General features: G+C 32.0%; 108 protein-coding genes and 1 pseudogene (2 of these 109 only partly in view). 43 read left to right on the top strand and 66 right to left on the bottom strand.

Translation table 11 applies throughout. The features are described 5' to 3' along the window. From LJY17_RS01370 to LJY17_RS01320, 11 genes are all read right to left on the bottom strand, one after another. A protein-coding gene (locus LJY17_RS01370) for a glycosyltransferase (protein WP_264542080.1) crosses the window boundary here: on the bottom strand, nucleotides 1-748 show its 5' portion. It extends 251 nt beyond the left edge of the window; only the first 748 of its 999 coding nucleotides appear in the window; its start codon is at nucleotides 746-748; its stop codon lies beyond the left edge, outside the window. Nucleotides 749-831: 83 nt separating this feature from the next. Next, entirely contained in the window at nucleotides 832-3,411 is a 2,580-nt protein-coding gene (locus LJY17_RS01365; protein ID WP_264542079.1) for a GEVED domain-containing protein, read from the bottom strand. A 135-nt stretch (nucleotides 3,412-3,546) separates the two neighbouring features. Next, nucleotides 3,547-5,946: a T9SS type A sorting domain-containing protein gene (locus LJY17_RS01360; RefSeq protein WP_264542078.1), complete on the bottom strand. Its 2,400-nt coding sequence runs from the start codon at nucleotides 5,944-5,946 to the stop codon at nucleotides 3,547-3,549. Nucleotides 5,947-6,083: 137 nt separating this feature from the next. Beyond that, nucleotides 6,084-7,274 (bottom strand): enoyl-ACP reductase FabV, encoded by a 1,191-nt coding sequence (gene fabV / locus LJY17_RS01355; RefSeq protein WP_264542077.1) that lies wholly within the window; start codon nucleotides 7,272-7,274, stop codon nucleotides 6,084-6,086. Nucleotides 7,275-7,318: 44 nt separating this feature from the next. Further along, a complete protein-coding gene (gene recN, locus LJY17_RS01350) occupies nucleotides 7,319-8,971 on the bottom strand; it encodes a DNA repair protein RecN (protein ID WP_264542076.1) in 1,653 nt (550 codons plus the stop codon). 9 nt (nucleotides 8,972-8,980) lie between these two features. After that, entirely contained in the window at nucleotides 8,981-9,868 is an 888-nt protein-coding gene (locus LJY17_RS01345; RefSeq protein ID WP_264542075.1) for a DUF4835 family protein, read from the bottom strand. Then, nucleotides 9,861-11,069 carry a bifunctional phosphopantothenoylcysteine decarboxylase/phosphopantothenate--cysteine ligase CoaBC gene (gene coaBC / locus LJY17_RS01340; protein WP_264542074.1) on the bottom strand — a complete coding sequence of 403 codons (1,209 nt, stop codon included), beginning with the start codon at nucleotides 11,067-11,069 and terminating at the stop codon, nucleotides 9,861-9,863. Before coaBC ends, LJY17_RS01345 begins: the two co-directional genes overlap by 8 nt. Nucleotides 11,070-11,079: 10 nt before the next feature. Continuing rightward, nucleotides 11,080-11,394, bottom strand: coding sequence for a DNA-directed RNA polymerase subunit omega (locus LJY17_RS01335; RefSeq protein ID WP_073311258.1), 315 nt, complete (start codon nucleotides 11,392-11,394; stop codon nucleotides 11,080-11,082). A 4-nt stretch (nucleotides 11,395-11,398) separates the two neighbouring features. After that, entirely contained in the window at nucleotides 11,399-12,196 is a 798-nt protein-coding gene (locus LJY17_RS01330; protein ID WP_264542073.1) for an outer membrane protein assembly factor BamD, read from the bottom strand. 98 nt (nucleotides 12,197-12,294) lie between these two features. Further along, nucleotides 12,295-13,176 (bottom strand): 4-hydroxy-tetrahydrodipicolinate synthase, encoded by an 882-nt coding sequence (gene dapA / locus LJY17_RS01325; RefSeq protein ID WP_264542072.1) that lies wholly within the window; start codon nucleotides 13,174-13,176, stop codon nucleotides 12,295-12,297. A gap of 3 nt (nucleotides 13,177-13,179) precedes the next feature. Further along, nucleotides 13,180-13,698 carry a DUF6913 domain-containing protein gene (locus tag LJY17_RS01320; protein ID WP_264542071.1) on the bottom strand — a complete coding sequence of 173 codons (519 nt, stop codon included), beginning with the start codon at nucleotides 13,696-13,698 and terminating at the stop codon, nucleotides 13,180-13,182. A 58-nt stretch (nucleotides 13,699-13,756) separates the two neighbouring features. On the opposite strand from LJY17_RS01320, the gene LJY17_RS01315 reads away from it, so the two are divergent. Both LJY17_RS01315 and LJY17_RS01310 read left to right on the top strand, forming a co-directional pair. Then, nucleotides 13,757-14,539 carry a 5'-nucleotidase C-terminal domain-containing protein gene (locus LJY17_RS01315; RefSeq protein ID WP_264542070.1) on the top strand — a complete coding sequence of 261 codons (783 nt, stop codon included), beginning with the start codon at nucleotides 13,757-13,759 and terminating at the stop codon, nucleotides 14,537-14,539. A gap of 4 nt (nucleotides 14,540-14,543) precedes the next feature. After that, the gene (locus LJY17_RS01310; protein WP_264542069.1) at nucleotides 14,544-15,461 is read left to right on the top strand and encodes a bifunctional metallophosphatase/5'-nucleotidase; all 918 of its coding nucleotides are present in this window, start codon (nucleotides 14,544-14,546) and stop codon (nucleotides 15,459-15,461) included. On the opposite strand, the gene LJY17_RS01305 is transcribed toward LJY17_RS01310, so the two are convergent. The 8 genes from LJY17_RS01305 to rpsF form a co-directional block, all read right to left on the bottom strand. Beyond that, on the bottom strand, nucleotides 15,458-16,120 hold the full coding sequence (locus LJY17_RS01305) for a lysoplasmalogenase (protein ID WP_264544867.1): 663 nt from the start codon (nucleotides 16,118-16,120) through the stop codon (nucleotides 15,458-15,460). The genes LJY17_RS01310 and LJY17_RS01305 overlap by 4 nt on opposite strands. Nucleotides 16,121-16,145: 25 nt before the next feature. After that, nucleotides 16,146-16,832: a lysoplasmalogenase family protein gene (locus LJY17_RS01300; RefSeq protein WP_264542068.1), complete on the bottom strand. Its 687-nt coding sequence runs from the start codon at nucleotides 16,830-16,832 to the stop codon at nucleotides 16,146-16,148. Then, on the bottom strand, nucleotides 16,822-17,535 hold the full coding sequence (locus LJY17_RS01295; RefSeq protein ID WP_264542067.1) for a hypothetical protein: 714 nt from the start codon (nucleotides 17,533-17,535) through the stop codon (nucleotides 16,822-16,824). The genes LJY17_RS01300 and LJY17_RS01295 overlap by 11 nt, the downstream gene beginning before the upstream one ends. Then, nucleotides 17,525-19,528 (bottom strand): NAD-dependent DNA ligase LigA, encoded by a 2,004-nt coding sequence (gene ligA / locus LJY17_RS01290; protein ID WP_264542066.1) that lies wholly within the window; start codon nucleotides 19,526-19,528, stop codon nucleotides 17,525-17,527. Before ligA ends, LJY17_RS01295 begins: the two co-directional genes overlap by 11 nt. A 79-nt stretch (nucleotides 19,529-19,607) precedes the next feature. Further along, on the bottom strand, nucleotides 19,608-20,081 hold the full coding sequence (locus LJY17_RS01285) for a DUF6495 family protein (protein WP_264542065.1): 474 nt from the start codon (nucleotides 20,079-20,081) through the stop codon (nucleotides 19,608-19,610). 127 nt (nucleotides 20,082-20,208) lie between these two features. Continuing rightward, on the bottom strand, nucleotides 20,209-20,652 hold the full coding sequence (gene rplI, locus LJY17_RS01280; protein WP_264542064.1) for a 50S ribosomal protein L9: 444 nt from the start codon (nucleotides 20,650-20,652) through the stop codon (nucleotides 20,209-20,211). A 69-nt stretch (nucleotides 20,653-20,721) separates the two neighbouring features. After that, nucleotides 20,722-21,018 (bottom strand): 30S ribosomal protein S18, encoded by a 297-nt coding sequence (rpsR, locus tag LJY17_RS01275; RefSeq protein ID WP_073311282.1) that lies wholly within the window; start codon nucleotides 21,016-21,018, stop codon nucleotides 20,722-20,724. Nucleotides 21,019-21,023: 5 nt separating this feature from the next. Further along, entirely contained in the window at nucleotides 21,024-21,365 is a 342-nt protein-coding gene (gene rpsF / locus LJY17_RS01270; protein WP_264542063.1) for a 30S ribosomal protein S6, read from the bottom strand. A gap of 170 nt (nucleotides 21,366-21,535) precedes the next feature. On the opposite strand from rpsF, the gene LJY17_RS01265 reads away from it, so the two are divergent. Continuing rightward, entirely contained in the window at nucleotides 21,536-22,228 is a 693-nt protein-coding gene (locus tag LJY17_RS01265) for a LytR/AlgR family response regulator transcription factor (RefSeq protein WP_264542062.1), read from the top strand. Here LJY17_RS01265 and priA read toward each other — a convergent pair. From priA to LJY17_RS01225, 8 genes are all read right to left on the bottom strand, one after another. After that, nucleotides 22,225-24,675, bottom strand: a complete 2,451-nt coding sequence (priA, locus tag LJY17_RS01260; protein ID WP_264542061.1) for a replication restart helicase PriA — start codon at nucleotides 24,673-24,675, stop codon at nucleotides 22,225-22,227. The genes LJY17_RS01265 and priA overlap by 4 nt on opposite strands. Continuing rightward, nucleotides 24,675-25,097: a DUF2147 domain-containing protein gene (locus LJY17_RS01255; RefSeq protein WP_264542060.1), complete on the bottom strand. Its 423-nt coding sequence runs from the start codon at nucleotides 25,095-25,097 to the stop codon at nucleotides 24,675-24,677. The genes priA and LJY17_RS01255 overlap by 1 nt, the downstream gene beginning before the upstream one ends. Further along, nucleotides 25,097-26,044, bottom strand: coding sequence for a YihY/virulence factor BrkB family protein (locus LJY17_RS01250; RefSeq protein ID WP_264542059.1), 948 nt, complete (start codon nucleotides 26,042-26,044; stop codon nucleotides 25,097-25,099). Before LJY17_RS01250 ends, LJY17_RS01255 begins: the two co-directional genes overlap by 1 nt. Before the next feature lie 23 nt (nucleotides 26,045-26,067). Then, on the bottom strand, nucleotides 26,068-26,928 hold the full coding sequence (nadC, locus tag LJY17_RS01245) for a carboxylating nicotinate-nucleotide diphosphorylase (protein ID WP_264542058.1): 861 nt from the start codon (nucleotides 26,926-26,928) through the stop codon (nucleotides 26,068-26,070). Nucleotides 26,929-27,436: 508 nt separating this feature from the next. Further along, a complete protein-coding gene (gene yajC / locus LJY17_RS01240) occupies nucleotides 27,437-27,709 on the bottom strand; it encodes a preprotein translocase subunit YajC (RefSeq protein ID WP_264542057.1) in 273 nt (90 codons plus the stop codon). A 1-nt stretch (nucleotide 27,710) separates the two neighbouring features. After that, the gene (locus tag LJY17_RS01235; RefSeq protein ID WP_264542056.1) at nucleotides 27,711-28,220 is read right to left on the bottom strand and encodes a DUF1573 domain-containing protein; all 510 of its coding nucleotides are present in this window, start codon (nucleotides 28,218-28,220) and stop codon (nucleotides 27,711-27,713) included. 5 nt (nucleotides 28,221-28,225) lie between these two features. Further along, a complete protein-coding gene (nusB, locus tag LJY17_RS01230; RefSeq protein WP_264544866.1) occupies nucleotides 28,226-29,134 on the bottom strand; it encodes a transcription antitermination factor NusB in 909 nt (302 codons plus the stop codon). 152 nt (nucleotides 29,135-29,286) lie between these two features. Next, complete coding sequence (locus tag LJY17_RS01225) at nucleotides 29,287-30,390, bottom strand: Glu/Leu/Phe/Val family dehydrogenase (RefSeq protein ID WP_264542055.1); 1,104 nt, start codon at nucleotides 30,388-30,390, stop codon at nucleotides 29,287-29,289. A gap of 199 nt (nucleotides 30,391-30,589) precedes the next feature. Here LJY17_RS01225 and LJY17_RS01220 point away from each other — a divergent pair, with 199 nt between their 5' ends. Then, nucleotides 30,590-32,350, top strand: a complete 1,761-nt coding sequence (locus LJY17_RS01220) for an ABC transporter ATP-binding protein (protein ID WP_264542054.1) — start codon at nucleotides 30,590-30,592, stop codon at nucleotides 32,348-32,350. Nucleotides 32,351-32,416: 66 nt separating this feature from the next. Continuing rightward, on the top strand, nucleotides 32,417-32,788 hold the full coding sequence (locus tag LJY17_RS01215; protein ID WP_264544865.1) for a PUR family DNA/RNA-binding protein: 372 nt from the start codon (nucleotides 32,417-32,419) through the stop codon (nucleotides 32,786-32,788). A gap of 59 nt (nucleotides 32,789-32,847) precedes the next feature. Here LJY17_RS01215 and LJY17_RS01210 read toward each other — a convergent pair whose 3' ends face one another. The 5 genes and pseudogenes from LJY17_RS01210 to asnB all read right to left on the bottom strand — a co-directional run bounded on the left by LJY17_RS01210 (nucleotide 32,848) and on the right by asnB (nucleotide 41,338). Further along, nucleotides 32,848-33,186 carry a tRNA-binding protein gene (locus tag LJY17_RS01210; RefSeq protein WP_264542053.1) on the bottom strand — a complete coding sequence of 113 codons (339 nt, stop codon included), beginning with the start codon at nucleotides 33,184-33,186 and terminating at the stop codon, nucleotides 32,848-32,850. Nucleotides 33,187-33,248: 62 nt separating this feature from the next. Continuing rightward, nucleotides 33,249-36,201: pseudogene (gene secDF, locus LJY17_RS01205) on the bottom strand (protein translocase subunit SecDF). Nucleotides 36,202-36,394: 193 nt separating this feature from the next. After that, nucleotides 36,395-37,330, bottom strand: coding sequence for a malate dehydrogenase (mdh, locus tag LJY17_RS01200; RefSeq protein WP_264542052.1), 936 nt, complete (start codon nucleotides 37,328-37,330; stop codon nucleotides 36,395-36,397). Between the two features lie 35 nt (nucleotides 37,331-37,365). Next, the gene (gene gyrB / locus LJY17_RS01195) at nucleotides 37,366-39,306 is read right to left on the bottom strand and encodes a DNA topoisomerase (ATP-hydrolyzing) subunit B (protein ID WP_264542051.1); all 1,941 of its coding nucleotides are present in this window, start codon (nucleotides 39,304-39,306) and stop codon (nucleotides 37,366-37,368) included. A gap of 349 nt (nucleotides 39,307-39,655) precedes the next feature. Further along, the gene (asnB, locus tag LJY17_RS01190; protein WP_264542050.1) at nucleotides 39,656-41,338 is read right to left on the bottom strand and encodes an asparagine synthase B; all 1,683 of its coding nucleotides are present in this window, start codon (nucleotides 41,336-41,338) and stop codon (nucleotides 39,656-39,658) included. 242 nt (nucleotides 41,339-41,580) lie between these two features. Here asnB and LJY17_RS01185 point away from each other — a divergent pair, with 242 nt between their 5' ends. Beyond that, nucleotides 41,581-42,657 (top strand): acyltransferase family protein, encoded by a 1,077-nt coding sequence (locus tag LJY17_RS01185; protein ID WP_264542049.1) that lies wholly within the window; start codon nucleotides 41,581-41,583, stop codon nucleotides 42,655-42,657. Nucleotides 42,658-42,704: 47 nt separating this feature from the next. On the opposite strand, the gene LJY17_RS01180 is transcribed toward LJY17_RS01185, so the two are convergent. The 6 genes from LJY17_RS01180 to LJY17_RS01155 are packed head-to-tail and all read right to left on the bottom strand — an operon-like array spanning nucleotide 42,705 to nucleotide 51,059. Beyond that, nucleotides 42,705-44,327, bottom strand: coding sequence for an amidohydrolase (locus LJY17_RS01180; protein WP_264542048.1), 1,623 nt, complete (start codon nucleotides 44,325-44,327; stop codon nucleotides 42,705-42,707). A 1-nt stretch (nucleotide 44,328) separates the two neighbouring features. Beyond that, nucleotides 44,329-44,778, bottom strand: a complete 450-nt coding sequence (locus tag LJY17_RS01175; protein ID WP_264542047.1) for a hypothetical protein — start codon at nucleotides 44,776-44,778, stop codon at nucleotides 44,329-44,331. Nucleotides 44,779-44,784: 6 nt separating this feature from the next. Beyond that, nucleotides 44,785-45,810: a carboxypeptidase-like regulatory domain-containing protein gene (locus tag LJY17_RS01170; RefSeq protein WP_264542046.1), complete on the bottom strand. Its 1,026-nt coding sequence runs from the start codon at nucleotides 45,808-45,810 to the stop codon at nucleotides 44,785-44,787. Nucleotides 45,811-45,825: 15 nt separating this feature from the next. Then, nucleotides 45,826-47,646 (bottom strand): TonB-dependent receptor, encoded by a 1,821-nt coding sequence (locus LJY17_RS01165; RefSeq protein ID WP_264542045.1) that lies wholly within the window; start codon nucleotides 47,644-47,646, stop codon nucleotides 45,826-45,828. 2 nt (nucleotides 47,647-47,648) lie between these two features. After that, a complete protein-coding gene (locus tag LJY17_RS01160; RefSeq protein ID WP_264542044.1) occupies nucleotides 47,649-48,032 on the bottom strand; it encodes a four helix bundle protein in 384 nt (127 codons plus the stop codon). A gap of 18 nt (nucleotides 48,033-48,050) precedes the next feature. After that, nucleotides 48,051-51,059 (bottom strand): tetratricopeptide repeat protein, encoded by a 3,009-nt coding sequence (locus LJY17_RS01155; protein WP_264542043.1) that lies wholly within the window; start codon nucleotides 51,057-51,059, stop codon nucleotides 48,051-48,053. Nucleotides 51,060-51,204: 145 nt separating this feature from the next. On the opposite strand from LJY17_RS01155, the gene LJY17_RS01150 reads away from it, so the two are divergent. The 4 genes from LJY17_RS01150 (at nucleotide 51,205) to LJY17_RS01135 (ending at nucleotide 55,768) form a co-directional block, all read left to right on the top strand. Beyond that, complete coding sequence (locus LJY17_RS01150; RefSeq protein ID WP_264542042.1) at nucleotides 51,205-51,888, top strand: cell division ATP-binding protein FtsE; 684 nt, start codon at nucleotides 51,205-51,207, stop codon at nucleotides 51,886-51,888. A 255-nt stretch (nucleotides 51,889-52,143) separates the two neighbouring features. Continuing rightward, nucleotides 52,144-53,508, top strand: coding sequence for an oxygen-independent coproporphyrinogen III oxidase (gene hemN, locus LJY17_RS01145; RefSeq protein WP_264542041.1), 1,365 nt, complete (start codon nucleotides 52,144-52,146; stop codon nucleotides 53,506-53,508). A 133-nt stretch (nucleotides 53,509-53,641) separates the two neighbouring features. Continuing rightward, complete coding sequence (locus LJY17_RS01140; RefSeq protein ID WP_264542040.1) at nucleotides 53,642-55,144, top strand: T9SS type A sorting domain-containing protein; 1,503 nt, start codon at nucleotides 53,642-53,644, stop codon at nucleotides 55,142-55,144. A 42-nt stretch (nucleotides 55,145-55,186) separates the two neighbouring features. Continuing rightward, on the top strand, nucleotides 55,187-55,768 hold the full coding sequence (locus LJY17_RS01135; protein WP_264542039.1) for a hypothetical protein: 582 nt from the start codon (nucleotides 55,187-55,189) through the stop codon (nucleotides 55,766-55,768). 589 nt (nucleotides 55,769-56,357) lie between these two features. On the opposite strand, the gene LJY17_RS01130 is transcribed toward LJY17_RS01135, so the two are convergent. Continuing rightward, nucleotides 56,358-56,762, bottom strand: a complete 405-nt coding sequence (locus LJY17_RS01130) for a hypothetical protein (protein WP_264542038.1) — start codon at nucleotides 56,760-56,762, stop codon at nucleotides 56,358-56,360. Nucleotides 56,763-57,100: 338 nt separating this feature from the next. On the opposite strand from LJY17_RS01130, the gene LJY17_RS01125 reads away from it, so the two are divergent. From LJY17_RS01125 to LJY17_RS01095, 7 genes are all read left to right on the top strand, one after another. Then, nucleotides 57,101-57,466 carry a DUF3157 family protein gene (locus LJY17_RS01125; protein WP_264542037.1) on the top strand — a complete coding sequence of 122 codons (366 nt, stop codon included), beginning with the start codon at nucleotides 57,101-57,103 and terminating at the stop codon, nucleotides 57,464-57,466. A 70-nt stretch (nucleotides 57,467-57,536) separates the two neighbouring features. Further along, the gene (locus tag LJY17_RS01120) at nucleotides 57,537-58,352 is read left to right on the top strand and encodes a PGN_0703 family putative restriction endonuclease (protein WP_264542036.1); all 816 of its coding nucleotides are present in this window, start codon (nucleotides 57,537-57,539) and stop codon (nucleotides 58,350-58,352) included. A 456-nt stretch (nucleotides 58,353-58,808) separates the two neighbouring features. Continuing rightward, nucleotides 58,809-59,372 carry a Crp/Fnr family transcriptional regulator gene (locus LJY17_RS01115; RefSeq protein ID WP_264542035.1) on the top strand — a complete coding sequence of 188 codons (564 nt, stop codon included), beginning with the start codon at nucleotides 58,809-58,811 and terminating at the stop codon, nucleotides 59,370-59,372. Nucleotides 59,373-59,438: 66 nt separating this feature from the next. Further along, nucleotides 59,439-59,957: a GNAT family N-acetyltransferase gene (locus LJY17_RS01110; RefSeq protein ID WP_264542034.1), complete on the top strand. Its 519-nt coding sequence runs from the start codon at nucleotides 59,439-59,441 to the stop codon at nucleotides 59,955-59,957. A gap of 206 nt (nucleotides 59,958-60,163) precedes the next feature. Next, nucleotides 60,164-61,087 carry a sodium:calcium antiporter gene (locus tag LJY17_RS01105; protein WP_264542033.1) on the top strand — a complete coding sequence of 308 codons (924 nt, stop codon included), beginning with the start codon at nucleotides 60,164-60,166 and terminating at the stop codon, nucleotides 61,085-61,087. Between the two features lie 217 nt (nucleotides 61,088-61,304). After that, nucleotides 61,305-61,496, top strand: coding sequence for a cold-shock protein (locus tag LJY17_RS01100; RefSeq protein ID WP_264542032.1), 192 nt, complete (start codon nucleotides 61,305-61,307; stop codon nucleotides 61,494-61,496). A 338-nt stretch (nucleotides 61,497-61,834) separates the two neighbouring features. Continuing rightward, nucleotides 61,835-62,815: an alpha/beta hydrolase gene (locus tag LJY17_RS01095; RefSeq protein WP_264542031.1), complete on the top strand. Its 981-nt coding sequence runs from the start codon at nucleotides 61,835-61,837 to the stop codon at nucleotides 62,813-62,815. A gap of 84 nt (nucleotides 62,816-62,899) precedes the next feature. Here LJY17_RS01095 and LJY17_RS01090 read toward each other — a convergent pair whose 3' ends face one another. The 9 genes from LJY17_RS01090 to LJY17_RS01050 form a co-directional block, all read right to left on the bottom strand. Next, nucleotides 62,900-63,130, bottom strand: a complete 231-nt coding sequence (locus LJY17_RS01090; RefSeq protein WP_264542030.1) for a YdcH family protein — start codon at nucleotides 63,128-63,130, stop codon at nucleotides 62,900-62,902. 220 nt (nucleotides 63,131-63,350) lie between these two features. After that, the gene (locus LJY17_RS01085; RefSeq protein WP_264542029.1) at nucleotides 63,351-64,052 is read right to left on the bottom strand and encodes a sulfite exporter TauE/SafE family protein; all 702 of its coding nucleotides are present in this window, start codon (nucleotides 64,050-64,052) and stop codon (nucleotides 63,351-63,353) included. Between the two features lie 38 nt (nucleotides 64,053-64,090). Then, the gene (locus LJY17_RS01080; protein WP_264542028.1) at nucleotides 64,091-64,537 is read right to left on the bottom strand and encodes a FixH family protein; all 447 of its coding nucleotides are present in this window, start codon (nucleotides 64,535-64,537) and stop codon (nucleotides 64,091-64,093) included. A gap of 139 nt (nucleotides 64,538-64,676) precedes the next feature. Then, the gene (gene ccoG / locus LJY17_RS01075; RefSeq protein ID WP_264542027.1) at nucleotides 64,677-66,098 is read right to left on the bottom strand and encodes a cytochrome c oxidase accessory protein CcoG; all 1,422 of its coding nucleotides are present in this window, start codon (nucleotides 66,096-66,098) and stop codon (nucleotides 64,677-64,679) included. Between the two features lie 82 nt (nucleotides 66,099-66,180). Beyond that, a complete protein-coding gene (locus LJY17_RS01070) occupies nucleotides 66,181-67,119 on the bottom strand; it encodes a cbb3-type cytochrome c oxidase N-terminal domain-containing protein (protein WP_264542026.1) in 939 nt (312 codons plus the stop codon). A 3-nt stretch (nucleotides 67,120-67,122) separates the two neighbouring features. Further along, entirely contained in the window at nucleotides 67,123-67,317 is a 195-nt protein-coding gene (locus LJY17_RS01065) for a CcoQ/FixQ family Cbb3-type cytochrome c oxidase assembly chaperone (protein ID WP_264542025.1), read from the bottom strand. Nucleotides 67,318-67,323: 6 nt separating this feature from the next. Then, nucleotides 67,324-69,516, bottom strand: coding sequence for a cytochrome-c oxidase, cbb3-type subunit I (gene ccoN / locus LJY17_RS01060; RefSeq protein ID WP_264542024.1), 2,193 nt, complete (start codon nucleotides 69,514-69,516; stop codon nucleotides 67,324-67,326). Nucleotides 69,517-69,519: 3 nt separating this feature from the next. Continuing rightward, nucleotides 69,520-69,708 carry a cbb3-type cytochrome oxidase assembly protein CcoS gene (ccoS, locus tag LJY17_RS01055; protein WP_264542023.1) on the bottom strand — a complete coding sequence of 63 codons (189 nt, stop codon included), beginning with the start codon at nucleotides 69,706-69,708 and terminating at the stop codon, nucleotides 69,520-69,522. A gap of 129 nt (nucleotides 69,709-69,837) precedes the next feature. After that, nucleotides 69,838-72,213, bottom strand: coding sequence for a heavy metal translocating P-type ATPase (locus LJY17_RS01050; RefSeq protein ID WP_264542022.1), 2,376 nt, complete (start codon nucleotides 72,211-72,213; stop codon nucleotides 69,838-69,840). A 99-nt stretch (nucleotides 72,214-72,312) separates the two neighbouring features. On the opposite strand from LJY17_RS01050, the gene LJY17_RS01045 reads away from it, so the two are divergent. Continuing rightward, entirely contained in the window at nucleotides 72,313-72,993 is a 681-nt protein-coding gene (locus LJY17_RS01045) for a Crp/Fnr family transcriptional regulator (RefSeq protein ID WP_264542021.1), read from the top strand. A gap of 35 nt (nucleotides 72,994-73,028) precedes the next feature. Here the strand turns inward: LJY17_RS01045 and LJY17_RS01040 are convergent, their stop codons facing one another. Genes LJY17_RS01040 through LJY17_RS01030 form a run of 3 tightly spaced genes read right to left on the bottom strand, consistent with a single transcriptional unit; the run spans nucleotide 73,029 to nucleotide 74,517 of the window. Next, nucleotides 73,029-73,343 carry a rhodanese-like domain-containing protein gene (locus LJY17_RS01040; RefSeq protein WP_264542020.1) on the bottom strand — a complete coding sequence of 105 codons (315 nt, stop codon included), beginning with the start codon at nucleotides 73,341-73,343 and terminating at the stop codon, nucleotides 73,029-73,031. A gap of 26 nt (nucleotides 73,344-73,369) precedes the next feature. Beyond that, nucleotides 73,370-73,975: a thioredoxin family protein gene (locus tag LJY17_RS01035; RefSeq protein ID WP_264542019.1), complete on the bottom strand. Its 606-nt coding sequence runs from the start codon at nucleotides 73,973-73,975 to the stop codon at nucleotides 73,370-73,372. A gap of 5 nt (nucleotides 73,976-73,980) precedes the next feature. Continuing rightward, nucleotides 73,981-74,517: a TlpA disulfide reductase family protein gene (locus LJY17_RS01030; protein WP_264542018.1), complete on the bottom strand. Its 537-nt coding sequence runs from the start codon at nucleotides 74,515-74,517 to the stop codon at nucleotides 73,981-73,983. Between the two features lie 139 nt (nucleotides 74,518-74,656). On the opposite strand from LJY17_RS01030, the gene LJY17_RS01025 reads away from it, so the two are divergent. The 4 genes from LJY17_RS01025 (at nucleotide 74,657) to LJY17_RS01010 (ending at nucleotide 77,459) form a co-directional block, all read left to right on the top strand. Then, nucleotides 74,657-75,109 carry a MarR family winged helix-turn-helix transcriptional regulator gene (locus LJY17_RS01025; RefSeq protein WP_264542017.1) on the top strand — a complete coding sequence of 151 codons (453 nt, stop codon included), beginning with the start codon at nucleotides 74,657-74,659 and terminating at the stop codon, nucleotides 75,107-75,109. A 4-nt stretch (nucleotides 75,110-75,113) separates the two neighbouring features. Continuing rightward, the gene (locus LJY17_RS01020; protein ID WP_264542016.1) at nucleotides 75,114-75,746 is read left to right on the top strand and encodes an NAD(P)H-dependent oxidoreductase; all 633 of its coding nucleotides are present in this window, start codon (nucleotides 75,114-75,116) and stop codon (nucleotides 75,744-75,746) included. A 25-nt stretch (nucleotides 75,747-75,771) separates the two neighbouring features. Further along, nucleotides 75,772-76,338: a YceI family protein gene (locus LJY17_RS01015; protein ID WP_264542015.1), complete on the top strand. Its 567-nt coding sequence runs from the start codon at nucleotides 75,772-75,774 to the stop codon at nucleotides 76,336-76,338. A 173-nt stretch (nucleotides 76,339-76,511) separates the two neighbouring features. Then, nucleotides 76,512-77,459 carry a hypothetical protein gene (locus tag LJY17_RS01010; protein WP_264542014.1) on the top strand — a complete coding sequence of 316 codons (948 nt, stop codon included), beginning with the start codon at nucleotides 76,512-76,514 and terminating at the stop codon, nucleotides 77,457-77,459. 119 nt (nucleotides 77,460-77,578) lie between these two features. Here the strand turns inward: LJY17_RS01010 and LJY17_RS01005 are convergent, their stop codons facing one another. The 14 genes from LJY17_RS01005 to LJY17_RS00940 all read right to left on the bottom strand — a co-directional run bounded on the left by LJY17_RS01005 (nucleotide 77,579) and on the right by LJY17_RS00940 (nucleotide 94,254). Continuing rightward, nucleotides 77,579-79,033, bottom strand: coding sequence for a TSUP family transporter (locus tag LJY17_RS01005; RefSeq protein WP_264542013.1), 1,455 nt, complete (start codon nucleotides 79,031-79,033; stop codon nucleotides 77,579-77,581). Further along, on the bottom strand, nucleotides 79,026-79,772 hold the full coding sequence (locus LJY17_RS01000; protein ID WP_264542012.1) for a DUF2490 domain-containing protein: 747 nt from the start codon (nucleotides 79,770-79,772) through the stop codon (nucleotides 79,026-79,028). The genes LJY17_RS01005 and LJY17_RS01000 overlap by 8 nt, the downstream gene beginning before the upstream one ends. Next, a complete protein-coding gene (locus tag LJY17_RS00995) occupies nucleotides 79,772-81,415 on the bottom strand; it encodes an NADPH-dependent assimilatory sulfite reductase hemoprotein subunit (protein WP_264542011.1) in 1,644 nt (547 codons plus the stop codon). The genes LJY17_RS01000 and LJY17_RS00995 overlap by 1 nt, the downstream gene beginning before the upstream one ends. A gap of 78 nt (nucleotides 81,416-81,493) precedes the next feature. Then, the gene (locus LJY17_RS00990; RefSeq protein ID WP_264542010.1) at nucleotides 81,494-83,149 is read right to left on the bottom strand and encodes a diflavin oxidoreductase; all 1,656 of its coding nucleotides are present in this window, start codon (nucleotides 83,147-83,149) and stop codon (nucleotides 81,494-81,496) included. Next, a complete protein-coding gene (gene cobA, locus LJY17_RS00985) occupies nucleotides 83,139-83,960 on the bottom strand; it encodes a uroporphyrinogen-III C-methyltransferase (protein WP_264542009.1) in 822 nt (273 codons plus the stop codon). The genes LJY17_RS00990 and cobA overlap by 11 nt, the downstream gene beginning before the upstream one ends. A 106-nt stretch (nucleotides 83,961-84,066) precedes the next feature. Continuing rightward, on the bottom strand, nucleotides 84,067-84,975 hold the full coding sequence (gene cysK, locus LJY17_RS00980) for a cysteine synthase A (RefSeq protein WP_264542008.1): 909 nt from the start codon (nucleotides 84,973-84,975) through the stop codon (nucleotides 84,067-84,069). 95 nt (nucleotides 84,976-85,070) lie between these two features. After that, entirely contained in the window at nucleotides 85,071-85,886 is an 816-nt protein-coding gene (epsC, locus tag LJY17_RS00975; protein ID WP_264542007.1) for a serine O-acetyltransferase EpsC, read from the bottom strand. Between the two features lies 1 nt (nucleotide 85,887). Then, nucleotides 85,888-87,120, bottom strand: a complete 1,233-nt coding sequence (locus LJY17_RS00970; protein ID WP_264542006.1) for a sulfate adenylyltransferase subunit 1 — start codon at nucleotides 87,118-87,120, stop codon at nucleotides 85,888-85,890. A 42-nt stretch (nucleotides 87,121-87,162) separates the two neighbouring features. Next, nucleotides 87,163-88,068: a sulfate adenylyltransferase subunit CysD gene (gene cysD, locus LJY17_RS00965; protein ID WP_413614503.1), complete on the bottom strand. Its 906-nt coding sequence runs from the start codon at nucleotides 88,066-88,068 to the stop codon at nucleotides 87,163-87,165. 34 nt (nucleotides 88,069-88,102) lie between these two features. Continuing rightward, nucleotides 88,103-88,807 carry a phosphoadenylyl-sulfate reductase gene (locus LJY17_RS00960; RefSeq protein WP_413614516.1) on the bottom strand — a complete coding sequence of 235 codons (705 nt, stop codon included), beginning with the start codon at nucleotides 88,805-88,807 and terminating at the stop codon, nucleotides 88,103-88,105. Nucleotides 88,808-89,288: 481 nt separating this feature from the next. Then, nucleotides 89,289-92,489, bottom strand: coding sequence for an ABC transporter permease/M1 family aminopeptidase (locus tag LJY17_RS00955; protein WP_264542004.1), 3,201 nt, complete (start codon nucleotides 92,487-92,489; stop codon nucleotides 89,289-89,291). Next, nucleotides 92,486-93,367, bottom strand: coding sequence for an ABC transporter ATP-binding protein (locus tag LJY17_RS00950; protein ID WP_264542003.1), 882 nt, complete (start codon nucleotides 93,365-93,367; stop codon nucleotides 92,486-92,488). Before LJY17_RS00950 ends, LJY17_RS00955 begins: the two co-directional genes overlap by 4 nt. A gap of 160 nt (nucleotides 93,368-93,527) precedes the next feature. After that, nucleotides 93,528-93,734, bottom strand: coding sequence for a helix-turn-helix domain-containing protein (locus LJY17_RS00945; RefSeq protein ID WP_264542002.1), 207 nt, complete (start codon nucleotides 93,732-93,734; stop codon nucleotides 93,528-93,530). Nucleotides 93,735-93,738: 4 nt separating this feature from the next. Continuing rightward, nucleotides 93,739-94,254: a DUF2975 domain-containing protein gene (locus tag LJY17_RS00940; protein ID WP_264542001.1), complete on the bottom strand. Its 516-nt coding sequence runs from the start codon at nucleotides 94,252-94,254 to the stop codon at nucleotides 93,739-93,741. A gap of 330 nt (nucleotides 94,255-94,584) precedes the next feature. Between LJY17_RS00940 and LJY17_RS00935 the strand changes: the two genes are divergently transcribed. The 21 genes from LJY17_RS00935 (at nucleotide 94,585) to LJY17_RS00835 (ending at nucleotide 114,330) form a co-directional block, all read left to right on the top strand. After that, the gene (locus LJY17_RS00935; RefSeq protein ID WP_264542000.1) at nucleotides 94,585-95,985 is read left to right on the top strand and encodes an anthranilate synthase component I family protein; all 1,401 of its coding nucleotides are present in this window, start codon (nucleotides 94,585-94,587) and stop codon (nucleotides 95,983-95,985) included. Nucleotides 95,986-95,995: 10 nt separating this feature from the next. Continuing rightward, nucleotides 95,996-96,565: an anthranilate synthase component II gene (locus LJY17_RS00930; protein ID WP_264541999.1), complete on the top strand. Its 570-nt coding sequence runs from the start codon at nucleotides 95,996-95,998 to the stop codon at nucleotides 96,563-96,565. A gap of 146 nt (nucleotides 96,566-96,711) precedes the next feature. After that, nucleotides 96,712-97,704, top strand: a complete 993-nt coding sequence (gene trpD, locus LJY17_RS00925; protein ID WP_264541998.1) for an anthranilate phosphoribosyltransferase — start codon at nucleotides 96,712-96,714, stop codon at nucleotides 97,702-97,704. Nucleotides 97,705-97,706: 2 nt separating this feature from the next. Beyond that, entirely contained in the window at nucleotides 97,707-98,498 is a 792-nt protein-coding gene (trpC, locus tag LJY17_RS00920; protein ID WP_264541997.1) for an indole-3-glycerol phosphate synthase TrpC, read from the top strand. Between the two features lie 87 nt (nucleotides 98,499-98,585). Next, entirely contained in the window at nucleotides 98,586-99,191 is a 606-nt protein-coding gene (locus LJY17_RS00915; RefSeq protein WP_264541996.1) for a phosphoribosylanthranilate isomerase, read from the top strand. Next, nucleotides 99,175-100,356, top strand: a complete 1,182-nt coding sequence (gene trpB, locus LJY17_RS00910; RefSeq protein ID WP_264541995.1) for a tryptophan synthase subunit beta — start codon at nucleotides 99,175-99,177, stop codon at nucleotides 100,354-100,356. Before LJY17_RS00915 ends, trpB begins: the two co-directional genes overlap by 17 nt. Before the next feature lie 73 nt (nucleotides 100,357-100,429). Continuing rightward, the gene (gene trpA / locus LJY17_RS00905; RefSeq protein ID WP_264541994.1) at nucleotides 100,430-101,191 is read left to right on the top strand and encodes a tryptophan synthase subunit alpha; all 762 of its coding nucleotides are present in this window, start codon (nucleotides 100,430-100,432) and stop codon (nucleotides 101,189-101,191) included. 147 nt (nucleotides 101,192-101,338) lie between these two features. After that, nucleotides 101,339-101,962, top strand: coding sequence for a TetR/AcrR family transcriptional regulator (locus LJY17_RS00900; protein ID WP_264541993.1), 624 nt, complete (start codon nucleotides 101,339-101,341; stop codon nucleotides 101,960-101,962). Continuing rightward, entirely contained in the window at nucleotides 101,952-103,262 is a 1,311-nt protein-coding gene (locus LJY17_RS00895; RefSeq protein ID WP_264541992.1) for a TolC family protein, read from the top strand. Before LJY17_RS00900 ends, LJY17_RS00895 begins: the two co-directional genes overlap by 11 nt. Before the next feature lie 12 nt (nucleotides 103,263-103,274). After that, nucleotides 103,275-104,348 (top strand): HlyD family secretion protein, encoded by a 1,074-nt coding sequence (locus LJY17_RS00890; RefSeq protein WP_264541991.1) that lies wholly within the window; start codon nucleotides 103,275-103,277, stop codon nucleotides 104,346-104,348. A 48-nt stretch (nucleotides 104,349-104,396) separates the two neighbouring features. Then, nucleotides 104,397-105,986, top strand: coding sequence for an MDR family MFS transporter (locus LJY17_RS00885; protein WP_264541990.1), 1,590 nt, complete (start codon nucleotides 104,397-104,399; stop codon nucleotides 105,984-105,986). Between the two features lie 70 nt (nucleotides 105,987-106,056). Continuing rightward, nucleotides 106,057-106,875 carry a 3-deoxy-8-phosphooctulonate synthase gene (gene kdsA / locus LJY17_RS00880; protein WP_264541989.1) on the top strand — a complete coding sequence of 273 codons (819 nt, stop codon included), beginning with the start codon at nucleotides 106,057-106,059 and terminating at the stop codon, nucleotides 106,873-106,875. A 19-nt stretch (nucleotides 106,876-106,894) separates the two neighbouring features. Beyond that, nucleotides 106,895-107,809 (top strand): hypothetical protein, encoded by a 915-nt coding sequence (locus LJY17_RS00875; protein ID WP_264541988.1) that lies wholly within the window; start codon nucleotides 106,895-106,897, stop codon nucleotides 107,807-107,809. A gap of 145 nt (nucleotides 107,810-107,954) precedes the next feature. Continuing rightward, entirely contained in the window at nucleotides 107,955-109,292 is a 1,338-nt protein-coding gene (locus LJY17_RS00870; RefSeq protein WP_264541987.1) for a hypothetical protein, read from the top strand. Nucleotides 109,293-109,377: 85 nt separating this feature from the next. Next, nucleotides 109,378-109,662, top strand: coding sequence for a hypothetical protein (locus LJY17_RS00865; RefSeq protein ID WP_264541986.1), 285 nt, complete (start codon nucleotides 109,378-109,380; stop codon nucleotides 109,660-109,662). A 32-nt stretch (nucleotides 109,663-109,694) separates the two neighbouring features. Then, nucleotides 109,695-110,303 carry a hypothetical protein gene (locus LJY17_RS00860; RefSeq protein WP_264541985.1) on the top strand — a complete coding sequence of 203 codons (609 nt, stop codon included), beginning with the start codon at nucleotides 109,695-109,697 and terminating at the stop codon, nucleotides 110,301-110,303. Then, on the top strand, nucleotides 110,303-110,707 hold the full coding sequence (locus LJY17_RS00855) for a hypothetical protein (RefSeq protein WP_264541984.1): 405 nt from the start codon (nucleotides 110,303-110,305) through the stop codon (nucleotides 110,705-110,707). Before LJY17_RS00860 ends, LJY17_RS00855 begins: the two co-directional genes overlap by 1 nt. Then, the gene (locus tag LJY17_RS00850; RefSeq protein ID WP_264541983.1) at nucleotides 110,670-110,966 is read left to right on the top strand and encodes a winged helix-turn-helix domain-containing protein; all 297 of its coding nucleotides are present in this window, start codon (nucleotides 110,670-110,672) and stop codon (nucleotides 110,964-110,966) included. Before LJY17_RS00855 ends, LJY17_RS00850 begins: the two co-directional genes overlap by 38 nt. 46 nt (nucleotides 110,967-111,012) lie before the next feature. Then, nucleotides 111,013-111,321 (top strand): hypothetical protein, encoded by a 309-nt coding sequence (locus LJY17_RS00845; protein ID WP_264541982.1) that lies wholly within the window; start codon nucleotides 111,013-111,015, stop codon nucleotides 111,319-111,321. A gap of 11 nt (nucleotides 111,322-111,332) precedes the next feature. Next, on the top strand, nucleotides 111,333-112,676 hold the full coding sequence (gene creD, locus LJY17_RS00840; protein ID WP_264541981.1) for a cell envelope integrity protein CreD: 1,344 nt from the start codon (nucleotides 111,333-111,335) through the stop codon (nucleotides 112,674-112,676). 103 nt (nucleotides 112,677-112,779) lie between these two features. Continuing rightward, the gene (locus tag LJY17_RS00835) at nucleotides 112,780-114,330 is read left to right on the top strand and encodes a hypothetical protein (RefSeq protein ID WP_264541980.1); all 1,551 of its coding nucleotides are present in this window, start codon (nucleotides 112,780-112,782) and stop codon (nucleotides 114,328-114,330) included. A gap of 52 nt (nucleotides 114,331-114,382) precedes the next feature. Here the strand turns inward: LJY17_RS00835 and LJY17_RS00830 are convergent, their stop codons facing one another. Further along, nucleotides 114,383-115,343: the 3' portion of a M28 family peptidase gene (locus LJY17_RS00830; protein WP_264541979.1), read on the bottom strand. Its footprint extends 410 nt past the window's final position; 961 of the gene's 1,371 nt are visible here — the last part of the coding sequence; its start codon lies off the right edge, out of view — the gene reads right to left on this strand; its stop codon occupies nucleotides 114,383-114,385.

Genomic DNA, 115,343 nt, shown 5'->3' with positions numbered 1-115,343 from the left:
AAAATATTACAAATAGTGATGGTAAATAAAATGTTGGTTTAGCATATTCGGGATACCAATTATTCAAAATGGGTCTTGCTTTTCCAAACTTATTGACCTGAATATAAAATTTCTCCCAATCAATTCTTCTTTTATGATACACAAATGCTTTTGATATCAATTTAGTTTTAAAACCAAGTTTCCATAAACGAATACTTAAATCTGGATCTTCTCCCGGATGAATATTAGAAAAACCTTTTGAAGCTTCAAATGCCTTTCTGGAAATCCCCATATTAAAACTTCTCGGCTGAAATTTTTCTAATTTTTCTGTTCCTCCTCTTACTCCTCCAGTTGTTAAAACAGAAGTCATCGTAAAATTAATAGCTTTTTGAACAGCAGAAAAACTTGGTAACATATTATCAGGACCACCAAAACAATCTACAAACTCTTCATTAAGGCTCTTATCAACTTCTAAAAGATAGTTTTCTGGAATAATACAATCTGAATCTAAAACAAGAAAATAATCTCCTTTAGCATAAGTCATTCCAAAATTTCTCGAATCACCAGGCCCTGAATTGTACTTTAAATAATATGTAATATTGAGTTTGCTCTTATACTTCTCAATAATACTTTCGCAAGGAATTGTTGAACCGTCTTCAATTATAACCACTTCAAATGGTTTTGAATAGCTTTGTCTAGTCAAACTTTCTAAAAGCTCATCTATCTCTTCTGGACGATTATAAACAGGTATGATAAACGAATAGTTCATTTGGCACTTTTTGGCAAAGTTACATTTTTAACAAAAAAAAGTCATCACAAAGGATGACTTTTTTAACATTTATATTCTGAATATTATTCTTTTACAATCTTAATTGTATTTTCTAAACCATCAACTGTAACTTTTACTAAATAAGTTCCAACTGCAAGTCTTGATAAATCAACTTGAGATTGCATAGCATTTACAGATTTTGATAAAACCTCTTGTCCTAATAAATTGTGAACAGAAACTTTAGAAATTTCTTTAGTATAAGATAAATTCAATACATCTTTTACCGGATTTGGATATGCTTTAAATCCTTCTAAATTGAATGTAGCTGTACTCAATGAAGCATCGTATGCAGAAACCGAGAATGTTCCAAATGAATTATTGCCATATTCCCAAACTCTAAAATACAATACTTCACCTGGTGTTCTTCCTGTTAATGAAATTAAAGGATGATCGCCTGAAGCACTTGTCAAATCATCACAATCTTCTAGAACTAAAGCCGAACAAGGTCCACTGTAAACAGCCCCTCCTGTATCTGTCAAACCACCAATTATTTCATTAACTTCAAAAGTAATAGATCCTGAAGCAGGAACTACAGCACTATACCAAACATCTCCTCCTGAATAACTTGCACATCCTGGATCTGGAATTGATGGGTCAGCAACTTCAGAGTCTGTAGCAGATTCATTAGTACCAACAATATCATAAGCAGCAAAATCAGCACCTGGTGTTAAAACAGTTGCACCTGCACAATCATCATTTGCTGGCGGCGGCGGCGCAGCTTGAGTTGTAAAACTAAATTCAACACATCCAGTAGCAGAACCGCCTGCATTAACTGATATTACTTGCCAATAATAAGTAGTTGAATAGTCTAAACCTGTAATAATCTCAGTAAGGTTTGTTGTATTTCCTAAAAGAGTAAGGGCACCTGAAGTTGTTCCTAAATAAACATTATAACTGTCAGGTGTCGAACCAGTTGCTGGTGCTGTCCATGCAAAAGTTGATCCACCTCCTGTTAAAGCAACATTTGTAGCTCCATTAGCTGGTGTAGTTATTGTTGCACATTGAGGTGCAACTGGCAATGTTGAAAAAGTGAAAGGCCCAGACCAAAGACTACTTCCATTTCCACCACCACATACAGCACGAACGTAAAACTCATAATCAGTATCAGCTACTAAACCAGTATTAACTAAGAATGAAGTATTATCATTAACATTTGGATGTGAAGGAGCTCCCGAAGGCGCACCACCTCCAGCAGTTGTAACATGTAAATCCCAAGCTGTTTCAGCACATCCAACATTCCAGCTCAATTCAACTGAATTTGTTGTTGGATTCGCTGCTGATAATCCTGTTGGTTGAGGACACGCCACAGCTGCAGAAATAGTAATCAAATAATCTTCAACCTCCCCATAACTATTATTTGCACATGGAGTAACAGCCGAACCATTAGTATTAAACATCGCTCTTACTCTTAAACGATGTTGACCTAAAGGTGGATTACAAGATAAAACAATTGGAAAAGTTGCAGAACTACCTAAAACCCCCACTTGTCCACTTCCTGTAACCTGACCAGCTGAATAACCAATTCTCTCTGTTGCATTATCAAAGACTCCATCATCATTATAATCAATCCAAGCAGCATAACCTTCAGTATATTGACCAGCATAAACAGTACATCCATAAGAACTTCCTGCTTGCAAAGTTGTAGTCAATGCTCCATCTGAAGTATAATCAGAATATCCAGCAGTTCCACTTGGACATCCAGTACCTGAATCATTATCTAAAGTATTCAAAACAACTCTTGCAATTACATCACCATCTGTACAACCGTAAGTAGTTGTTGGTGTACAATAATTAACAGTTGTACCTGTTGTAAATGATTGTATAGCACAACCTGTAGCGCTACCATTTGCATTTTTAGGAACAACTTGCCAATAATAAATAGTATTTGCCAACAATGGCGCCGTTGGTGTAAAAGTTAAATTTGCTGTATTTCCCGCTAAAGGTGGAGTTGCTGAAGTACCAAAATAAACATCATAAGATGTTGGTCCACCAGTAGCAGCCGTCCAGCTTAAAACAGGATTTCTTGCTACTCCTGTAGCAACATCAGCAGGTAAAAGTGCTGAAGCACAGTTAGGCGGAGTTAAAGCAATTTGAGAAATAATTACACTATCTATATAAAAATAGCAATCACCTCCTGTATGTGTCCCATTAAATCTTAATTGAAAATCAGATCCTGCTGGTACAGTACCAACTGGAATTGAACCCGTCCAAGTAGCACATGTAGTTACAGATGTTGTAGTAACATTTCCAAATGTATTCCAAGTACCACCATTATCTGTTGAATATTGAACATCAACAGAAACACCTACACCTGAACCAGAAGAATATTCCGTTGATTTCCAATCAAAAGAAACATTAATTTGTTGCCCATTAGATGCCGCAGCATAATTTGGAGTTGTAACGGAACCAGCAGGCCCAGAAGACCAAAAATTTCTTCTCAAAGAAGCTGTTGCAACACATGGTGTTGTTGTTGTTCTTGAAAAGCTAACATAGGTCCAACCAGCAGGGGTGGTCGAAGATTCAAACCCCTCATTTACTGACATTTGCGCTTTTACATCCCATAAACTTAGGAGTAAAAACAACAATAAAGTAATTTTTTTCATAAAATTGTTATGTTTGATTATTCCGACCAATTTAATAATTTTTTAATAAAAAAAGAGAAAAACAAGTAATAATATCGATTAAAAACACAAAAACCATGCAAATGCATGGTTTTTGTTGGATATTGTTAAAAATAATTAATTCTTAACTATCTTGATTGTTTGAACTTGATCTCCCGAAGTTACTCTAACAATATAACTTCCTGAGTTTAAATTTGAGATATTAACTTCACCTTGAGTAGCATTCAAATTTTTAACTAAAACTTTTTGACCAATAATATTAAATACTTCAACAGATGAAATTTCAGATGAATAAGATAAATTTAAAACATCATTCACTGGATTAGGATAAACCTTCAATGAATTTTTATCAAAAGAAGTTGTACTTAATGATGCATCATAAGCTGAAACGATAAATTCTGAATTTGTTGATGTTGGAGCAGTTGTATTATACTTCCATACTCCAACATATATAACTTCGCCAGGAGTTCTTCCAGTTAAAGATAAAATCGACATAAGGTTATTAGCTCCAGTTGGACCACCATCATCATCACAACCAATCTCAGTTAAAGAACCACATGTTCCTGAAAAAGCTGCCACGACAGAATCTGTCATTGAGTTAGTAGCCGCAACTTGAGTTTCAATTGTTAAATTTCCAGAAGCTGGAACAATAACTGAATACCAAACATCCGCAGAAAAATTAGACTGACAGCTAGGGGTTACACCAGCAGTTGTATTACCTCCTAAAACAGAACCTGCAATATCATTATCACCAAAAATTCCTCCAACAGTTAAAGCTATTGCATTCACACAATCATCATTTACAGGTGGAGCAGCTGGAGTCGTAAAAGAAATTGTAGACCATACACTATATAAAGGCCCTGAACAAACAGTTCTAACGTGAAAATAATATGTTGTTAAAGGAGACAATACAGTAGCATTATAAGTTTCTCCCGATAAAGGTGTTCCAGAGCCAACTGGATCAGTAGCAACATTATTTATAACATATTCATAATTTCCTGTTGTAACTCCCCATGTAACAGTTGCAGAACTTTGAGTTAACCCATTAACTGCCAAACTTATTGGATTAGAACAAGCAGGTGACAATCTAATTTCAAAATTATCTATAGAAAAATCAATATCTGCTGAACCATTTGAAGCACCTTCAACAACTCTAAAAGCGAATCTAACTGATTGCCCAGCATAAGCATCCAAATCAATAATATTTGTAGAACCAGTATTAGAAGGAACATTACTACTATTGTAAGTATATAATAATGTCCAATTTGTAGTTCCCGTTGAAACTAACACTTCTACATAATCATCAGCTTCCCATGCAGTTGTTGGTGCAGTTGTTGCACCATACTGTGTAGCAGCAGCATCAAATTTTAATTCATATCCACTTGCTGGTATATTATAAATTGGAGACATCAACCAATCATTGGCACCTGTTGTAAAAATATTATATCTAGCAGCTCCTGTTGAACCAACATTTCCAAATCCATCTTCAATCCATGAACTTGATCCAAAGGTTGCAGGACCTACTGTTGTATCACCATTATCAGCTTCTTGCCAACAACCTGGTACATAAGTAGAGAAGTTTTCACTTGAAGGTACATTATAAGTTGAACAAGGTGTTGTAAAGGATACCATTTTCCAAGTTGAAAACCCTCCTGCTCCACAATTAGCTCTTAGATAAGCTGTATATGCTGTATTTGGAGAAACAGAAGCAGCAATTACTGCATTTGTACCAATAGTAGTTCCAGAAGTTGGAGCTGGATTTGCAGTTGGCTGAATTACATATTCCCAAGAAGTTTCAGAACCACCTGCTATCCAATTTAAATCTACTGTGGTGGCTGTTAAATTAGCATAGTTAAAGCTAGTAGGTGCTGGACATGTTACTACATAATCAAAACCTATTTGAGGTCTTCTGTAATTTGTAGAAGTTAATGAAGCTCCTGGAGTACCTGTAGTATTATTAATATACTTTGTAGTATTACTATTTGTTGTACTGATACAAGGAGTACCATATTCGTAATCCCAACCAATAGCTGTAGATGATGCAGTATTAACATACTCCATATAAACGGCTAAGTTTTGAGTACCTGAATAAGTAAAATTGTTAGAGAAAGAAAAAGATTTCCAACCTGCTGAAGAACCCGTTGCTACAGAAGGATTAGAATCGTAAACTAAAGTTGCAGTTGCAATTTCTGTTGCCCAATCTATTGCTGCAGCACCAAAATCTGTTGCGGATGTTTCTTTAAGATACACTTTTAAGGTTGGGGAACCTCCCATAGTTCCAGAAGCTGCCATACGCTTAAAATAAACTGCATTCAAGACTTGACCTGAAATACCAGCTAATTGTGTAGCTGGGTAAATGATTGCTGATCTACTCGTAGCATTTGCAGTAGCAACACTATTCATGTTACCATAAATATTAGTTGAAATTCCTCCTGAGCAAGTTGGAACTTGATACAATTGCGCATTTATCTGCAAACTGATAAAAAACGTAACTAATAAAAAAGTAATTTTTTTCATAATAATAATTTGATTAAGCCAATAAATTTACTAAAGTTTAACATTTTATTAAAAAACTACGGAAACTAATCGATAAAAAACAAAAAAACCATGCGCTTTGCATGGTTTTTCTTAATAATATTTTAGTTATTTATTTTTTACAAAATACTCGGAATATTTACCATTTCATCTGTATCAGCTAAATAGTCAACTCCTTCAAATCCAAATCCAAATAAATTTAAGAAATCACTCTTATATCCAGCCAAATCACCAATTTGTGGTAAAGTATCTGTATTAGCTTGTGACCATAAAGATTTTACAGCATCTTGAACATCTGCACGCATTTCCCAGTCATCAATACGAATTCTACCTTTATCATCTAACTGAACTTCTCCCCCATTAAACAATCTATCAGCAAATAAACGTTGCATTTGCTCGATACATCCCTCATGAAGTCCTTTTTCTTTCATCGTTTTGTATAACAATGATATATATAAAGGAATTACTGGAATCGCAGAACTTGCTTGAGTAACTAAAGCTTTATTCACTGAAACATACGCTTTTCCTCTTAAATCTTTCAAAACATCAGAAATTTCAAAAGCTGTTGCTTCTAAATGATCTTTTGCGCGTCCAATTGTTCCTTTACGATAAACCGCTTCAGTAACCTCAGGACCAATGTAAGAATAAGCCACAGTTGTGATTCCTTCTGCTAAAACTCCTGCTTCTTTCATTTGATCAATCCACATAGTCCAATCTTCACCACCCATAACTACTATTGTGTTATCGATATCTTCTTGAACTGCTGGTTCAATTGAAACTTGAGAAACTATACCTGTGTGAAAATCTACAGTTTTATCTGAAAAAGTTTGACCAATTGGTTTTAAAGCCGAACGGTGTAAAATTCCCGTTTTAGGGTGTAATCTTACTGGTGAAGCTAAGCTATAAATAATTAAATCTACCTGACCTAAATCAGACTTAATCATATCTATAGTTTTTTGTTTTATTTCATCAGAGAAAGCATCTCCATTAATACTTTTAGCATATAAACCTGCTTTTTGAGCTTCTTGTTCAAATGCTGCAGAATTATACCATCCTGGTGTAGCTGTTTTGCCTGGTGCTGGTTCTTTTTCGAAGAAAACTCCAATTGTAGAAGCATCACTTCCAAAAGCCGCCGTTATTCTAGATGCTAAACCAAAACCAGTAGATGCCCCGACAACTAAAACACGTTTTGGTCCGTTTATTTTTCCTTTTGATTTTACGTACTCGATTTGATTCTTTACACTCTGTGCACATCCCTCAGGATGAGCAGTTAGGCATATAAATCCTCTCATTCTAGGCTCTATAATCATAACTTTATTTTAATTAGTTTGTAAGGCAAATTTAATTTAATTTATTAGTTAAGCAAAGCTTTTGCATGCGTAATAGCTGATTCTGAAATATCTTTTCCTGAAAGCATTTCGGCAATTTCTATAACACGTTCTTCAGTTCCTAATAACTTAAGCTCAGACACTGTTGTATCTTCTTTATCTGATTTAAATACTTTATAATGCTGATTCCCTTTTGCTGCAATTTGTGGAAGATGTGTAATAGCAAAAACTTGCATTTTCGAACTCATCACTTTCATGATATCTCCCATTTTCTGAGCAATCTCACCAGAAACTCCAGTGTCAATTTCATCAAAAATGATTGTTGGAAGTTTAGAATAATTAGCTAAAATAGATTTTACAGCCAACATAATTCTCGACATCTCCCCTCCCGAAGCTACTTTTTTAAGCAATCCAAAGTCAGTTCCTTTGTTTGCAGAAAATAGTAATTGAATCTCATCTTTACCTGTTGGTAAAAAACTATCTGATGTTTTAATTTCAAATTGGAATCTTGCGTTAGGCATTCCTAATTGTGATAAAACCTCAATAATTTGGTCAACCAAAACAGGAACTGCAACTTTTCTATTTTCAGAAATCTTAGAAGACATTTCTTCTAAAACCAAATTTATTTCTTCTTGTTTTTGGATTAGTTTTTTAATTTGATTGTCTAAATCATCAGCCAAAACCACTTTTGAATCCAAATCATTTTGAATCACTAGAAGTTCTTCAACCGATCCAACATTGTGTTTTTTTTGAAGATTGTAAATCATTTGAAGTTTTTGACTTACCAACTCCAGTTTCTCAGGATCGTTAAATAATTTTTCTCCTTGAAGCAAAATCTCTTTAGCAATATCATCAAATTCAATTAGAACACTTGAAACGCGATCCGATAAGTTTTTATAATCATCAGATAAATTAGAAACTTTTTGAAGTGAATTTTTAATCTCTTTTAAACTTTGAATAATTCCAATTTCTTCTTCATTAGCCAAAGCTAAAGATTTATCAAGATTCTCCTTTATAAACTCAACATTATTAAGTTTTTCATATGTAGATTCTAATTCTGATTGTTCTCCTTCTTTCAAATTAGCAGAAAGCAATTCTTCTAATAAAAAAGCGTTATAATCAGCCTCTTTAGAAAGTGATTCTTTTTCAGTTTGCAACTTCTTTAATTCATTCTTTACTGATTTGAAAGCAGAAAGATGTTGCTTATACTCTGATAATAGATTTTGATGATTTGCTATTGCATCAAGAATCTCAATTTGATAAGCTTCTTCTGTCAATTCACGAGTTTGATGTTGTGAATGTATATCTATCAAAAACTCACCTAAATCTTGCAATTCAGTTAAATTCACTGGACTATCATTAATAAAAGCTCTTGATTTTCCTGAAGGTAAAATTTCTCTACGAATGATTGTTGAATCTTCATAATCCAAATCATTGGCATCAAAAAAATCTTTTAAATTATATTTAGTCAAGTCAAAATGTGCTTCAATTACACATTTTTGCTCTTTATCTTTTAACGAAGTTAAATCGGCACGATTTCCTAGAACTAAACCTAACGCGCCCAATAATATTGATTTTCCAGCTCCTGTTTCGCCAGTAATTATAGAAAATTGGTTAGAAAAATTCATTTCTAACTGTTCAATTAATGCAAAATTTTTAATTGATAATAATGTAAGCATGTGAGAAATTTAGTAACTAATTTGACTCCACTTACTAGAATTTGTAGGAGACAATCTGTTTAAGTTATCAACAACCTCTGTGATGTCAACTTTAGGTCCGTCAGTAAAAATATCAAGAATTTCATTTGCTTTTGCATCAAAGAAAACTCGCGTTAAATATGCGTTAGGGCGAACTTTAGCGACTTCTCTTAATGTCTTAAGAGCCTTTCTAATACCTTCTTTTCCTTCTTTTTGATTTTCGGCCATTTTATCTAAGGCTCCAAAATGATATTCATAAATAGCTTTTCTAAAAGACGAATAAGTTGGCGAAATCATGTCATTAACTAAATAATATCTATTTTGATTTCCGTTAGATGTCCAAGCTTTATCTTGAGTTTGTTGCGCATTACTTACAATATTCATAGCGTTCTCAAGAGCTTTAGTCCCACCTTCTAACGAAAATGAATCCGCATCAACAGCAATAATCATATTTGCATAAAAAGCCAAAGTAGATAGTAAATTTGAATCGTATGAATTTGGATTAAAATTTAAGTTTTGAAATTCTGTATAAGTAAAACTAAAATCTTTATCGTTAATATTCAAAATTGGAGAATTATATGTAGAATTAAAGATTGGTCTTGATGCCTGTACTTGTAAGATTGCTGTAAACTGATCAACATTATTATAACTCAAAACATTAAAAAAGAAAGAACAATTAATTTTCTCTGGTCCTTTAAAAGTTTTATCTGTCCACTTAGTGTTATTTAAAAACTCTGTAAGTGATTTTTGCAAGGTTTTAAACACTTGCTGATTTGTAGCCGCAACCTGATCTGTATTAAATGATACTGTACAGTTAAGCTCTTGTGCTTGTGACAAGCCAAAAACAAAAAACAACAATAAAGTGAAATAGTTACGCATAATGTTCTACAATTTTATTTACAATATCAAGAGCTACTTCTTCTTTTGATTTCAGGTCTTGTGGTTCAATGATAAAATCTTTACTTATAAAGGTAACTTTATTAGTAGGTTTACCAAAACCCGCACCAGCATCATTTAAAGAATTTAACACAATCAAATCTAAGTTTTTTTTCTGTATTTTTTGCTTTGCGTGTTCAATTTCATTTTCTGTTTCCAATGCAAAACCAATCAAAAACTGATTTTTTTTAATTTGTCCAAGAGATGCCAAAATATCTTTTGTTTTTTCCAATTCAATAGAAAACGAAGCATCATTCTTTTTTATTTTTTGATCCGCTACATTTTTTGGTCTATAATCAGCTACTGCAGCTGCGGCAATAGCAACATCTACTTCATTAAAGTATTCATGACAAGCATGATACATTTCTTCTGCAGAAGTTATTCTGATTAAATTTATAGCAGAATTTTTAGTTTTTAAATGTGTTGGCCCTGAGACTAGAGTAACTTGAGCTCCTAAATTTGCAGCGGCATTTGCAATATCAAATCCCATTTTTCCTGAAGAATGATTTCCTATAAAACGAACCGGATCGATAGCTTCATATGTTGGACCTGCAGTTACAAGTATTTTCTTGTCTTTAAGGGGTAACTTATTTTCAATATCTTTTTCTAAAAAAGAAATGATGTTTTCAGGCTCAGCCATTCGACCTTCTCCTGACAAACCACTAGCTAATTCACCAGTTTCAGCTGGAATTATTGTATTTCCAAAACGTTTTAACGCTTCAAAGCTAGCTAAAGTTGATGGATGCTTATACATATCTAAATCCATAGCCGGAGCAAAATATACTGGGCATTTTGCAGAAAGATATGTAGCAATAAGAAGATTATCACAATTTCCATTTACCATTTTAGACATGGTGTTTGCTGTAGCAGGAGCAATGATCATATAGTCAGCCCAAAGTGCCATATCGACATGATTATGCCATAGTCCGTTGCCCTCATCTTCATTAAAGAAAGAAGAATAAACAGGATTTTTTGATAATGTAGAGAGTGTTAACGGGGTAACAAAATCTAAAGAAGCAGGTGTCATAATCACTTGGACTTGAGCACCTGCTTTTATAAAAAGTCTAACTAATAATGCTGATTTATAAGCAGCAATTCCACCAGAAACTCCTAGTATTATTTTCTTACCACTTAAAACCGACATGATAGTAGTTTTATTTTGTAGATTTATAGTAAATTTTGTTCTCTAACCATTCTTGAACAGCTAAAGCGTGAGGTTTAGGTAATTTTTCGTAAAATTTAGAAACTTCGATTTGTTCTTTGTTTTCAAAAATTTCCTCAAGGCTATCGTTGTAAGTAGCAAATTCTTCTAATTTTTCAATTAACTCTTTTTTAATTTCTGAGTTAATTTGATTAGCTCTTCTTGCCATGATTGTGATAGCTTCATAAACATTTCCAGTTGGCTCTTCAATTAAACTTTTGTTATAAGTGATTGTGTTTACTGGAGCTGTTGTTTTCTTTAAATCCATCCTTTTACTTATTTTGAAATTGTTGTAAATCCTTATCTATTCTAGCTAACATTTCATCAGCTTTTTCTTTATATTCAGTACTTGAATTAAATTTTATCAAAGCACTGTATGCTGTTTTTGCGGCATTTAACCTTTCTTCCATTTTACTAGGAACACTATTGATTGCAAGTTGATAACTAGAATCAAATTTGTAATACAAAGCTTTCTCTTTGAATGGTGTGCCTGGATAATCTGCAATAAAATTATCTAGAGCTTTTATTGCTGCTTTATAATCTGATATTGTATTATATTGTCTAGCTATCTCAAAAGCCTTTTTCTCAAGTTTTTCTCTTAATTCTTTTATTATTGCATTAGCATCTGCGGCATGTTTAGAATCTGGATACTTATTAATAAAATTTTGCATTTTAGTAATAGCTTTATCTGTATCAACTTGATCTAAAGTATAAACAGGCGATAATTCATAAAATGATTTTGCACCTAAAAAAGACGCCTCCTCAACCTTATCACTTTTAGGATACATAGAAGCTAAACTTTCAAATTGATATCCTGCTAAGTAAAATTGTTCTGTTTTGTAATACGACTGAGCAAACATATAAGTAACTTTCTCACCTTCTGGTTTTCCTCTGTATGCAGGAGATATTTGCTCAAACAAACGAATTGCTTTATTGTATTTACCTGCTTCGTACTTATTTTCAGCTGCTTTCAATTTTAAAGCAACATCCTCAGATTTTAATGCTCTTTGATATTCACTACAAGACGTTAAAATCACTGACAGCAGGAATACATATATTAGTTTATTCATATTATTTTGAAAACTTCGGTTTTGCTGGATTTTTTTATTCACAAAACGAACCGCAAATTTAGTTATTAATTTCTATATACAAAACTTTATTTTAACTGCTATTTAGACAATTGTTTTGTAAAAGCATTTAATCTACTAGCTAAATTTTCATTCACATTTACAAGCGGCAATCTTACTGTATTTTCAGAAAGCTCTAATGATTTAAAAATTTCTTTTATTCCACCAGGATTTCCTTGTTCAAAAATCATATCAATACTATCCATTAGTTTATAATGTAAAGCATAAGCCTCATCGACTTTTCTCTGTAATCCCAAACGAACCATTTCTGAAAACTCTTTAGGATAACCTTCTCCAATTACTGAAATAACTCCTGCTCCACCAGCTAAAACCATTGGTAACGCAATCATATCATCTCCAGAAATCACTAAAAAGTCTTTTGGTTTGTGCTGAATTAATTTCATTGCTTGGACGATATCGCCAGCGGCTTCTTTTATTCCTATTATATTATTGAAATCTTTGGCCAAACGTAAAACTGTTTCAGGCAACATATTACTTCCTGTACGTCCAGGAACATTATAAACAATAACTGGAATTGGAGAGTTTTCTGCAATCATTTTAAAGTGTTGATAAATCCCTTCTTGAGTTGGCTTGTTATAATAAGGTGATACCGATAAAATTGCTTGAAATTTTGAAAAATCTCTACTTTTTAACTCCTCCACCACTTTAAATGTGTTGTTTCCACCTACACCCAAAACTAATGGCAATCTTCCATTATTAGCTTCAACAATTGTATTGATGACTATTTCTTTTTCATCTTGAGACAAAGTTGCAGATTCGGCAGTTGTTCCTAAAACAACCAAGTACTCTACTCCTCCTTCAATTACGTAATTTACAATTCTTTTTAAAGCTTCAGTATCTACCGAAAAATCTTTTTTGAAAGGAGTTACAAGTGCTACTCCCGTTCCAACAAATGCTTGCATGGTTTAAATTTTGTTTAAAATTTTTAAATATCTGAACAACTCATGTACAAAAACCTTATGGTTTTCGACATTCGTATTAATCATCAAATGATTGAGTCTTTTGTCTACTGCTGAAAATCCTACTTTAAATAATGCTTTAGATTGATGCGTAGCTAAAAGCAATGTTTTTTTCTCAGTATCATAGTAACTTATGAGCATATCGAAAGGAAACTTTAAAAATTCGGCTACAAATTCTTGTTTAAATTCCCCTCTCCAATTCATATTTTTCCTACTGAAAGTATCATGAACCAGCTGCTCGTTTTTTTTAATTTTATTTCTAAAAATTAAAATTTTTATATCAGATTGCACTATACCACTTTCTACTAATTCCTTTATTAAGTCCTCTGTTTGCTGAAAATAACTTTCATCAATCAAAAGTCCAACAGTCTTTATTGAGGAATTAAGTAAACTTGGTTTGACATTCTCTAAACTAGATTTTAATATTTTTTTTAAGGATAATTCTTTTATATACTTTATAAACATATTACATTTACCGTTTCAAAACTTAAGAACAAATTTAAGCAATTAAGATTCGATTAATATGGTAAATGTAAAAAAGAGTGTCACAGTTTTAAAGCATTTTGTTTTAATTTTAACGTTATCGTTATCAGGATACGAAAGCTCTGCACAAACTGTGGTAACAATTATTGAAGGAAAGCAAATTAATGTCAATGAAAATCTTCAAACTAAACAGGAATACGAAACGTTTGTTTCTCCTTACAGAGACAAAATCAACAAAGATTTAGATGCTGTATTAGCAATTTGTCCTGAAACACTTGACAAAAGTAAAGGACAATGGCAATCTAACATAGGTGACATGTTGGCAATGGTTGTTTTAGAAAAAGGAAATACTGTCTTTAATAAAAGAGAAAACAAAAATATTGACATGTGTATTCTTAATCACGGAGGAATTCGCGCCATAATGCCTCAAGGAAATGTATCTGCAAGAACAGCTTTTGAAATTCAACCATTTGAAAACTCTGCAATCGTGATTGGCCTTAAAGGCGAACAAATAGCTGAATTTACTGAATATTTTGTTAGAGAAAAAAAACCTCATCCAACTGCAGGAATTTCTTTTACAATAACTGTGGATAATAAGGTAAAAGATATTAAAGTAAATAACGAACCGCTTGTTTTAGACAAAGTATACTATGTGGCTACTTCAGATTATTTAGCAAATGGTGGAGACAAAATGGATTTCTTCAAAAAAGGTGTTTCATCTACTATACTTGATTATAAATTAAGAAATATGCTAATTGATTACATGAAAGATGTAGACACAATTAAAGTAAACAACCAAGTTAGAATAACCCAAGAAAAATAATACAATGAAAAGAAGAGATTTTATCCAAAAAACTGCAGCGGGAACTACATTATTAGGTCTTGGAGGTTTATCATTGAGTAGTTTTGACTCTGCTGTTGATGTTAAAAAGATTACAATTTTACATACAAACGATACACATAGTCATATCGACCCTTTTCCAGCAACACATCCTAAAAATCCAAATCAAGGAGGAGTGGCCAGAAGAGCTGCTTTAATTGAGCAAATTAGAAAAACTGAACCTAACGTATTATTATTAGATGCTGGTGATATTTTTCAAGGAACGCCATACTTTAATTATTATGGTGGTGAATTAGAGTTCAAACTTATGAGTATGATGCAATATGACCTTGCAACTATTGGAAATCATGATTTTGATAATGGTGTGGAAGGGTTACTTGCACAGTTACCACATGCTAAGTTTGAATTCGTTTCCGCAAATTATGATTTCAAAAATACAGTCTTAGATACTTTTGTAAAACCTTATAAAATTTTCAAAAAAGACGGTATTAAAATTGGTGTTTTTGGATTAGGAGTAGAACTAGATGGATTAGTAGATAAAGGTCTATACAAAGAAACTAAATACTACAACCCTATTGAAATCGCTACTGATATTACTAAAAAGTTGAAAGATGAAGAAAAATGTGACTTGGTTATTTGTCTATCACATATTGGATTTGAATACAAAAATGATTCAAACAAAGTTTGTGATATCATGTTAGCCAAAAAAACTAGAAATATCGATTTAATTATTGGTGGTCATACTCACACATTTCTAGACAAACCAGTAATCGAGAAAAATCTAGATGGTCAACAAGTGCTAATTAACCAAGTTGGAGCTTATGGAATTAATTTAGGTAGAATTGATTTCTATTTTGACAGCAAAATGAATTTATCTGCAAGTGGAAGAAGAATTTTTATCTAATTATTTTCTTCTGAAAGGATAACAAATTTATAAAAACCATATTGGGCAAAACAATACAAAGCCATCGATATAGGTTGAAAAATGATAACAGAAAGATAAAAAAACTTTAGTACAAGTAGTATTTGATTTACCGTAAAAAGTAAAGTACTAATCAGAAGCCAATAGTTTTTTCTGTTATCATTTATCATATAAGAACCTACCGACAATCCTCCCAGGTAGCTCATAAAAACAACTTGTACGGTATAAATTAGTAAGCCATCTCCCAGTTCATCTATCGTCAAGCATGTCAAATAAAAATAGATAAAAACAAAAGGCAAACTTCCTATAATTACTGGGAAATATCGTTTAATCTTTATAGTTTTCATGATTAAGTATATCGTTATTATTCTGAAAACTAAAAAAGATGTTGCTCCTAAAATGATATAATCAAAATCTTCTCTATAGATAAAAAGTATGTTGGCGATAAACGCAAAAAATAAAGCAACTAAATAAAAAGGATTTCTAACTGATGATGTACTCCAGTAAAGTATTATTAATATTGGCATTAATAACACTTTAAATAAAAAAATAAAGTTTCTATACTCAAAGTATTCAGCAATTACTTCAGACAAAGACACCAAAAAAAACAAGACTATTAATATATTAGTCTCCGAAGACATTTTACTTTGCTTATTTTTTTTCTTATTAGTCATCATTTTCAGGTAAAACATTGTTTGTTGTTATATACCTCACCATATAATAATATGACACAAATTGTCCAGTAACATTCAATGAAATGAAAGTATCAATTTTTAGATAAAAATTATAAATAGCAAAAAAAACATCTGAAACTATGAAACAAATACACATCAATAGTGCATAATAACTTTTTAAAGATGGTTTATTAAAGTGATTATAGCAAATTAAAGCAGACAAAGAGCTTAGAATAATTCCATAAACCGCAAATACATTAAAAGTCAAGCTATCTAACCCTTTCATCAAATCTAAAATAACATACAAGAAAAAAAGAAAAAACACAGAAAATCCAATAAGAGAGAATATTTTTTGATCTTCAATATTCTTAAACCCTAAATCATCAACAATAAAATATATAAAAATAGAGTACATACAAACATTCAAAATTGAAATAGGAAGTGTACCATTTGGCAAATCTATCAACACCAACATATCAGCAACAAAACTTGTAAAAATTGCAATAGAAAAAAGCAAATTTATTTCGCCTTTAGTCTGATTAACATAAAAAAAATAAATTGATGGCACAATCATAGGCTTTGCAATTAGCTCCAATGTTTCGATATTAAAGGTTACCCCCACAATTGCAAGAATTGTGGCAATAAAGTACAAAAACAAAGAAGGTGATCTAAACTTCATCTACAATTGTAAAAAAATTACTCTTTGTATTTCTATATATATTTCTCTTAAGAAAATAAGCCACAATAAAAAAATATGATATTATTTGAAATGCAAACTCGATGTAGTTTAGAGCATCTGCTTTAAAAATCATATTAGTAATTACAAAAATTACATCGGCAATCAAGGCAAATAAAGCTGCAATAAGTATGTCAAAAGCAAAGTCGAAATCTGTTTCTAAATACAAATATAAACTAAGCGAAACATATAATGCCAATATAATTCCGTAAACAATAACTGGTAAAATAAAATCAGGATTAGTTTGAACAAAAGACTGAACAAGATAATACATTGCAAACATTAACCCAGAGAAAGCCCCTAAAACAATTCCAAGATTTAATTTATTAAGTTTTAATTCAAAGACATCTTCGGTAACAACTTTTAAAAGTAAAATGTATGGCAGAAAATCTAATGCCATTATATACAATATTGCCTCTTCAATCTCTAAAAGTGTTATTACATCTGAAATAAAATAAATCGATAGAATAGCCAATAAATCTTTACTAATCTTTGATTTATTTAAAGTAATATAATGAATAAAAAGCGCTGGTATAATTGATGGTTTTACAAACAACATTAACCATTCATTATCAAATATCATAGCTATTACCGCTAGTATACTAGCAACAACATACAGATATATTGAAATGTTTTTAGTTATCATTTATCAATGCTTCAAAATCTATTTCAGAAATTATGGCTATTCCTAATTGATTTGCTTTTTCAAGTTTTGCTGGTCCCATATTATCTCCTGCTACCACATAATTTGTTTTTGCTGAAATTGAACTACCTACCTTTCCTCCGTTATCTTCAATTGCTTTTTTAAGTTCATCTCTAGAGAATTTTTCAAACACCCCAGAAACCACAAATATTTTACCTGAAAGCTTATCAGAAACACTAGTACTTTCTTCTTCTACTAATTCAAGCTGAACTCCGTAATTTCTAAGTCTTTCAATAATAATTCTATTTTCTTCATTTTGAAAAAATTCAATCACACTTTGAGCAATTTTTTCTCCAATTTCATCAACAGTTATTAAATTTTCCAATGAAGCAGTAGCGATAGCATCAATACTTTTATAATGTTTAGCCAGTTTTTTGGCTACTGTTTCACCAACATATCGTATTCCTAGCGCATATAAAACTCTATCAAATTTAATTTCTTTAGATTTTTCAATTCCGTTAATTAAATTTTCTGCCGATTTATCAGCCATCCTTTCTAAAACAACAACTTGCTCTTTTTTAAGTTCATATAAATCAGCGTAATTAGTCACTAATCCATTATTAAACAATAAAGCCACTGTTTCACCTCCCAAACCTTCTATATCCATTGCTTTACGTGTAATATAATGCTGAATTCGCCCAATAATTTGAGGTGGACAACCGTAAAAGTTAGGACAATAATGGTTTGCTTCACCTTCTTTTCTTTCTAAATGTGCATGACATTCTGGACAATGGGTAATATATTCAGTAATAACAGAATCCGAATGTCTTTTCGATAAATCAACTCCAATAATTTTGGGAATAATTTCTCCACCTTTCTCCACAAATACTTCATCTCCAATTCGGATATCAAGTTTTTCAATTTGATCTGCATTATGTAAGGAAGCTCTTTTCACTACTGTACCAGCTAACTGAACGGGTTCCAAATTCGCAACTGGTGTAATGGCACCTGTTCTTCCTACTTGATAGGATATTGAATTTAGTATTGTAGAAACCTGTTCGGCTTTAAATTTATACGCTATAGCCCAACGAGGTGATTTTGCAGTATATCCTAATTCTTCCTGATGATGTAAATCATTTACTTTAATAACAACTCCATCCGTTTCGTAAGGCAAATCATGGCGGTGTTTATCCCAATATTCAATAAACTCAAAAACTTCATCCATAGAATTTGCTAATTTCGACTGAACTGGAACTTTAAAACCCCATTGTCTTGCTCTTTCAAGACCCTTAAAATGAGATGAAAAGGGTAAATTTGTACCAACAAGTGAATACAACAAACAATCTAAAGGTCTTTTTGCAACCTCGGCACTGTCTTGTAATTTTAAACTTCCAGATGCAGTATTTCTTGGATTTGCATAAGGTGTTTCACCAATTTCAATTAATTCTTGATTCATTTTTTCGAAACCAGCAAAAGGTAGAATAATTTCGCCTCGAATATCAAACTTATTAGGAAAGTCACCCTTTAATTGAATTGGTACTGCTTTAATCGTTTTTATGTTGTTTGTTACATCATCACCCTGAAAACCATCGCCACGTGTTACAGCTCTTTTCAGTTTTCCATTTTCATAAGTGATATTTATAGAAGCTCCATCATATTTAAGTTCACAAACATAACTCAAAGGAACATTTCCCAGTATTTTTTGTGCCCTAACTTCCCAATCTAATAAATCTTCTTTTGAATAAGAATTATCCAATGAATACATTCTATTTTCATGGACAATAGTTTCGAAATTTTTGGTAATAGCACCTCCAACTCTTTGAGTAGGAGAATTTTCATCGAAGTATTCTGGATGTTTGCTTTCTAAATCCTGAAGTTGTTTTAGTTTAGTATCAAATTCAAAATCTGAAATTGTGGGATTATCTAAAACGTAATAATTATAGTTATGCTGATTAAGCTCATCTCTAAGGGCTTTAATTTGCTGCAAAACATCCATAAAAAGTAAAAATTGGCTAGTTAGTTTAAGCAACTAATTTAACCAATTTCTAATAATATATACAGTAAAGAAAGAAAAACTATTTCTCCAAAATAGAATTCATTTGATCGTAGAGTTCACCTTTACTAAAAATAGCACCTTGCTTTACCAATTCGAATATTTCTTCATTTCTTTCTCCAGCAAAAACCTTTTGTCCTCGTTGCACCTCGACTGTATCTGTAAACAAATTATCACTCAACCATTCCAATCCATTTTTTGTTAAAAAATCTACTTCGGCAACCTCAGTTTTAATAACAATAGTTTGAAGATAAACCTCTGTGCAATGAAAAAGGAAAATAAATTTTTTCGAGTAATGCTCAAGGTATTTAGCATTAGTCAAAACACCTTCCCATATCAAATCTGAAAAAACATCTATTTCCTGTTCAGCAACCTCTGGCTTGTGTTCTTTAATTAAATCCCACTCTTTTTTATCTATTTGCTGAGCAGCCAAAAAATTAATAAACTCAGAATGCAATTCTTCTAATTGTTCTTTTGATAATCTTGTATATTTCATTTCTTAAAACTTTAAGCAGTAAGCAATAAGTTTTACAACTTACTCTTTAAGGCTATTTACAATTATAAATTTATAAAAAAAGTCCCGATTTACATCGGGACTCTTCCATCTTATCTTTTTTAAGAAATTAAGCTTGTTCAGCTACAATTTCGTAAGCTAAATCAACGATTACATCACGGTGTAAACGAACTGAAGCATTGTACTTACCTGTTCTTTTAACAATACCTGAAGTGATGAATTTTTTATCGATTGAATGACCGTTTTTACTTAAAATTTCAGATAAATCAGCATTAGTAACAGAACCAAAAAGTTTCTCACCACCTGCTTTTGCAGTAATTTTGATATCTAAAGCTTTTAATGCTTCAGCTAATGTTTTAGCATCTGCAACAACTTTAGCTTCTTTGTGAGCTTTTTGTTTTAAATTCTCAGCTAATACTTTTTTTGCTGACGGAGTAGCCAACACAGCTAATCCTTGAGGAATTAAAAAGTTACGACCGTATCCTGGCTTAACCGTTACTACGTCATCTTTAAAGCCTAAGTTCTGAACGTCTTGTTTTAATATAATTTCCATGTTGTTGTCCTTTTGTATTTTATAGAAGTTAGTCCCGCAGTAGCGGGACAACAACTGTTATTTTTTTAATTATTTTAATAAATCAGCTACGTATGGCATCAAAGCTAAATGACGTGCTCTTTTTACCGCTACAGATACTTTTCTTTGGTATTTTAAAGAAGTTCCTGTTAAACGACGAGGAAGGATTTTACCTTGCTCATTTACGAATTTCAACAAGAAGTCAGCATCTTTATAATCGATGTATTTGATTCCTGATTTTTTGAAACGACAATATTTTTTTTGTTTGTTCGTATCAATGTTTAAAGGCGTTAAATATCTGATATCTCCGTCTTTTTTTCCTTTTGCAGATTGCTCGATTGTTGACATGATAATTAAGCTTTTTTAGATTTTAATTTTTCTCTTCTTCTTTCAGCCCAAGAAATAGCGTGTTTGTCTAAACTTACAGTTAAGAAACGCATAACTCTTTCGTCACGACGAAATTCAGTTTCAAAACCAATTAACACATCACCTTCTACTTGGAATTCAAATAAATGGTAAAAACCACTTTTCTTGTTTTGAATTTCGTAAGCCATTTTTTTCAAGCCCCAATCCTCTTTGGATACCATTTTAGCACCTTTTGAAGTTAAATAATCTTCAAATTTGCTTACTGTTTCCTTTACCTGAGTTTCAGATAAAACGGGATTCAAGATGAAAACAGTTTCATAATGATTCATAATAATAAATTTTATTTGTTAAAAAATGTGGGTGCAAAAGTAGTCTTTTTATTTCAATACGCAAAACAAAACTCAAACAAATCGATTAAAATCATTTTTTCCTTTAAAATAATTTGGCATTTAAATAAATTATTCTATTTTTAACATACAAATCTATTAAAATGACGCTTATGAAATTGAACTGTATTGTTGTTGATGACAGCTCCATTCAGAGAATTTTGGTAACAAAATTAGTAGATGCTCACCCTAATTTATCCCTTGTTGGTGAATTTTCGAATGCTGTCGAAACCAAAAACTGCTTGGCTACAAAACAAGTTGATTTGTTATTTTTAGACATTGAAATGCCAGTAATTAACGGATTCAATTTATTGGATGGTCTAAAAGAAAAACCACAAATCATATTTATCACCGCAAAAGCAGAGTATGCAGTTAAAGCGTTTGATTATGATGCGACAGACTACCTACAAAAACCTATTACGAAAGAACGTTTTAATGCTGCCATAAAAAGAGCCATGGATATGTATCAGCTTCGTCGTGAGAATGTTGAAGAAGAAGGTGAGCATATCTTTATCAAAAGTAATCTGAAAAAGCTTAAAATCTACACTTCAAAAATTAAATGGATAGAGGCTTATGGTGACTACGTAAAAATAGTTACTGAAGATGATAGCCATCTGGTATTATCAACCATGAAATCTTTTGAAAAAGATTTATCTAAAGAAAAATTCATTCGAGTACACAAGTCTTTCATTATCAACATTGATAAGATAGAGAAGTTTAACAGTAAATTTGCAGAGATAGGAGTAACAAAAATACCTTTGAGTAGAAACAAAAAAGAAGATTTAGTAAAAGCTTTAGATTCTTAATAATAATCGACATTTATAACGACCTTAATACTTCGGTATTGAGAAATAGCATCAAAACTATTCAGTATTTTCTGGATAGTTTTTTTTGTATTCCCTAAATGATACTCTTGCGGAATCTTAATCAATATAGTTCGGATATATTCATTACGAATCTTACTTACTGGCGGCTCTTCTGGACCAAGAACAGGAATATCAAACTGTTGTTTTAACACTTGATACAACCACATAGAACCTTCTTTAAGCTTTTCGAAATCTTTGTGCTTAAGCGTTAGTTTTATTAACTTATAATATGGTGGATATTTATATATATATCGCTCATATATTTGTTCTTTGAACATTCCCAAATAATTGTTATTTGTAACTTGTTGAATCGTATTATGCAACGGATTATACGTTTGAATAATTACTTTCCCTCTTTTTTCTGAACGCCCTGCTCTACCCGAAACCTGGGTCATCATTTGATAACTACGTTCAAAGGCTCTAAAATCTGGAAAATACAACATCGAATCAGCATTAAGAATCCCAACAACTGATACATTATCAAAATCTAGTCCTTTTGCCAACATTTGGGTTCCAACTAAAATATCTATCTCTCTATTTTTAAAGCTATCAATCAACTTCTCAAAAGCATATTTACCTCGAGTAGTATCTTGATCCATTCGTTTTATATTTTTATTTGGAAACAGAGTATTTAATTCTAATTCAATTTGCTCTGTACCAAATCCTTTAGAAGTCAAATCAATACTTGAACAGGCATGACATCTGGTTGGTTTTGCCATAGTAAAACCACAATAATGACATCGCAACTGATTTTTAAACTTATGATAAGTCAAACTCACATCACATTGTGTACACTGTGGTACATGACCACACGTCATACATTCAATTACTGGCGAATAACCTCTGCGGTTTTGGAATAAAATGACTTGTTCACCTAATGAAAGTGCTTCGGTAATGGACTCAATAAGTGACTGACTAAAATGACCCGTCATCTTTTTTCGGAAATAAGCATCTTTTAAATCAACCAAATGAATTTCTGGCAAAATGGAATTTCCAAAACGTTTGCTTAATTCAACAAGACCGTATTTTTCTTTTTGAGTATTAAAATAAGTTTCAACACTTGGTGTAGCTGACCCCAGTAAAACTTTAGCTCTATGAAAATTTGCTAAAACAATTGCAGCATCACGAGCATGATAACGTGGCGCTGGATCTACTTGTTTGAATGTTTGTTCATGCTCTTCATCAACAATAACAAATCCTAAATTTTGAAATGGTAAAAACAAGGCTGACCTTGCTCCTATTACAATTTGTGCTTTTTCGGAATTATTTAGAACCTGATTCCAGACTTCTACCCTTTCATTATTACTGTATTTTGAATGAAAGACAGCTACTTTATTTCCAAAGTATTTAGTTAGTCTTGTCACCAATTGAGTCGTCAACGCTATTTCAGGTAAGAGGTATAAGACCTGCTTTCCTTCTTGAATAAATTCCTCTATAAGCTTAATATACACTTCCGTTTTTCCAGAAGCAGTAATGCCATGCAACAAACATACATCTTTATCCTCTAAAGATGTTTTTATTTCCTGAAACGCCTGAAACTGATTCTCACTCAGTTCAATTTTATTTTCATCAACCTCATCAAAAGAAACTCTATCGTGTTGAATATAATATTCTTCAAAAATCCCTTTATCGATTAAAGCTTTTATGATTGCAGACGAGGCATCTGAATACTCTGTTAGCTGTTTTACGGAAATGGGTGTTTTTTGAGAAGCTTTTAACTGAAAATAACTAAGTAATAATTCCTTTTGCTTTTGAGCATTTTTAAGAATCTGAAGCAAATCTTCCAACTTATCATTACTTTCAAATTGAGAAACTAATCGAATGTAACGAACCAACTTTGGTTTATATTCTTCTATCATCTCTTCTTGTAATGAGATAATATTTTTAGCCAAAAGCTGTTGAATGATAGGAAATACTTTTCTCTTATTTACAATTGAAGCCGCCTCGCTAATTTTTATAGAAGATTGTTGAGATAATGCCTCAAACAATAGATATTCTTCATCAGAAAGCTCATTTTCATTAATAAAAACTTCTTTATTTGAAGAAATTAACGTTTCGCTCTCTAATAACAAAGCTGAAGGCAAAGCACTTTTGTAAACCTCACCTATTGAACACATATAATAAGAAGCTATCCATTGCCAATGTTTTAACTGAATTTCACTTACAATTGGCTTTTCATCAATAATTTGATGAATTTCTTTGGCTTCGTATAAAGCAGGTTCGTTGTTATGCAATTGCATAACCAAACCTGTGTAGAATTTTGTTTTACCAAAAGAAACCGCAACTCTCATCCCTGGTTTCAAAAAAAGAAATTCCGCTTCAGAAACTTTATAAGTAAAAGTTTGCGGAAGCGAAAGTGGTAAAATAACTTCTACAAAGTAATTCATTATTTAACTCTAACCCATGTTTGAGAACGACCAATAAGAGATATTCCCATGTAACCTCTTACTTCAAGTTTTTCTTTCCCTATTAGTTTCAGAATACATTTGTATAAACTTCCAGATTCAGGATCTAGAATTTTACCGTCATTATATTCTTCTCCATCTTTAGAAAGACCTTTTATGATAATAAGTCCTAAAACTGGTTTGTTTTTATCTGTGCCAGTACATTTTGTACATGTATTGTTACGTTTGGCTTCGTTAAAAATTTCGACAACCTTACCATAGACTTTTCCGTTTGACTCGTAAATTTCAACAACAGATTTTGCCTGATTGGTTTTATCATCAATGGTTTTCCATTTTCCTAAAACGGATTGAGAATGCATTTGGGAAATACCAAAAAGTAAAAACAGTAGGAAAGTTTTTTTCATTATAAGTGGGGGTTTTTAGTAGGATGCTGCTTAAGTTTCGCAATTGAAGCATCTAATTCGAAGCCTAAAAGTAAAACCATACAGTTAATCCAAAGGTAAAACATAAATATTAACAACGTACCAATTGAGCCGTATAGCTCATTATATTTTGAGAACTTAACAACCCAAATTCCAAAGAAATAAGACGATACAACAATTAAAATAGTTGTAAAAACTGTGCCAATTGTAATTAATCTTTTCTTTTTAGATTGTTTAATTCCGTATTTAAACAAAATTGCCGTTACCAGCATAATCATTAGAACGATAAAAATATATCTTCCAAATTCTAACAGCGAAATTTTATCTGAAACTCTATTCGTTAATACATCTTGAATTATGGTTTTTTGAATAAAAACTTCTAAAGCAATTATAGCAGTTACTGTAACAATTAAGATTGATGTTAATAAAAGAGAGATCAAAAGTGCTACAAAATATTGTCTAAAGTAAGCCCTTTTTACTGTTACGTGCAGCGAAGTTTCGAAACCGCTCATCACCGCATTTACACCATTGGTCATTAAAAAAACTGATAAAATAACCCCAGACGAAAGCAATCCAGAATGACTGTTATGCAAAATATCATTAATAATATTTTCTATGGCATCAAAAGTTGTTGGAGGTACATTTTCTCGAACAAACGATAAAAAGTCATCCTGAAAACCTTCAATTGGAATATACGGGATTAAGTTCAAAATAAACAGCGCAAAAGGAAACAAAGCCATAAAAAAGCTAAAAGCAATTGCTGCCGCTCTGTAACTAATACCTCCTTGTAGAACACCAGAAAAATAAAAATCGATAAGACCAAATAAGGAAACACCTTGTAACCATGGTAACTTAATGTTGTCTAAAACAATAACCAGTTGTTTTATTACTGGTATTTTTTTTAAGAAATGTTCTGTTTCGGTAGTCACTTTGGGCAAATTATTAATTAAAATTAATCAATAGCTTTTAAAGACAAATCCATATTGTAAATAGAATGTGTTAATGCTCCCGAAGAAACATAATTTACTCCACATTCTGCATATTTACGAACAGTTTTTTCGTTGATTCCTCCTGAAGATTCTGTTAAACACTTATCGCCAATTAATTGCACAGCCGTCTTGGTGTCTTCAAAATTGAAATTGTCTAATAATATTCTGTAAACTCCATCATTTTCCAAAATCTCAGCAACTTCATCAAGATTTCTAGCTTCAACAATAATTTTTAAATCTAGATTTTTTTCTTTCAAATAAGTATTTGTCTTTTCGATAGCTTTAGTAATACCGCCAGCAAAATCATTGTGATTATCTTTAAGCATAATCATATCATACAATGCAAATCTATGATTCTCGCCTCCAGCAATTTTAACCGCCCATTTTTCAAGTGCTCTAATTCCTGGCGTTGTTTTACGAGTATCTAAAATTTTAGTATTTGTCCCTTGAAGTAAATCAACAAAAACTTTCGTCTTAGTAGCAATTGCACTCATTCTTTGCATTGCATTCAACACTAAGCGTTCAGCTTTAAGAATTGATTGCGAACTACCCGAAACATAAAAAACAACATCACCATACTTTACATTGGCACCGTCTTTAATAAACTCTTCTATTTCAAGTTCATCATCAACATATTTGAAAACCATTTTAGCAAATTCAACTCCTGCAATAACACCTTCATCTTTAACTAATAATTTAGCTTTCCCTTTAGCACTTGAGGGTATACATGCCAACGAACTATGGTCGCCATCACCTACATCTTCGCGAATTGCATTGGTAATAATTATTTGTAATTCCTTTTGAAATTGTTCTTCTGAAATCATATTAAAATGTAATAATAGGCTAAAATACTATATATTTTGAAATATTAAATCTTTTAAAAAAACTAAATCAAATTGCAGTCCAAAATATAATTTATTAAGAAAAAAAATACTTTTATTAACTGAATAATTCATTACACTGGATTTACTAATTTAACTCACAATGTGAATTAAGACTAAAATCCTAATTTTTAACACTTCAAACAGGAAAAAAAATTATGACTGACATTCAAGATTAAAGCTTTAGAATTAAGTAATTAAAGAAGTAATTTTTCAGAGTTAGCTCGAAAATTTTGAATAAAAAATTCTTTGCTTTATAAATGGCGCAAAGATTGACAAGAATATGGTGAAACTGTTTTTCTGGAAAAGAAAATTTAAAATTGAAACCTGAAGAGGAATTCATTCACGAGTTGAAAAAAAAATTGAAAGATGCAGAAATGGAATTAAACAATAAATACTGATAATAAAAAAGTCCCAAATTGGGACTTTTTTATTACTTGAAAAAACAATATTACTTTTTATTAGCCGCAGCTGATAATTCATTTGATACCGAAGATCTTTCTATCTTTAATTTACCAGACATTGTTTCGATAACAATTGTAGTTTCCGCCATTTCAGAAATTTTTCCGTGTAAACCACTTTTAGTAACAATTTTGTCACCTACTTTTAAAGATGCTTCAAATTCTTTTTCTTTTTTAATTCTCTTTTGTTGTGGCATTATCATAAAAAAGTAGATAACCACAAACATTAATATATAAGGTAAAAATTGTGTTAATTGCGCCATTTTAATTTTCTTTTGGTGTTACGTTTGCTTTAAATTTTATTAATTGATGTCCTAAATCTGTATTAGTTGTTAAAGTTACTGTTTTACTTTGTTGACCAGGTTTACCTGCTGAATTAAAAACTATTTTAATCTCTCCTGATTCTCCAACTTTTAAAGGTTTCTTTGTCCAGTCAGGTACAGTACAACCACAACTTGCACGAGCATCAACAACAACTAAATCACCTTTTTTTCCAACATTTTTGAATTTAAAAACATGTTCAACTTTGTCTCCTTCTTTGATTGTTCCAAAATCAAATTCTCCATTATTTTCAATCTCCATTACCGGATAATCTTCAGGTTTCATAGTCGTTTTTGGCTGGGTACTTATTACTTCTCCAGTAAATTCATCATTAGCAACAACCATATTACTTTTTTGATCAATTTTTATTTCAGAAAATTGATCTTTTTGTTTGCAAGAAACAATTATTAAAGCTGAAGCTATAGTTACAATACCTACTACTTTTCTTATCATAGTTTTTACATTAATCCGCGACCAACTTTTTTAAGTTTGTCATCTGCGGTAAATTCTTTAATTAAATTATCTAAAATTCCATTGATAAATATAGAACTTTTTGGTGTTGAATATTCTTTTGCTAATTCTAAATATTCGTTAATTGTTACTTTTACAGGAATTGATGGAAATTTTAAAAACTCACATATTGCCATTTTCAAAATAATTGTATCAATTTCGGCAATACGTTCTGCTTCCCAATTTGGAGTTTTATCAGCAAACTCTTTTGCTAGAAGGTCATTATTAAGGATTGTTTTCCTGAATAACTGACTAACAAAATCCTTATCATCAACATCATTATACAACTTAGGAACCATAAAAATATGATCGGCATCCTTAATCGATTTTAATTGTTTTAGAATCAAAGTATTTACCAAAGGAATATCATCTATCCAAGTCAGTTTTTGATCTTCTAAATATTCGTAAAGTTTAATATTAGGAGCTACAATATCTGAATACATAGAAACAACAAAGTGCAAATCATCTTCAAATGATTTTTCCTTTTTATCCATGTAATTTTTATACAGTTCACTTTCCTTTACTTCATCAAGTAAAATTTGAATGTATTCGTCATTTACTTTCCAGTTATTAATTTTACGATTTTCTACAGCAATAGAAAGTGAGTTACTTTCAGACAAAATGCCTAAAATAGCATTATTTACAAATTTAAGATTTGGATTTTTCTCTTCTTTAGTTGCTAAATGCTTGTTACGAGAAATTTCGATAAAAGCTTCTTCTTTACTTTTCATTTCTACTAGCGTAGAAACTAAAACAAGATATAGATCTTGAACGTTTTCAATACTTTGAAACAAGAATCTTTCTTCTTTTTCAAGATTATCAGAATGATTTTGATGCATAGAATAAAGAGTTTGCATCACTTTTACTCGAATATGTCTTCTGTTTAGCACTTATAAGAACTTTTAAAAATTAATGAAGCGAAAGAAATTCTTTCGCTTCACAAAAATACAATTTTATTTAAACCTAGCTAAACTTCTTAGAAATTTAGCCAGAAGAAATTTTGATGCTGTTATTTAGCTAATTCTTTTTTTCTCAAATCGATTCTGTTTTGAGCAATTTTGAATGCCGCTTCATGCGTTGTAATGTTATTAGCATCAGCATAATCGAAAATTTCCAATGTTGTATTATAGATATTCTCAGTTTTACGCATAGCTTCTGCTTTATCGTACTTAACAATCTCCGCATAAACATTGATAATACCACCAGCATTGATTAAGAAATCAGGAGCATATAAAATTCCTTTATCTTTCAACATTTGTCCGTGCTTAATTTCGTTAGCTAATTGATTATTAGCAGCTCCTGCAATAACTTGAGCTTTTAATTTTCCAATAGTTTCATCATTAAGAGTAGCACCTAAAGCACATGGCGCATAAATATCAACATCTGCACTGTATAAATCGTCTCCAGTAAAAATTTTAGCACCGTATTTGTTACCTATTTCTTTTAAACGATCTTCATTAATATCAGAAATAACAACTTTAGCACCTTCAGCAGTTAAATAATCTACTAAAGTTTCGCCAACATGTCCAATTCCTTGTACTAAAACTCTTTTTCCGTCTAAGTTGTCTGAACCAAATTTATATTTAGCCGCAGCTTTCATTCCCATGTAAACTCCATAAGCAGTTACTGGAGAAGGATTTCCAGAACCTCCAATTGATTCTGAAATACCTGTTACGTGCTCAGTATATTTACGGATTAAGTCCATATCTGCTGTAGTTGTTCCTACATCTTCAGCAGTGATATATTTACCGCTTAAAGAGTTAACATACTGACCAAATTTAGCAATCATTTCAGGAGTTTTATCAACTTTAGAGTCACCAATGATAACTGCTTTACCACCCCCTAAATTTAATCCTGAGATAGCTGACTTATAGGTCATTCCTCTTGACAAACGTAAAACATCATTTAATGCTTCCCATTCGTTAGTATATTTCCACATTCTTGTACCACCTAAAGCTGGTCCTAAAACTGTGTTATGTATTCCTATTATTGCCTTTAAACCAGTATCTTTGTCATTGCAAAAAACAATTTGTTCGTGATTATCAAATGATAATTGTCCAAATACTGGGTCAATTTTGTGAAGCTCACTAGCTTTTAAAGATTCAGTAATCATATTATAGTGTGTTTTTTTTATTTTTACACTTTTTAAAAAAGTCGGTGCAAAATTACGTTTTAAATTAAAAGTTTGCAATAATAAGACAAAATATTAATATAATATTAATAAATTAATAATTACACATTCACTAATAAATTTGATATTTAAATAAATTTTAAATAAATAAATTAACATTTTATCCTCATTTATTGTCAAAATGAAAGAACTAAGTTATATAAATCATTATTTTATTAAATATAAAACTCATTTTATTGGAGGTATTTTAATCACAATAATTGCACAATTTTTCTCACTTTATACTCCAGAATTAATTGGTGATTCTATTGCTGCAATAGAATCACATATAAAATCTGACAGCTCCAGTATAGAATCTGTAAAAAAAATATTACTTAACAACATTCTTTGGATAATTGTTACGACATTAATTGCTGGTGTATTAACTTTTTTAATGCGTCAAACATTAATAGTGATGTCGAGACATGTTGAATTTGATTTGAAAAATGAAGTATTTCAGCAATACGAAAGACTAAGCCAAAATTTTTACAAAAAAAACAGAACTGGCGATTTAATGAATAGAATCAGTGAAGATGTTGGAAGAGTTAGAATGTATGTTGGCCCCGCTGTAATGTATACTATAAATACATTTATAAGGTTTTCAGTTGTAATATTTTACATGTATAGAGTTTCTCCTAAACTAACTTTTATTACTCTTCTGCCCTTACCTATTTTATCCTATTTTATTTTCAAGCTTAGCTCAGAAATCAACAAAAAAAGTACTGAATTCCAAAAAAATCTATCTGTGCTTTCCAGTTTTTCGCAAGAATTCTTTTCTGGCATTAGAGTTATAAAATCATATAGCATAGAAAACTATAAGCAAAATGAATTTTCTAATCTTGCAATGGAAAGCAATGAAAAGAGCTTAAAATTAGCTAAAACACAAGCATTTTTTGGACCATTAATGTTATTATTAATAGGTATTAGTAACTTATTAATAATTTCTATAGGCGGATTTATGTATATTAATGGATCAATTACAAATATTGGAGTAATTGCTAAGTTTATTCTATATATCAATATGTTGGTTTGGCCAGTTGCATCACTAGGATGGGTATCATCATTAGTTCAAGAAGCAGAAGCCTCACAAAAAAGAATTAATGAATTTTTAAAAATTGAACCCGATATAAAAAACGAAAATAGTTCTTCTATGGAATTTGAAGGAGAGATTGCATTTAAAAATGTTTCTCTTGTATATGAAGACACAAAAATTAAAGCATTAGACAATATTTCCTTTGAAGTGAAAAAAGGCGAAACTTTAGCAATTATAGGAAGAACAGGTTCAGGGAAATCAACAATTCTATCCTTAATAAGTAGATTACACGATCCAACATCTGGTGAAGTAATTATTGACGGAATTAGTCTAACTAAAGCAAATCTTACTGATTTAAGAAATAGTATTGGAGTTGTACCACAAGATGCTTTCTTATTTTCAGACACCATAAAAAACAATATTAAGTTTGGTAAAGAAAATGCGACTGATGAAGAAGTAATTCAAGCCGCAAAATATGCTGATGTGCATGAAAACATAATCAATTTTAAGGATCATTACGAGACAATGATAGGAGAAAGAGGTATTACACTATCTGGTGGGCAAAAACAAAGAGTATCAATTGCGAGAGCAATTATCAATAATCCAGAAATTTTGTTACTAGATGATTGCTTATCTGCTGTTGATACAGAAACCGAAGAAACAATACTAAATAATCTGCAAATTGTCTGTAAAAACAAAACCACAATAATTGTTAGTCACCGAGTTTCTTCTGCTAAAAATGCCAACAAAATTATTGTTTTAAATAACGGACAAATCACACAGCAAGGCACTCATTATCAACTAGTAAACCAAGAAGGATACTACAAAGAATTGTATTTAAAACAAATTACAGAAAAAGAATTACTGTAATTTTTTGTTTAGTTGTGTTTTTTTTTTCAAATTTGGGAAACAATAAACCTATCTGATAGAATGAATATGAACGAACACGACATGTTAGAAAAAGAAGAAATTTTTTCTAAAGTTTTGCGTGCTGGAAGAAGAACCTACTTTTTTGATGTGCGCTCAACAAAAGCTGATGATTATTATGTAACCATTACAGAAAGTAAAAAATTTACTGAAGAAGATGGTTCATTTCACTTCAAAAAGCACAAAATCTATCTTTATAAAGAAGATTTCGCTGCTTTTACTGATATTTTAGGAGAAATGACTGATTTTGTTCTTAAACAAAAAGGAGAAGAAGTAATTTCAGAAAGACATCAAAAAGATTTCAAAAAGGAATACTACTCTGAAAGATCAGACGAAGAGCCAAGAAACAACTTTACTGATATCGATTTTGACGATATTTAATCATATAGAAAAGCCCAAACTTACATTTGGGCTTTTTTAATATTTAAAATCAAATAGAATCAACCTATTCTCAACCCATTTTCTACCTTCTTATCGGTTGTAAGCAAAACAATATCATTATCCACACCAACTGATCCCAAAACCAAACATTCGCTAATAAAAGGTCCTATTTGCTTTTTAGAAAAATTAACCACAGCAATAATTTGCTTATTGATTAATTCATCTTTCGAGTATCTTTTGGTGATTTGAGCAGATGATTTTTTAATTCCTAATTCGCTTCCAAAATCGATTATTAATTGAAATGCAGGCTTTCTTGCTTCTGGAAAATCTTTTACCTCAACAATAGTTCCCACTCGCATTTCAACGTTTTCAAATTCGTTCCAACTTAATACATTCATATTTATAAAATTAAAAAAGTCCCGATTACTCGGGACTTCAAATATAGTTTAAATCTAAAAGATTACTTGTTTAATTCAGCATGTCTTCTTTCGATTTCTTCTTTATCTTTTTTAGGCATAGTATCTACTAATACTGGAGTTGCCATGAATAAAGATGAATATGTTCCAATTCCGATACCAATTAACATCGCGAAAACGAATCCTCTGATCGATTCACCACCAAAAACGAACATGATAGCCAATACTAAAATCATTGTTAATGAAGTATTGATTGTTCTTGATAACGTTGTGTTAATTGAATCGTTAACGATATGATTGAAATCACCTTTAGTATTTCCAGCTAAGAATTCACGAACTCTGTCGAATACAATTACTGTATCGTTCATTGAGTAACCAATAACCGTTAAGATAGCAGCAATAAAGTGCTGATCCATTTCCATGTGGAAAGGCATAAACTTATAACATAATGAGTAAATTCCTAAAACGAAAATTACGTCGTGTGCAACAGCAGCTAATGCTCCTAATGAATATTGCCATTTACGGAAAGAAACGATTAAGTATAATGCAACCACTAACATAGCACCAATTACAGCCCAGAAAGAGTTTGTTTTGATGTCGTTAGAAATAGCAGCACCCACTTTAGATCCTGAAAGAACTCCTAATTTTTTACCTTCATATAAAGTAATGAATTTGTCGTAAGTCATATCTGCTGAGAAGTGTTTTTTTCAAGTTGTCATATAACATTTTGTTTACTTCAGCATCAACAGCTACTCCTTCTTCTTCAATTTTATATTTCGTTGTAATTCTTAACTGATCAGAATCACCAAATACTTTTGCTTCTGTAGTACCAAACACTTTAGATAACTCATCAGAAACTACCGAAGGCTCAATTGTTTTCTCAAACTTAACTTGGAAAGTTCTACCTCCCACGAAATCAACACCTTCATCTAATCCGTTCACGAAAAATGAAATTACAGAAATAATAACCACTAATGAAGAGAAGATATAAGTGAATTTTTTTACTTTCAAGAAATCAAAATTGAAACCTTGGAACCAGTTTTTAGACCATTTTGTAGTAAATGTTAATTCTTCATTTTTAGATACAGCTCTATCTAATAAAATTCTAGTAATAAAGATAGATGTAAATAATGATGTAATAATACCAATTAATAATGTTGTTGCAAAACCTTTGATAGGACCTGTACCAAAGATGTATAAAATAACACCTGTTAATACGTGAGTAACATTAGCATCAATAATCGAACGCATCGCTCCTGCCCATGAAAATGATTTTTTCACAGCTTCTCCTAAACTCAATCCATGATGAAGTTCTTCTTTTGCTCTTTCATAAATAATGATATTTGCATCTACTGCAGTACCTAATGTTAATACAATACCTGCAATACCTGGTAATGTTAATACCGCACCTAAGCTTGATAAAATACCAAATAAAAATAGTAAGTTAACTATTAATGCAATGTTTGCATACCAACCTGATTTTCCGTAATAAATCATCATCCACAATGCTACTAAAATCAATCCTACTAAAGCAGAAGTGGTACCATTGTCAATAGCTTTTTGTCCTAATGATGGACCTACAACTTCTGACTGAACGATTTCTGCAGCAGCAGGTAATTTACCAGCACGTAGAACGTTTGCTAAGTCTTTAGTTTCTTCAACAGAGAAAACACCAGAAATTTCAGAACGCCCTCCAGCAATTGGTCCTGAAGTAACACCAGGAGCTGAATAAACTATGTTATCTAAAACAATAGCAATATTACTTTGTTGTGAATAAGCTCTACCTGTTAATTCTTCCCAGATTTTTGCTCCTTTACCATTCATTTGCATAGTAACCGATGGTTTACCCATTTGATCAAATGAATCAGACGCATCAACTAGAACACTTCCGCTCATAGGAGGAGTATTTGTTCTATTTCCTTTTAAAGCATACATTTCAACTGCTTCAGCATCTTCTGTTCTTGGTTTTCCATAAACAAATTTTGCATCAGCAAGGTTTGAAGGCAATAATGCTTTAATATCAGCTCTTTTTAAATAAGCATTAACTGCAGCAGTATCTTTAGTAGCAATCATACCTAAAATTGGACCACTTTGGCTGATTGGCATTAATTTATCAAATAATGGATTGTCTCCTTTTTTAGCAGTTGCAGAATCTTTTGATTTATCAACTAATAATGAATCAATTTTTGATGTAGCTTTTGCAGCTTCAGCTACTGGAGCTTTTTCTGTTTTCTTTAAAGCTTCATTAACTGTCATTAAGTAGTTACCAACTTCTTCAACTTTAAAAGTTTCCCAGAACTCTAATTGAGCTGTAGAAGACAATAATTTTTTAGCACGGTCAACATCTTTCGCTCCAGGTAATTCAACAAGGATACGCCCAGTGTTACCTAACTTAACAATATTTGGTTGTGTTACACCAAATTTGTCGATACGTTCACGTAATACACCAAAAGCACTTTGTACTGACTCGTCAACTTTTTTATTGATTACACTTTTTACTTGACTTTCAGACATGTTGAAATTGATTTCTTCAGCTAAGTTTCTGTTACCAAAAACATCTGGAGAAGCTAATTTTGTACTTGTACCAGCAGAAGCCGCTTCAAAAGCATCATAAAAAGCATCTAAATATGATTGATTTCCTTTTTGATTCTTTTTTGCGTCAGCAAGAGCTTTATTAAAAACTGGGTTAGCAGTATTGTTTGCTAAACCTTTTAATACGTCTTTTACTGAAATTTGAAGAGTAACGTTAATACCTCCTTCTAAGTCAAGACCTTTGTTAATTTGCTTGTCAGCAACCTCATTGTAAGTAAAATAGTTTAAAAACACTTTTTCTTTACCAATTGAGTCAAGGTATTTGATTTCTTTTTCCTGATCTCCTTTTGCAAATGCTTTTGCATCGCCTTTAACTTTGTTTGCCACAAAGGTGAACGACAGCTGGTAAATACTTACCACTGCAAACAAAATTGCAAAAAATTTAATAAGTCCTCTATTCTGCATTCTTTGTAAAAATTAATTAATTCTTTTTGTTTTGTTTTGGTTAGTTTAATAGAAATGAGGTGCAAAGACACTGCCCCAATTTTAGAAAACGTGCAAATATATAATTCTGAATGTGATTAACCAATTTATTTATTGATTAATATCAAAAAAAAGACTGCAAAAAAGCAGTCTTTTCATATTTATTTTCAAAAGTTTATCCTAAAACTGTAGCCAAAGCATCATTCATACCACGAACTGCATCGGCAGACTTAGCGAACAAAGCTTTTTCAGCATCGTTTAATTTGATATCAATAATTTCTTCTAAACCGTTTTTACCAATAATACAAGGTACTCCGATGCAAATGTCGTTTTGACCATATTCACCTTCAACAAAAACTGAACATGCAATCATTTTCTTTTGATCATTTAAGATAGAATCTACTAAATACGCCACCGAAGCTCCAGGAGCATACCAAGCAGAAGTCCCTAACAATCCTGTTAACGTTGCTCCACCTACCATAGTATCAGCAGCTACTTTATCTAATTGCTCTTGTGATAAAAATTGAGAAACTGGAATTCCATTGTAAGAAGCCAAACGTGTTAATGGAATCATCGTTGTATCACCATGACCACCAATAACCATTGCAGAAATATCATTAGCTGGTTTATCTAAAGCCAAAGACAGATAGGTTCTGAAACGTGAGCTATCTAATGCTCCACCCATTCCAATGATTCTGTTTTTAGGCAATCCTAACGATTTGTATGCTAAATACGTCATGGTATCCATTGGGTTAGATACAATTACGAAAATAGCCTCTGGAGAATACTGTAATAAGTTTTCAGCAACTGATTTTACAATTCCTGCATTGATACCAATTAACTCTTCACGAGTCATTCCTGGTTTTCTTGGAATTCCAGAAGTAATTACTACCACATTACTTCCAGCCGTTTTCGAATAATCATTCGTAACACCCGTTACTTTGGTATTAAATCCTGTATTGGTTGCACATTGTGTAATATCTAAAGCTTTACCTTCAGCAAAACCCTCACGGATGTCTAACAATACGATCTCGCTTGCAATTCCTCTGTAAGCCATCACGTCTGCACAAGTTGCTCCAACGTTTCCAGCTCCAACTATAGTAACTTTCATTTTATGTATAAATTTTGGTTGTTTTTATTCGTTTTTTATGCGTCAATATTAGCGTATACTGCGTTTTTCTCAATGAACTCTCTACGAGGCGGCACCTCATCCCCCATTAACATAGAGAATACACGATCAGCTTCAGCTAAACTGTCAATATTTACCTGACGAAGTGTTCTGAAATCAGGATTCAAGGTAGTTTCCCACAATTGTTCTGCGTTCATCTCTCCAAGACCTTTATAACGCTGAATTCCTGCTCCACCACCCATTCTTTCGTTTGCCGCATCACGTTGCGCTTCTGTCCAACAGTATTCTTTTTTGTTTCCTTTTTTTACTAAATATAAAGGAGGAGTGGCGATATATACATGTCCTTCTTCAATTAATTCTTTCATAAAACGGAAGAAGAATGTTAATATTAAGGTAGAAATGTGACTACCGTCGATATCAGCATCACACATAATAACCACTTTATGATATCTTAATTTCTCTAAGTTTAAGGCTTTACTGTCTTCAGCTGTTCCAATAGTTACACCTAAAGCAGTAAAAATATTACGAATCTCTTCGTTTTCGAATACTTTGTGGTGCATCGCTTTTTCCACATTCAAAATTTTACCACGTAATGGCAAAATTGCTTGGAATGCACGGTCACGACCTTGTTTAGCCGTTCCACCTGCCGAGTCTCCCTCGACAAGGAAAATCTCACATCTTTCTGGATCTTGTTCCGAACAATCGGATAATTTACCTGGCAATCCGCCGCCACCCATAACGGTTTTACGTTGCACCATTTCACGCGCTTTTTTCGCTGCGTGACGTGCCTGAGCTGCTAAGATTACTTTTTGAACAATGATTTTAGCATCATTGGGATTTTCTTCCAAATAGTTTTCCAACATCTCAGCTACTGCTTGAGAAACTGGAGAAACTACTTCTCTATTTCCTAATTTCGTTTTGGTTTGACCTTCAAATTGCGGTTCTGCCACTTTTACCGAAATAATAGCGGTTAACCCTTCACGGAAGTCATCTCCTGAAATCTCAAATTTTAATTTATCTAATAACCCCGAAGCATCAGCATATTTTTTTAACGTACGAGTTAATCCCATACGGAAACCTTGTAAGTGCGTTCCTCCTTCGTGAGTATTAATATTATTTACATAAGAGAAAATGTTTTCAGAATAACTTTCGTTGTAAATCAAAGCTACTTCAACAGGAATTTCTCCTTTTTCGTTTTCCATAGAAATTACGTGACCAATAATAGGCACACGGTTTCCATCCAAGAACTTAACGAATTCTTTTAATCCTTCTTTAGAATGGAAAACTTCATTACGAACTTCTCCTTTATCATCGATATCACGTTTGTCTGTCAGCGTAATGGTGATTCCTTTGTTCAAGAAAGACAACTCACGCATACGAGCTGCTAACGTATCATAAGAATATTCTAACGTTTGAGTAAAAATCGTTCCATCTGGCTTGAAAGTAACAATCGTTCCTCTTTTTTCTGTAGTTCCAATTTGTTTTACAGGATATAATGCTTTCCCTTTTTCATATTCCTGCTCATACACTTTTCCTTCTCTATGAACGGTTGCGCGTAAATGATCTGACAAGGCATTTACACACGACACCCCAACTCCGTGAAGACCTCCCGATACTTTATAGGAATCTTTATCGAATTTACCTCCGGCACCAATTTTAGTCATTACAACCTCAAGAGCCGAAACACCTTCTTTTTTATGAATATCAACAGGAATACCACGACCGTTATCTTCAACTGAAATGGAATTATCTTCGTTTATGATTACAGAAATAGTATCACAATGACCTGCCAAAGCCTCATCAATCGAGTTATCTACTACTTCATACACCAAATGGTGCAAACCTCTCACCCCAGTATCACCAATATACATCGAAGGACGCATACGTACGTGCTCCATCCCCTCAAGGGCCTGAATACTGTCGGCAGAATAATTATTCTTTTTAACTTCTTCGCTCATATTATCTTTTTCGAAATTATTTTTTTGTATAACAAGCAAATATAATAAAACACAACTTTTTTTTCTATAAAAAACCTCAAAAACACCTTTAAGTTATCAACAAGTGTTAATAAAGAGATAATGCCTTAAATCGAATAAAAATAGCCTTAAAACGGATTTTGATACTTTTTAAATCAATCAAAAAAAGTACTAAAACAGAAGATTGATTATAAGGCCTTAAAATCGATTTTAAAAATTGATTTATTTTGAAATTGGACACAAAAAAACCTCAGCAACTTAATTACTGAGGTTTCTACTTCCTATTCAGCGTAGTGTGAATTATCCGGAAGTTATCTTGAACTAACTAAAACTATACAACTATTTCTTTTTCATAAGCTTCTTCATGAACATTGGCTACTGCTCTACCGGAAGGATCATTTAGTTTTTTGAAGGCTTCATCCCATTCTAAAGCAATTTTGGTACTACAAGCCACACTGGCTTCTTGAGGCACACATAACGCTGCAGTATCACTCGGATAATGTTCACTAAAAATGGTACGATAATAATATTCTTCTTTGTTCATAGGCGTTTGAATCGGGAATCGGAATTTAGCATTGGCCAATTGCTCATCAGAAACTGCTTCGGCCACCATTTCTTTCAAGGTATCAATCCAACTATAACCTACTCCGTCACTGAATTGTTCTTTCTGACGCCATGCCACACTTTCAGGCAACATATCTTCAAATGCTTTACGAAGTACCCATTTTTCCATACGCTCTCCATTGATCATTTTGTCTTGCGGGTTGATTCGCATGGCTATGTCCATGAATTCTTTATCTAAAAACGGTACACGACCTTCGATACCCCAAGCTGCTAAACTTTTATTCGCACGCAAACAATCGTACATATGTAGTTTACTCAACTTACGGACTGTTTCTTCGTGGAATTCTTTGGCATTCGGCGCTTTATGGAAATACAAATAGCCACCAAACAACTCATCGGAACCTTCGCCCGAAAGCACCATTTTTATTCCCATTGATTTTATCACACGAGCCATTAAATACATAGGTGTACTAGCACGAACGGTAGTCACATCGTAGGTTTCCAAGTTATAAATCACATCACGAATCGCATCTAATCCTTCCTGAATGGTGAATTTAATTTCGTGGTGAATGGTTCCTAAATGATCGGCTACTTTTTGTGCTGCTGCCAAATCTGGCGAACCTTCTAAGCCAACCGCAAACGAATGCAATTGCGGATACCAAGCTTCCGATTTATCATCGGTTTCTATACGACGACTCGCGTACTTTTTGGCAATAGCCGAAGTAATAGAAGAATCCAATCCACCCGAAAGTAATACGCCATAAGGTACATCACTCATTAATTGACGATGCACGGCCGCTTCTAAAGCTTCACGAATAGCTTGAATACTCGTTTCATTGTCTTTTACAGCATCATATTCTGTCCATTCGCGATCGTACCATTTCACTAATTCACCCGTTTTACTATGAAAATAATGCCCTGGTGGAAACAATTCGATTTTTGAGCAATAACCTTCTAAAGCTTTTAACTCTGACGCCACATAAAAAGTTCCATGCTTGTCCCAACCGATGTACAAAGGAATAATCCCCATATGGTCTCTCGCGATGAAATATTCATCTTTTTCTACATCATATAATGCGAAACCAAAAATTCCGTTCATTTCATCCACAAATGTTGGCCCTTTTTCTTTGTACAATGCCAAAATGACTTCGCAATCACTTTGGGTTTGAAAATCATATCGTCCTTCGAATTGTTTACGCAATTCTCGGTGGTTGTATATTTCACCATTAGCCGCCAAAACCAAATTACCGTCCGTACTAAACAACGGTTGTTTTCCTGATGCAGGATCCACAATAGCCAAACGCTCGTGCGCTAAAATAGCTTTGTCATTTGAAAATATTCCACTCCAGTCTGGTCCGCGGTGACGGATGATTTTTGCCATTTCCAATACTTTAGGACGCAATATTTCGGCTTTTTGTTTTAAATCGAAGGCGCATACAATTCCACACATACTTTTTTGAATTATGAATTATGAATTATGAGTTCATAATTAGATTTTACTTATTATTTTATTTCTGAAACAAAATTGAATAATTTGATTATATTTAAAAACTAAAAATTATATTTCAATTACATTTATAAATTAAAAACTGAAATTACGTAATAAATTAAAAAAAAATATTTGCTTTTTCAAAAAAAAGTTAGAAATTCTAATTTATAGAACACTTTGATTATTTTTGCAAAAAAGAAAAAATGATAAAAAAAGAAAAATTTGAGACGTTTGATGCTTTACGTTTTTTTTCTTTCTTATTAGTTTTTATTTTCCATTTACCACCTGACTTAAGACCATTAGAGACTAGAGGAGATATTGGAGTTTGGTTCTTTTTTTCCTTAAGTGGTTTTTTAATAACCTATCTTTTATTAATTGAAAAGAAAAATTATTCAAAAATAAATTTTAAAAAATATTTTATAAGGCGATCATTAAGGATTTGGCCTTTATACTTCATAGCCCTAGGGTTAGCTTTAGCATATCACATAGTATATAATATGTACGGATCTGGCAATTTATTAGACAACTACGAACAAAACTGGATTTTGTCTGTCTTATTTTTAGAAAATTATAGAGTTATGTATTTTAATAGTTTTTCTAATTTACCTATTGTTCCTGTACTTTGGTCGTTATGTGTTGAAGAACATTTTTATATTTTATGGGGGCTTATTTTAAATTATACAAAAATCAAAAATTTACCTTTTTGGATAATATCTCTGATAATAATTTCATATATATTTAAACAGGTTTACTTTATTTATAACATAAGGCTGGTAGATATTCTATCAAATTTAGATTTCTTTATGTATGGAGCAATACCCGCTTATTTATATGTAAACTATAAAGACCAAACAACAATCATAATAAATAAAATTAGTCTCATTGTTAAGTTAATAATTTGCCTAGGATGTATTTCATACACTCTAGGAACATCTTATTTTTCCTTTAATCATATAAATATTATAGAGCCATTAATTTTAGGGCTGTTTTTTTCAAGTATTATTTTGATAATGCTCCCAAAAAACAATAAACTTAAAATATCCGAAGAAAACATATTATCAAAAATGGGCACTTACACTTACGGACTTTATATATATCATTCCATAGTAATACTTGTGTTATATTTTCTTCTTACAAAAAATAGCATTAAAATGGAAAAAACAATACTTTCCATAATTATTTTCACACTTTCATTAACTATTACGTTGTTGATAAGTAAGTTATCCTACAAACTTATAGAGTTACCTTTTATTAAACTTAAAAAGAGGTTTGAAACATAACAAAAAAGCCAGTCAATTGACTGGCTTAAACTTAAATATCTCTAAAATTATTTCACTTGAACTCCTTTAGCAAATGTGTTTACTGGTTTTATATAAGGAATGGCATCAATATCTTCGGTTAGTAAATCGTTATCGAAAATGGTAAAATCGGCCCATTTGCCCACTTCCAGACTTCCTTTTTCATTTTCTTCAAAATTAGAATATGCAGCCCAAATGGTCATTCCTTTTAATGTTTCTTCTCTTGAAAGCGCATTTTCGGACTGAAAACCTCCTTCAGGAAAATGTTTCAAATCCTTTCTGGCCACTGCTGCATAAAAAGTATACATAGGATTGACTTCTTCTATAGGAAAATCGGTTCCTAGAGCTATAATTCCAGCTTTGTCTAACATTTTTTTATAGGCATACGAATGTTTGATGCGCTCCTTACCGACTCTTTCTTCTGCCCAATACATATCCGAAGTCGCATGTGTAGGCTGTACCGAAGGAATGATATTTAAACTAAAAGAATCAAAATCCTTTTCCTGCATGATTTGAGCATGTTCTATTTTCCAGCGACGATCTGTTTTACCTTTCAAAACATCTTTATATATATTCAATAAAACTGAATTGGTAGAATCGCCTATCGCATGTGAATTCATTTGGTATTCTGACTCGGCTATTTGTTTGGCTAATTTTTTAATATCTGAAACAGAAGAAAGCAATGCACCGTAATGAGATGGTCTGTCGCTGTACGGTTTATGTAGACAAGCACCGCGAGAACCTAAAGCTCCATCACCCATGAATTTAAACGAACGCACATTTAGATTGTCTGTTTTATAAGGTCCTAATTGTGTATACAAATCAACATTATCCTGAGAAGCCATTACCATCGCATAGATATTAATTTTAAGCTCTTTTCTTTGTTGTAACGTGTCTATTAAGTCGATAACATCTTTTTCTAAACCAGCTTCGTTAATTGTTGTTAATCCATAATCAAACATTACCTTCTCTGCATCTTTTAAAGCACTAATTTGGGTTTGTTGACTAGGTTTTGGAATAATGTTGTACACCAAATCCATAGGATTATCGACAACAATTCCTGTGGTTTCTCCGTTTTTAAGTTGGATTTCTCCTCCTGATACTTTTGTAGTTGGTGTTATTTGAGCCAATTCTAAAGCTTTGCTATTCGCTAAAAGAGCATGACCGTCAATTCGGGTTAAAACAACCGGAGTATTTGGAAACAAATTATCTAATTCGACTTTTGTTGGAAATTCTTTTACTGTCCAATCGTTTTGATCCCAACCACGTCCGGTAATAAAATCAAGATTTCTCTCCTTTTGAAACTTGACCACTCGATCTAAAACTTCCTGATAACTTTTTGTGCCTCTTAAATCTACTTTTTGAAGGTTCAACCCAAAGCTGTAAAAATGCGCATGAGCATCATAAAACCCTGGGTATAAAAATTTATCTCTAGCATCAATATTTTTGGGAGCTTGGTATTTCTTTTGAATCTCTGTAGAGGTTCCTATAGCAATGATTTTACCATTTTTTATTGCCATAGCTTCAGCTTTTCCAAAATCTTTATTTACTGTATAAATCGTAGCATTTGTAATCAGTAAATCGGCTTTTTGCTTTTGTGCTAAAATAGATTGTGCTACAAAAAACAAACCTATAAGTACTTTTTTTTTCATTTTATTCGATTGAAAGAATTTGATATTGTACATTGTTTAATTGAAAAATATAACCTACTTCATTACCAATCAATTGTATACCTAACGGAGATTGAGGAGAAATCCCAAAAATATTTTGTCCATCTAAAGACATTTTAGGCAATGCAGCTGATATAAAAACGGTTAGATTATTGGTTTTTACCAAGCTACCCATTACAGCTTTTTTGTTTACTAAAGTAGTGTCAATTTTTTCGAGGATAGCTTTATGTTCGATGGCTTCTTTAAGTTTGTTGGTAAGCTTTTCTTGTTCGATATGCATCATCGACAAAGCCGTTTCGTGTTTGTCGCCGGCAGAACCTTTGGCATCATTAAGCGAATCTTCTGTCAAGCCCGAAATCATATCCTGAAAGACATCTATTTTGTCCTGAATAATTTGAAGATATTTTTGGTGTATTGTTTGTTTTAAGGTCATAATGTTTTATTTTGGTAAATAATCCATTGGAAGCATATTTGCAATTCTGCCTTCAGAAATTTTACCTCCAAATTCTATTTTATCATTTTCTGAATTGTTACCATAATCATCTACATAGAATGTATTTGTTCGAAAAACAACATTAGATTGATTTGATTTCTTAAATAAAAGACTAAATTGAGAATAAAATTTCTCTACCCCCTCTACTCTAAACATTCCTTCCTTATCGCGAATCTCAACTTTATTTAAATCATCCTCTTTTGATGTAATAAAATACATATTTAGAGGGACTTGGAAACGATTCTTAAACAATTGAAAACTTTTTTCATTAAAATCGTTATCAATTATTGCTTTAAAAAAGTGCTTTGTCGAACCATAGTAAACATGATCTCTAATCTTTTTTATTTTTTCAAATTTTGAAATATCTTTAAATACGGAAGTTCCAAGATAAAAACTATCTGTCACATCTGATTTTTTTATACTTCTTTTAAAAAACTTAATTTTAAATTCAATCAAATCAAATTCAAGTTCATATTCTAAATACTTATTAATAATTTTTAAAGGCTTATCTGCATAGGCATTTAGGGTTAAAGATTTTACATCGTAATAAAAATTTATATCATCTTCATTTTCGATTGTACAATATTTACTTGCTTGCGTTTCTCCTAAAAATTGTTGTTTAAAAATCTTCATTTTGTCTTCCCTAGAAAAATACTGACTTTCTATCTTAATTTCTCTTAGTTGATTCAGTTTAGGGTTTAATTTTATTTGAAGTTTTGTATTTTGGAAAGGATCTGAAATAAAATAAGCATCATATCCCATAAAAGTAATCACTAAAGGAGTATTAATTTTTTTACTTAAATTTAATGTAAAATTCCCTGATGAATCTGTCAAAGTATGAATAGTAGTACCTTCAAAATAAACATTAGCGTTATACAAAGGTTCATTATTCTCATCCGTTACTTTACCTAAAATTGTTTGTGAAAAAGCACTGATTGAAAAAAAAAGCAAAAACAGTAAATATCTACACATAAGACGGTTTTATTTCTAAAAGTCAAATTTATAACTGGCTCCAAATATTCCTTGAACTCCTTGTACTGGATAATTAAGCCAACGGTTATAATTTTGATTTGCTAAATTGTTGCCTTTTAAGAAAAATGTAAATCGGTCGTTGAATTTATAACCAATGTGTGCATTGATATCAAAATAACTATCAAGAGTTTGCGTTTCATCAGGAACTGCAAAACCTGAAAAGCTAGTGAATTCGTCTTTTCTTTCACCAACAAAGTAAAGCTGCGTTCCTGCATACCATTTTTTCCCAATATTAAAATCGGCAGTTAAGGAACCTTTAACTGTTGGTAAATTCCAAGCTTCTCTTTCAAACTTTGTCCCGTAATCCATAACCTCTGCATTAATTCCAAAAGTTACATTTTTATTGATATCTGCCTTTATTTCACCAAAGAAAGAAAGTGTTTTTACGTTATCATATACGACAATAAATGAATTTCCGAAACTATAATTGGTTGAAGGATCAGACAGTAAAGGATTTGATTTAAACAAAGGTTTATTATTTGTAGCATCATAAGAAGCTTTCACATTATAAGCCACGGCACTCGCCAACTTACCTCTTAACCCTGCATAAATATTGTATTGGTTATCTGAAGGTTCTATTAATAATGTTGGTGATAAAAATTTATTTACAGCAGCGAAATCAGCATATGAGCTTTGCTTTAATCCTCCTTCGGCACCAGCAACAAAAACCATTAAATCTCCTACTAATTTGTACGAAGCATTAATTTTTGGATAAATAAAGAAATCACTTTTAGTATTGTTTTCCATACCTGCATAAACATCTTTCATTCTTGAAAAATAAGCAAGATCAGCTCCTAATTCGATTGATAGATCATCTCTTAAAATTTTGAAGCTTGGATTAGCGTTTACAATAAAATTTGATTTTTCGATTCTATAATCAGTCCCAGCTACAGGAGTTGTTAATTGATAAGATGTATCGAATTTTGTATTTAAATAATCTAAACCAAACTTAACTTTTACAGCAGATTCTCCTACATCAAAATTAAATACAGGCTTAATAATAAATCTATTTTCTGAAGAACTATAGTTATCTGTAAACGATATAAAACCTACATTCACCTTTTCGAAAAAGCTTTTAGAAATTCCTAAATCACCACCCAAAGACAAGGTAGAATATTTATGACTAGGCTTAATTAATAAATTGTAAGCTGGATCATAATTTGAACTTTCCATTGGGACTCCGTACCAGTTATACATTTCAGTTTTATATCCTAAAATGGCTTTAAAATCGATTTCATTTCTGTTATAACCATACATAGCATTAATACCTGTTTCAGAAAATTTATCATTTAAATCAACACCTTTAATTCCTCCTTGTGATGATAAATGAGTCACTTTTCCTCCTACATACTGATAGTTGTCCAACTTATGAGTCAAAAACAACTCGGTGTTTGCCGTTAAGTAGTTACCTATTCCTGCCGTAACATAATTAGGATATAAGGTTTCTTGTTTTGCTTTTTCTACACCAGCTGCTTTACCTTTTGCAGGTGTAAAAGTTGAAGCCACAGGGAATGAAAAAATTTGATATTTCACTTCCTCTTTTTTTGACGTCTCGTTATCATCTAATGATGGCACTTCTTTTACTTTGAACGCATCAGAAACTGTTGGTGAATAAGGTTTCACAACATTTACTACTTCTGTCCCAATATTCTCGTCTTTCTTTTGAGCCTTTGTTATTTGTCCAAATAACAGACAGATAGATAATAGACAAATAGATGAAAGACTATTAAAATTAGTACGAGATGATTGATTATATTTTTGCTTTGTTGAAATCATAATTAATTCAATGTATTTTGAAAAGTCATTGTTGCTTTTTGAAATTCTTCAATTTTTGATTCTAAATCTTTGGTTTGTTGTTCGGTCAAATATCCTTTAATATTTGCCAATAGAACTTGTGTTTGTAGTTCAAAAGAAGAACCTAAACTTATATCTAAAAAATGAGCAAACGATTTATTTGTTCTGCTAGAACCTTCAGAAATATTAGACGGTATAGAAATCACACAACGATTCATTTGAGAAATTAATCCATATTTTTCTGTTTCAGGAAAAATTTCAGTTTTTTCAAAAATCATTCTTGCTAATTCCATTCCCATTTGCCAAATTTTAAGTTTTTTAAAATTATGCCTCTTGAATGCTACTTCTTTCATATCTCTATTATCCATTCGTCTATTATCTCTTATCTATTTAACAGATGAATTTGTTTTTGCCTCTTCAGCTTTGATAGCATTTAGTTCGGTTTGTGCTTCGGTGACAACATCATCAAATTCCTTAAAGTTTTTGATCACACTTTCTAAAATATAAGTAGCTTGGAAACTATCTTTTAATCCGTAGAAGTTTTTAGCCATTACAATTAAGCCTTTGGCACCAAAATATTTATAACCCGAATAATCTTTTGCCAATTTTTGAACTACAGTATTAGATGCTTCAAATTTTGATTCTTTGTTTTTGAAATAGGCATCATAATACAACGCTTCTGCGGCTAATTCTCCTTTAGCAATTTTTAATAATTTAGCATAAGCATCCTTAGCTTTAACCTCATCACCTGCTTTAATTGCTGAACGTGCTACGATAATTTGAGCATCACTCTTTATTTTATTGTCTGTTTTAGGATTTTCCAATACTTTATCAGCATATACTACCGCTTTTGCATAGTCCTTTCCTTCGTAGTAAGCCTTCATCAAGTTAGCTTGCGCATACGTTTTGTTTTGAGGAAAATCTGACTCCATTTCCAATCTACTTAAAACTGGAATCGCTTTTTCAAAATCACCTTTCTTCACGAAAATTTCGCAAAGACGAGATAATGACTGTTCTGTAAATTCATTTCTGTTTTTAGCAACAACAAATTCATAATTTTTAACCGAATTACTTGCAGCATTGTCTTTAAAATAAGATTCAGCCAAGTAAAAATTAGCTTTCAAAGCGTGCAATCCGTTAGGAAAATTAGAGACATAACTGTTTAAATTCGAAATAGCCTGTTTAGTATTGCCTTGTAAATATTGCTTTTCGGCGGCTTCCCATGAGTCATTGTCTAATTCAGCATCAGAAACTTCAACAAAATCTAGTGTTTTTACCCAAGCAGCATATTCATCAACACGACCTTTATCAACATAGATTAAACGAGCTGTTTTAACTGCTTCTAACGATTCATCTGTACGAGGAAATTCTGAAGCTACTTTTTTGAATTTGGTTAAAGCCAAATCGTCTTTGTCTCCGTTATAATAAATAAGTCCTTGACGAAGAATTGCTTTTGCAGAGTAATTTCCGTTTTTGTATTCTTCAATTAAATTATCATAAGTCTTTATTGCAGATGCTGTTTCATTTACAGTCGTATAGGTATTTGCCAATTCAAACATAGCATCATCACGATATTGTGACTTCGGATAATTTTTAATAAACTGATTAAACTCGGTTATTTTTTTATCATTCTTACCCATAAAACCATAACAAATGGCTTTGTGGTACGCTGCATAATCAGCATCTACTGTTTTTAGATTTATGGCTTTGTCATACGCTTCTAACGCTGGATTGTATTTTGAAGTCACAAAACGACAATCTCCTAAGCGTAAATAGGCGTCAGTTAAACGTGTTTTATCATCACGTGAAATTTCAGTATAACGCTCAAAATAGTTTCCAGCTTGATCGTATTCCTTTAATTTAAAATGACAATACGCAATGTTATAATCAATGTTTTTAAACTCATCTGTAGTTTTCGCTTCTGGATAATTTGCAAATTGTTTGAAACTCAATAATGCATTCTGAAAATCATCTAAAACGTATTCTGTTTCTGCTTTCCAGAAAGTTCCTCTTGCCGAAAATTTAGCCTCTTTTTGCTCTGCGATTGACTTTTTAAAAATGGCTAAAGCTTCTTTATAATTTCCATCAGTAAATAATTCTATACCCCTATAAAAAGAAACTTTTTGATATGCTCCCTTGGCTCCTAATGACTTATTTTTTTCTAATAAAGTCAAAGCTTCTTTGTAATTCTTCGAAGTAATGTACGAGTTAACTAAAAGTCCTTCGATTTCTGTTTTGTTAGGATTGTTAGGATATTTAGTCATAAACCCATTCAATACATCAGGTACACTTTGATATGAGTTACCTATATCGTAACTCAATCGAGCATAATTAAGGTAAGCGTCTTCTTGAATTTTTGCTTCGAAATTCATTTCAGAAGCGTTTTTAAAAGCATTTAAAGCCTGTTGCTTTTTATCAGTTTTTAAATAACTTTCTCCTAAGTGATAATAGGCGTTTTGTGCTACAAAATCATTACCACCAATAATTTTATTGAACTGTGTGATAGCATTTTCGTAATCATTTTGTTTATAATATGCATACCCTAACTGATAATAATCGGTATTATTCCACTTCCCTTTTTTGCCTTTGTATTCTTTTAGATAAGGAATTGCCTTATCGTATTGTTTTAAATTAAAGTGACTTTCTCCAATAATTTTATTCAGTTCCGATTTTTCTATTTCATTCGATTTAGCCATTGCAGCTTTACCTAATTTGATAGCTTCTTCAAACTTCCCTAACTTAAAGTTCATATCTGCCTGGAAGTACGAAAGTTTTTCTTTGTATTTCTCTTCTCCAGAAACGGCATCAAAATATTTAGAAGCTTCTTTATAATCATCTCCTTCATAGGCCATAAAACCTAAATAATATTTTGCTTGTGAACCAAATTCTGGAGAATTAATGACTTTATTGAAGTATTGTGAAGCTTCTTTCTTCTTTCCAGAATTAAAAAAGCTATACCCTTTGTAAAAGTTAAACTTTTCTAATTCACCTTGCGTTAAAGTCGATTCATCTACTTTATCAAACCACTCCAAAGCTTGTGGATATTTTCCTTGCTCAAAGTAGTACATCGCTACTTCAGAATAGGCTAAATTTTGCTTAGAACTTGTTGGATAATTTTTCACAAAACTTTCCATCTTATCTTCAGCATTCGACTGATTTAATCGAATAGCACAATTAGCAATATAATAACTACAATCTGCCTCAAGTTCATTGTTTGCTTTTTGTTTAACCTGTTCAAAAATAATTTGTGCCGATTGATACTGCTTATCTCTGTATAAAGTAAGTGCTTTATTATAATCTACTAAATTATTAGTGTAAATTTCAGATTGTTGTGCAAAGAGCGCACTCGAACCTGAAAAAAGAACCAACAAGACTGACAATTTGAATTTATGCATGAAGAAAATTTTAGTATTCAAAAATAAGGTTTCTTGTTTTAAAAACGATGAAAAAAAAGGTTTAGTATCTATTTACTTGATTTGATAAAATTTATTTTGAATACGTTCGTTAACTTATTACTTTTACGAAAATAAATCACAAATCATGTCGCAAACCATATTATCGTTAAACAGCGTTAACATATATCAAGAAGGAAACAAAATTTTATCAGATATAAATCTTAAGGTAACTCCGGGAGAATTTTTGTATATTATTGGAAAAACTGGATCTGGAAAAAGTAGTTTCATGAAAACACTTTATGCTGATTTACCGTTAACTCATGGTGAAGGAACTATTGTTGACTATGATTTGAATGGTTTAATTGATGATGACATTCCTTTTTTGAGAAGAAAAATTGGTATTGTTTTTCAAGACTTTAAATTACTACCAGACCGAAGCGTAAACAACAATATGCTTTTTGTTTTAAAAGCGACAGGATGGGAAGATGCCCAAGCCATGCAGGATAAAATTGACGAAGTATTGGATAAAGTAGGAATGAAAAATCTAGCAAATAAAATGCCTCATCAATTATCTGGTGGAGAACAACAACGTGTTGCCATTGCTAGAGCCTTATTAAATGATCCTGAGTTAATACTTGCCGATGAACCAACTGGAAATCTTGACCCACAAACTAGTGTGGAAGTTATGGAAGTTTTGAAAAAAATTAACCAAAACGGAAAAACCATTATTATGGCCACTCACGATTATGCTTTATTAATGAAATACCCTTCTAAAACTTTAAAATGTGAAGATGGAGCTATTTTTGAAGTAGTACAAAAAACAGTTTAAACGATTTGTTATATAATTTTAAAAAGAGAGGCAAATGCCTCTCTTTTTTATTTACGATTCTTTTCTTGCCCACACTTCGACTACGCTCAGTGTGCGACCTACCAATTCCGAAACATAATTACTTAAAAAAATAAAACTTTACTTCTAAGACACTGAGCGAAGTCGAAGTGTATATCAAGACAAAGTGCGAGTATGACAATTATCATTTTCCATTAACAAAGACCATCATACCTTTGAACTTGTAAATCATAGAATATGACAACTTCATTAGTTCAAAAATACAATGTTCCAGGACCACGATATACAAGTTATCCAACAGTTCCCTATTGGGATGAGACAACATTTTCTGTAGAAAGTTGGAAAAAAAGCTTTATCAAATCATTTTCAGAAAGCAATGTTTCTGAAGGGATTAGTCTTTATATTCATCTCCCTTTTTGCGAAAGTTTGTGTACATTTTGTGGTTGTCATAAACGTATAACCAAGCGTCATGAGGTTGAGCATCCTTACATCGAAGCGGTTTTAAAAGAATGGAATTTGTACTGCGATGTATTTCCTGAAAAACCTATCATTAAAGAAATTCATTTGGGTGGAGGAACACCAACATTTTTCTCTCCCGAAAATCTTGAAAACCTTATCAACGGAATTTTCAAAAGAGCTGAAAAAGCAAAAGACCACGAATTTAGTTTTGAAGGTCATCCTAACAATACTACTCGTGAACATTTACAAAGATTGTACAATTTAGGTTTTCGCAGAGTAAGTTTTGGCGTACAGGATTACTCAGATAAAGTACAACAAGCTATTCACAGGATTCAACCATTTCATAATGTAGCCAAAGTAACGTTTTGGGCAAAAGAAATTGGTTACACCTCTATTTCACACGATTTAATTTTTGGACTACCATTTCAAACACTTGAAAATATTGTTGATACTATAGAAAAAACCAAAGCACTTTCCCCCGACCGATTGGCTTTTTACAGCTATGCACATGTTCCTTGGATAAAAGGCAACGGCCAACGCGGTTTTAAAGACGAAGATGTTCCTAAAGATGATGAGAAACGTCGTTTGTACGAAGTAGGTAAACAATTGTTGGCTAAAAAAGGCTATCATGAAATTGGTATGGATCATTTCGCACACAAAAAAGACAGCATGTTCCAAGCGTTTCAGGAAGGGAAACTACATCGCAATTTTATGGGATATACCTCATCTAAAACACAGTTGATGATTGGTTTAGGCGCTTCTTCTATTAGTGACAGTTGGTACGGTTTTGCGCAAAACGAAAAAACACTAGAAGACTATTATACGCGATTAGAAAACAACGAAATACCAGTTTGCAAAGGACATATATTAAACGATGAAGATTTAATTATCCGTAAACACATCCTGAATTTAATGTGTCAGTTCACCACATCATGGGACGATAATTATTTCTATTTTGAAGAATTACCCGAAGTGCTATTACAACTGCAAGAAATGGAAAACGACGGTTTACTCATTATCCAGCACAATGCCATTACCGTTACTGAAAAAGGAAAACCATTTGTTCGTAACATTTGCATGGCTTTCGATTTACGACTAAAACGCAATGCACCACAAACACAATTGTTCTCGATGACAGTGTAAAATCCTGTTAATAAATATTTTGCTTTACTGCTTTTATTTTTTGTAGGTTTGGGTATTGAGATAGCCATGTAGATGGCTACTACAAATATTTCTGAATTAGAGATACTATTATTAAGCCAAAACAAAGAGTCATATGAAAAATAAAATTACCCTTATTATTACTTTAATAGTAATGAATTGTTTTTCGCAAATTCCTAATGTTGAATGGCAGTATTATTATGGCGGAAATAGTTTTGATACTGTATATGATCAAAAACAAACACCTGATGGTGGATATATTATAGTTGGAGTTACCAATTCTTCCAATATTCCAAACTATCATTATAATCAAGAAATTTTACTTTTAAAAATAAACAGTTCAGGAATACTTGAGTGGCAAAAATCAATTGGTGGTGATTTTAATGATAATGGAACCGAAATAAAAATAGCTTCAAACGGTGATTATTTGATTTCAGGAGGTACAGAATCTAATGATTATGATTTTTCATTCAATAGAGGTCAAAGTGATCTTTTTTTAATGAGAGTTAATCCAAGTGGGACAATTTTGTGGCAAAGAACTTATGGCGGAAGTAATTATGATTTAGCTCGAAATTTTATTGAAACACCAGACGGAGGATTTGTCATTGGGGGATTTTCCAATTCAATCGACGGAGACTCAAATGCTAATAATGGAAGTAGGGATTTTTGGGTGATTAAAACAAATAGTATTGGTGTTTTAGAATGGAAAAAAAATTATGGAGGCTCAGATTTGGATTCATTATTAGAGATTATTAAAACATCTGATGGAGGATATATAATGACTGGTGAAACTTATTCTTCAAACTTGCCAAATTATCACGGCAGTAGTGATGTATTAGTTGTAAAAACAGACAGTACAGGTAACTTAATTTGGCAAAAATGTTTTGGTGGTTCCAATTGGGACTATAGTAGTTCAATTATTGAAGCATCAGATGGAAACTTCATCATTGGAGCATCTACACAATCTTTCAATCATGACGTGACTAGTAACCATGGAGGTTATTTTGACTTTTGGGTTTTAAAAATAAACCCATTAGGCACGATACTTTGGCAAAAAACATACGGTGGATCGAATGGAGAACAAATTTCTAATATTATTGAAACAACTGATGGAAACTATATTGCTATTGGACTTTCTGATTCAACAAATGGAGATTTAACCTCTAATAATGGTGGACGTGATTTTTGGTTAGTGAAAATATCGGAGAGTGGAAATTTAATTTGGCAAAAGTCATTAGGAGTTGGAACAAATGAAGCAGCAAATACAATAATACAAACAAGTGATGGTGGTTATTTAGTATCAGGTCAAACAGAAAATTCTGGGATATTGGGTTCTGATGTTTGGGTAATTAAACTTTCCAATGAATCTTTAAGTACTAATGATTTTTCATTTGAAGATAAAAAGATAATAATTTCCCCAAATCCAGTAATCGATTATTTTAAAATAAATAATTCCAAAATAACTAAAGTCACAATTATCAGTTTAGAAGGTAAGATATTAAAAGAATTTGACTCACAAGAAAACTATAACATAAGTGAATTTCAGAAAGGCACTTATTTAGTAAAATTATTAAACGACTCTAATAAAGTTAGTATCACTAAAATAATAAAAAATTAAAGCTTTAACAAATTATAAAACAATCAACTTTATTAAAAAACTATGAAACCAAAAAATATTTGTTTAATCGGATTGTCCCTTTTTGTTATTAGCTATATAATGTTTTCTCAAGGTTCAAAATTATCATACTTTCAAAAACCAATAGATTTTGCACATTGGTTTAATTTAATTGGAGCAGTATTATTACTTTCATTCAATAAAGTATTTCCTAAAAATAATCTTAACACTTTCGCTTCTTTTATTACAACCTTAGGTGTAATTGCACACGTAGGCCTTTGTACTATTGATTTCATAATGTGGAGTTTTGGAAATGATGAGAACGCTAAAATGGAATTAAGTAAACATATAAGTAATACTCCTTCTATTTTATATCCATTTATCATCATTGGGCCATCTTTGCTATTTGTTGGATTAGCAGCCCATGCATTAAATTTTATCAAAACCTATCCTATCAGCTCTTTAATGGTTATAGTTGGTGCACCAGCAGTTGGTTTTTCATTTTTTATATTGAAAGATGGAATTTATATGGTACTAAGTTGTTTACTTTTTGCTTTAGGATTAGTTTTACTTCTTCATAGAAAGGAAGAAACAGAAAAAATCAATTCAATAAAAACCAGCTACTAAAAGTGGTTTTCTAAAATTTGAATTTAAATCGTAATAAAAAATATCTCTTTGTACATTTTACTTCAACTTTAATGAGATGTTTTGGAAATTAAAATCTTATCTTAACATTTTAAACAAACTTTATTTTTTGTAAAAAAATGCGTTCAAAACAATTTGGAGGAAAAATAGCTGATTACTGGAAATCAATTTACCTGCTACGCAAAGTCTCCTGACTTTGTGTAATCATGAATTTTGTTTAAAAAAACAGAATATTACATTTATTTAATAGCAAATAATTACTTAAAATGAAATAACTAACAGTCTAATATTAGCTCAAAGTCAGGAGACTTTGCGCAGCTGGCTATTTTAAATTATATCCTAACGGAGATAAAACCGAATTTGGCTCTGGAACAATTAGAAAAAAATAAAACGCAAAACAGCTCAAAAACAGTTGTTTTCTATGACAGTGTAAAATACTGCTTATAATTATTTTTCTTTCCTGCTTTTATTTTTTGCAGGTTTGGGTAATATGATCTTTAAGTAAATTAATGGTTCATATACTTACAAATTATTAAAGTTGAATTCACTTAACCTACATTTTTTATAGAAATTATAATGACTCTAAAAAGGTATTGTTTAAATTAACGTTTTCTGATTCTCTTTTAGGACAACCTAAAATTGGGGTGTAATTTTCAAATCTTTTAATTAAAAAGTCTCTTGTATTAAATCTGTTATTTATAGAATCTCTAACTATAAAAGATTGTTGAACAAAAATATCATCTATACTTGGGTAATTATTGTTAAAATGATTACAAATATCCTTTAATAAACATCTTAAAGTATAATCTTCAATATTTTCAAAAGAAAAAGTCAGATGATCATATTTTAATTTTAAATCTCCGAAACGAGTCACATAATCAATAATATTTGGTAGTGAAGTATTTAAAATATCTAAATTAATTTCATCATTCAATGCTTCCTCTTCAAAGTCAATATATTTTCTGAGTTCTGACATACTAAATTTATTTAACTATTCAAATTAAAAGAAATTTAATTATACTATCAAAAAAACATTACTCTAATAGCAGTGTCCAAATGCAAACATATCACTCGTTATACTCGATTGTGTATATTTTTATCCATGCAAAACTTTTAACTACTCTTTGTCTAAAATATAACTTTTCGAAATTAGACACATTCTTTGTATCAAAAAATATTTAAAAAAGACATACAAAATATCTAATTTCTCATAGTATGGACGATAAAGAATTTCAATCGGTTATTATGTATATTTGTAAGTAATATGACTGTTTTTCTAACAGTATATCAAACAGAAACTTATAAAATCGAATTATGAAAAATTTGTTTACTTTATTAATTTTATTCATTACAACTGCAATCTATTCTCAAACACAAACCGCAACAACTGAAAACGGGAAAAAAGTAATTTTAAAAAGTGACAAAACCTGGGAATATGTTGACGTTAAATCTAACCTACCTGAATGTAATTTAGAAAAAGACGCATCAAAAGCAAATGAAAGATTAAGAAAACATGCTGCAGTAGAAAATGATTGTACTGTCAAAGATGTGAAATTTATAAATCTAACAGAAAGTTTAGGAAATGGAATGTATTCTTTGTGTATAAAAGGAAAAATAATGAAATATAAAAAAGTGGGAACTGTTTTTATGAAAGCTGATGCTAATCCTATGGGTAATTAACAAGGATTCCCCTGCTAGCGCGAGCGTCTCGCTCGTGCTTATTAACAAACTATAATAAATCAAACCATCAATGTCATATCAAAAAGAAATTAAAGCCCATTTTGAAAAGAACAAAGAAAAATGGTTTGGTGAAATAGAAAACGGAAAGTGGAGAAATAGTGAAAACTTTTATCATCATATTTTGCCAAAAGAAGAGGAAGTTTTAAACTTATTGGAGACATATAGAGACAATTTAATAGAATATCTTGAAAAGAAAAAAATTAAAAAACACATCTATTTCCATCATTTAAATTCTTCACAAGCAATGTGTTTGAATTTCTTTTATCCTCTACTTGCAGAAAATGAACTCGACGTAATTTTGATGTTAATTGGTCTAAATGAAGAAATTGATTATGATAATACTTGCTTTGAAAAAGCGTCAGACATTGAAAAGAATAAAAACTATAGACCAACAAGTTTCGATTTTTATATAAAAACAGTTTCAGGCAAAAATGTATTTTTCGAGATAAAATATACCGAACAAGAATTTGGAAAAGCCAAGCCTGACGACTTACATAAACAAAAGTTTGACAATGTTTATAAAGACAATTTAAACGCAATTAAAGAAAAATATCACGACCAAAAAGTTTTTCTTGAAAATTATCAAATTCTGAGAAACTTAATTTGCATAGCTGAAAACTCGTATGTCTGTTTTATATATCCTAGTGGAAATAAAAAAATCAAAGAACAAGCAGAAAACGCAAAATCAAAATTTGTGAAAAGCGAATTAAAAAATCACTTTAAACCTCTTACTTGGGAAAGTGTTTTAGACTATACTGAAAAGAACGTAAAAAACGAAAGCATAAAGAAACAACTTAAAGACTTCAAAGAAAAATACAAAATATAAAGCCCCCAGTTAGCGCGAGCGTCTCGCTTGTGACCACCACAACAAGCAAACACTTTTAAGAAATCACCCAGACTGTGAGTACGAGCGAGACGCTCGCAGTAGCAAATGAAAAACTTTTAATCTCTCTTTGTTTTTAAAATAGAATTTTTACAAATTAGACACACTTTTTGTTTCAAAAAAATATTTTTTAAAAAAAGGAAACAGATTTTGTGCTTAAATAATTAAAATGAAAAAAAAGAAACAGAATACCAACTGTTGTCTGAGGCTCACGAAGACAACATAAAAACACTTCTACAATTGAATTCATTTCATATTTCAACTAATGTGATGATACTTCAACAGGCTAAGTGTACTTCCTAAAAAAATAAAACTGCACTGTAACTAAGCTTCTATTCTTAAAAGTTAAGCGCAAACTGTATTGTATCGTTTTGTATATTTGAGACTAGCATCAATAAAATGAATTTCGATCAAATAATAGATAAAATACATCCTCTTTCTACTTCGGCTAAACTCTTGCTAAAAGAAAATGTGGAAGAAGTAAGTTTTCCTAAAAACACCATCGTCATTAGAGCTGATAAAATTGAAAAAAATATCTTTTTCATTAAAAAAGGGATCGCCCGAACATTTTTTGAAGCTGATGGCAATGAAGTCACTTTTTCCTTTGGAAAAGAAGGTGATACTATAGCTTCTTTAAAAAGCTATATCGACAATCAAAAAGGATACGAAAGCATCGAACTTTTAGAAGATTGTGTGCTTTATAAACTTACTACCGAAAATCTTAAAAAGCAATTTCAGGATAATATCGAAATAGCCAACTGGGGCAGAAAATTTGCCGAATATGAACTCTTAAAAGCTGAAGAGAGGCTTATTTCGAGACAGTTTGGAACTGCTACAGAACGCTATGGCGAACTTTTAAAAAACCATCCTAGTATTATTCAAAGGATACAACTGGGACATATCGCGTCCTATTTAGGCATAACTCAAGTCAGTTTGAGTAGAATACGAAATAATAACAAATAATATTCTTTTTTATCATTTGTAAAATTTTTACAGAAATCAAATACAGAACTTTGTAAAAAATAAAGCATGGATATTACAATTAGAAAAATAACTGTAAGTGATTTACATGAATTACAGGAAATAGGAATACGTACTTTTGAAGAAACTTTCGCTTCCGAAAATAGTGAAGAGGATATGAAAAAATATCTAGAAAATAGCTTTGCAAGCGAAAAGATGAAAGCAGAACTTGCAGATAAAAACTCTGAATTTTATTTTGCATTGTTTAAAGGAAAAGCAATTGGATATTTAAAAGTAAATAGTGGCCAATCTCAAACAGAAATAAAGAGCGAAGATGCTATGGAAATTGAGCGAATTTATGTTCTAAAAGAATTTCATGACAAAAAGGCGGGACAAGTTCTTTTTGATAAAGCCATTGAAATAGCAAGAGTCAACAATATGAAATATGTTTGGCTTGGGGTTTGGGAAGAAAATCATAGAGCAATACGATTTTACGAGAAAAACGGATTTGTAGCCTTTGACAAACATATTTTCAAACTTGGTAATGATAAACAAACTGATATAATGATGAAACTAAAACTCGATTAGTAAATCCGTTTCAAATATCATTTGAAATCCCAGATAACGCGAGCGTCTCGCTTGTGCTGAGCTAAAATAACATTACCCGCTGCGCAAAATAAACAAATCATTTTTTTGTTTCTAAAAATTAAGCACAAAACAATTTTATAATAAGTACTATATTTTTTTACGTTAAGTAATTTAGATTATTTTAGTAGCATAAAATAAAATCGATAATGTATTACTTAGTTTTTTTACTGGCTCTTACTGGGCTTTTAATATCTTCAAATTATTTTACAAATTCTGCAGAAGCCATTGGAAAATACTTAAAACTGCCATCTTTTGTGGTTGGTGTTTTTATTGTTGGTATAGGAACCTCGTTACCAGAACTTATCTCAGGTATAATATCTGTAAATAAAGGTGCTTCAGAAATATTATCAGGAAACATCATTGGTGCAAACATTTCTAATATTCTTCTTATAACAGGTCTTGCTGTGGTTATAAACAGGAAAAATATCTCTTTAAAAAGTGGTTACATGTATATTGATTTAAACTATCTAATAGGTAGTTTTTTATTTTTCTATATAATCGCTTATGATGGTAAAATGGAAGCTACCGAGTCATTTTTTGGGTTATTAATGTTTATTGTTTACAGTATTTATCTAATAAAAGGGGAATCAAAAAATAAGGAAGCGGCAAAAATAAAAACTGAAAAATTCCCTATCGTTCCTTTGTTGATATTGTTATTATCAGCAGTAGGAATCTATTTTGGTGCTGATTACACAATTATTTCACTTGAAAAAATAGCTACTGATTTATCAATACCAAAATCTATTGTAGCTTTAACATTACTATCACTTGGAACAACCTTACCAGAACTAACAGTTAACATAAGTGCCATAAAAAATGGAAAAGCCGAAATGGCCATAGGAAATGTATTAGGTTCTTCTATTTTTAACACCTTGGTAATTCCTTCAATTGCATCCTTTTTTGGCACAATTGCGGTTACAAATAACCTTATTCAGTTTTCATTACCAGTAATGGCAGCATGTGGACTTCTGTTTTATTTACTGACCCAAGACAAAAAAATTTCGGTGTGGGAAGGTTTATTGTTTATTTGTTTGTATTCCCTTTTTATTTTTAAAACGGCTACGATTTAAATCAATGATAATTTTAGATTTTAAAAACATAGAAACTCGCGTTTGCAAGTGGAAAACCGTTGTATGAAACAGAAGAATCAAACTCAATCAATTTAAAAAATTAAAAAATATAATTTTTAAAAGCCTTAATTTAAAAATAATTTAATACTTTAAAAAAATAAATGAAAAATTTTTAAAAAAATATTGTATGTTTGTGGCTTAATAAATAATCATTTTTATGAACGAAGGAAAAATCAAGTTTTTCAATGAAGCAAAAGGCTTCGGATTTATTACTCCAAATGATGGTAGTAATGATGTGTTCGTGCATGTTACTGGTCTAAATGAAACAGTACGTGAAAACGACTCGGTAACTTACTCTGTAGAAAACGGAAAAAAGGGACCAACAGCAACTAATGTAAACGTTATCTAAGATATATTTTGCCTTTACAAACTAAGCCAGTCTAAAATAGACTGGCTTTTTTAGTTAATTAATGTCACAGTCAATGACAACGGTTTTTTTTATAATGTCAATGAGTGCATTAAGGTATTACCGTGAATATCTCAATCATACTGAACCAAAATTACTTTTTTCTAAAGTTTCATGAATGTAACACTAGTTGGAAAATTGCACCAACAAAAGTACAATAACAAATATTCTCTCTGAAAAAGCATCAACCAGAATTGCCTTTAAATATTTTTATTAACTTGGGTGAACGAAATTTAGTTTCTATAATTCAACTTGGAATAGTCAAATAACTAAAAAACACAATGAAGCCAAATCAAATTTATCGTCATTTAAATAGCTTAATAACAAATAATTACAAGCTAGTTTCATGCTATGTTCTTATAATACTCTCAGTTGTTTCGTGCAAAACAATTGAAATTGTTGAAAGTTCTGTTTTTAAAGAAGGGAAGTACAATTATGAGAGAATGGTTAGAGTTATTAAAAGGACTGATTATAGTGAAGCGAAAAAAGACAGTCTTCTCAACTCATATAAAAGCATAATTGATACTAACAATGAATTAATATATACTGCCGAAAAGGTTTTGGTTTGGAGAAAGTTTTTAAAGCGTGACACATTAAATCTAGAATATTTTGTTTTTGAACCACCAAAAACCGAGAAAGTAGGTTTATTTTTTCTTGGCAATACTTCAACTGTAACAAATTTTTCAAACGAATTAATTGATTTGGCAAAACAAACGAATTCAAAAATTTATGTATTAAATTATCGTGGCTACGGAAAATCCGAGGGAACTCCGTCATTTAAAACCCAATTTAATGACAATGAATATTTTCTAGACGAAGTTACTCGCAATGAAGGCAAAGTACATTTTGTAATGGGTTATTCTCTTGGAAGTGTATTTGCTACTAAGTTGGGAACTGAAAACAATATTCCTAACTTATATTTACTTTCTCCTTTTTCGAATGCGAAAACACTTTTGGCCTATCAAAAAAAAGTATTTACCAGAGGGCCAAAAATCTTGTTTAGACCTTTTTTAAAACTGAAAACTGAAGAACATTTATTGAGCATTTCAAATACTGAAGAGATAAAAAAATTTAAAGGAAATTTAGTTATAATGCAAGGCACTAGTGATCATGTTCTTCCTTATTCGATGGGGGTTAACTTATATGAAAATGCAGTGACAACATCAAAAAAGATATTTCCAATAAAAAATGGTGAACACAATGCCCCTTTTCAAAAGGAAAATTGGAAGTTTATTATAGATGAAGTAAAAACTCAAATATAAATTATCTACAGTTTGGTGTGCTTTGTAAAAAGTCATTTATAACTTGATACCAACAAAAAAGCCCACTCAACCAGTGGGCTTTTTTTAATTCTTCAACATTGAGAAAATTTCGTCTTTTAAAAACAGTAACTTGGCTTTCAGCTCGTGCATATGTTCGTCTGAAGTTACTTCGGCACCTGAATTGTATTTGTGGATTTCGTGTTCCACTTCGTGGTATTCGTCAAATAGTTTTTTAAAGTGGTTGTCGGTTGTTTTTAATTCGTGGATTTTTGCAGTGAATTCAGGGAATTCGTTTAGTAAATTGTGTCTTTCCATAGTATTAGAAATTTTAATTATTTATATATATTCTTTTGTTTAGACATAAAAGAATCAAAAAGTCAATTTTTAAATCCTTATAGAAATTTTAGCTTTGAAATTTCGGCTTCGATGAAATCGGAAATAAATCTCAAAACTGTCCTTCTTTTGGTTCATGTTAACTTGGCTCCATTCGACTTCTTCTTAAAGTCTTTAAAAAAGCAAAGAAAACAAACATCAATTATCGGCAATGTGGTGTGTTTTGCACAAACAAGCTTACATTACTTGGAGACACAAAAGGTATATCAAGTCCCAAACCGCGTAAAATGAATAAAGTACCTATTACAATAGTAATGAGTGGAATAATTTTTTGAATCCTGTTACGCATTGGAACAGTAAATATATTAGAGACATAAACCACAGCGCTCATCATAGGAATGGTGCCTAATCCGTAGAGGAACATATAGCCTACTCCCAATGCTTCATTTTGCATGGCAATGGCTCCAAATAAAGCTACGTAAACTAGACCACAAGGTAAAAAACCATTTAACAAACCAATAGTAAATAAGGAACCATAGGTTTTATTTTTAAATTGATTCCCTAGTAATGATTTTACTTTAGAAATTAATTGATACACTGGTTTTGAAAAATTATATTGGGCAAGAACTTTCTCTGGAATTAATACAAATGCAATCATAAAAATACCAATGAGAACCGATAACTCTTGTTGCAAACCAGCCAGAAAAAGTCCTTTCCCTAACAAACCAAAAACCAATCCGAAGATCATATAAGCCGAAACTCGACCAAAATGATAGATCAAAAGCTGTAATACTTTTTTAGTAGGATTTTTATGTTCAAGTGGCAACATCATAGCAATAGGACCACACATCCCAATACAATGTAAGCTACTTATTAATCCTAAAATAAATCCTGAATACAGCACTTTTTTAAATTATAACTTGTGAGTTAAAAATTATCGAATTACAAATTCACACTCTGTTTATTGAAATACCCAACACCATTATACTCCCAATCTACTGTAATGTCCCAACGACCGCCAACCAAATCTGTTTTAGGTACGAGCAAATTTGAATTGGACAAAGAGATAGGAATCTCAAAATCCAGTTTCTGGTTGGACGGTCTATAAAAGGACACTTTACCTTTGATTTTTTTATGGTCAAACGATTTTGGAAAACTAATTTGTAATCTATCGTTTTGTGTTGAAATTGTCAGTTTTTCTTTTAAATCGTAAGCATTTTGCGACTTGTCAAGCTGTTGCTGAAAATTTAATTCTTTTTTATAATATTCTTCGGTAACCATCTCATGGTCATAATGCGAGTCAGATTGTACTTTAAACACAAAGTACAAAATGAACGTAATAAACAATGCAAATGCTATAACGATTCCTGTGCCCCAATTTGCTTTCATAATTTTATTTTTATTCGAGAATAGATTATAGACGAACGATAGTAGACTATAAAACTCCGTTATAATACTTTTATCTTTTTATCGTAATTTCAATTTCTGTCTATCTATCATCTATTTGTCTATTATCATTCTTTTTCAATTAATTAAAACTTCTCGGACTTAAAAAATTGGTCGAAGTTGTTTCTAATAACTCATTATTGTTATATACTTCAATGGTCACTTTGGTTTTATCACTCTTTAAAAACGCTGGGTGAATTTCGATAAACAATGTTCCTTGTGCCATGGCTTCTTTTTTTACTAGAAACGATTGATTTCCTACTAGTTTGATTTGGCCTTCTTGGTTTGCCAATTTGAAATGTACATTATCAAAATCACGGACTGTTTTATTTACAATTTTATAGGTGAACACATTACTTATCTTATCGCCTTTATGCTCAAATAATTGACCTGGCAATCGTAAAACATCAGCCTCAACATCATTACGCAAAAACAACATCCCAATGAAGATTCCAATAAGTATTGACAATACTGCAACATAGCCTTTCATTCTATTAGTGAAAACGAACTTTTCCTTTTTCACAACTTCATCTTCACTAGCGTAACGAATTAAGTTTATGGGTAAATTCACGCTTTTCATAATCGAATTACACTCGTCTATACATGCTGTGCAATTCACACACTCTAACTGTGTTCCGTTACGAATGTCGATACCTGTTGGACAAACATTTACACATTGGTGGCAATCGATACAATCGCCTTTACCAGCAAGTGCTCTGTCTTCTCCTTTTTTAAATTTGGCTCTACCCGATTCTCCTTCACCACGAACATGATCATAGGTCACATTGATCGTTTTGTTATCCAGCAATACGCCTTGCATACGACCGTAAGGACAGGCTATAATACAAACCTGTTCACGAAACCAAGCGTATATAAAATAGAATACATACGTAAAAATGATAAGTGCAATAAGAGTATTTGTATTATGAAATGGTCCTTGTCGCACCATATCTAAAACATGATCACTTCCTACTAAATAGGCTAAAAAGACATTGGCAATTAGAAAGGAAACCACATAAAAAACAAACCACTTTGTGATTCTTTTTCTAATTTTTTCGGCATCCCAAGCTTGTTTATCTAACTTGATTTGAGCACCACGATCTCCTTCAATCCAATATTCAATTCTACGGAAAACCATTTCCATAAAAATGGTTTGAGGACATATCCAACCACAAAAAATACGACCAAAAGCAACAGTAAATAAAGCCAACCCAACCACTCCAATAATCATACAAATAACTACCAAGTGAAAATCTTGTGGCCAAAACGGAAAACCAAAAATGGAAAATTTACGTTCTAAAACATTAAAAAGTAAAAACTGATTTCCATTGATCTTGATAAAAGGTGCTGAAAAAAGAAATGCTAGTAAAAAATAACTCACCCATTTTCTTCTATCGTATAATTTTCCACTTGGCTTTTTAGGAAAAATCCAAGCTCGTTTGCCCTCTTTATTAATAGTAGCGATGGAATCTCTAAAATTATCATCTGGTAAATTGGTTGCCATTTTTTATCTTTTTTTCATTCTGGCTTGCCGAAGAGTCTCAAGAGACTCCTCGACATTGCTCAGAGTGACAACGTTAAATTTATTATTTTGTTTGTGTTGTGTCAACTGCTGTTGGCGCTTTTGTATCTTTAGGCGTTACAACTCCTTCTTCTGCCCAAATTTCTCCTTCAGGTTCTTTAGCCCCTGCAGGATTTGTACCTTGAAGACTTAAAACATAACTGGCTACTTTTTGAATTTCTGTAGGTTTTATTTGGTCTTTCCAAGCAATCATCCCTTTTCCTGCACGACCACCTTCCATAATGGTGTTGAACACATTTTTGATACCTCCACCATTAATCCAGTTTTTATCTGTTAAGTTTGGTCCAATAGCCCCTCCTCCATCGGCTTTATGACAAGCGATACAATTGGTTTGAAAAATAGCTTTACCAGCATTAATACTTTCAGCATCAGTCAATAAAGTAACTTTTTCTTTATCCATTAAATCTGGAGCTGTTTTTTTGTATTCTTCTACTTGAATTTTAGCTTCTGCCATTTCTTTGTCAAATTCGGCTTTTTGGTTATCATGTCCTAAAACATGAAAACGAACCAAATAAATAAATGAAAAAGCAATAGTTGCGTAAAATAAATACACCCACCAAGGCGGTAATACATTATCAAGTTCCTGAATACCATCATAATTATGGTGTAAAAGCAATTCTCCTTCTTCCTCTACTTTTCGAGAGCGAGTAAGTTTTCTCATCAATCCTTTGTAGAATTGAGTTTCTGTAAAAGGAAGGTTTTCTTCAATTTCTTTTGCTTTTCGTTGCTCTTCTGTTAATAAAGTATCTATTACTCTATCTGTTGCATTTAAGACTAGTTCGATAGCAATTAAAACCAACAAAAACATTAACAAAACCAATATCAAAATAGGATACTTGACAAATGCTGGTCGGTCTCCAGAATCGATAAAGAATTCCATTGCTAAGAAAAACAAAGTGAAAAAAACTGGAATTCTTACATATATAGGAAATAACTTTTTCATGGACTATAGTTTTAAAAATTCATCTGAAGTTCCTTCTGAAAATGGCAAATTGCTTAACTGATTGATTTTTTCTTTTTTATAAGTAAAAACCCAGAAATACAGCCCCACAAAGAAGAAGAAAAAAATTAGTAATGAAATGATTGGATAAATCTCAATCCCTGAGATGTTTTCCATAGTATGTTTTACAAATTTTAACATGACAAATTATTTTTGAGCTTGTAAATCTTTAACTTTAATATCTGTCCCTAATCGTTGTAAGTAAGCAATTAAAGCTACTACTTCACGGTCTTTCATAGGAACAAATGTTTCTCCTTTTGCTTTTGCATTTTTCTGACTTTGCTCATAACTTTTTACGAAATCAGGGTCATTTTTCAAATTTTCTTCAATTTTAGCTGACTGGCTAGCAATAGAAGCTTTTGCGTTTTTAACCTCTTCATCTGTATAAGGTACTCCTAAGGTTTGCATTACACTCATTTTTTTCTCTATTTCAGAATAATTAGCTGCTTTATTGTCAAACAACCATTTGTAACCTGGCATAATTGAACCTGCTGAAGTACTTTGCGGATCCCATAAGTGATTAAAATGCCAATTGTCATTATATTTTCCTCCTACTCTGAACAAATCGGGACCAGTACGTTTTGATCCCCATAGAAATGGATGATCGTACACATATTCACCAGATTTTGAATACTCTCCATAACGAGCAACTTCAGATCTGAACGGGCGAATCATTTGAGAGTGACAGCCTACACAACCTTCTCGGATATATAAATCTCGACCTTCTAATTCTAAGGGGGTATACGGTTTTACACTTGAAATAGTAGGTATATTTGATTTCACAACGATAGTTGGCACAATTTGTATAATACCTCCAATTAAAATAGCAATGGTAGCTAAAATGGTTAACTGAATTGGTTTTCTTTCTAACCACCCATGAAACTTTTCACCATTCAAACGATACGAAGCAATTTTTGTTAAAGCAGGTGCTTCAGCTAATTCATCTTCTACTGCATTTCCATTACGAACTGTTTGGATAGCATTGTAAACCAATACTAACATTCCAATTAAGTATAAGGTACCTCCAACTGCACGCATAGCATACATTGGCATGATTTGATTCACTGTTTCTAAAAAGTTACCATATACTAAAGAACCGTCTGGGTTAAACTGCTTCCACATTGAAGCTTGAGTAAATCCAGCTACGTACATTGGTAAGGCATACATTACTATTCCTAAAGTTCCAATCCAAAAGTGAAAATTAGCTAATTTTTGTGAATACAATTCTGATTTTGTTAATCGTGGCAACAACCAATAAATAATACCAAAAGTCATAAAACCATTCCAAGCTAGTGCTCCTACGTGTACGTGAGCCACAATCCAATCAGTAAAGTGCGCAATAGCGTTAACGTTTTTCAAAGAAAGCATTGGTCCTTCAAAAGTTGCCATACCATAACCTGTAATTGCTACAACAAAGAATTTCAATACAACATCGGTACGAACTTTGTCCCAAACACCTCTTAATGTTAACAATCCATTAATCATACCACCCCAAGATGGAGCAATCAACATTACAGAAAATACAACACCTAAATTTTGTGCCCAATCAGGTAAAGCTGAATATAATAAGTGATGAGGACCAGCCCAAATGTATAAGAAGATTAATGACCAGAAGTGAATAATAGATAAGCGATACGAATATACTGGACGGTTAGCTGCTTTAGGCATGTAGTAATACATTAACCCAAGAAATGGAGTAGTTAAGAAAAATGCTACTGCATTATGCCCATACCACCATTGCACCAGAGCATCTTGCACTCCTGCATATACTGAGTATGATTTTAATCCGTTAACTGGTAATTCTAAACTGTTGAAGATATGTAGTACCGCAACAGTTACAAAAGTGGCAATGTAGAACCAAATAGCAACATACAAATGACGTTCTCTTCTTTTTAAAATCGTCATAATCATATTTACTCCAAATACTACCCAAATTAAAGCTATGGCAATATCGATTGGCCATTCTAATTCGGCATACTCTTTAGAAGTTGTATAACCTAATGGTAATGAAATAGCTGCTGCTAAAATAATTAACTGCCATCCCCAAAAGTTGATGTTACTCATAACATCACTATACATTCTAGTTTTTAAAAGTCGCTGAATTGAATAATAATATCCAGCAAACATCGCATTACCCACAAAGGCAAAAATTACTGCATTGGTATGCAGTGGACGTAAACGGCCATAACTTAACCACGAAATACCATCGGTGATGTTAGGAAATAAATACATAGTGGCTAATAATAATCCAACTAGCATTCCTACTACACCAAAAACTATCGTAGCATAAATGAACTTGTTTACAATTTTGTTATCATAATAAAATTGTTGCATTTCCATAATTTAGTCTTGATTTTCTGAATTTATATCTGTTTTGGTTTTACTCTTTTTTAATTCGTCTTCGAATAACATACGTACCGAAGGTGTGTAGTCATCGTCAAACTGACCGCTCCTCACTGCTCTTATAAAAATGTATAAAAACGTAAGCGCTACAACGATACTGATGGAAATTAATAGATAAATAACACTCATACCTTAAAAAATTTATAATTCAAAATTACTTTGTAGTGAGTAGATAAAACATGATTTTTATCATATGGTCTCATTTTCTCTCTTTACAAAGATTCTTGTAGTTTTTTTCTTATATACTAATATAATTATTTACTTTCTAGTAGCAAAATAATTACTTGTAATGGTTACAAAACTCACAATAGTAACTGTACTCAAAGGCATAATGATTGCCGCTACAATTGGCAACAGGTTTCCTGTAACTGCATAACTCAAACCTACAACATTGTAAAGTAATGACAATCCAAAACTCATATAGATAGTTTTCATTGCATTTTTTGAAAAACGAAGGAAATAATCAATTTTTGAGAATTGAGACGCATCTAAAATTCCGTCGCAAGCCGGAGAAAAAACATTTACGTTTTCTGAAATGGAAATTCCAACATTGGCTTGAGCCAAGGCTCCAGCATCATTAAGCCCATCACCAACCATCATCACGTTTTTACCCTGCTTCTGCAGACCTTCAATAAAAGCAAGTTTATCTTCAGGTTTTTGATTGAAGACCAAAGTAGTTTCTGAAGGTAGCATCTTCTCTAAAATCTTTCGTTCTCCGTCATTATCTCCTGACAAAACGACCAGATTATATTGCTTTGAAAGCTTTTCAAATAAATTTTCCAACCCTTCTCGGTACTGATTATTGAACACATAACTTCCTTTATAGATTCCGTTGATTTCTACGTGAACCTTCGTTTTCTTATGCGTATTTTCACTCATATGTTGCAAAAACTGTGAAGAACCTAACTTTATAGTATAACCATTAACCGTTGCAAAAATTCCTTTTCCGATAATTTCCTCAAAATGTGTGATTTCAAGTTTTACCTGATTTGGTATAAAATCATACAATCTTCTACTTAAAGGATGATTTGACCCTCGCAAAGTATTTTTTAAAAGTTTTAAGTCTTCATCGCTTAAAGACATTCCTTCATAAATTATCGAAGTCTTTTTATTAGTAGTAATTGTACCAGTTTTATCAAAAACGACTGTATTTACTTTAGCTAATTGTTCGATAACCGTTGCATTTTTCAAATAGAACTTTTTGTATCCCATAATACGAAGTACATTACCTAACGTAAAAGGAGCTGTTAATGCTAAGGCACAAGGACAAGCCACAATTAAAATCGCAGTAAATACATTGAAAGCAGTATTAGCATCGATAAAAATCCAATAACTAAAGGAAACAATAGCCAAAAGCAACAATGCTGGCGTAAAATAACGACTGATTTTATCCGTAATAGTTTTATATTTTCTGTCGATATGTTTTTGGAATACATCGTTACTCCATAATTGGGTCAGATAACTTTGAGAAACCGACTGCAATACTTCCATTTCAACTACATTCCCAATCTGCTTTCCTCCAGCATATATCTTATCGCCAGATTTCTTTTCAATTGGTACGGCTTCTCCTGTTACAAAACTGTAATCGATGGATGTTTTTTCAGAAATCAGTATGCCGTCAACTGGTATTAATTCTTGGTTTCTTATTAAAAGTCTATCTCCTTTTTGAATATCATACACCTGAATTGCTTCTTCTGACTTATCGCTTAAAATTTTGGTGACAGCAATTGGAAAATAGGATTTATAATCACGTTCGAACGAAAGAAAATTATAGGTTTTCTGTTGGAACATCTTCCCTAACAGCATGAAAAAAATCAATCCACACATACTGTCAAAAAAACCTTGTCCGTAGCCCATGGCGATATCGAATGTACTACGCACAAACATCACCACAATTCCTAAAGCGATAGGAATATCGATGTTTAACATCCTAGATTTAATACTCTTCCAAGCGGAAACGTAATACCCCCAAGCGGAATAAAAAAATGGTGGTAAAGCCAACGCAAAAATAAGCCAGCGAAAGAATCCTTTGTATTGTTCGATCCAAAATTCACCCACTTCGAAATATTCTGGAAACGACAGCAACATAATGTTACCAAAACTGAAAAAAGCTACCCCTATTTTGTAATAAAGACTTCGATCCACTTCTTTTTTCTTGTTCTCATAATTCTCTAAACTGATATACGGCTCGTAACCAATGGAACTTAAAAGTAAAACGATTTCTTTAAGAGAAACCTTTTCAAAAGTGAAAGTGATGCGGACTTTTTTTTCGTGAAAATTTACTTGAGAAGCGGAAACCCCTTTGTTCAATTTATTCAGGTTTTCTAGAATCCAAATACAAGAACTGCAATGAATATGAGGAATATAAAGTGAAACTACCTGTGTTTTATCTTCATCAAATTCCAATAGTTTTTCTACAATGTCCTTATTTTCCAGAAAATCATATTTTCCTTTAATATCTTGTGGAGTAGCTCCTGGTGCGTTTTCAAAATCGTAATAACAGATTAAATCGTTTAAACTGAAAATCTCATATACTGTTTTGCAACCAGTACAACAAAAAGATTTTTGATCAAACAAAATTTCTTCTTTTTTTACAATATCGTTACCACAGTGGAAACAATTTTGTGTATTCATAATTTGCTCATTTTACCTATTGCAAATTTCTAAAGTTAGTTTTTTTTTGAATATGATTTTTATCATACTTTAGTATCTTTGTAAAAAACAATCGGAAAAATGGGTAGATGTGAACAATGTATCGTTAGGGAATTCAGTGCTTTAAAGGCATTGAACAAGGACGAATTGCTAAAACTCGCCGATTGTAAAACGTCTTATGTAGTAAAAAAAGGAGATGTCATATTTGATGAAGGTGATCATCTTGACGGAATTTTTTGTGTAAAAGATGGAGTTTGTAAATTGACTAAACTGAGTTCTAACGGAAAAGATCAGATTGTAAAACTGGTAACACGAGGAGAATTATTAGGTCAACGTTCTTTAATAAGTGAAGAACCAACAAATTTAAGCGCAGTTGCTCTGGAAGACATGACAGTTTGTTTTGTTCCTAAAAGCCAAGTAATGGATTTCTTTAATGACAATAATAAGTTTTCACTAAGCATGATGAAAAATGTGTGTCACGACTTGAAAGAAGCAGACAACATTTTGGTAAATCTTGCTCAGAAAAGCGTTAAGGAAAGACTGGCTACTACACTACTCTATTTACATGATACCTTTGGAGTTAATGAAGATAGTTCTCTAAAATTGCACCTATCTCGAGAAGAAATTTCCAGTATAATAGGAACGGCAACCGAGAGTTGTATTAGATTACTTTCTGAATTCAACAAAGCTGGTCTAATAGAACTTAACGGAAAAAAAATTATTTTGAAAAATAAAAAAGAGTTGAAAAAGCTCTCCGAATAAAATAAATAAAAAAGAGAAGCAGATGCTTCTCTTTTTTATTTTGGCATATCAACTGGACCATCCCATTCTGAGAAACCTCCCATCAAGTTATATGTTGTTTCAAATCCCATTTGGTTCATTATGTTGCAAGCTTGAGCACTTCTTCCGCCTGCTTTACAATACACATAATAGTTTTTAGACTTGTCTAACTCTTCAACTTTATAAATAAAGCCTTGTCCTTTATAGATATCTATATTAATTGCATTTGGAATTATCCCATCATTACATTCATCTTCTGTACGAACGTCAAGAATAACTGCATTTTCATCTTCTTGCAATTTTGACCACCAATCTTCTTGTGTTAAATTCATAATTTATTTTTTTGTATTCAAATTTACTATGCTTTAATAGAACATCCAATAGCTTTGGTTGTTTTTACAGCAATTTCTTCATCTTTCAATAACGAATTAATAGCATTTTCTAAATACTTTGTTTTTACAGCACTTTCGTCTGAATAATTATCATCGATGGCACCTATGTATTTTACAATATTTCCTTTACTAGTTTTTTGTAATAAATAAACGTGAGGGGTTTTAGTAGCTCCATATTGAGGATATATTTTTTGTCCATCATCAAATAAGTACGGAAAAGTAAAGCCTTTTTCTTTGGCTCTCTTTTTCATTAAATCAAAACTATCCTCTTTTTGAACATCAGGATTGTTTGGATTTATAGCAATCACTGGATAACCCAAACTTTTATATTTTTTATCAATAGCAATTATTCTATCTTCATATGCCTTTGCAAATGGACAATGGTTGCAGGTAAAAATCACAACGAAACCTTTAGCATCTTTAAAATCTTTTAAAGACACCATTTTATCGTTAACGTTCTTAAGTGAAAAATCTGTAGCAACATCACCGACTTGATAGCCTCCTGAATTTAAAGTAAAAGCACTAGTAACCGCTACCACTAAAGCAAAAGCTAACATTTTAATAGTTCTCATATAATTTATTTTTTTATTATTGTTAATAATTCTTCTTCAAGTTCTTTAAAAGACGAATAAGAATCTTCGATAAACATTCGTCCTTTTTTATTATAAATTACTGTCGCTGGTATAGACCCTGACCAGCCTTTATCTACTTTTTCAATCCATGCATTTGCATCTGGATCATTTAAATGTATTACTTCAGATTTGAGATTTTTCTTTTTAATAAAAGGAATCAAATTAGTTTCAACTTTTTTAGGTAAATCAAGACTTACTAAAATTACTTTTACATTTTGATTTTTATATTTTTGATTTAATTGTTCAAAATATGGTAATTCCTTTACACAAGGAAGACACCATGTTGCCCAAAAATTAATTACATAAGTTGTATCATCACTTTTATGCAAATAGGGTTCAAATGAATTAAAATCGTATGACTTTACAGTAGTCCCATCTTTTCTATATTCATTAATAGGATCTAACTTAACCTGTTCATGACTGTTTTTTTGAGAAAACATTATTGAGTACAAAAACAACAATAACAAACTAACTCTTTTCATACTTTCAAAATTTTGAGCTTCCTAAAATTAATCAATCTAAAAACCTTAAATTAAAAATTAACAAAAATTTAATTAATACTTGTATATACAAATGAAAAATATTTATACATTTGTACATACAAATTTAGTAACTACAAATATGAAAATTGAAGATATTATAAAATCGACAGTAACATTAAATTCTGCTAAGAGAGCAGTACTTAATGTCATGTTTGCAGATATGGTTGTAACTGACCATTTTAATGAAATTTTGAAACCATTTGATCTTTCTCCTGAACAATATAATGTACTTAGGATTTTAAGAGGCCAAAAAGGTAAACCGGCAAACATGTGCACCATTCAAGAGAGAATGATTGCTAAAACAAGTAATACGACAAGACTGGTAGATAAATTGTTATTAAAAGGATTAGTTACCCGTGAAATTTGCCCTGCTAACAGAAGAAAAATGGAAGTTGAAATAACTGAAAAAGGATTAAATATATTGGCTGAGATTGATCCTAAAGCTATTGAACACGAAAACTTTTTCGGCTCTAAGTTAACAGATGAAGAGTTAGAATTATTCAATAATTTATTAGAAAAATATAGAAGTTAAAACCATGAGTAAATTTATAGAAAGCCAAAATTGGCGTTATGCAACAAAAAAATTTGATGCAAATAAAAAAATTTCTGATTCAGATTTAGAAATCTTAAAAGAAGCAATTAGACTGAGTTCATCATCTTACGGATTACAACCTTACAAAGTTTTGATTGTTGAAAATCCTGAATTAAGAGCTCAACTTCAACCAGCTGCATGGGGACAATCTCAAATAGTAGATGCCTCACACCTATTCATTTTTGCAAACATGGTAAATGTGGGTGAAAAAGAAATTGATACTTATTTAAACAATATTGCTGAAACAAGAGGAATTCCAGTTGAAAACATTGCAGGTTACGGAGATTTTATGAAATCTAAAATTGCGTCATTACCTGAAGATGTAAAAAATACTTGGACAGCAAAACAAACGTATTTGGCTTTAGGAAATCTTTTAAATGCGGCTGCAGAGTTACAAATAGATGCAACTCCTATGGAAGGTTTTGAACCAGAAAAAGTAAATGAAATTTTAGGATTAAATGCATTAGGTTTAAACGCAACTTTAATTGCAACTGTTGGATATCGCCATGAAGAAGATGCAAATCAACACGTGAAAAAAGTTAGAAAATCAAAAGAAGAATTATTTATCAAATTATAATTATTAATTAAATCAAATTTAAAACATGAGAAATTTAAAATCAATCGCTTTAGCATTAGTAATCGCTTTAGGAACATTAACAGCTTCAGCTCAAACAACTAAAAAAGTTGATGCTTCAAAAAGTAAAGTTTTATGGTTAGCAAAAAAAGTTGGTGGTCAACACAATGGTGATGTTAACTTAAAAGAAGGAGCATTAGTATTTAATGGAAAAAAATTAGTAGGTGGTAATTTCACTGTAGATATGACATCTATAAATACAACAGATTTACAAGGTGAATATAAAGGTAAATTAGACGGTCACTTAAAAGCAGATGATTTCTTTGCTGTTGAAAAATTTCCAACTTCAACTTTAGTATTCAAATCTATTGGTGCAAAAGCTGCTAATACTTACACTGTAACTGCTGACTTAACAATTAAAGGAATTACTGCTCCAGTAACTTTTGATATCGTTGCTAATAAAGGTGTAGCTAATGCAACTGTAATGATTGACAGAACTAAATATGACATCAAATATGCTTCTAAAAACTTTGGTGCTTTAGCTGACAAAGCAATTGATGATGAATTTGAATTAAAAGTAAATTTAAAATACTAATCAAACTCAAATTTGACCCATAAAAAAGCCGTTCATAATGAACGGCTTTTTTTATTTGATATACTTCTTTAAAATTTATTTAAAATCATCAAAAGGTTAATTAATTCATTTTAAATGTTTTATTTAAAATTTTGTACTATTTTTACTACAATTAACTTTTAAAACATTTTAAAATGAAAACAAGATTCGTAAATGCCTTTAAGGGTTTATTAGTGCTTTCTGCCCTAATAATCAACAGTTGTCAAGACGACAGCATCGACTCAGTTCAAAAAAGTTCTAATGAAAAACAATCAATTGAAAGTTTAAAACAAGAATTGTCTCCTATTTCTTCACAGGAGTTACCTCAAGCAGTTCAAAATCAACTTAATCTTTCCAAAACTAATCTATCTGAATATTTAAATGATGATTTACAGATTGATCAAGTTATTGTTTTAGGTAAAGTTTCAACAAGTAAAGGAATCACAATGGCTCAAGATGCAGTATCTAATCAAGAAAGCACAGTAGCATTTGGAAACATTAAAGATTCTAAATCAGTTGTTATAGGAAAAATGAAAAATCTATATTCAGGTGAGATATTAACAGCTACTCAAAAAAACGTCAAAGAAACGGCAGTCAAAGAAATACAACTTGATGATAACGTACTAGAAATAACATGGATCAATAAAGGTCAAAAATTTACATCGTTATGTTTCTACAGAAACTCTGGTATCGTTTGGGATAATGTTCTTAGCGGATTAATAATGATGGATACAGAAGGAAAAGTTGAAGTTTCCAACGAAGGACAATCAAAAGTGTATTCAAGATGGTACAAACAATGGTGGACAGCAAGCTGGCTTTGGGGCTCAGACAGAGGAGAAATTGGCTACCAAATAACAATATACTATAGTGGCTCAACTGTTTCAAATACAGATGTTAACGATTGGGGATATATGTCTTTGGGATCAGCTAGAAGCGAAAGCAAAGTAACAAAAGAAACTGGCAGTTATGGTCAATGCAGATATGCATTAGGATTATGCACTCCAACGGGATCTTTAAGCTTTAGCTATAGTTCGTTTTCAGTATCATTCTCTGGACTTGGAAGTAATATTGTTGCTAACGGAAATAAATCACTTTATCCTTGATTTTTTTGCCCATAAAAAACAAAAACTCCTGTGATAAAATACAGGAGTTTTTATAATTATTATCTTATTTAAAGAACACTCTTTAATCTATTAAAGTATAAACTAGAAGCTTATAGAACTTATAGAATTTTAAACAACATTCTTATACTGAAAATAATCACTAAGAAAGCAACTAACAATATTGCTGTCCTCTGTGGTAATTTTCCGGCAAGTTTAGCCGCTAATGGAGCTGCCAGTGAACCTCCTAAAATAAGTCCAACCACAATATACCAATGACTAACACCTAATGATACAAAAAAGGTAATTGAAGCAGCAAGCGTTACAAAAAATTCTGCTAAACTTACAGTTCCAACTACATATTTTGATTTTCTTCCTTTAGCTAAAAGTGTCGAGGTTACTATTGGCCCCCAACCACCTCCACCAAATGCGTCTAAGAGTCCTCCTGAAAAACCCAAAACACCTGTATTATTCACTTTCTTTTTCTCAATTTTTTTCCGAAAAGCTATAGCTATCAAACGGATACCTATTATCATAGTATAAGAAGCTAAAATCCCATATGTTATTGTTTCATATTTGTTACCAAGATAAATCAGTAATAATGCACCACTTACAGCTCCTACTACACCTGGTATTGCTAACCAGAAAAGTAATTTTTTGTTCACATTTCCAAATTTATAATGTGAAAAGCCGCTAATACCACTTGAAAACATTTCGGCAGTATGAATACTTCCGCTAATGGCGGGTAACTTAATCCCAAAAAGCATCATACTAGTTGCACATGTAACCCCATAACCCAAACCAACAGCTCCATCAACAATCTGAGCAAAAAAACCCACAGCAATCATAGCAAAAAAAGCAGAAGGAATCTCACTGGCAAAATGATTCAAATCAGTTACAGAAATTACTGTTGATAAGCCATAGCCAAAAAAAACGGCTAAAAAAACTACCGCAATTTGAAATACAAGGCTTTTATAGTTTTTGTCTTTTTCTGTTGATTTTTTTTTATCAATTAAAACAGAAGTCACTTCATTCAGTGAAGCCAATTTGGCTTTAATATCACCCTTATGCTGATCTCTAAATACATTAAGATTCTCTATACTTTCATTGATATTTTCTGGAATAGATTCTTCTAGATGTTCTCTCAATCTTCTGGCCAAAACTGGAGATTTGCCATTAGTGGAGATTGCAATTTTTAAATTACCTTTCTTTACAATCGAACCTAAATAGAAATCACACAAATCAGGTTGATCAGCCGAATTAACCAATATTTTTAATTGATTTGCCTTTCGCTTTATTTCAGCGTTAATCATTGTATCATTTGTTGCTGTTATAACAAAATCAGCATCATGCAAATCAGCATCTTCAAAAGGACGCTGATAGAAAACAATATGAGGATTATGCTCCAAAACCTCTTTCAGTTTTGAAGATATTTCAGTAGCTACCAGTTTAATATTTATGTTTACGTTTTGACGTAAAAGTGTTTCTGTTTTCTCTAAACCAACGTTGCCACCACCGACAATTAAAAAACGTGCCGTTTCTGTTTTTAAAAAAACTGGAAAAAGTGTATTAGTCATTGTTTTTCTTTTTTAAATCAATTGTGTGAAATAGTGAGAATCGTAAAATATCTCTGCTGTAAAAATCTACACCTGTCTTCTGTTGCTGAAACCAATTCATATACCCCATTTCAACAGTATAAGAATCATTTAATTTATAATTCAGTCCTAGGTAAATTCTATTTTGATCAAAAGTATTTTTAATCACTTTTCTTCCCACATTAAACATTACTTCATCTTTCAGTTTTATTATTAATTTTTCATTCCCTTGTTTTTTCCAAAGCGGAATATCTAATCCTAATTGATAACGCAATCGGAAATTTGAAAATCGGAAACCACCAACTAATTTATTATTCTCTACCTCATGAAAAAATCGAGCTTCTGCTTTGTACTTATGATTAATCGTTAAAAGGCCTACCTTTTGTTTGCTATTGAATCCGAAATCGGGACGTAATTCAGGAACTGTTAGATTGCTTTCTGATTCAGGATTATTTGGATTTTGCAAAAACAAAGTCATTCCGAGATAAGCATTCCAATTTGTTACTAATTTTCGTTCCAAATTCGACCGAAAAACCAGCTGATGCTGAGCCGTTGGATTGTAAAACTGGCGTTCCTGAATTTCACTTAACAACGACCAATTCTCATTAAATTTTAATGTGTTATAATAACCGTACCAAATCAACTGCTGATGTTCTACTTTTTTTTGTGCCGAGAGAAATTCAGAAAATAGCAATAAAGACAGTAAAACTACTCTTCTCATTACTGTAAAATTGCTCGGTAAGCGTAGTCCCCAAACGTTTCCTTTTCTAATTTTTCGTTGACATATCTTCCTAATAGAACATCTATTTCTTCTAAAATTTGGGATTCCGTTTGTTTTTCCTTGTAGATTTTATTCAGTCTTTCCCCGAAACGGTCACCGCCCAACATGAAATTATACTGTTCGGAGCCAGTTCCTACAAAACCTAATTCGGCAACATACGGACGACCACATCCGTTAGGACAACCCGTCATACGAATGGTGATTTCATCGTTTGTTAAACTATACTTTTCCAACAAAGGTTCTATTTTCGTTACCAACTCTGGCAAATAACGCTGTGCTTCTGCCAACGCCAGCGGACAGGTAGGTAAGGCCACACACGCCATCGAATTCTTACGCAAAGCACTAACCTGTTTTTCGATATTGTGTTGCTTCAATAGTGCTACTACTTTTACTTTATCGCTTTCCTTGATCTCACCCAAAATCAGATTTTGATTTCCAGAAAAGATGAAATTGCTGATATTCAATTGTGCCAATTCATATAGAAACTGCTTCTGCTCAGGCTGTACCACACCGTGTTCAACAAACAACGTATAAAACCATTTTCCTTGATGGTTTTGCTCCCAACCGAAACGATCGCTTCTTTCAGTGAACTTGTAAGGCCTTTCCGGTTCAAATTCGAATCCGATACGGTTCTCCAGTTCTTTTTTAAATCCTTCCACAGTTAATTTATCCACCGTATATTTCAGACGGGATAATTTTCTATCAACACGATTTCCAAAATCACGTTGTACAGTTAAGATTTCATACACCGCTTTTAACGTTTTTTCTTCCGTATCGGTAAATCCGATAATACTTCCCAAACGGGAATAGGTATTTGGATTACCGTGCGTAGTTGCTAAGCCGCCACCGATAGCGATATTGAATCCTTTTAGCTCATCATTTTCAAGAATGGCAATCAGTCCAATATCATTGGTAAACACATCTACATCATTACTTGGTGGAATAGCGATACCAATTTTGAATTTCCTTGGCAGATATCGATCTTCATACAACGGATCAGCTTCGGAAGAACGTTCATAAATCTTTTCTCCATCAATAAACACTTCATAATACGATTGTGTTTTAGGCAATAGCAAGGTTGAAATTTTATCGGCATATTCATAAATCTGCTGATGTATGGGCGAAATTTGCGGATGTGAACTCACAATCACATTACGATTGACGTCGCCACACGCTGCAATCGAATCTAGTTTAGCTGTATTGAATGCCTGAATTGTTGGACGCAACTGATGCTTCAACAAGCCATGTAATTGTACTGTTTGTCTGGTTGTGATTTTTAACGTTCCTGTTCCGTATTGTTCCGAAATTTCGTGTGTTGCCAACCATTGTTCCGCATTAATTACACCTCCTGGTATTCGCAGACGAATCATAAACGAATACAGTTTGTCTAATTTTTTGGCTGCCCTTTCGACGCGACGATCACGGTCATCTTGCACGTACATTCCGTGAAACTTTACTAGTGTTTCATCGTCTGGTCGTACATTTCCCGTGTGGTTATCGATATCGATACTTTCTTTTAGCGTTCCTCTTAATCCGTCGCTATTGATCTTTATATATTCTACTGGTGATAATTTCTCGCTCATTTTTTTATAGTAAATAGTGATTAGTGATTAGTGAATAGCACTTTTCTAATTACTATTCACTTTCTACTAATTACTCAGTTAATACACGTCTTTCTGATATTTTCCTTGTTCTTCTAATTGGTCTAAAACTTCTTTTGCTTTTTCTAATGAGATGTTTCTTTGCGTTGCGATTATATCAATAATCGTATTTTCTACATCTTTGCTCATTGGGTCTTTTTGTCCGCAGATATAAATAGAAGCTCCGTTTTCTAACCATTCATTGAACTGGGCTGCATTTTCTTTGATGCGATCTTGGACGTAAATTTTACACTCTTGGTCTCTAGAGAAAGCCGTACTCAATTTGGTTAAGACTCCTGTAGACAACCATTCCTGAATTTCGGTTTGGTAATAGAAGTCTAAAGCAAAATGTTGTTCTCCAAAGAATAACCAGTTTCTTCCTTCAGCACCTGCCGTGTCGCGTTGTGCTAAGAAACTTCTAAAAGGTGCAATTCCTGTTCCTGGGCCAATCATAATCACATCGATATCTTCTGCAGGTAAACGGAAGTTGCTGTTTTTATGGATATAGAAATCATAATCGGTATCCAAAGGAAAATCAGCTAAAAACTGAGAAGTCAATCCCGTTTTTACTTGATCACCTACTTTAAAAGAGTTCAAATTCACCGTTAAATGCACTTGTCCGTCATGCGCTTCGTGTGCAGATGAAATAGAATACAAACGAGGTGCAATAGGGTGTAAAACAGCTACTACTTCTTCCAAAGTTTCTTTTTTAGGTTGGTATTTAACAATAATATCAACCAAATCGGCTTTATCTTCTTCAATCGCTACTTCTAAAACTTTTCCGATAGCTTCTAACGACTTTTTAGATAAGCCACGAATATTTTTATCTTGAAGTTTTGTTAGATCCGACTCATTAAAATAAGAAGCGATACTTTGTAACTCAGCTTCATTATTTTTTGGAATTAACCCCAGAGCATCTCCAGGTTCATAAATCACTTCTTCGTTAGGCGTAATTTCGATATGATAGGTTTCTTTATTAGAACCTCTATCATTCAATACAATTTTATGTGAAATTTGTCCTGTAAAATTCTGTTTGTGTGACGTAGTTGCTCCTGTCGTTTTTGCAACTACTGTTGTTGCACTTCCGAATGTATTTTGCAAATCACTTTCCCAAGTGGGAATTAAACACGCATAATCCACATCGGCTTTAACCAACGGTATTAATCGTTTTGCGCCTTTTTCGGCTAAAACCTCATCCAACAAAACCCCTGCATTACAGAACAAAGGATAGGAAGAATCCCCCAATCCAAATACGGCAAACGATAATTTATCAAGCTTCCCATTGAATGTTTTGATAGCTTCGTAAAATCCAACCGCATTTTGTGGAAATTCGCCTTCGCCTTGCGTACTCACTACAAATAAAACATGCGTTTCTTTTTGTAGTTTAGCCAAATCAAATTGCGCTACATCAATACTTTTTGCTTGAATTTTATTTTTCTTGAAAGTAGCTTGAATTTGTGATGCTACTTTTTTTGAATTTCCAGTTTCGGTACCATAAACGATTAGCGGTTTTACAGCAATAGCTGTATTTTGAACAGACGGAATAACGCCCGTTGATTGGATTCCGAAATTCTTAGCTAAATATCCCGCCAAATATCCATTTGTATAAATCAGCTCTTCATTGGTGGCATTTTGCACCAATTGTTGTAATAAATTATTTTTAGTTTCAGATAGCATTTTGATAGATAGTTTTGTGATTATCGAAATAAGATTCGGTTTTTGATTTTTCGGCAAACCAAGCATATTGCTGGTGAAGTGCTACTACTTTACCTACAACAATTAATGTAGGTACGTATTCAAAATCAGGCAAAGGCTTGCTGGCAATATCCTTGAAACTAAACACCTTAGTTTTTTGATTCGGTGTAGTAGCCTGCTGGATTACTGCCACTCCTTTTTCTGGATCGATATTTTGTTCGATTAATTTTTTAGCCAACACCTCTAGTTTTTGACCACTCATATAAAACACAAGTGTATCGCTAGTTGAAGCCCAATCGGTCCATTGCTGACTTTCCACATTTTCCAACTCATACAACGTCAAGAATCGGAGTCCGCGGGAATAGCCTCTTGCCGTTAAAGGCATACCTGTATATGCTGCCGCTCCAAAAGCTGCAGAAACTCCAGGAATAATTTCATACGGAATTTTATTTTCTGCTAAAACTTGAAGTTCGTCCAAGATATTTGAAAACAGAGTAGAATCCCCCCCTTTAAGGCGAAGTACTAATTTTCCTTGTTGTGCAAAAAGGACAATTAACTCATTGATATCTTGTTGCGGTGTCCAAACTCCTTTAGAGCATTGTTTACCCACATACACAATTTCGGCATCTTTACGAGCATATTCTTCGATAAGTTCGGGTGAAACCAATCTGTCTGTTAATACCACATCTGCCTTTTGCAAATACTTCAAAGCTTTTAGGCTAATAAGCTCAGGATCACCTGGTCCAGCTCCAGCCAATATTACTTTTCCGGTATGTTTTATACTTCTTTCCATTTTTTTTAGGTATGAGTTGTCCCTGTCGAGCCAATTTTGACCCGATTGAGAATTAAACCTGATAGGTTTCAAAAACCTGTTAGGTTAGGTTTACTGTTGATTTAGTTTAAAATAATCCTTCGATAGAAAGGTATCGTTCTCCTGTATCGTAATTAAAGGTTAGAATGGTAGCCTCATCAGGTAAAGTTGCCGCTTTTTTAGCAACTGCTGCTAATGAAGCGCCTGTTGAAATCCCTACTAAAATCCCTTCTTTTTTAGCCACAGCTCTAGTGTACTCAAAAGCTTCCTCCTTACTTACTTGAATAACCTCATCGATTAAACCAGCTTGGTAAATTTCAGGCACAAAACCTGCTCCAATCCCTTGTAATGGATGCGGCGACGGACTGCCCCCGCTTAATACGGGTGATAATTCTGGTTCTACCGCTATTACCTTTAGGTTTGGAAATTTTTCTTTTAGTACTGAAGCTACTCCCGTAATATGTCCGCCTGTTCCTACACCTGTGATAATGTAATCCAATCCATCTGGAAAATCAGCTAGAATTTCTTGAGCCGTAGTGCGCTTGTGTACTTCTACATTGGCTTGATTTGCAAACTGGGAAGGCGACCAGGCATTAGGCGTTTGCGATACTAATTCGGCAGCACGTTCGATAGCTCCTTTCATCCCTTTTTCACGAGGTGTTAAGTCAAATTCGGCACCATAGATTTCCATCAACTTACGTCTTTCTACACTCATTGATTCTGGCATTACTAGGATTACCTTGTACCCTTTTACTGCTGCGACTAATGCTAATCCAATTCCTGTGTTTCCAGAAGTGGGTTCAATAATTACACTATCAGCGTTTAAAATTCCTTTGGCTTCCGCATCTTCAATCATAGCAAGAGCAATTCTATCTTTAATGCTATTACCAGGATTGTTTCTTTCTAATTTTATGAAGACATTTTGGTTTCCATATAATTTATTGATTTTTACAACAGGAGTATTTCCAATTGTTTCTAAAATAGTATTTGCTTTCATCTCACTAAGTTTTTATTTTTTTTAAGGTGTTCGATGCTGTCGCCATTCAGGCTTGAGTCATCTTTATTTATTTTTAATTGTGTTGTTATTATTTTTCAAATCACATAATTAAGTGGTTCGGGAAATTCGCTTTTTTTCTTGATCTCGATTTCGCTTTTATGATAGACTAATGAATCTTGTGGCACCGAATGCGTCAACCATACATTACCTCCAATTATTGAATTTTTACCAATTGTAGTTTTTCCTCCTAAAATGGTTGCATTAGCATAAATAGTTACATTGTCTTCTATGGTTGGATGTCTTTGTGCGGTTGCGGCTTCTTTTGAAACTGATAATGCACCTAGTGTTACTCCTTGATAGATTTTTACATTTTTGCCTATTCTTGTGGTTTCGCCTATTACTATTCCAGTTCCGTGATCAATAAAGAAGTTTTCTCCTATTTCTGCACCTGGATGAATATCAATTCCAGTTTTACCATGCACATACTCCGAAATTACGCGAGGAATTACTGGCACATTTAATTTCCAAAACACATTGGCAATTCGATATGCCGTGATAGCAAAAAAACCGGGATAAGCAATTAAAACTTCTTCTTTGGATTTAGCCGCGGGATCAAAATTCACGATGGTTTCTAAATCGTTATCCAAAACATAATGCAATTGTTCAAGTTGTTCGAAAAAGTAGTTGGTATAGACTACAGTTTGATTGGTATCTTCAACGGTTTTAGCCAAAATATTTTGAAGCTTGATTTGGAGTAATTTTTCTTTATTCTGAAAAAAACGATAATTATTATATTCCTGATTGATATCAAACAACCAATTGATTAATTCGTCAACCCAATCTTCAACATTCTTCTTGTTTATTGGATTTCTGACTCTTTCCTGATTTTTTAAATAAATTGAATAGGACATATTACAAAAACATTAAAGCACCAACGGTATTATAACTTGTTTCATCTATTAAAACCGCATTCCCAGATTTTGAATTTGTATCAAAAGCATCATAAAACAACGGCTGATTAGCTTTCAGGGTTACCTGTGCGATGTCATTTAACTGAATCGAGTCTCCTTCGGTAAACTGCCATTGGTTAATATTCCATTTATTATTAACCTCTTGCACTTTTACTCTAACATTTTTAAAACGGTGCTGCAGTAAATAGGTTTTTCCTACTTGTAGCGATGCATTGTCCAACCAGGAAATCCATGTTTTGATTTGGTTTGACTCAATAGGTAACTGATGACTAAGCACCACCGTATCACCACGGCTGATATCGATATTGTTATCAAAATGCAATACCACATTATCTCCGGCTACCACTTGACTCACTTCATGCTGGTTTCTTTCTATTTTAACAATTTCAGTTTCTATACGGACAGGTAAAATGGTTACCTTATCTCCCACTTTATAACTTCCACTTAACACTGACCCTGCATACCCACGATAATCGTGATTAGCCTTATCTTTAGGTCGGATTACCCATTGCACTTGAAAACGAGAGGCTAGATTTTCTGTGGTTTCGATTTCAATACTTTCCAAGGTTTCTAAGATTGATTTTCCGTTATACCAAGGTGTATTTTCAGAAGTATTTACCACATTATCTCCAACCAAAGCGCTTACTGGAATGTAGATAATTTCGTTGTAATTCAACTCTGATTTAATTTGCTCAAAATCCGATTGAATTTGATTAAAAACAGATTCTGAATAATTCACTAAGTCGATTTTGTTAATCGCAATAATTGCTTTTTTAATTCCCATTAAAGAGCCAATACTTGCGTGACGCTTGGTTTGTTCAGTGATTCCTTTTCGAGCATCAACTAAAATGATGATTAAATCAGAATTGGAAGCTCCTGTAATCATATTACGCGTGTATTGCTCGTGTCCAGGCGCATCGGCAATGATAAATTTTCTTTTTGATGTTGAAAAATATTTATAAGCGACATCAATCGTAATTCCTTGCTCTCTTTCGGCACGAAGTCCGTCTGTGATTAATGATAAATCAATATCAACTCCTTCCTGTTTGGTTTGTTTTTGTAAAACCCCTAATTGGTCGGTATGTATGCTGTCAGAATCATATAAAAGTCTTCCTATCAAAGTACTTTTACCGTCATCTACATTTCCTGCTGTTATAAATCGTAATGTGTTCATTGTTTTTTTGCTTTAGGCTTTATGCTATAAGCATAAAGCGTTTTAAAAATATCCTTGTTTTTTTCGGTCTTCCATTGCCGCTTCTGATAATTGATCATCTAATCGAGTTTGTCCTCTTTCGCTAATTCTTGTTTGGATAATATCTTCTATAATATCTTGAATAGTTGTAGCTTCTGAAGGAACCGCCGCTGTACAGGTCATATCTCCTACTGTCCTGTAGCGCACTTTTTCAACCACTACCTTATCACCTTCTTGTGGTTGGATAAATTCAGATGTGGCTACCAATTTATCCTGATGCACTATACATTCTCTCTCATGAGCAAAATACAAGCTTGGTAATTCGATGTTATACTTCTGAATGTAATTCCATACATCTAATTCGGTCCAGTTACTGATAGGAAATACCCTCACATTATGTCCTTTTTGCACTTTCCCATTCAAAATATCCCATAACTCTGGACGTTGCAATTTTGGATCCCATTGCCCGAAATCATCACGTACCGAAAAAATACGTTCTTTAGCTCTTGCTTTTTCTTCGTCACGTCTTGCACCCCCTATACAAGCATCAAATTCATTCTCCTGAATGGTATCCAGTAAAGAATACGTTTGCAAAGCATTACGAGAAGAAAATCTTCCAGCGGTTTCTTTCAAATTGTATTTTTTAATGCTGTCTTCTACATTTCCTACAATCAGTTTTTCACCAATTTCATTAACCAATTTATCTCTGAATACTATAGCTTCCGGGAAATTATGTCCGGTATCAATATGCACTAGCGGAAAAGGGAATTTTCCTGGACGGAAGGCTTTCAGTGCTAAATGCACCAACACGATCGAATCTTTACCTCCTGAAAACAACAAAGCAGGTTTTTCAAACTGCGCTGCAGTTTCACGAAGAATATAGATGGCTTCGTTTTCTAATTGCTCTAAATAATTATTTGTCTGACTCATTTTATGTTTCTTATTGCCAATGGCGTTGTTTATTCTACTTATGTAATCCGCATTCTTTTTTAGATTTATCTTCCCACCACCAGCGACCCGCTCTAAAATCTTCTCCTTGTTTTACCGCTCTGGTACATGGCGCACAACCAATACTGATAAAATTCTGATCGTGCAAAGTGTTATAAGGCACTCCTTTTTGCTTTAAATAATGAACCACTTCATCAGTTGACCAGTGTAACAATGGATTGTATTTATACAGCTTATTTTGTTCATCCCATTCTATTATTTCCAATCCATTTCGGTTATCCGATTGCTGGGCTCGTAATCCTGTAACCCAAATTTTAGCACCTTTCAAAGCTTTCTTAAGTGGTACCACTTTTCTGATGTGACAACATGTTTTTCTAAGTTCAACAGAATTATAAAATCCGTTGATTCCGTTTTTGTTTACATACGTTTCTAACTCATCTGCATTTGGATAATACACTCTAATGGGCTGACTGTATTGCAACAACGTTTTGTCCCAAACTGCATAGGTTTCTGGAAATAATCTTCCAGTATCCAATGTAAATGTTTCGATATTTTTTAATCGTTGACTGAATATAGCATGACTAATCACCTGATCTTCTATACCAAAACTTGTTGAGAAAACAATTCTATCTTCAAAGTTTTCAGACAGAAATCGTAATCCTTCTTCAAAATTTTCGCTTTGGATTAAATGATTTATAATTTCAGTTTTCATTATTTTAATTTTTGATACTTTAAAATTTGGTTATAAAAAAAGCCTCTTGAAATCAAGAGGCTTATGTTTATGAGTTTTATTATTTTTTACAAACAATACAATAGACGGCCTCTTGCGAAATTTTGCATACAACACATCATCATCATACAAGCTGTAGATGTTAGTAGTATTATTGACATGTTAGTTATTGTATTCATGATTTTTATTTCTTAATTTAAATTTTTTTGTAAAAAAAACTCCTCAAATTTTTGAGGAGTTTTTAGCTTTTATATTGTGAATGTTCAAACATTAACACGTAGCATATAACCCCTCATTTTCTGAGCAGCACATACACATCATCATGTTATTATTTTGAATTTTCATTTTTGTTTCTTTTTTGAACACTGCAAACCTATAACTTTTTTTTAATTCCTTCCAAATAAAATATCATTATTTTTTAAAACTAATTTCACAAATAACTGAATATCAATAATTTTAAAGCTAAAATATTTTAAATATTTGATCTGTTTTTAATACTTTCAGACGAATAATTCTCTATTTTCTTAAATAATTTATCAATTTTTGGATGAATATTTTTTGGAGAAACTTTGTAAAATTCATTAATAAGATCTGTAGTTACCGGTTTTGGATTTGGGTATTTATTAGACTGTAAAAACCTTTTCAAAGCCAAATTCATTTTATTTTCCCCAATCATTTCGCTAAGTAAATACATCACTACAGTTCCTTTTGAATACGCAATATGTCTGTCATCTGGCTTTGCTTCGTACAAAGGAACTTCTTTACTAAAACCTCTTTCATTGTTGTAAATATCCAAGTGCATTTGAACTCTTTTCAACATTTCTTGTTTACCATACATTTTCTTGAGTAGCATCATTTCGGTATACATTGCTAAAGTTTCGCTAAGCATAATGGCTCCGTCTCTTTGATCAGGATTTATTTGATTTCCTCCCCACCATAAATGCGCTAATTCATGTCCCGCCAAATCATTGATTACATCTTGATTTTCATCGGCTTTAATGTTACAATGAAAAATCATGTCTTCTGTCATATAAATCGTTGCTGGATAAGCTGTGGCTGCAAAACCTTTTGTAAAACTTGAAACTTCTGCAAAACGTATGGTTTTAAAAGGATATGGTCCAAAATTTGTTTCACAATAATCCATCGTCAACTTTGCATTTTTTAGAAGATGTTCAACATTTTCATAATGTGATGGATGATAATACACTTCAAAACTTTTGCCTTTATATTTTTCTTTTCTTATTACATATTCTGCTGATGAAACCCCAAAACGAAAAGGGATATTTTTGACTTGATACTGAAAGAAATGTCTGTCTCCTTTTTTCCAACGATTCACTAATTCCCCCATTCCAATAGCCGTTTGGTTTTTTGAAGTGGTAATAACCATATCCAAATTAATAAAATCATTATTAGGTTCTTTTGGTGCGTCAAAAGTTTTCGGTTCTGTTTTTTTACCAAGATTGAACTGTTTTCTAATGTTATCTTCCTGAATTTCATTATCAAAATCATACCCAAACTGAGGATAATAACGACTGATTCTCATGAAAGATCCGTTTTTAATAATTGCGTTAAAAGACTGATGTCCGTTAACTGGTTTCCAATGATAAGCTATTTTGAATGTCAATTTTGCTTTAGCATTTGGCAACATAGGTTTCTTTAAATACAAAATTTCATATTGATTAGTGACAGATTTTATCTCTTCATTAAACTCAAAAAAAGCTTTTTCTATTTGGAAACCATCGGAAAAACCAATCAATACTTTTTCAATATTTTTATTGGTTTTGTTCTCAATCTCATACGTTCCTTCAATAGTATAAGCTGAATTTTCTGGAAATAATTCGACTTTAGTTACTACATCCGTAATTGTTGGTTGCGGTAACTTTTGATAGCTTCGAAATTGTTTTTCATATTCGGCCTGTGCTTGCCATTCGGAATTTTCATCTTTTGGTAAATATCCGTCATTGATTTTCTGACTTAATCCAAAACCACTTAAACCAAGTGAAAGAACAATGAGATACACATAAACTTTCTTAAAATGAAATTTTCTCAACGAAACAAGATAAAATGATATCAGTAAAAGAAGAAAACCAAACAACAATCTAAAAACAAAGGCCGATTCATAACTTCCAAAACCATTCATGTCACTGTAATCAAAATTGATACTATAAAGAAATCTCAAGGAAGGCCAAGTCACTATTTTTTTTCCAAGCGGTGTTGCCATCACAAAAGCAAACAATGCTGATAATACCAAAGCCAGATACTTTTGTCTTATTATTTTTTGGATTACAAGTAAGAACCCACTTAAAGCAAATAATGGTAATGCGTTAAATAATAAAACTTTACAATAAATTCCCCATTCCAGAACAGTATAATCATACAAGAACTGAAACGTAATCCCTTCAAATATTAAAACCAATGAAAAACTTACAATCACTAGCAATAAGGTTATCCAATGTGCCCAAAATTGAGTCTTTGCGTTTTCAATACTGTTTTCTATCAGATTGAAATTGACAGCTGCACTTCGCCAATAAACATCATAGGAATAAAACAAAACAACAATTACACCCAACACATAAAAATTTTGAATAATTGTAGAGACCATCAACCCTGAAGAGGCATATTTTTGAGGAAGTCGAATCCCTTTTTCTATTTCAGCATACATTTCCATTCCAATAGCAAAAAGTAAAGCCAAGACAATGAGTACAAACGGAATACTTTTAAAAATGTAAATAAGGTTGACTTTAACGAATGAAAATAATGCTTGTATTTTAGTGCTAGCCCCTTCTTCTGTTTCAATAAATTTAAATGAAGTGGCGTCCAATTCACTATTCGTTTCTACTAAAACATTCTTTTTATTCTTGATTTTCTTTGATAATGAGTAGCTTCTGAAAGCTATACACAACAAAGCGAATGATATGAAAAGTATTGCTAATCTGTTCCAAATAAAAACTCCATCGAAACCTATTATCTCAGTATTTCGCTGCATTACATTCCATTGCGCCGTTTGGTTAAAAAAAGCTGACATACCGAAGGGATCCAAAATACCTGAAATACATTTCACTTCTTCCGATTGTGGTAAACTTTGTGCCATAAATGGTGAACTTGAAAATACTAGCGTAACCATATACAGAATATAAAGCATCAGCCCACTAACATAAATCGACATTTTGCTTTTAGAAAACCAGGCAACTACATACAAAACTGTCGTCACAAACACAGTGTTTATCAGAGAAAAGTAAAACATTGGAACCAAATAAAACATGAAATTGAAATCACCTTTTTGAAGATTTGTATTCATACTTTGGCCAATAAAAAAACTAACTGTTATCAAAAACAAACACAAAAAACTAATTGAAAATACTGAAGTATATCTTCCAGCTAAAAATTGAAGTTTGGTAATAGGTGTAGAAAAATAAATTTGTTCAAACCTGTTGTCAACTTCCCTAATTGCTAATTGAGATGTAAATATCGTACTGAAAAAAATTGTTGTCAAGCTAACAAAAGCAGTAATAAATCCAACCTGATACGATGAATTGTAAAACACATTTTCACTAATAGAAAAACGTGCATTCTCTCCTGCGAAAATTCCAAAAGCAATAATTAAAATCAATATCACATAAAAGGTCCATTTTTTGAAAAAGCCTTTTATATCAAATAAAAAAACTGTTTTCATAGCGCTAGTGAATTAGTGTTTAACGTAGAGAAATAAACGTCTTCCAAACTTGGATTTACATTTTGAAACCCTTTTGGTGAATTATCCGAAAACAAATAAATATTGAGTTTTCCTGCAGTAAATTGGGACGAAATCACAGAATATTCGCTTTTATAATGTGCAAGTTCCTCTTTCTGGATTTGTTTCTTCCAAATTTTTCCTTCCAAGGAAGTAATCAAATCTTCTGGATTACCTTGCAATAATACTTTTCCTTGATTCATAATTGCCATTTTTGAACACAGATTGCGAACATCTTCTACTAAATGAGTTGACAGAATCACAATACGGTCTTCTCCAATTTCACTAAGCAAACGGTTGAAACGGTTGCGTTCCTCTGGATCTAGACCTGCTGTTGGTTCATCTACAATAATAATTTTAGGATTGCCTAATAAAGCTTGGGCAACGCCAAAACGCTGACGCATTCCTCCAGAAAAAGTATGGACTTCTTTTTTACGATGTGCTGATAAATTTACCTTTTCCAGTAATGAAAGAATTTGATCTTTACGTTCCCCATAAATGGCAACTCCTTTTAAAATAGCCAGATGATTTAACAAATCATAAGCAGATACTTTTGGATACACTCCAAAATCTTGTGGTAAAAATCCGAGTTGTTTTTTGATAAAATCAGGTTTTTCCAAAACATTGATGTCATTGAAAAAAATTTGACCGCTATCTGCCGATTGCAGGCCAACAATGGTTCGCATTAAAGAGGTTTTTCCTGCTCCGTTAGGTCCTAATAAACCAAACATTCCGTTAGTGATTTCAATCGAAACATCGTCGATGGCTTTTACTCCATTACCATAGGTTTTTTGGAGATTTTTGATAATTAAACTGTTCATTTTGATTGATTATTTTTCCGCTACGCTCCAACAATTCGGCTACGCCTCGGGTGATGATTATTGATTGATTTATATAAATTTTGATTTCCTGAAGATTGAGACAAAAGAAGTCCTGACGGTCAAAAAACCGATATTTTAATTCGCTAAAAAAAGATGTTATTTACTCGCTGATGTATTCCAAAACATCGCCTGGCTGACAATCCAAAGCTTTGCAAATCGCTTCGAGTGTATCAAATCGAATCCCTTTTGCCTTACCTGTTTTCAGAATCGATAAATTTGCCGGGGTTATTCCCAGAATTTCTGCCAATTCTTTCGATTGCATTTTGCGCTTGGCCAGCATCACATCAACATTTACTACAATTGGCATAATTCTATATATATAAATCTTGTTCGTTTTGTAGGTTCACACCTTGTTGGAAAATGGCTGCCATGAAAAAGATAAAAATCCCCATTATTGCATGCGCTACTATCATAGCAAAAAAAGGAAAATCTTCCACACTAAAAAGCGACCAGAGTATTGCCAAAACTGGATATAACAACAAATTAAACTGATAAAACTGCTTTAGATTTTTCAATCCGGCTTTTGTAAACAAGCGCTCTTGTTTGAAGGTTTTAAAAACATTACTCAACACTAAAAAGAAAAAACCATACAGTGCTAATCCCAAGACCATTTCAACAACATATTCCAATGTATACTCTGAACCTAATAAAAAATGTTGAGTTGTAAATGGAAAGTTTATTGCAAATCGATTATTCTCTATTTTTTCAAAAAATGGTCCTTCAAACAAACAATTTATTAAAGCATAAATTGCCGTTAATAAATAAAATAAAGCGACAATTCGTACAAGTACAAACAAAAACGAAGCTATAATCCGAACTAATTTCATAATTTTTATTTTAATACAACAAAGCAAATGTAATAATTAATTATTGTAAAACAATAATTTTTTATCATATTTTTATAATTTAAAAAGAAGTCTCATTTTGCTCTAAAAAATATTTTAGCAAAAAAATTTGTGTATTCGAAAATCATTTCTATAACTTTGCATTGTACAAAAAACACAAAATGAACAATATTTTAAACAATACTTGGTGGTGGAGCAACTTACGTCGAAAATCGTGAGCGAATCCTCCTATCTGTATTTTTAAAACCAACATAGATAAAAAGGCTTGTCAATCACGACAAGCCTTTTTTTATTTTCTAAAATTTAAGCATCATGAACAACTATAAATTACATACACACTACAAACAAATCCTTGCTGACACAATAACACCAGTAAGCATTTATTTAAAAATTCGTGACAAATACCCAAATAGCCTTTTGCTAGAAAGTAACAATTATCACAGTAATGAGAATAGTTTTTCTTATATCTGTTGCAATCCAATTGCGAGTATCAAAATTGAAAATGAAACCATTTCTTCAACATTTCCAGACGGAAATACAACAAGTAAATCAATTCAAAACCAAAACGATGTTGTGGAAGCAGTTCAGGAATTTACATCACTATTTGAAACTGAAAAAAGCGATTTTAAATTCATCACTAACGGTTTATTCGGATTTACAAGTTATGATGCGGTTCGTTATTTTGAAAAAGTAAACATTGAAAAAAAGACTTCCGATTTACATATTCCCGATTTGTATTATGCTGTTTATCAGAATATCATTGCCATAAATCATTTTAAAAATGAAGCTTATCTTTTCAGTCACAGCCTTGAAAATCAAAATAACTTGACAGAAATTGAGCAGCTAATCCAAACAAAAAACTTTGCTTCTTATTCATTTACCAAAGAAGGTGATTCAACTTCCAATTTATCCGAAGATGATTTCAAAACCAATGTTTCTCTTGCCAAGAAACATTGTCAACGTGGTGATGTTTTTCAGCTGGTTTTATCAAGACGATTTACACAAGGTTTTAAAGGTGATGAATTCAATGTTTACAGAGCTTTACGAAGTATAAATCCTTCTCCATATCTGTTCTTTTTTGATTATGGAAACTTCAAAATTATAGGTTCATCTCCAGAAGCACAATTGGTTATCAAAGATCGAAAAGCCGAAATTCATCCTATTGCAGGTACTTTCAAAAGGACAGGAAATGATGAAAATGATACAATATTAGCCAAACAATTAACCGAAGATCCTAAAGAAAATAGCGAACACGTAATGTTAGTAGATTTAGCCCGTAACGATTTAAGTCGTAATGGACATAACGTAGAAGTTGAAAAATACCGTGAAGTACAGTTCTTCTCACATGTTATCCATTTAGTTTCTAAAGTGAGTGGAAAATTACATGAAAATGCAACTACAATGCAGGTCGTAGCAGATACGTTTCCAGCAGGAACTTTATCAGGAGCACCAAAACACAAGGCCTTACAACTCATTGAAAAAATTGAAAACACTAATCGAAATTTCTACGGCGGTGCTATTGGATTTATGGATTTTGAAGGTAATTTTAATCATGCAATTATGATACGCACTTTTTTGAGTAAAAATCATCAATTACATTATCAAGCTGGAGCTGGAATCACTGTAAATTCAAACGAGGAAAGTGAAACCCAAGAAGTATACAATAAATTAGGCGCCTTAAACAAAGCATTGGAATTAGCTGAAATAATTTAAAATTAGGATCATGAAAAAAATATTAGTTATAGACAATTACGACAGTTTCACCTACAATTTAGTTCATTATCTGGAAGATTTGAATTGTGAAGTTACTGTTTATCGCAATGACGAATTTTATATTGATGAAGTAAAACCATTTGATAAAATTCTTCTTTCACCAGGACCGGGAATCCCTGATGAGGCAGGATTACTCAAGGAAGTCATTAAAACCTATGCTCTTACCAAAAGCATACTCGGTGTTTGTCTTGGCCAACAAGCAATTGGAGAAGTCTTTGGAGGACAATTAACCAATCTTGAAAAAGTGTATCACGGTGTGGCAACACATGTCAAAATCATCGTTGCAGATGAAACCCTTTTTAAAGATTTAACGAGTGAAATAGAAGTTGGTCGTTATCATTCTTGGGTAGTTTCCAACGAGAATTTTCCAGAAGTTTTAGAAATAACTTCTGTAGATGAAAACGGAGAAATTATGTCGCTACGTCATAAAACCTACGATGTTCGCGGTGTACAATATCATCCGGAAAGCGTTCTTACACCCAACGGAAAGAAAATCTTAGAAAACTGGGTAAATAGCTAATTAGCAAGTATTTTATCGAAACAAAACATCTGTTTTAAGTACAAAAAACTTAAGACCTAGCACAACTTATCTCTAATTTAAAAATTATGACTCGAGCCTGCAAGACGACAGCATTGAGCACTTATAGCAAATAAACACATAGCGAAATGAAAACAATATTAAATAGATTAATTCAGCACGAAACGCTTACCAAAGAGGAAGCCAAAACGGTGTTGAAAAATATTTCAAGCGGACTGTACAACACAAGCCAGATCGCTAGTTTCCTGACAGTTTATATGATGCGAAGCATTACCATTGAAGAGCTTGCAGGATTCCGTGAAGCTTTATTGGAATTATGTATTGCAATCAATTTATCAGATTATAATACCATAGATTTATGTGGTACTGGTGGGGATGGAAAAAATACCTTCAACATTTCAACATTGGCTTCTTTTGTAGTTGCTGGAGCAGGAATTCAAGTAGCAAAGCATGGAAATTATGGAGTTTCATCCATTTCCGGATCCAGTAATGTGATGGAAACTTTGGGCATTCGATTCAGTAATGATGAAGCATTTTTAAAACAGTCCATTGAAGAAGCTGGAATTTGCGTTTTGCACGCACCACTCTTCCATCCTGCTATGAAGAATGTAGCTCCAATCCGTAAAGAATTGACCATAAAAACCTTTTTCAATATGTTAGGACCAATGGTAAATCCAAGTTTTCCGAAACACCAGTTAGTAGGCGTATTCAGTTTGGAATTAGCCAGAATGTATGCTTATTTGTACCAAAATACCGAAACAAATTTTACGATTTTACATAGCTTAGAAGGTTATGACGAAATTTCCTTAACCGGAAATACTAAAATCATTTCCAAAAACTACGAACAGATTTTAAAGCCCGAAGATTTTAAAGTAAACAAACTAAATGAAGATGAAATTTTAGGAGGTATAACTATTGAAAAATCAGCCGAAATATTCCTAAACATCTTAAAAGGAAACGGTACACAAGCACAAAACAATGTGGTTTGTGCTAATGCAGGAATGGCAATTGCTACAGTAAAAAACTGTTCGATTTCAGACGGATTTGAACTAGCTAAAGAAAGCTTATTAAGTGGAAAAGCTCTTGAAAAACTAAATAAACTCCAACAATTAAGCAAATAATCATGACTATTTTAGATAAAATCATAGCAGATAAAAGACGGGAAGTAGAACTTAAAAAACAACTAATTCCTGTAACACAGCTAGAAAATTCAGTACTTTTTGGGAACAGAACCTATTCATTGAGCAAGAACTTACGAAATAATTTGGTAGGAATCATTGCAGAGCACAAGCGTCGTTCTCCATCTAAATCAGTAATTAGTAATGATTTTTCAGTTGAAGAAGTTGTCATAGGCTATCAAAACGCTGGAGTTTCGGGAATTTCAGTATTGACAGACGGAGAGTATTTTGGAGGTTCATTAGACGATTTATTACTAGCAAAAGCTTCTGTAAAAGTTCCTTTATTAAGGAAAGAATTTATCATTGATGAATATCAAATTTTAGAAGCAAAATCTAATGGTGCCGATGTTATTTTGTTAATCGCATCCGTTTTGACCTATCCTGAAATCAAGTCACTTTCAGAATTTGCACATTCCTTAGGACTTGAAGTTTTGTTGGAAGTTCACAATAAAGAAGAGCTAGACAAATCCATTATGCCAAGTCTGGACATGATTGGCGTGAACAACCGTAATTTGAAAACTTTCGAAGTCAGTCTCGATTACAGCAAAGAATTAGCGCAACATATCCCAGACGAATTCGTAAAAGTTTCTGAAAGTGGTATTACTAGTCCTCAAGACATAATCGAATTACAATCTTTTGGTTATCAAGGGTTTTTAATTGGAGAAAACTTTATGAAAACCGAAAATCCAGGTAAAGCTGCAACCACATTTATCAATTCAATACTTCAGAAATCATGAAATCACCACTAAAACTATTTTGTTGCAAACAAACATCAATAAATGAAAGGCGATAACATATATAACCACTAAAAAATAAATTTATATATGAAACTGAAAATATGCGGAATGAAATATTTAGATAATATTCAAGAAGTTGCTTTCCTACAGCCTGATTATTTGGGATTCATTTTCTATGATAAATCACCACGATTATTTAATGGTGAAATCCCTACATTACCCAAACCTACACAGAAAGTAGGCGTTTTCGTAAATGCTTATTTAGATGATATTTTGGACAAAGTCCGTAACTATAATTTACAATTTGTTCAGTTGCATGGTGATGAAACACCTGATTTTTGTAAACTTTTCAAACAAACAGATACTAAAGTTATCAAAGTTTTTTCTGTTGATGAGGCATTTAATTTTGACGCAATTACACCTTATGAAACTGTTTGTGATTACTTTTTATTTGATACTAAAGGAGAAAATCCAGGCGGCAACGGAAAATTATTTAACTGGGAAATTTTAAAAAACTATCCTTCTAAAAAACCTTTCTTCTTAAGTGGAGGAATTAGTCTAGCGGAAATTAATAAAATCAAACAATTGAATTTACCAATACATGCCATAGACGTGAACAGCAAATTCGAAATCGAACCAGGATTAAAAAACACACAACTATTAAAAGAACTACAACATGAATTATCAAGTTAACGAAAAAGGGTTTTATGGTGAATTTGGTGGGGCTTTCATACCTGAAATGCTTTATCCAAATGTGGAAGAATTACGCCTTCAATATCTTGAAATAATACAAACAGAAAGTTTCCAAAGCGAGTTTCAACAACTATTGAAAGACTATGTGGGACGCCCAACTCCACTTTATTTTGCCGAACGTTTGTCTGCTAAATACAATACCAAGATCTACTTAAAAAGAGAAGATTTGTGTCATACTGGTGCGCATAAAATAAACAATACTATTGGACAAATATTACTAGCAAAACGTTTAGGCAAAACCCGAATTATTGCCGAAACTGGAGCTGGGCAGCATGGTGTAGCCACAGCAACCGTTTGTGCATTGATGGGATTACAATGCGTTGTTTATATGGGAGAAATTGACATTAAACGTCAAGCACCCAATGTGGCTAGAATGAAAATGCTTGGTGCCGAAGTTCGCCCAGCAACATCTGGCTCTAAAACTCTTAAAGATGCTACCAATGAAGCCATTAGAGATTGGATCAACAACCCGATTGACACCTATTACATTATTGGTTCGGTAGTTGGGCCACATCCTTATCCAGATATGGTAGCTAGATTTCAAAGTATTATATCAGAGGAAATTAAAAAACAATTAGTTGAAAAAGAAGATAGAGAAAAGCCTGATTATGTAATAGCTTGTGTAGGTGGCGGAAGCAATGCTGCTGGTGCTTTCTATCACTTTTTAGAAGAAGAAAATGTAAAACTGATTGCTGTTGAAGCTGCTGGAAAGGGCATTAATTCGGGTGAAAGTGCGGCCACATCTGTCTTGGGTAAAACCGGAATTATCCACGGAAGCAAGACGCTTTTGATGCAATCAGAAGATGGTCAGATTACTGAACCGTATTCTATTTCGGCAGGTTTAGATTATCCAGGTGTTGGACCGTTACATGCCCACCTTTTTGAATCCAAAAGAGCCGAATTCCTCGCTATTACTGATGATGAAGCTATGACCGCTGGTTTACAATTATGCAAAACTGAAGGGATTATTCCTGCTATCGAGAGTTCACATGCTTTGGCAGTATTAAATCAGAAGAAATTCAATGAAAATGATATTGTGGTTATCAATTTATCAGGTAGAGGCGACAAAGATTTAAACACATATATCAGTTACTTTGAACTTTAATGGTGGCTTCGAGAGCCTCAGCCACCCAGTAACCTGAGGTACTCGAAGGCTACATAATTTTAAAAATCAAAAAATGAATCGAATAAATATAAAATTACAGGAAAACAAAAAAATACTTTCAATCTATTTTACGGCTGGGTTTCCAGATTTAAACGACACCGTTTCTATTATTGAAGAGCTTGAAAAAAGTGGTGTTGATATGATTGAAATTGGTTTACCTTTTAGTGATCCATTAGCTGATGGTCCGACAATTCAGGAAAGTTCTAGCATGGCTTTAGAAAACGGAATGACCACGAAATTGCTTTTCGAACAACTTAAAGATATTCGAAAGAATGTCAAAATCCCGCTAATAATTATGGGTTATTTCAATCCAATCTTGCAATTCGGAGTAAATGAGTTTTGTCAGAAATGTGCCGAAATTGGTATTGATGGATTAATTATTCCTGATCTTCCATTAGATATTTTTGAAGATGAGTTTAAAAATATTTTCGATCATTATGGTCTCAAAAACATTTGCTTAATCACCCCTCAAACTTCCGAAGAAAGAATACTGAAAATTGACAATCTAAGTGATAGTTTTATCTACATGGTAAGTAGTTCGAGTACAACGGGGAGTCAAAATTCATTTGGAACAATCCAACAAGACTATTTTGAAAGAATTGCTAACATGAATTTAAAAGAACCTCAAATTGTAGGCTTTGGAATTTCCAACAAAGAAACTTTCTCACAGGCTACGCAACATCAAAAAGGAGCTATTATTGGGAGTTCGTTCATTAAATTTATAAAAAGTCAGCCAATAAAAAATATTCCTGAATTTATTAAAAATATCAAATAAAAATAAGCTCGTCTCCTTTACAGACGGGCTTTTTATTTACTCACAAAGTCAAATGTTTTTGTTAAAAAAAAGTTAAAAATAAATTAAACAAACGTTTAATTTAAACAAGTGTTTAATTTTGTACTCGAATTTAAAATCAAATTTAAAATGACTGATTTTAACGAAAAGCAAATTGAAATTTTACAAGTGGCCGAAAAGCTATTTGCTGAACATGGTTTTGATGGAACTTCTGTAAGAGATATTGCCAGAGTTGCCAATATTAACATCGCCATGATTTCCTACTATTTTGGTTCTAAAGAAAAATTATTAGATGCTTTAATAGTGTATCGTATTTCTGACATGCGATTACAAATGGAAAATTTATACCAGCAAGACCTTACCCCTCTTGAAAAAATTGACCGTCTTATTGAATTGTATATCAAACGTATCAATAAGAACAAAGGAATGTATCAAATTATTCATTTCGAAATGTCATCTGGAAAGCGAATCATGAATTGTGATGCTTTCAATGAAATGAAAAAAGATAATTTGAATATTTTGAAAAATATGATTGCAGAAGGACAGGAAAAAGGAATATTTAGAACAGACATTAATGTTGTTCTAATACCTACAACTATCATGGGAACCTACTTTCATTTTCAAATGAATAAGCCTTTTTTTAAATCTATTATGGATTTGAATACTGATGAAGAATTTGAAACGTATATCAATTCAGAACTTACTCGTCATATAAAACAAACTATTAAAGCCCTTTTAACCTATGAAATATAATAAAATAACAATTTTTATTGCCCTTATGGCAATGTTCTCTGGTTTTGCCCAAGAGAAAATGAAATTATCACTCAAAGAAGCTATCAGTTTAGCAGTTACTAAAAGTGATCAGACTACAATGGCTAATTTGAAGGCAGCCACTGCAAAATTTGAAATGGAAACTGTAAAAAACAATCAGTATCCAAGTGTAAAATTATCAGGACAATATATGCGTTTAACTAATGCAGATGTTAGTTCATCATTAACTTCAGGTTCAAGCGGAAAAGGAATAGAAGTAAGCCAATTGATGATTGGGCAAGCCAATGCGTCGATGCCTTTATTTAATGGTTTTAAACTGAAAAACTCTATTAACGCATCTGAGAATTTATATAAAGCAGAAACTTCAAATTCAATACACACTAAAGAAGAAGTTGGACTTTATGTTGTAGAACTTTTCGCTAAACTATATCAATCACAAGAAATGATTGAACTGTTCAAAGAAAATTTAAAAAGTGCACAACAACGTACAAAAGATTTTTCGGCGATGGTTGATAATGGATTAATGGCTAGAAACGATTTATTGAAAGCACAATTACAGGAATCAAATGTACAATTGTCTATGGACAACGCTCAAAAAAACTTCAATATCATTAACTTTCAGTTAGCTACTTTATTAAAATTACCTGAAGGAACTATAGTTGATATTGATATTGACGCTGTTAAAAATGACATGGTATCTAACAAAAATGCATCAATAGAAGCAAAAAGAAGTGATCTTGAAGCATTAACTTTTCAACAAAAAGCAGCTGAAGCGGGTGTAAAAGCATCGCAAAGTGGCTACTATCCCTCTATTGCTTTAATGGGTGGTTATATTGCCTTTGATTTAAAAGATGTAATGACAGTAACCAATGCCATGAATTTTGGCGTAGGTGTAAGTTATGATCTATCAAATATCTTCAAAAATGGAAAAGAAGTAAAATTAGCCAAATCTAAAGCAGAACAAGCAAAGACAGCTGTTTCTATGATGAATGACAAGATAAAGGAAGAAGTACAACAAGCACAAGAAAACTACAATTTATCTGAAAAGCAAAATGTTGTTTACAAACAAGCAGTAGAACAAGCTACAGAGAACTACCGTATTGTAAAAGACAAATACGACAACAGTTTATCAACCACAAACGATTTACTAGAAGCTGATACACAACAATTACAAACCAAAATCAATCTTGCTTTATCACAAGCAGATATTGCTCTTAAATATTACCAATTACAATTTGCTTCAGGTAAATTAATCAACTCATTCAATTTGACCCAAAAATAAAATCACGATACTATGAAAAAGAAAGAAACAAATAAAAAATTCATATTAATATTCGGAATATTAATTCTTCTAGGAGGTTCATACGGAGTTTACAAATACATGCACTCATTGGCTCACGAAACTACTGATGATGCACAAGTTGAAAAAAACATGAATCCAATTATCCCACGTGTAGGTGGATACATTACTAAAGTATATGTAAAAGATAACGACTTTGTAAAAAAAGGAGATACGCTTTTTACTATTGATAACAGAGATTATGTTGTAAAAGTAGAAGAAGCGAAAGCAGCTTTAATTGGTGCTCAAGAAAATTATGCGGTTTCTAAAGCAGATATTGGTACTGCACAAGCTAATGTTTCTGTATCTGATGCCAATGTACAATCGACTGTTGGAAGCATCGAAAATGCTAAAATCAGATTAACAAGAGCAACTAACGACTACGAGCGTTATGCTAATTTGTACAAAAATCATTCAATCACAAAACAACAATTTGAACAAGCTGAAGCAGCTAAATTAGAAGCACAAAATCAGTTAAAAATATTACAAGATCAACAAAGAGCAAGTGCATACCAAAAAACAGTTGCCGCTTCTAAATCAAATGTAACTTCTAAACAAGCTGAAGTAGCTGCTGCAAATATTGAAAGAGCTAAAGCAATATTAAATGCTGCTCAATTAAATTTAAACTATACAGTTGTTACTGCTGCTACAGATGGACAAGTATCTAAAATTGCTATTCAGCCAGGGCAAATGATCCAACCAGGACAATCATTATTCTATATTGTAAATAATCAAGAAACTTGGGTAATTGCTAACTTTAAAGAAACGCAATTAAACAAAATGGTTGTAGGTCAAAAAGTATCTATCAAAGCAGATGCTTTCCCTGACGAAGAATTTGAAGGAACAGTAGCTTCTTTCTCTCCAGCAACAGGTTCGAAATTCTCGATTTTACCTCCAGATAATGCTACAGGTAACTTCGTAAAAACCATCCAACGTTTACCAGTTAAAATTAGTTTAGACAATGCTAATGAGAAAGTAAAATTATTACGTCCAGGTATGAATGTTGAAGTTGATGTTCACATCAAATAATTTAAAAAACACAGACTAAAATCATAAGTATCATTTAGAAAAAAGAAAATGGCAACAGCAGCAACAGCAGACAACGATTTAGTCGAATACGGTTTTAGAAGAGTCATTATTACCATTACGGCAGTACTTTGTGCCTTACTGGAAATTGTAGATACCACCATTGTAAACGTGGCCTTGACCAATATGCGCGGAAGTTTAGGCGCTACTCTTACCGATGTAGCATGGGTAATTACTGCCTATGCAATTGCAAACGTAATCGTAATACCAATGACAAGTTGGTTGTCCCAACAATTTGGAAGAAGAAATTATTTTGCTGTTTCCATTATTGTATTTACTGTAGCCTCATTTTTATGTGGTAACGCAACCAATATTTGGGAACTGGTAGCATTTCGTTTCATACAAGGTCTTGGTGGAGGTGCCTTATTGGTAACTGCACAAACTATTATTACCGAAAGTTATCCAGTAGAAAAAAGGAGTATGGCACAGGCAATTTATGGTATGGGAGTAATTGTAGGACCAACACTGGGACCTCCTTTAGGAGGTTATCTAGTAGATAATTTTTCATGGCCTTATATCTTCTACATCAACATTCCATTGGGAATTATTGCTACATTTTTGACATTAACATTTGTTAGAAGTCCAAAATATGGTGAAAAGCTAAAAGCCAATCAAGTTGACTGGTGGGGAATCATATTTTTATCAGCATTCATAGGCTCGTTACAATTCGTATTAGAACATGGTCAGCAAGACGATTGGTTTAGTAATTCTACCATTATAATTTTGAGCACTGTCTCTTTCTTAGGCTTATTAGCCTTCATTTGGAGGGAATTAACATACAAATATCCAATTGTTAATTTAAGTGTTTTAAAAGATGGAAACTTGCGTATTGGTATATTGATGGGATTCATCTTAGGTTTCGGATTATATGGTTCAACATTGATTATTCCAATTTATACACAACAAATTTTAGGTTGGACAGCGCTTGATGCCGGTATGCTTTTAATTCCAGGATCAATCACAACTGCTATATTAATGCCATTCGTAGGTAAAATGATTCAGAAAGGAATTCCACAGTCGTATATGATTTCAGTTGGATTCCTGGTATTCTTCTTCTTTACCTTTTGGATGCATAACGTAATGACACCAGATACTGGCGTTGAACATTTTTATTGGCCATTAATCTTAAGAGGAATTGGCTTAGGATTATTATTTGTACCAATTACCACGCTTTCGCTTTCAACTCTAAAAGGAAAACATATTGGTGAAGGAGCTGCTTTTACAGGAATGTTCAGACAGTTGGGAGGTTCGTTTGGTATTGCAATTATTACTACGTTCATAACACGTTTTTCACAAAAACATCGTGTCGATTTAATCGCTAATCTTGATGGTAGTAAATTTGAAGTACAAGAGCGTTTAAACGCTATGAAAAGAATGTTCCGTTCAAAAGGATTCAGTGCAAATGAAGCAATGCAAAAAGCCTATCAGTTATTTGATTTATCTATTTTAAAACAAAGTACGGTATTGGCTTATATGGATATTTTCATGGCATTAGGCATTATGTTTTTATGCTGTATCCCTATTGTTTTACTCATCAAACGCTCAAAAAACAAAGTTGATATATCTGATGCAATGCATTAATCTTAAAAGAAGTTTAAAGACTGATTATCAACAAAAATTATTGGTATATTTGCAAAAAATTTAAAACACAATGAACTTACACAACATCCCTAACATCAAGCATTTAGATAGTGGGAACTTTTTTATACTAGCTGGACCTTGTGCTATAGAAGGCGAAGAAATGGCTATGCGTATTGCCGAAAAACTTGTTGGAATTACCAATGATCTTAAAATACCTTATGTTTTTAAAGGATCATTCAAAAAAGCAAATCGCTCAAGAATTGACAGCTTTTCAGGTATTGGTGATGAAAAAGCATTAAAAATATTACAAAAAGTTGGAAAAGAATTTGGTATTCCAACTGTAACAGATATACATACTAACGAAGATGCGGCAATAGCTGCTGAGTATGTAGATGTTTTACAAATTCCTGCATTTCTTGTTCGTCAGACTGATTTAGTTGTAGCAGCTGCAAATACGGGAAAAACCGTGAATCTGAAAAAAGGACAATTCATGAGTCCAGAGAGCATGAAACACGCAGTACAAAAAGTATTGGATTGCCAAAACGAAAATGTAATGGTTACCGATAGAGGGACTATGTTTGGATATCAAGATATGATTGTGGATTTTAGAGGAATTCCAACAATGCAAAACCTTGCAACAACTGTATTAGACGTAACCCATTCATTACAACAACCTAATCAAATGGCTGGTGTAACTGGAGGTCGTCCTGATATGATTGAAACTATTGCAAAAGCCGGAATTGCTGTGGGTGTTGATGGAATATTCATCGAAACTCACTTTGATCCTGCAAATGCAAAAAGTGATGGTGCCAATATGCTTCATTTGGATTATTTTGAAGATTTAATGAAGAAACTGGTAGCAATACGTCAAACAATTAATCAATTCTAATTTTTTTTATACACCAAAAATGAAACATCCATTTTTAATGGCTGTACTAACTTTTTGTGTTTTTTCACAGTACACCTTTTCACAAGAAACAGTTGAAAATCCTGAAAAATACACAGCACACAATAAAGGTAAATTTTTTATTTCCTGGGGAGGAAACAGAGACAGTTACAGTAGATCTGATGTAAACTTTAGAGGAAAAGATTACAACTTTACTGTTAATGATATGGTTGCTCATGATAAACCAAAAGGATGGCATATTGATTACATAAATCCGGTAAACATGACTATTCCTCAAACAAATTTTAGATTTGGCTATTTCTTTAGTGACCATTATAGCGTTTCAATTGGATTGGATCATATGAAATATGTAATGAGTCAGTATCAAACAGCTAATGTTTCTGGTTATATTAATTTACCTGCTGATCAGCCTGGACATATATATAATGGAAATTATAACAATACACCCGTAGACATGTCTCAAGGTGGTGCTCAAGAAGGTGGTTACGAGAATGGTGTCACTCCACTTAATGGTCCCGCTTTTTTAATGTACGAACATACAGATGGTTTGAATTATGTTAATACAGAAGTTTCTAGACATGACGATATTTCTAAATGGTTAGGTTTACCAAATACTGATAAAGTTCAGATTAATTTAACTGAAGGTTTAGGAGCTGGAATTTTATACCCTAAGACAAATACGACACTATTAGGAAAAGAACGTCATGACGATTTTCATGTTTCTGGATATGGTATATCTGCAAAAGCCGGAATTAACTTTACTTTCTTTAAATATTTTTATTTACAAGGAGAATTAAAAACTGGTTATATTAATATGAAAGATATCCGAACTACAGTGAATAATGACGATAAAGCTTCGCAACATTTTACATTCGTACAGAGAATTATTGCTGTCGGAGGAATATTCAAAATATAAAAAAAAGCCCTGTATAATTTCAGGGCTTTTTTAATACTCATTATTCTATCGATAAAATTCTCAATATATTCGATAACGAGCAATAAGTAAATTTATTATTTGTAAGAAAATATTTATTTTTGCATTTCACACAAATAATGAAACTATGAAATTTACATTCACTACAATTCTAAGTTTATTTTTAGCTTTATCGACTTCAGCACAAAATAAACAGTCTAAAAAACCTAAATCAAGCATAGCTAAAACTTCAGCCACAGAAGCTATTGCCTTGCCTGCAATTTCTGCTGACTCTAATACATCAGTAGATACTATTCATATTACAAAAGGAAAACCTGCTTTGCTACTTATAAATGTTATGGCACAAAATACAGCAGGATATAGGGATACTCGTGAAGAAAAAGAAATACTTACAAATTTTGATAAAAGTAAACTTCAAATTATATCTATTACTCGTCACTCATTTATAGTTTTTGAAAACAATCAAACTTTAGACATCAGTAATTTCAATAATTCATATGAGTCAAAAGCTTTTTGGAACGGAAAAATAAAAGAACAAATTCAAACAGAAGAAGGCCTTCAAAAATCCACTGAATTTTTTGCTAAGCAAATGAAGGTAAAAAAAGAATCTTCTTATGTTATAAATGCAAAAAAATATAAAAAAGAACTAGCACAACTAACCAAGAAGAATATCATTACAGATAAATCTAAAAAAGTTATGCTAGCATTTCTACAAATGTTCTCTTCTCCTATTCTAGAAGACTTAAAAGAAACTAAAATCTTCAATCAGGATTTGGCAAAAATAAAAGAAATCAAAGCTTATTTTTCTGAAAAAAAGGTAAAAAAATTCCTTTGGAGAAATATTGAGTTTAATCAACAAGGACAGCCTATATTATTTAAATCTTTTAAAGAAAATAATAAAATTGAAGCTCAGATAAGTTTTGAATATGAAAACGGAATGCTTTCTAAAATTAGCCAAATGGAAATACCTTCATCAGTAACATATAATGATGATAAAATGATAATTTCAAAAAAAATGCCTGATGGTGAAGAAACTAAGGTTTATTGGTTAGAAAATGATGAATTACTTGAAAAAGAATATCAATTAGCTACTGACGACAATTTAGCTTACAATAATACAATTTTAGAAGACAAGTTTGAAAACAATTGTAAAATTCAAACTTATAACGATCAGATGTTTAGAAAAATATGTTTCTCAAAAAAAGACGAAGTTCCTTTCATCCATACTTTTACTTCATATCAAGGTGAAAATATTTTACAACATTACAAAGTAAAGCTTATCAAGAAGAACGAAACAACATTCGAAAGATACCTCTCAGAATCTGAAGATTCAAAAGATCAAAAAGAAAATTATAAACTATTTGGCACTTATCAACTTAATGAAAAAAAGCAAATTACTTCCTTTAAATTCATAAAAGATAAAACCGAAAAAAACATCAAGATAGACTACACGTATTTCCAATAATTTCTTAAAAAAAAGTAAAATTATTTTGTAATCAGTTATTTTTTAATTTACTTTGTTTTTCAAAGTTCTTTTAAAATTAAAAACTATGTTAAACAAAAATCAACTATTTCTTTTAGGAGGCACAGTCCTTTTATTACTTATTCCATTAATTGGAATGCGGTTTACAAACGAGATCAACTGGAGTCTTAGTGACTTTATCGTAATGGGAATGTTGCTATTAGGATTAGGATTTACTTGTGAATTTATTTTTAGAAAAATTACTAACAAAACTTACATATTAGGTCTAATTGCTCTATTAGTAATTGTATTTTTGCTACTTTGGATTGAATTAGCAGTAGGAATATTTAACTCGCCATTTGCAGGTTTATAAGCCAAATAATCTGGAAACAAAATTTCTTTACAATGGATTCTAACAATTATTTACAAGACATAAAGGATATCAAACAAATGATGTCACAATCGTCACAATTCATCTCTCTAAGTGGTTTATCGGGGGTTCTAGCTGGTATTTATGCTATCGTTGGAGCCATTTACGCAAATAGTTTGATTTTAAATCATCAGGAAACCTACATCACTCTTGAAAGCGAAACCTTTAAGAAAATATTAATTACAGCATTAGTTGTCCTAGCGGCATCACTAATGACTGCTTATGTAATGACTGTTAGAAAAGCTAAGAAAATGGAAGAAAACGTTTGGAATCCATCTTCAAGAAGACTATTAATTAATTTTTTAATTCCATTAGTAACCGGAGGAATTTTCGTTTTGCTCCTACTTCGTCACGGCTATTATGGTTTAGTTGCTCCAATAACTTTGTTGTTTTATGGCTTGGCTTGCTTGAACGCTAGTAAGTATACTTTACGTGATGTAAGATACTTAGGTATAACAGAAATTATTTTAGGATTATTAGCTGTTGAATTTTCAGGATTTGGTTTGTACTTTTGGGCCATTGGATTTGGTTTGTGTCATATTGTTTATGGCGGAATGATGCATTTTAAATACGATAGAAAATAATGATATCATTTATTCTTTTCTTAACAATTAATATTGTTGTATTTACACTTGTTAAGTATTATTACGGAAATAAATATTCAACATTTAATCAATCAGTCATATGTTCTTTAGTATTTTATGTCTTAGCAGTAATTTGGGCATTTGGAAAAAGTATTTATCTTAAAAATGAGTTGGATGCTTTAGATTTAGATCGTGATGGATTTTTTTCTCCTGTAGAACAAACAATTGAACAACAAAGACTAATGAGAGAAGTAACTTCTGATTTAGGAAGAAATCTCGCTCCAATTACTGGAATATTCTATAGTATAATCTATTTTATATTCCTTTTGATAGGTCAATATTTTTATATTACAATAAAAAAAATCATTGAAAAATATAATTCAAAATATCAACAAAGCCTTTGATCACCGAATTCGTTTGGGTATCATGTCTGTACTTATGGTTAACGAAAGTGCCGACTTTACTACACTAAAAGAATTATTAGGAGTTACAGATGGAAATTTAGCCAGCCATGCAAAAGCATTGGAAGGTGAAAATTATATTGTTGTGGAAAAGCAGTTTATTGGAAAAAAACCAAACACAAGCTATAAAGCTACAAAAGAAGGACGCAAAGCATTTCAAGAGCATATTGATGCACTCGAAAAACTTATATCTAAAACATAATCTATTTTTTTATACAAAAACTTTGAATTTCAAAGTTCTTTTAAAAATGAAAACACTTAAAAAAATTCCCTTTTCAACAGCTTTTGCTTTAATGAGCTTTGGCATTGGTACCATACTATTTCTCTCTTATATGCTTTTTCCAAGTGATGGTATATTAATGTTAGGGCTTGCCCTTGTTGTGGTAGCCATATTTTTTAACTTTTTAGTCTTTCTAAACCTACTTTATCAACTAGTAACAAAAGGTAATAAAGAAGATACTATTATCAGACTACTAATTTTAATTAGCAATATACCTATTGCTTACTTCTACTTCATAATAGTAATAAACAAATTCAACAGTTTACAACCTTTTTAAATCAAATAACAATGGAAACACAATTCAATCAACAAAAAAACAGCTTTTTTCAGTCAACAACAGTAAAAATGGCTATGGTAGGTTTTTTAACTCTAATATTACTTATACCATTGGCTTTTGTAAAAGATTTGATTTCTGAACGATCTATGCGAAAAAAAGAAGTTACAGAAGAAGTATCGAATCTTTGGGGAAAAGACATTTATTTTTATGGACCAATTCTAAAGATTCCGTACAAATCGTATGATGAATATAATATTACCAATCCACGAACTGGAGCAGTAACCATTGAGAAGAAAATCACAACTAAAAATGCGTTTTTCTTCCCAGAAAACTTTAACAGTAAAACAAATGCTAAAAAGAATACTTCATTAAAACGTGGTATTTACAACAATGTGGTATTCACTGCCAATATGAATTTTCAAGGAAACTTTGGCAAGCTTAATTTTGAAAAATTAGGTATAAAAGCAGAAGATTTATTATGGAATCAAGCTTCAATCGTAGTTAAAACAACAAATTTAAAAAGCATAAAAAGTGATTTAAACATTGCTTTGAACAATCAAAAACTGAATTTTGAATCAAAATCAGATGAGGATAATTTCTACGGTACTTTAGAATCAGATAAATTTGATTACAACACTTTAAATAAAAGCAATGCTTTAAATTTCCAATTTAATATGGAATACAACGGAAGTAACAGCATTAAGTTTATCCCTATTGGTAAAAAAAGTATTGTGAGTTTAGATTCTGACTGGGAATCGCCAAGTTTTGAAGGCGCTTTTGCGGCAAATGACACCACAAAAGCAATCAACAAAAAAGGGTTTCACGCCGATTGGAAAATTTTAGACATTAATAGATCTTTTTCACAACAGCATATAGAAAAAATTCCGAACCTAAATGACTATGCTTTTGGAGCCAAATTCATTGAAACTGTAGATGAATATCAACAAAATGAGCGTGCATCAAAATATGGTTTCTTAGTAATTGGATTAACTTTCTTGATTTTCTTCTTAATTCAATCAATCAGTAAAATTAGTATTCATATCTTCCAATACAGTATGATAGGTTTAGCACTAATTATGTTTTATACTTTATTGATTTCTATTACTGAGCATTCGAGTTTTAAACTAGCTTATTTAATTGCAGGTTTATCTGTAGTAGCGATGATTAGTTTATATTCAAAATCGATACTGAATAAAAAATTTGCTGGATTTATAGCGGTAGCCTTAACAGGCTTATATACTTTTATTTATGTCATCATACAATTAGAAAGCTATGCTTTACTAGTAGGAAGCATTGGATTATTTACAATCTTGGGTGCAGTAATGTATTTCTCTCGAAAAATTGAATGGAAATAAAAAACAATAAAAGCCTCTTTTTTTAAGAGGCTTTTAAATTATAATATTTTAGCAATACCAAAGATTAAACGTTTTTTATCATCTTTGTAAAAATCAATTTTATATGGTAAATAGAATACTATTAATATTATTTCTTCTTTTTTCAAAACAATACCTTTATAGTCAAACATATTCTTTTAAGAAAAGCTTTTCACCTAGCGAACAAAAAGCTTTTTTAGGACTTACAGAAGAAATATTTGATATCAATAAAAACATTTCTTACAATCTCTCTAGTTATGATTGTCAATCCAAATTTGAAGACATAAATACAAAACAATATGATGAAGTATTTTTGAAAAAATTACAAAAGAGACTTGCTAAAGATTCATTAAACTCAATAACCTTGAATGAGTTTGGGAATTATTATTCAAGTAAAGGAGATAAATCACAAGCCAATAAATATTTTTTAAAGTCTCTTAATAATTTATCGCTGAAAGGATCATCAAAAAAGGATAGCTCTTTTTATTATTCTTTTAGAGGTCTTTTAAAACTGAATTTAGAAAAAGAAAAAGCAATAGATGATATAGAAAAAGCATTAGAGATAAATCCGAAAGATTCTATTGCTGTTGGTTTTTATCCATTGTTTTTAATTCAAAAAAGAGATTTCAATAAAGCAAAAAAAATATGCCTAGCTGCTTTAAAAGAGAAGAACGAAAATCCTGAATTTGCTTATACTTTTTTAGGCATAACTATTTTATTCCAAGAGGCTGATACATTCTTAGATAATTCAAAAAAAGAAGAAAGTAAAAAGAAAAATTTTGACCAATTATTTGATTATAAAAGTATTTATAAATATGCTGAGATAAATAAAGACAATATCAAAATCCAACATTTAAAAAACATGCTTGAAGTTATGGGATTGACTTTTAAGATGTATACATTCGAAATGGACGACAAGTACAATGTAATAATGAATTTCAGTAATCTTGAAATTGCAAAAATCTCTGAATTAGAATTGTATTTTCAACAAGAATTGACAAACAAAAGAATAAATCCCTTTTCAGGGAATAAAAGTTTAGCAATTTTAAATTTCATGCTTAAAAAAAATGATAAAGCAATTGAATATGCAAAAAAAGCAATTGATATTTTCCCTGAATCAAAAAGATCACATAACTTCAATTCAGATGAAACATTAGAACTATTACTAACTCTATATCAATCAAAAAAAGATAATATAAATTACAAAAAAACTCTTGAAAGCAAAATTGAGAAAAATTCTAAATATCTAAAATCTATAGATGACTATGTCAATATGTCCTATTTTTATTTACATCAGAATAACTTAGATGAAGCTGAAAATTGGTGCAATAAGGCTCGTGAAATTAACCCCGATTATTTTAATGCGTTAAGCCTTCTAGCTCATTTAAAATTTATGAAAAGTGGTTTTGAAAGCAGTTTAGTACAATTCTATTTAGATCAATCAGCTAGGCAAATAAAAGATGATTCTGATAATTATTCATTAGGTATTCAAGGAGTAATTTATATGATCCTACAAGGTAATCCTGCTAATGCAAAATTAACTTATGATAACATTCAAGGATGCAAAAAAATAAGACCTGAAAAAACTAAATTTTGCGATAACCTAATTACCCAATATATACAGATAAATCCTTAAATAAAACGCCTCATTTTAAAAGTGAGGCGTTTTATTTAAATCTTTTTAGATACTATATTCCGTACTTATCAATCAAATAAATCAATGATGTCATTGTTGCGGCACCTAGCTCTAATTCTCTTTTATTTACTGCTTCAAAAGTATCATTCCCAGCATGATGATAATCAAAATAACGTTGTGAATCTGGTCGCAATCCCGCTTTTACAATTCTTCTTGAAGTTAAATCCTGAATATCAGATCCGCTGTGTCCTTTCATAAAACTATGAATTAAATAAGGCTCGAATAATGATTTCCATTGTGCAATTTTAGAAAAACTTGAATCATCAGCTTCAATTGAAAATCCTCTTGGAGAAAATCCTCCAGAATCACTTTCCATAGCAAAAATATGGTTTTCATTATTTTTTAATGATTGTTCCTGGTATTTATCACCTCCGCGTCCTCCGTTTTCTTCATTCATAAACATTACAACGCGGATTGTATTCTTAGGCTTATAATTTAAATTTTTAAAAATATTTACTACTTCCAAACTTTGTACACAACCTGCTCCATCATCATGAGAACCATCAGCCAAATCCCACGAATCTAAATGACCTCCAACAACAATAATTTTTTCTGGAGTTACAGAACCTTTAATTTCTCCAACAACATTATACGATAAAACATCTTTTTCTTGATAACACGATTGTTTAAAATAAAAAGTCAATTTTGGGTTTTGCTTCAATTCCTTGCTTAAAAGTTCAGCTCCGTTTGTACTTATTGCTGCTGTTGGAATTCGCTGCTCAACCGGAATATCTCCATAGCTAGTAGCTCCTGTATGTGGATAATCGTCTAATCTAAAATTTAGCGACCGAACAATCGCTCCTACTGCCCCAAACTTAGATGCTTCTTTTGGTCCAGATCTTCTTTGATCTCCAGCACTACCATAAGAATGAAAAGCTTCAATATTCGACGGATTCATGGGACGATTAAAAAAAACTATTTTCCCTTTTATTTTTTCAGTTCCTAATTGTTCT

Origin of the sequence: Flavobacterium hankyongi, assembly GCF_036840915.1 — a bacterium.
Lineage (GTDB): Bacteria > Bacteroidota > Bacteroidia > Flavobacteriales > Flavobacteriaceae > Flavobacterium > Flavobacterium hankyongi.
Note: the sequence above shows the minus strand (reverse complement) of the source record. Positions and strands in the feature narration are given on the sequence as shown.

What these genes read in the sequence shown, in the direction of transcription:
- epsC (WP_264542007.1), bottom strand. Translation starts at nt 85,886, where the DNA reads ATGTCCTATTCAATTTATTTAAAAAATCAGGAAAGAGTCAGAAATCCA.
- recN (WP_264542076.1), bottom strand. Translation starts at nt 8,971, where the DNA reads ATGCTTACATTATTATCAATTAAAAATTTTGCATTAATTGAACAGTTA.
- LJY17_RS01310 (WP_264542069.1), top strand. Translation starts at nt 14,544, where the DNA reads ATGAAAAGAAGAGATTTTATCCAAAAAACTGCAGCGGGAACTACATTA.
- ccoN (WP_264542024.1), bottom strand. Translation starts at nt 69,516, where the DNA reads ATGGAAATGCAACAATTTTATTATGATAACAAAATTGTAAACAAGTTC.
- asnB (WP_264542050.1), bottom strand. Translation starts at nt 41,338, where the DNA reads ATGTGTGGAATTGTATGCGCCTTCGATTTAAAACAAAAAGCCGAAATA.
- LJY17_RS01010 (WP_264542014.1), top strand. Translation starts at nt 76,512, where the DNA reads ATGAAAACAAGATTCGTAAATGCCTTTAAGGGTTTATTAGTGCTTTCT.
- dapA (WP_264542072.1), bottom strand. Translation starts at nt 13,176, where the DNA reads ATGCAAGCATTTGTTGGAACGGGAGTAGCACTTGTAACTCCTTTCAAA.
- LJY17_RS01130 (WP_264542038.1), bottom strand. Translation starts at nt 56,762, where the DNA reads ATGTCAGAACTCAGAAAATATATTGACTTTGAAGAGGAAGCATTGAAT.
- LJY17_RS00990 (WP_264542010.1), bottom strand. Translation starts at nt 83,149, where the DNA reads ATGCTATCTGAAACTAAAAATAATTTATTACAACAATTGGTGCAAAAT.
- LJY17_RS01110 (WP_264542034.1), top strand. Translation starts at nt 59,439, where the DNA reads ATGGATATTACAATTAGAAAAATAACTGTAAGTGATTTACATGAATTA.
- LJY17_RS00895 (WP_264541992.1), top strand. Translation starts at nt 101,952, where the DNA reads ATGAAATATAATAAAATAACAATTTTTATTGCCCTTATGGCAATGTTC.
- LJY17_RS01285 (WP_264542065.1), bottom strand. Translation starts at nt 20,081, where the DNA reads ATGAAATATACAAGATTATCAAAAGAACAATTAGAAGAATTGCATTCT.
- LJY17_RS01180 (WP_264542048.1), bottom strand. Translation starts at nt 44,327, where the DNA reads ATGAAAAAAAAAGTACTTATAGGTTTGTTTTTTGTAGCACAATCTATT.
- cysD (WP_413614503.1), bottom strand. Translation starts at nt 88,068, where the DNA reads ATGAGTCAGACAAATAATTATTTAGAGCAATTAGAAAACGAAGCCATC.
- LJY17_RS01185 (WP_264542049.1), top strand. Translation starts at nt 41,581, where the DNA reads ATGATAAAAAAAGAAAAATTTGAGACGTTTGATGCTTTACGTTTTTTT.
- LJY17_RS01005 (WP_264542013.1), bottom strand. Translation starts at nt 79,033, where the DNA reads ATGACTAATACACTTTTTCCAGTTTTTTTAAAAACAGAAACGGCACGT.
- LJY17_RS01345 (WP_264542075.1), bottom strand. Translation starts at nt 9,868, where the DNA reads ATGCGTAACTATTTCACTTTATTGTTGTTTTTTGTTTTTGGCTTGTCA.
- trpC (WP_264541997.1), top strand. Translation starts at nt 97,707, where the DNA reads ATGACTATTTTAGATAAAATCATAGCAGATAAAAGACGGGAAGTAGAA.
- LJY17_RS00945 (WP_264542002.1), bottom strand. Translation starts at nt 93,734, where the DNA reads ATGCCAATTGTAGTAAATGTTGATGTGATGCTGGCCAAGCGCAAAATG.
- ccoG (WP_264542027.1), bottom strand. Translation starts at nt 66,098, where the DNA reads ATGGCAACCAATTTACCAGATGATAATTTTAGAGATTCCATCGCTACT.
- LJY17_RS01215 (WP_264544865.1), top strand. Translation starts at nt 32,417, where the DNA reads ATGAACGAACACGACATGTTAGAAAAAGAAGAAATTTTTTCTAAAGTT.
- LJY17_RS01025 (WP_264542017.1), top strand. Translation starts at nt 74,657, where the DNA reads ATGAAAATTGAAGATATTATAAAATCGACAGTAACATTAAATTCTGCT.
- LJY17_RS00885 (WP_264541990.1), top strand. Translation starts at nt 104,397, where the DNA reads ATGGCAACAGCAGCAACAGCAGACAACGATTTAGTCGAATACGGTTTT.
- trpD (WP_264541998.1), top strand. Translation starts at nt 96,712, where the DNA reads ATGAAAACAATATTAAATAGATTAATTCAGCACGAAACGCTTACCAAA.
- LJY17_RS01050 (WP_264542022.1), bottom strand. Translation starts at nt 72,213, where the DNA reads ATGAATACACAAAATTGTTTCCACTGTGGTAACGATATTGTAAAAAAA.
- LJY17_RS00875 (WP_264541988.1), top strand. Translation starts at nt 106,895, where the DNA reads ATGAAACATCCATTTTTAATGGCTGTACTAACTTTTTGTGTTTTTTCA.
- LJY17_RS01000 (WP_264542012.1), bottom strand. Translation starts at nt 79,772, where the DNA reads ATGAGAAGAGTAGTTTTACTGTCTTTATTGCTATTTTCTGAATTTCTC.
- cobA (WP_264542009.1), bottom strand. Translation starts at nt 83,960, where the DNA reads ATGGAAAGAAGTATAAAACATACCGGAAAAGTAATATTGGCTGGAGCT.
- LJY17_RS01225 (WP_264542055.1), bottom strand. Translation starts at nt 30,390, where the DNA reads ATGATTACTGAATCTTTAAAAGCTAGTGAGCTTCACAAAATTGACCCA.
- LJY17_RS01070 (WP_264542026.1), bottom strand. Translation starts at nt 67,119, where the DNA reads ATGAAAAAGTTATTTCCTATATATGTAAGAATTCCAGTTTTTTTCACT.
- LJY17_RS01030 (WP_264542018.1), bottom strand. Translation starts at nt 74,517, where the DNA reads ATGAAAAGAGTTAGTTTGTTATTGTTGTTTTTGTACTCAATAATGTTT.
- LJY17_RS01120 (WP_264542036.1), top strand. Translation starts at nt 57,537, where the DNA reads ATGTCATATCAAAAAGAAATTAAAGCCCATTTTGAAAAGAACAAAGAA.
- LJY17_RS00995 (WP_264542011.1), bottom strand. Translation starts at nt 81,415, where the DNA reads ATGAGCGAGAAATTATCACCAGTAGAATATATAAAGATCAATAGCGAC.
- LJY17_RS01150 (WP_264542042.1), top strand. Translation starts at nt 51,205, where the DNA reads ATGTCGCAAACCATATTATCGTTAAACAGCGTTAACATATATCAAGAA.
- LJY17_RS00940 (WP_264542001.1), bottom strand. Translation starts at nt 94,254, where the DNA reads ATGAAATTAGTTCGGATTATAGCTTCGTTTTTGTTTGTACTTGTACGA.
- kdsA (WP_264541989.1), top strand. Translation starts at nt 106,057, where the DNA reads ATGAACTTACACAACATCCCTAACATCAAGCATTTAGATAGTGGGAAC.
- LJY17_RS01220 (WP_264542054.1), top strand. Translation starts at nt 30,590, where the DNA reads ATGAAAGAACTAAGTTATATAAATCATTATTTTATTAAATATAAAACT.
- LJY17_RS01065 (WP_264542025.1), bottom strand. Translation starts at nt 67,317, where the DNA reads ATGTTAAAATTTGTAAAACATACTATGGAAAACATCTCAGGGATTGAG.
- ccoS (WP_264542023.1), bottom strand. Translation starts at nt 69,708, where the DNA reads ATGAGTGTTATTTATCTATTAATTTCCATCAGTATCGTTGTAGCGCTT.
- priA (WP_264542061.1), bottom strand. Translation starts at nt 24,675, where the DNA reads ATGAATTACTTTGTAGAAGTTATTTTACCACTTTCGCTTCCGCAAACT.
- LJY17_RS01040 (WP_264542020.1), bottom strand. Translation starts at nt 73,343, where the DNA reads ATGAATTTAACACAAGAAGATTGGTGGTCAAAATTGCAAGAAGATGAA.
- rpsF (WP_264542063.1), bottom strand. Translation starts at nt 21,365, where the DNA reads ATGAATCATTATGAAACTGTTTTCATCTTGAATCCCGTTTTATCTGAA.
- LJY17_RS00845 (WP_264541982.1), top strand. Translation starts at nt 111,013, where the DNA reads ATGAAAACACTTAAAAAAATTCCCTTTTCAACAGCTTTTGCTTTAATG.
- LJY17_RS01135 (WP_264542039.1), top strand. Translation starts at nt 55,187, where the DNA reads ATGAAACCAAAAAATATTTGTTTAATCGGATTGTCCCTTTTTGTTATT.
- LJY17_RS01170 (WP_264542046.1), bottom strand. Translation starts at nt 45,810, where the DNA reads ATGTGTAGATATTTACTGTTTTTGCTTTTTTTTTCAATCAGTGCTTTT.
- gyrB (WP_264542051.1), bottom strand. Translation starts at nt 39,306, where the DNA reads ATGAGCGAAGAAGTTAAAAAGAATAATTATTCTGCCGACAGTATTCAG.
- LJY17_RS01105 (WP_264542033.1), top strand. Translation starts at nt 60,164, where the DNA reads ATGTATTACTTAGTTTTTTTACTGGCTCTTACTGGGCTTTTAATATCT.
- LJY17_RS00855 (WP_264541984.1), top strand. Translation starts at nt 110,303, where the DNA reads ATGATATCATTTATTCTTTTCTTAACAATTAATATTGTTGTATTTACA.
- LJY17_RS01175 (WP_264542047.1), bottom strand. Translation starts at nt 44,778, where the DNA reads ATGACCTTAAAACAAACAATACACCAAAAATATCTTCAAATTATTCAG.
- LJY17_RS00865 (WP_264541986.1), top strand. Translation starts at nt 109,378, where the DNA reads ATGTTAAACAAAAATCAACTATTTCTTTTAGGAGGCACAGTCCTTTTA.
- LJY17_RS00835 (WP_264541980.1), top strand. Translation starts at nt 112,780, where the DNA reads ATGGTAAATAGAATACTATTAATATTATTTCTTCTTTTTTCAAAACAA.
- LJY17_RS01160 (WP_264542044.1), bottom strand. Translation starts at nt 48,032, where the DNA reads ATGGATAATAGAGATATGAAAGAAGTAGCATTCAAGAGGCATAATTTT.
- trpB (WP_264541995.1), top strand. Translation starts at nt 99,175, where the DNA reads ATGAATTATCAAGTTAACGAAAAAGGGTTTTATGGTGAATTTGGTGGG.
- LJY17_RS01305 (WP_264544867.1), bottom strand. Translation starts at nt 16,120, where the DNA reads ATGTCTTCGGAGACTAATATATTAATAGTCTTGTTTTTTTTGGTGTCT.
- fabV (WP_264542077.1), bottom strand. Translation starts at nt 7,274, where the DNA reads ATGATTATAGAGCCTAGAATGAGAGGATTTATATGCCTAACTGCTCAT.
- LJY17_RS01330 (WP_264542073.1), bottom strand. Translation starts at nt 12,196, where the DNA reads ATGAATAAACTAATATATGTATTCCTGCTGTCAGTGATTTTAACGTCT.
- LJY17_RS01035 (WP_264542019.1), bottom strand. Translation starts at nt 73,975, where the DNA reads ATGAGAACTATTAAAATGTTAGCTTTTGCTTTAGTGGTAGCGGTTACT.
- LJY17_RS01365 (WP_264542079.1), bottom strand. Translation starts at nt 3,411, where the DNA reads ATGAAAAAAATTACTTTATTGTTGTTTTTACTCCTAAGTTTATGGGAT.
- cysK (WP_264542008.1), bottom strand. Translation starts at nt 84,975, where the DNA reads ATGAAAGCAAATACTATTTTAGAAACAATTGGAAATACTCCTGTTGTA.
- LJY17_RS01315 (WP_264542070.1), top strand. Translation starts at nt 13,757, where the DNA reads ATGGTAAATGTAAAAAAGAGTGTCACAGTTTTAAAGCATTTTGTTTTA.
- LJY17_RS00915 (WP_264541996.1), top strand. Translation starts at nt 98,586, where the DNA reads ATGAAACTGAAAATATGCGGAATGAAATATTTAGATAATATTCAAGAA.
- LJY17_RS00860 (WP_264541985.1), top strand. Translation starts at nt 109,695, where the DNA reads ATGGATTCTAACAATTATTTACAAGACATAAAGGATATCAAACAAATG.
- rplI (WP_264542064.1), bottom strand. Translation starts at nt 20,652, where the DNA reads ATGGAAATTATATTAAAACAAGACGTTCAGAACTTAGGCTTTAAAGAT.
- LJY17_RS01300 (WP_264542068.1), bottom strand. Translation starts at nt 16,832, where the DNA reads ATGAAGTTTAGATCACCTTCTTTGTTTTTGTACTTTATTGCCACAATT.
- LJY17_RS01165 (WP_264542045.1), bottom strand. Translation starts at nt 47,646, where the DNA reads ATGATTTCAACAAAGCAAAAATATAATCAATCATCTCGTACTAATTTT.
- LJY17_RS01090 (WP_264542030.1), bottom strand. Translation starts at nt 63,130, where the DNA reads ATGGAAAGACACAATTTACTAAACGAATTCCCTGAATTCACTGCAAAA.
- LJY17_RS01115 (WP_264542035.1), top strand. Translation starts at nt 58,809, where the DNA reads ATGAATTTCGATCAAATAATAGATAAAATACATCCTCTTTCTACTTCG.
- LJY17_RS01295 (WP_264542067.1), bottom strand. Translation starts at nt 17,535, where the DNA reads ATGATAACTAAAAACATTTCAATATATCTGTATGTTGTTGCTAGTATA.
- mdh (WP_264542052.1), bottom strand. Translation starts at nt 37,330, where the DNA reads ATGAAAGTTACTATAGTTGGAGCTGGAAACGTTGGAGCAACTTGTGCA.
- creD (WP_264541981.1), top strand. Translation starts at nt 111,333, where the DNA reads ATGGAAACACAATTCAATCAACAAAAAAACAGCTTTTTTCAGTCAACA.
- LJY17_RS01045 (WP_264542021.1), top strand. Translation starts at nt 72,313, where the DNA reads ATGGGTAGATGTGAACAATGTATCGTTAGGGAATTCAGTGCTTTAAAG.
- trpA (WP_264541994.1), top strand. Translation starts at nt 100,430, where the DNA reads ATGAATCGAATAAATATAAAATTACAGGAAAACAAAAAAATACTTTCA.
- nadC (WP_264542058.1), bottom strand. Translation starts at nt 26,928, where the DNA reads ATGATTTCAGAAGAACAATTTCAAAAGGAATTACAAATAATTATTACC.
- coaBC (WP_264542074.1), bottom strand. Translation starts at nt 11,069, where the DNA reads ATGTCGGTTTTAAGTGGTAAGAAAATAATACTAGGAGTTTCTGGTGGA.
- ligA (WP_264542066.1), bottom strand. Translation starts at nt 19,528, where the DNA reads ATGGATGTTTTGCAGCAAATTAAAGCCCTTAGAGATGAGCTTAATCAG.
- LJY17_RS01235 (WP_264542056.1), bottom strand. Translation starts at nt 28,220, where the DNA reads ATGATAAGAAAAGTAGTAGGTATTGTAACTATAGCTTCAGCTTTAATA.
- LJY17_RS01125 (WP_264542037.1), top strand. Translation starts at nt 57,101, where the DNA reads ATGAAAAATTTGTTTACTTTATTAATTTTATTCATTACAACTGCAATC.
- LJY17_RS01335 (WP_073311258.1), bottom strand. Translation starts at nt 11,394, where the DNA reads ATGGATTTAAAGAAAACAACAGCTCCAGTAAACACAATCACTTATAAC.
- LJY17_RS00955 (WP_264542004.1), bottom strand. Translation starts at nt 92,489, where the DNA reads ATGAAAACAGTTTTTTTATTTGATATAAAAGGCTTTTTCAAAAAATGG.
- LJY17_RS01320 (WP_264542071.1), bottom strand. Translation starts at nt 13,698, where the DNA reads ATGTTTATAAAGTATATAAAAGAATTATCCTTAAAAAAAATATTAAAA.
- hemN (WP_264542041.1), top strand. Translation starts at nt 52,144, where the DNA reads ATGACAACTTCATTAGTTCAAAAATACAATGTTCCAGGACCACGATAT.
- LJY17_RS01080 (WP_264542028.1), bottom strand. Translation starts at nt 64,537, where the DNA reads ATGAAAGCAAATTGGGGCACAGGAATCGTTATAGCATTTGCATTGTTT.
- LJY17_RS00930 (WP_264541999.1), top strand. Translation starts at nt 95,996, where the DNA reads ATGAAAAAAATATTAGTTATAGACAATTACGACAGTTTCACCTACAAT.
- LJY17_RS00900 (WP_264541993.1), top strand. Translation starts at nt 101,339, where the DNA reads ATGACTGATTTTAACGAAAAGCAAATTGAAATTTTACAAGTGGCCGAA.
- LJY17_RS01265 (WP_264542062.1), top strand. Translation starts at nt 21,536, where the DNA reads ATGAAATTGAACTGTATTGTTGTTGATGACAGCTCCATTCAGAGAATT.
- LJY17_RS01140 (WP_264542040.1), top strand. Translation starts at nt 53,642, where the DNA reads ATGAAAAATAAAATTACCCTTATTATTACTTTAATAGTAATGAATTGT.
- LJY17_RS00950 (WP_264542003.1), bottom strand. Translation starts at nt 93,367, where the DNA reads ATGAACAGTTTAATTATCAAAAATCTCCAAAAAACCTATGGTAATGGA.
- nusB (WP_264544866.1), bottom strand. Translation starts at nt 29,134, where the DNA reads ATGCAAACTCTTTATTCTATGCATCAAAATCATTCTGATAATCTTGAA.
- LJY17_RS01100 (WP_264542032.1), top strand. Translation starts at nt 61,305, where the DNA reads ATGAACGAAGGAAAAATCAAGTTTTTCAATGAAGCAAAAGGCTTCGGA.
- LJY17_RS01155 (WP_264542043.1), bottom strand. Translation starts at nt 51,059, where the DNA reads ATGCATAAATTCAAATTGTCAGTCTTGTTGGTTCTTTTTTCAGGTTCG.
- rpsR (WP_073311282.1), bottom strand. Translation starts at nt 21,018, where the DNA reads ATGTCAACAATCGAGCAATCTGCAAAAGGAAAAAAAGACGGAGATATC.
- LJY17_RS01210 (WP_264542053.1), bottom strand. Translation starts at nt 33,186, where the DNA reads ATGAATGTATTAAGTTGGAACGAATTTGAAAACGTTGAAATGCGAGTG.
- LJY17_RS01255 (WP_264542060.1), bottom strand. Translation starts at nt 25,097, where the DNA reads ATGAAAAAAACTTTCCTACTGTTTTTACTTTTTGGTATTTCCCAAATG.
- LJY17_RS01095 (WP_264542031.1), top strand. Translation starts at nt 61,835, where the DNA reads ATGAAGCCAAATCAAATTTATCGTCATTTAAATAGCTTAATAACAAAT.
- yajC (WP_264542057.1), bottom strand. Translation starts at nt 27,709, where the DNA reads ATGGCGCAATTAACACAATTTTTACCTTATATATTAATGTTTGTGGTT.
- LJY17_RS00870 (WP_264541987.1), top strand. Translation starts at nt 107,955, where the DNA reads ATGAAATTTACATTCACTACAATTCTAAGTTTATTTTTAGCTTTATCG.
- LJY17_RS01015 (WP_264542015.1), top strand. Translation starts at nt 75,772, where the DNA reads ATGAGAAATTTAAAATCAATCGCTTTAGCATTAGTAATCGCTTTAGGA.
- LJY17_RS00970 (WP_264542006.1), bottom strand. Translation starts at nt 87,120, where the DNA reads ATGAACACATTACGATTTATAACAGCAGGAAATGTAGATGACGGTAAA.
- LJY17_RS00890 (WP_264541991.1), top strand. Translation starts at nt 103,275, where the DNA reads ATGAAAAAGAAAGAAACAAATAAAAAATTCATATTAATATTCGGAATA.
- LJY17_RS01360 (WP_264542078.1), bottom strand. Translation starts at nt 5,946, where the DNA reads ATGAAAAAAATTACTTTTTTATTAGTTACGTTTTTTATCAGTTTGCAG.
- LJY17_RS00935 (WP_264542000.1), top strand. Translation starts at nt 94,585, where the DNA reads ATGAACAACTATAAATTACATACACACTACAAACAAATCCTTGCTGAC.
- LJY17_RS01020 (WP_264542016.1), top strand. Translation starts at nt 75,114, where the DNA reads ATGAGTAAATTTATAGAAAGCCAAAATTGGCGTTATGCAACAAAAAAA.